General features: G+C 71.8%; 104 protein-coding genes and 1 tRNA gene (2 of these 105 only partly in view). 68 read left to right on the top strand and 37 right to left on the bottom strand.

Annotated elements, in window-relative coordinates; translation table 11 throughout:
- On the top strand, positions 1-309 hold the 3' portion of the coding sequence (locus AC4OXY_RS14825) for a TetR/AcrR family transcriptional regulator (RefSeq protein WP_071375821.1). Its footprint begins 285 nt before the window's first position; 309 of the gene's 594 nt are visible here — the last part of the coding sequence; its start codon lies off the left edge, out of view; the stop codon is at positions 307-309.
- Between the two features lie 62 nt (positions 310-371).
- Here the strand turns inward: AC4OXY_RS14825 and AC4OXY_RS14820 are convergent, their stop codons facing one another.
- The 5 genes from AC4OXY_RS14820 to AC4OXY_RS14800 form a co-directional block, all read right to left on the bottom strand.
- On the bottom strand, positions 372-1,586 hold the full coding sequence (locus AC4OXY_RS14820) for an acyl-CoA dehydrogenase family protein (protein ID WP_491994035.1): 1,215 nt from the start codon (positions 1,584-1,586) through the stop codon (positions 372-374).
- Between the two features lie 7 nt (positions 1,587-1,593).
- Entirely contained in the window at positions 1,594-2,625 is a 1,032-nt protein-coding gene (locus AC4OXY_RS14815) for a phosphotransferase family protein (RefSeq protein WP_356022459.1), read from the bottom strand.
- A 167-nt stretch (positions 2,626-2,792) separates the two neighbouring features.
- Positions 2,793-3,092, bottom strand: a complete 300-nt coding sequence (locus AC4OXY_RS14810; RefSeq protein ID WP_491994034.1) for a hypothetical protein — start codon at positions 3,090-3,092, stop codon at positions 2,793-2,795.
- Positions 3,093-3,349: 257 nt separating this feature from the next.
- Positions 3,350-3,865 carry an NUDIX hydrolase gene (locus tag AC4OXY_RS14805; protein WP_356022688.1) on the bottom strand — a complete coding sequence of 172 codons (516 nt, stop codon included), beginning with the start codon at positions 3,863-3,865 and terminating at the stop codon, positions 3,350-3,352.
- A gap of 68 nt (positions 3,866-3,933) precedes the next feature.
- Positions 3,934-4,830, bottom strand: coding sequence for a DMT family transporter (locus AC4OXY_RS14800; protein WP_356022455.1), 897 nt, complete (start codon positions 4,828-4,830; stop codon positions 3,934-3,936).
- Between the two features lie 340 nt (positions 4,831-5,170).
- Here AC4OXY_RS14800 and AC4OXY_RS14795 point away from each other — a divergent pair, with 340 nt between their 5' ends.
- The 3 genes from AC4OXY_RS14795 (at position 5,171) to AC4OXY_RS14785 (ending at position 7,650) form a co-directional block, all read left to right on the top strand.
- Positions 5,171-6,181: a hypothetical protein gene (locus tag AC4OXY_RS14795; RefSeq protein ID WP_362819280.1), complete on the top strand. Its 1,011-nt coding sequence runs from the start codon at positions 5,171-5,173 to the stop codon at positions 6,179-6,181.
- A 118-nt stretch (positions 6,182-6,299) separates the two neighbouring features.
- Positions 6,300-7,040 carry a molybdopterin-dependent oxidoreductase gene (locus AC4OXY_RS14790; protein ID WP_356022450.1) on the top strand — a complete coding sequence of 247 codons (741 nt, stop codon included), beginning with the start codon at positions 6,300-6,302 and terminating at the stop codon, positions 7,038-7,040.
- Positions 7,024-7,650, top strand: a complete 627-nt coding sequence (locus tag AC4OXY_RS14785; RefSeq protein WP_362819279.1) for a cytochrome b/b6 domain-containing protein — start codon at positions 7,024-7,026, stop codon at positions 7,648-7,650. The genes AC4OXY_RS14790 and AC4OXY_RS14785 overlap by 17 nt, the downstream gene beginning before the upstream one ends.
- 6 nt (positions 7,651-7,656) lie before the next feature.
- Here AC4OXY_RS14785 and AC4OXY_RS14780 read toward each other — a convergent pair whose 3' ends face one another.
- From AC4OXY_RS14780 to AC4OXY_RS14765, 4 genes are all read right to left on the bottom strand, one after another.
- Positions 7,657-8,685, bottom strand: a complete 1,029-nt coding sequence (locus tag AC4OXY_RS14780) for an L-idonate 5-dehydrogenase (RefSeq protein ID WP_356022447.1) — start codon at positions 8,683-8,685, stop codon at positions 7,657-7,659.
- Positions 8,686-8,700: 15 nt separating this feature from the next.
- Positions 8,701-9,471, bottom strand: a complete 771-nt coding sequence (locus AC4OXY_RS14775; protein ID WP_491994033.1) for an SDR family oxidoreductase — start codon at positions 9,469-9,471, stop codon at positions 8,701-8,703.
- 10 nt (positions 9,472-9,481) lie between these two features.
- A complete protein-coding gene (locus AC4OXY_RS14770; RefSeq protein WP_356022441.1) occupies positions 9,482-10,879 on the bottom strand; it encodes a GntT/GntP/DsdX family permease in 1,398 nt (465 codons plus the stop codon).
- 100 nt (positions 10,880-10,979) lie between these two features.
- A complete protein-coding gene (locus tag AC4OXY_RS14765; RefSeq protein ID WP_356022439.1) occupies positions 10,980-11,495 on the bottom strand; it encodes a gluconokinase in 516 nt (171 codons plus the stop codon).
- Between the two features lie 140 nt (positions 11,496-11,635).
- On the opposite strand from AC4OXY_RS14765, the gene AC4OXY_RS14760 reads away from it, so the two are divergent.
- A complete protein-coding gene (locus tag AC4OXY_RS14760) occupies positions 11,636-12,337 on the top strand; it encodes a FadR/GntR family transcriptional regulator (protein WP_356022436.1) in 702 nt (233 codons plus the stop codon).
- A 5-nt stretch (positions 12,338-12,342) separates the two neighbouring features.
- On the opposite strand, the gene AC4OXY_RS14755 is transcribed toward AC4OXY_RS14760, so the two are convergent.
- Positions 12,343-12,717: a YchJ family protein gene (locus tag AC4OXY_RS14755; protein ID WP_356022434.1), complete on the bottom strand. Its 375-nt coding sequence runs from the start codon at positions 12,715-12,717 to the stop codon at positions 12,343-12,345.
- A gap of 93 nt (positions 12,718-12,810) precedes the next feature.
- Here AC4OXY_RS14755 and AC4OXY_RS14750 point away from each other — a divergent pair, with 93 nt between their 5' ends.
- Positions 12,811-13,128: a dsRBD fold-containing protein gene (locus tag AC4OXY_RS14750; protein ID WP_356022431.1), complete on the top strand. Its 318-nt coding sequence runs from the start codon at positions 12,811-12,813 to the stop codon at positions 13,126-13,128.
- Positions 13,129-13,134: 6 nt separating this feature from the next.
- Here AC4OXY_RS14750 and polX read toward each other — a convergent pair whose 3' ends face one another.
- The 4 genes from polX to AC4OXY_RS14730 form a co-directional block, all read right to left on the bottom strand.
- Positions 13,135-14,856, bottom strand: a complete 1,722-nt coding sequence (gene polX / locus AC4OXY_RS14745; RefSeq protein ID WP_356022429.1) for a DNA polymerase/3'-5' exonuclease PolX — start codon at positions 14,854-14,856, stop codon at positions 13,135-13,137.
- A gap of 9 nt (positions 14,857-14,865) precedes the next feature.
- Entirely contained in the window at positions 14,866-16,218 is a 1,353-nt protein-coding gene (locus AC4OXY_RS14740) for a M1 family metallopeptidase (protein WP_356022427.1), read from the bottom strand.
- Positions 16,219-16,295: 77 nt separating this feature from the next.
- Complete coding sequence (locus AC4OXY_RS14735; protein WP_491994032.1) at positions 16,296-20,159, bottom strand: Pls/PosA family non-ribosomal peptide synthetase; 3,864 nt, start codon at positions 20,157-20,159, stop codon at positions 16,296-16,298.
- Between the two features lie 270 nt (positions 20,160-20,429).
- Positions 20,430-20,517: transfer RNA gene (locus tag AC4OXY_RS14730), tRNA-Leu, on the bottom strand.
- Positions 20,518-20,730: 213 nt separating this feature from the next.
- Here AC4OXY_RS14730 and AC4OXY_RS14725 point away from each other — a divergent pair.
- The 3 genes from AC4OXY_RS14725 to AC4OXY_RS14715 all read left to right on the top strand — a co-directional run bounded on the left by AC4OXY_RS14725 (position 20,731) and on the right by AC4OXY_RS14715 (position 23,402).
- Complete coding sequence (locus AC4OXY_RS14725) at positions 20,731-22,056, top strand: M20/M25/M40 family metallo-hydrolase (RefSeq protein ID WP_356022422.1); 1,326 nt, start codon at positions 20,731-20,733, stop codon at positions 22,054-22,056.
- 148 nt (positions 22,057-22,204) lie between these two features.
- The gene (gene chpH / locus AC4OXY_RS14720; RefSeq protein WP_071375800.1) at positions 22,205-22,438 is read left to right on the top strand and encodes a chaplin ChpH; all 234 of its coding nucleotides are present in this window, start codon (positions 22,205-22,207) and stop codon (positions 22,436-22,438) included.
- Between the two features lie 118 nt (positions 22,439-22,556).
- Positions 22,557-23,402, top strand: coding sequence for a chaplin (locus AC4OXY_RS14715; protein ID WP_491994031.1), 846 nt, complete (start codon positions 22,557-22,559; stop codon positions 23,400-23,402).
- Positions 23,403-23,534: 132 nt separating this feature from the next.
- Here AC4OXY_RS14715 and AC4OXY_RS14710 read toward each other — a convergent pair whose 3' ends face one another.
- A complete protein-coding gene (locus tag AC4OXY_RS14710) occupies positions 23,535-23,723 on the bottom strand; it encodes a DUF5703 family protein (protein WP_046732800.1) in 189 nt (62 codons plus the stop codon).
- 47 nt (positions 23,724-23,770) lie between these two features.
- Here AC4OXY_RS14710 and AC4OXY_RS14705 point away from each other — a divergent pair, with 47 nt between their 5' ends.
- A complete protein-coding gene (locus tag AC4OXY_RS14705) occupies positions 23,771-24,469 on the top strand; it encodes a hypothetical protein (RefSeq protein ID WP_491994030.1) in 699 nt (232 codons plus the stop codon).
- Positions 24,470-24,552: 83 nt separating this feature from the next.
- Here the strand turns inward: AC4OXY_RS14705 and AC4OXY_RS14700 are convergent, their stop codons facing one another.
- Both AC4OXY_RS14700 and AC4OXY_RS14695 read right to left on the bottom strand, forming a co-directional pair.
- Positions 24,553-26,832, bottom strand: coding sequence for a helix-hairpin-helix domain-containing protein (locus tag AC4OXY_RS14700; RefSeq protein ID WP_491994029.1), 2,280 nt, complete (start codon positions 26,830-26,832; stop codon positions 24,553-24,555).
- Complete coding sequence (locus tag AC4OXY_RS14695) at positions 26,829-27,812, bottom strand: aldo/keto reductase (protein ID WP_356022413.1); 984 nt, start codon at positions 27,810-27,812, stop codon at positions 26,829-26,831. Before AC4OXY_RS14695 ends, AC4OXY_RS14700 begins: the two co-directional genes overlap by 4 nt.
- A 187-nt stretch (positions 27,813-27,999) precedes the next feature.
- Between AC4OXY_RS14695 and AC4OXY_RS14690 the strand changes: the two genes are divergently transcribed.
- A complete protein-coding gene (locus AC4OXY_RS14690) occupies positions 28,000-29,055 on the top strand; it encodes an LLM class F420-dependent oxidoreductase (protein ID WP_356022411.1) in 1,056 nt (351 codons plus the stop codon).
- 246 nt (positions 29,056-29,301) lie between these two features.
- Positions 29,302-30,090, top strand: coding sequence for a ferritin-like domain-containing protein (locus AC4OXY_RS14685; RefSeq protein WP_491994028.1), 789 nt, complete (start codon positions 29,302-29,304; stop codon positions 30,088-30,090).
- Positions 30,091-30,103: 13 nt separating this feature from the next.
- On the opposite strand, the gene corA is transcribed toward AC4OXY_RS14685, so the two are convergent.
- Positions 30,104-31,099: a magnesium/cobalt transporter CorA gene (gene corA, locus AC4OXY_RS14680; protein ID WP_356022406.1), complete on the bottom strand. Its 996-nt coding sequence runs from the start codon at positions 31,097-31,099 to the stop codon at positions 30,104-30,106.
- A 62-nt stretch (positions 31,100-31,161) separates the two neighbouring features.
- On the opposite strand from corA, the gene AC4OXY_RS14675 reads away from it, so the two are divergent.
- The 4 genes from AC4OXY_RS14675 to mshC all read left to right on the top strand — a co-directional run bounded on the left by AC4OXY_RS14675 (position 31,162) and on the right by mshC (position 34,697).
- Positions 31,162-31,872, top strand: coding sequence for a histidine phosphatase family protein (locus AC4OXY_RS14675; RefSeq protein WP_356022404.1), 711 nt, complete (start codon positions 31,162-31,164; stop codon positions 31,870-31,872).
- A gap of 108 nt (positions 31,873-31,980) precedes the next feature.
- Complete coding sequence (locus tag AC4OXY_RS14670; RefSeq protein ID WP_356022403.1) at positions 31,981-32,571, top strand: DUF3090 domain-containing protein; 591 nt, start codon at positions 31,981-31,983, stop codon at positions 32,569-32,571.
- Positions 32,535-33,374, top strand: coding sequence for an SCO1664 family protein (locus tag AC4OXY_RS14665; RefSeq protein ID WP_356022400.1), 840 nt, complete (start codon positions 32,535-32,537; stop codon positions 33,372-33,374). The genes AC4OXY_RS14670 and AC4OXY_RS14665 overlap by 37 nt, the downstream gene beginning before the upstream one ends.
- Positions 33,375-33,467: 93 nt before the next feature.
- Positions 33,468-34,697: a cysteine--1-D-myo-inosityl 2-amino-2-deoxy-alpha-D-glucopyranoside ligase gene (gene mshC / locus AC4OXY_RS14660; protein WP_356022398.1), complete on the top strand. Its 1,230-nt coding sequence runs from the start codon at positions 33,468-33,470 to the stop codon at positions 34,695-34,697.
- A 69-nt stretch (positions 34,698-34,766) separates the two neighbouring features.
- Here mshC and AC4OXY_RS14655 read toward each other — a convergent pair whose 3' ends face one another.
- The 6 genes from AC4OXY_RS14655 to AC4OXY_RS14630 form a co-directional block, all read right to left on the bottom strand.
- Positions 34,767-35,753 carry a PAC2 family protein gene (locus tag AC4OXY_RS14655; protein WP_356022395.1) on the bottom strand — a complete coding sequence of 329 codons (987 nt, stop codon included), beginning with the start codon at positions 35,751-35,753 and terminating at the stop codon, positions 34,767-34,769.
- Positions 35,754-35,884: 131 nt separating this feature from the next.
- Positions 35,885-36,556 (bottom strand): FadR/GntR family transcriptional regulator, encoded by a 672-nt coding sequence (locus tag AC4OXY_RS14650; RefSeq protein ID WP_356022393.1) that lies wholly within the window; start codon positions 36,554-36,556, stop codon positions 35,885-35,887.
- Between the two features lie 151 nt (positions 36,557-36,707).
- Entirely contained in the window at positions 36,708-38,321 is a 1,614-nt protein-coding gene (locus AC4OXY_RS14645) for a glycerol-3-phosphate dehydrogenase/oxidase (protein WP_356022391.1), read from the bottom strand.
- Between the two features lie 42 nt (positions 38,322-38,363).
- Positions 38,364-39,902, bottom strand: a complete 1,539-nt coding sequence (glpK, locus tag AC4OXY_RS14640) for a glycerol kinase GlpK (protein WP_356022389.1) — start codon at positions 39,900-39,902, stop codon at positions 38,364-38,366.
- 69 nt (positions 39,903-39,971) lie between these two features.
- Positions 39,972-40,766, bottom strand: coding sequence for an MIP/aquaporin family protein (locus AC4OXY_RS14635; RefSeq protein WP_362819264.1), 795 nt, complete (start codon positions 40,764-40,766; stop codon positions 39,972-39,974).
- A gap of 367 nt (positions 40,767-41,133) precedes the next feature.
- Positions 41,134-41,898 carry an IclR family transcriptional regulator gene (locus tag AC4OXY_RS14630; RefSeq protein WP_356022384.1) on the bottom strand — a complete coding sequence of 255 codons (765 nt, stop codon included), beginning with the start codon at positions 41,896-41,898 and terminating at the stop codon, positions 41,134-41,136.
- A 344-nt stretch (positions 41,899-42,242) separates the two neighbouring features.
- On the opposite strand from AC4OXY_RS14630, the gene metH reads away from it, so the two are divergent.
- From metH to AC4OXY_RS14610, 4 genes are all read left to right on the top strand, one after another.
- Positions 42,243-45,758, top strand: coding sequence for a methionine synthase (gene metH / locus AC4OXY_RS14625; RefSeq protein ID WP_376289003.1), 3,516 nt, complete (start codon positions 42,243-42,245; stop codon positions 45,756-45,758).
- Between the two features lie 109 nt (positions 45,759-45,867).
- A complete protein-coding gene (locus AC4OXY_RS14620) occupies positions 45,868-46,569 on the top strand; it encodes an HAD family hydrolase (RefSeq protein WP_356022380.1) in 702 nt (233 codons plus the stop codon).
- Positions 46,570-47,005: 436 nt separating this feature from the next.
- Positions 47,006-48,610 carry an ABC transporter substrate-binding protein gene (locus AC4OXY_RS14615; RefSeq protein WP_356022378.1) on the top strand — a complete coding sequence of 535 codons (1,605 nt, stop codon included), beginning with the start codon at positions 47,006-47,008 and terminating at the stop codon, positions 48,608-48,610.
- A 96-nt stretch (positions 48,611-48,706) separates the two neighbouring features.
- Positions 48,707-50,287: an ABC transporter substrate-binding protein gene (locus AC4OXY_RS14610; RefSeq protein WP_376289001.1), complete on the top strand. Its 1,581-nt coding sequence runs from the start codon at positions 48,707-48,709 to the stop codon at positions 50,285-50,287.
- A gap of 66 nt (positions 50,288-50,353) precedes the next feature.
- Here the strand turns inward: AC4OXY_RS14610 and AC4OXY_RS14605 are convergent, their stop codons facing one another.
- Positions 50,354-51,025, bottom strand: a complete 672-nt coding sequence (locus tag AC4OXY_RS14605) for a response regulator (RefSeq protein WP_071375780.1) — start codon at positions 51,023-51,025, stop codon at positions 50,354-50,356.
- Between the two features lie 14 nt (positions 51,026-51,039).
- Positions 51,040-51,930, bottom strand: a complete 891-nt coding sequence (locus AC4OXY_RS14600) for a RecB family exonuclease (protein WP_491994027.1) — start codon at positions 51,928-51,930, stop codon at positions 51,040-51,042.
- Positions 51,931-52,108: 178 nt separating this feature from the next.
- Here AC4OXY_RS14600 and AC4OXY_RS14595 point away from each other — a divergent pair, with 178 nt between their 5' ends.
- The 3 genes from AC4OXY_RS14595 to AC4OXY_RS14585 all read left to right on the top strand — a co-directional run bounded on the left by AC4OXY_RS14595 (position 52,109) and on the right by AC4OXY_RS14585 (position 55,321).
- Positions 52,109-53,545 carry a site-2 protease family protein gene (locus tag AC4OXY_RS14595; RefSeq protein WP_491994026.1) on the top strand — a complete coding sequence of 479 codons (1,437 nt, stop codon included), beginning with the start codon at positions 52,109-52,111 and terminating at the stop codon, positions 53,543-53,545.
- A 56-nt stretch (positions 53,546-53,601) separates the two neighbouring features.
- Positions 53,602-54,504, top strand: coding sequence for a tRNA (adenine-N1)-methyltransferase (locus AC4OXY_RS14590; RefSeq protein ID WP_067050546.1), 903 nt, complete (start codon positions 53,602-53,604; stop codon positions 54,502-54,504).
- A 244-nt stretch (positions 54,505-54,748) separates the two neighbouring features.
- Positions 54,749-55,321 (top strand): hypothetical protein, encoded by a 573-nt coding sequence (locus AC4OXY_RS14585; protein WP_356022368.1) that lies wholly within the window; start codon positions 54,749-54,751, stop codon positions 55,319-55,321.
- A gap of 33 nt (positions 55,322-55,354) precedes the next feature.
- On the opposite strand, the gene AC4OXY_RS14580 is transcribed toward AC4OXY_RS14585, so the two are convergent.
- Positions 55,355-55,657, bottom strand: coding sequence for a ferredoxin (locus tag AC4OXY_RS14580; protein ID WP_356022686.1), 303 nt, complete (start codon positions 55,655-55,657; stop codon positions 55,355-55,357).
- A gap of 521 nt (positions 55,658-56,178) precedes the next feature.
- Here AC4OXY_RS14580 and arc point away from each other — a divergent pair.
- The 6 genes from arc (at position 56,179) to prcA (ending at position 62,329) form a co-directional block, all read left to right on the top strand.
- Positions 56,179-57,945, top strand: coding sequence for a proteasome ATPase (gene arc, locus AC4OXY_RS14575; RefSeq protein ID WP_071375775.1), 1,767 nt, complete (start codon positions 56,179-56,181; stop codon positions 57,943-57,945).
- Positions 57,946-58,197: 252 nt separating this feature from the next.
- Positions 58,198-59,709, top strand: a complete 1,512-nt coding sequence (gene dop, locus AC4OXY_RS14570) for a depupylase/deamidase Dop (RefSeq protein ID WP_356022366.1) — start codon at positions 58,198-58,200, stop codon at positions 59,707-59,709.
- A gap of 172 nt (positions 59,710-59,881) precedes the next feature.
- Positions 59,882-60,100, top strand: a complete 219-nt coding sequence (locus AC4OXY_RS14565; RefSeq protein ID WP_030608326.1) for a ubiquitin-like protein Pup — start codon at positions 59,882-59,884, stop codon at positions 60,098-60,100.
- A 245-nt stretch (positions 60,101-60,345) separates the two neighbouring features.
- Positions 60,346-60,711: an endonuclease VII domain-containing protein gene (locus tag AC4OXY_RS14560; RefSeq protein WP_491994603.1), complete on the top strand. Its 366-nt coding sequence runs from the start codon at positions 60,346-60,348 to the stop codon at positions 60,709-60,711.
- Positions 60,663-61,508, top strand: a complete 846-nt coding sequence (gene prcB / locus AC4OXY_RS14555; protein WP_356022361.1) for a proteasome subunit beta — start codon at positions 60,663-60,665, stop codon at positions 61,506-61,508. The genes AC4OXY_RS14560 and prcB overlap by 49 nt, the downstream gene beginning before the upstream one ends.
- Before the next feature lie 65 nt (positions 61,509-61,573).
- Positions 61,574-62,329, top strand: coding sequence for a proteasome subunit alpha (gene prcA, locus AC4OXY_RS14550; protein WP_356022358.1), 756 nt, complete (start codon positions 61,574-61,576; stop codon positions 62,327-62,329).
- Between the two features lie 74 nt (positions 62,330-62,403).
- Here prcA and AC4OXY_RS14545 read toward each other — a convergent pair whose 3' ends face one another.
- Positions 62,404-63,420, bottom strand: a complete 1,017-nt coding sequence (locus tag AC4OXY_RS14545; RefSeq protein ID WP_356022356.1) for a LacI family DNA-binding transcriptional regulator — start codon at positions 63,418-63,420, stop codon at positions 62,404-62,406.
- A gap of 120 nt (positions 63,421-63,540) precedes the next feature.
- Between AC4OXY_RS14545 and AC4OXY_RS14540 the strand changes: the two genes are divergently transcribed.
- The 16 genes from AC4OXY_RS14540 to AC4OXY_RS14465 all read left to right on the top strand — a co-directional run bounded on the left by AC4OXY_RS14540 (position 63,541) and on the right by AC4OXY_RS14465 (position 80,001).
- Positions 63,541-64,800, top strand: a complete 1,260-nt coding sequence (locus AC4OXY_RS14540) for an MFS transporter (RefSeq protein WP_376288991.1) — start codon at positions 63,541-63,543, stop codon at positions 64,798-64,800.
- A 9-nt stretch (positions 64,801-64,809) separates the two neighbouring features.
- A complete protein-coding gene (gene pafA, locus AC4OXY_RS14535) occupies positions 64,810-66,171 on the top strand; it encodes a Pup--protein ligase (protein ID WP_356022351.1) in 1,362 nt (453 codons plus the stop codon).
- A 142-nt stretch (positions 66,172-66,313) separates the two neighbouring features.
- Positions 66,314-67,318 carry an FKBP-type peptidyl-prolyl cis-trans isomerase gene (locus AC4OXY_RS14530; protein WP_362819257.1) on the top strand — a complete coding sequence of 335 codons (1,005 nt, stop codon included), beginning with the start codon at positions 66,314-66,316 and terminating at the stop codon, positions 67,316-67,318.
- Between the two features lie 84 nt (positions 67,319-67,402).
- Entirely contained in the window at positions 67,403-67,774 is a 372-nt protein-coding gene (locus tag AC4OXY_RS14525) for an FKBP-type peptidyl-prolyl cis-trans isomerase (protein WP_356022346.1), read from the top strand.
- Positions 67,775-67,893: 119 nt separating this feature from the next.
- Complete coding sequence (locus AC4OXY_RS14520) at positions 67,894-68,847, top strand: helix-turn-helix transcriptional regulator (RefSeq protein WP_356022344.1); 954 nt, start codon at positions 67,894-67,896, stop codon at positions 68,845-68,847.
- 16 nt (positions 68,848-68,863) lie between these two features.
- Positions 68,864-69,844, top strand: coding sequence for a helix-turn-helix transcriptional regulator (locus tag AC4OXY_RS14515; RefSeq protein ID WP_362819256.1), 981 nt, complete (start codon positions 68,864-68,866; stop codon positions 69,842-69,844).
- A 182-nt stretch (positions 69,845-70,026) separates the two neighbouring features.
- Positions 70,027-70,320 carry a hypothetical protein gene (locus AC4OXY_RS14510; RefSeq protein ID WP_356022339.1) on the top strand — a complete coding sequence of 98 codons (294 nt, stop codon included), beginning with the start codon at positions 70,027-70,029 and terminating at the stop codon, positions 70,318-70,320.
- 10 nt (positions 70,321-70,330) lie between these two features.
- Positions 70,331-70,525 (top strand): hypothetical protein, encoded by a 195-nt coding sequence (locus AC4OXY_RS14505; RefSeq protein WP_356022337.1) that lies wholly within the window; start codon positions 70,331-70,333, stop codon positions 70,523-70,525.
- A gap of 260 nt (positions 70,526-70,785) precedes the next feature.
- The gene (gene tatA, locus AC4OXY_RS14500) at positions 70,786-71,064 is read left to right on the top strand and encodes a Sec-independent protein translocase subunit TatA (RefSeq protein ID WP_071375762.1); all 279 of its coding nucleotides are present in this window, start codon (positions 70,786-70,788) and stop codon (positions 71,062-71,064) included.
- A 47-nt stretch (positions 71,065-71,111) separates the two neighbouring features.
- On the top strand, positions 71,112-72,062 hold the full coding sequence (gene tatC, locus AC4OXY_RS14495) for a twin-arginine translocase subunit TatC (RefSeq protein WP_362819255.1): 951 nt from the start codon (positions 71,112-71,114) through the stop codon (positions 72,060-72,062).
- A gap of 84 nt (positions 72,063-72,146) precedes the next feature.
- Positions 72,147-74,999, top strand: a complete 2,853-nt coding sequence (locus AC4OXY_RS14490) for a DEAD/DEAH box helicase (protein ID WP_356022333.1) — start codon at positions 72,147-72,149, stop codon at positions 74,997-74,999.
- A 343-nt stretch (positions 75,000-75,342) separates the two neighbouring features.
- Positions 75,343-77,016 (top strand): sensor histidine kinase, encoded by a 1,674-nt coding sequence (locus AC4OXY_RS14485; RefSeq protein ID WP_356022330.1) that lies wholly within the window; start codon positions 75,343-75,345, stop codon positions 77,014-77,016.
- Complete coding sequence (locus AC4OXY_RS14480; protein WP_067046090.1) at positions 77,013-77,417, top strand: roadblock/LC7 domain-containing protein; 405 nt, start codon at positions 77,013-77,015, stop codon at positions 77,415-77,417. The genes AC4OXY_RS14485 and AC4OXY_RS14480 overlap by 4 nt, the downstream gene beginning before the upstream one ends.
- On the top strand, positions 77,414-77,836 hold the full coding sequence (locus tag AC4OXY_RS14475; RefSeq protein ID WP_356022328.1) for a DUF742 domain-containing protein: 423 nt from the start codon (positions 77,414-77,416) through the stop codon (positions 77,834-77,836). The genes AC4OXY_RS14480 and AC4OXY_RS14475 overlap by 4 nt, the downstream gene beginning before the upstream one ends.
- Complete coding sequence (locus tag AC4OXY_RS14470; RefSeq protein ID WP_356022326.1) at positions 77,817-78,437, top strand: GTP-binding protein; 621 nt, start codon at positions 77,817-77,819, stop codon at positions 78,435-78,437. The genes AC4OXY_RS14475 and AC4OXY_RS14470 overlap by 20 nt, the downstream gene beginning before the upstream one ends.
- 70 nt (positions 78,438-78,507) lie before the next feature.
- Positions 78,508-80,001: a cytochrome P450 gene (locus AC4OXY_RS14465; protein WP_491994025.1), complete on the top strand. Its 1,494-nt coding sequence runs from the start codon at positions 78,508-78,510 to the stop codon at positions 79,999-80,001.
- A gap of 208 nt (positions 80,002-80,209) precedes the next feature.
- Here the strand turns inward: AC4OXY_RS14465 and AC4OXY_RS14460 are convergent, their stop codons facing one another.
- A complete protein-coding gene (locus AC4OXY_RS14460) occupies positions 80,210-81,145 on the bottom strand; it encodes a pseudouridine synthase (protein ID WP_491994024.1) in 936 nt (311 codons plus the stop codon).
- 165 nt (positions 81,146-81,310) lie between these two features.
- On the opposite strand from AC4OXY_RS14460, the gene AC4OXY_RS14455 reads away from it, so the two are divergent.
- From AC4OXY_RS14455 to AC4OXY_RS14440, 4 genes are all read left to right on the top strand, one after another.
- Positions 81,311-81,931, top strand: coding sequence for a PadR family transcriptional regulator (locus tag AC4OXY_RS14455; RefSeq protein WP_491994023.1), 621 nt, complete (start codon positions 81,311-81,313; stop codon positions 81,929-81,931).
- Between the two features lie 179 nt (positions 81,932-82,110).
- Positions 82,111-83,115 (top strand): ATP-binding cassette domain-containing protein, encoded by a 1,005-nt coding sequence (locus AC4OXY_RS14450; protein ID WP_402067060.1) that lies wholly within the window; start codon positions 82,111-82,113, stop codon positions 83,113-83,115.
- Positions 83,112-83,888 (top strand): ABC transporter permease, encoded by a 777-nt coding sequence (locus AC4OXY_RS14445; RefSeq protein WP_491994022.1) that lies wholly within the window; start codon positions 83,112-83,114, stop codon positions 83,886-83,888. The genes AC4OXY_RS14450 and AC4OXY_RS14445 overlap by 4 nt, the downstream gene beginning before the upstream one ends.
- 37 nt (positions 83,889-83,925) lie before the next feature.
- Positions 83,926-84,864: a 5'-nucleotidase gene (locus AC4OXY_RS14440; protein WP_491994021.1), complete on the top strand. Its 939-nt coding sequence runs from the start codon at positions 83,926-83,928 to the stop codon at positions 84,862-84,864.
- A 12-nt stretch (positions 84,865-84,876) separates the two neighbouring features.
- On the opposite strand, the gene AC4OXY_RS14435 is transcribed toward AC4OXY_RS14440, so the two are convergent.
- Both AC4OXY_RS14435 and AC4OXY_RS14430 read right to left on the bottom strand, forming a co-directional pair.
- Positions 84,877-85,725 (bottom strand): siderophore-interacting protein, encoded by an 849-nt coding sequence (locus tag AC4OXY_RS14435; protein WP_491994020.1) that lies wholly within the window; start codon positions 85,723-85,725, stop codon positions 84,877-84,879.
- Positions 85,726-85,838: 113 nt separating this feature from the next.
- Positions 85,839-86,768 (bottom strand): 5'-3' exonuclease, encoded by a 930-nt coding sequence (locus tag AC4OXY_RS14430; RefSeq protein ID WP_491994602.1) that lies wholly within the window; start codon positions 86,766-86,768, stop codon positions 85,839-85,841.
- Between the two features lie 141 nt (positions 86,769-86,909).
- Between AC4OXY_RS14430 and AC4OXY_RS14425 the strand changes: the two genes are divergently transcribed.
- From AC4OXY_RS14425 to AC4OXY_RS14410, 4 genes are all read left to right on the top strand, one after another.
- A complete protein-coding gene (locus AC4OXY_RS14425) occupies positions 86,910-88,013 on the top strand; it encodes a quaternary amine ABC transporter ATP-binding protein (RefSeq protein WP_356022306.1) in 1,104 nt (367 codons plus the stop codon).
- Positions 88,006-89,823 (top strand): ABC transporter permease/substrate binding protein, encoded by a 1,818-nt coding sequence (locus AC4OXY_RS14420; RefSeq protein ID WP_491994019.1) that lies wholly within the window; start codon positions 88,006-88,008, stop codon positions 89,821-89,823. The genes AC4OXY_RS14425 and AC4OXY_RS14420 overlap by 8 nt, the downstream gene beginning before the upstream one ends.
- A 374-nt stretch (positions 89,824-90,197) precedes the next feature.
- The gene (locus tag AC4OXY_RS14415) at positions 90,198-90,770 is read left to right on the top strand and encodes a helix-turn-helix domain-containing protein (RefSeq protein WP_356022302.1); all 573 of its coding nucleotides are present in this window, start codon (positions 90,198-90,200) and stop codon (positions 90,768-90,770) included.
- Entirely contained in the window at positions 90,767-91,489 is a 723-nt protein-coding gene (locus AC4OXY_RS14410; protein WP_491994018.1) for a helical backbone metal receptor, read from the top strand. The genes AC4OXY_RS14415 and AC4OXY_RS14410 overlap by 4 nt, the downstream gene beginning before the upstream one ends.
- Here the strand turns inward: AC4OXY_RS14410 and AC4OXY_RS14405 are convergent.
- Complete coding sequence (locus tag AC4OXY_RS14405) at positions 91,401-92,567, bottom strand: TDT family transporter (protein ID WP_356022297.1); 1,167 nt, start codon at positions 92,565-92,567, stop codon at positions 91,401-91,403. The genes AC4OXY_RS14410 and AC4OXY_RS14405 overlap by 89 nt on opposite strands.
- Before the next feature lie 86 nt (positions 92,568-92,653).
- On the opposite strand from AC4OXY_RS14405, the gene AC4OXY_RS14400 reads away from it, so the two are divergent.
- Positions 92,654-93,577: a LysR family transcriptional regulator gene (locus tag AC4OXY_RS14400; protein ID WP_356022208.1), complete on the top strand. Its 924-nt coding sequence runs from the start codon at positions 92,654-92,656 to the stop codon at positions 93,575-93,577.
- Positions 93,578-93,664: 87 nt separating this feature from the next.
- On the top strand, positions 93,665-94,633 hold the full coding sequence (locus AC4OXY_RS14395; RefSeq protein ID WP_491994017.1) for an aminoglycoside phosphotransferase family protein: 969 nt from the start codon (positions 93,665-93,667) through the stop codon (positions 94,631-94,633).
- Here the strand turns inward: AC4OXY_RS14395 and AC4OXY_RS14390 are convergent.
- Positions 94,611-95,306, bottom strand: a complete 696-nt coding sequence (locus tag AC4OXY_RS14390) for a gamma-glutamyl-gamma-aminobutyrate hydrolase family protein (RefSeq protein ID WP_356022204.1) — start codon at positions 95,304-95,306, stop codon at positions 94,611-94,613. The genes AC4OXY_RS14395 and AC4OXY_RS14390 overlap by 23 nt on opposite strands.
- Before the next feature lie 54 nt (positions 95,307-95,360).
- A complete protein-coding gene (locus AC4OXY_RS14385) occupies positions 95,361-96,098 on the bottom strand; it encodes a FadR/GntR family transcriptional regulator (RefSeq protein ID WP_356022201.1) in 738 nt (245 codons plus the stop codon).
- Positions 96,099-96,215: 117 nt separating this feature from the next.
- Here AC4OXY_RS14385 and AC4OXY_RS14380 point away from each other — a divergent pair, with 117 nt between their 5' ends.
- Genes AC4OXY_RS14380 through AC4OXY_RS14370 form a run of 3 tightly spaced genes read left to right on the top strand, consistent with a single transcriptional unit; the run spans position 96,216 to position 99,750 of the window.
- Entirely contained in the window at positions 96,216-97,574 is a 1,359-nt protein-coding gene (locus tag AC4OXY_RS14380) for a glutamine synthetase family protein (protein ID WP_491994016.1), read from the top strand.
- 23 nt (positions 97,575-97,597) lie between these two features.
- Positions 97,598-98,971: an aldehyde dehydrogenase family protein gene (locus AC4OXY_RS14375; protein ID WP_362819240.1), complete on the top strand. Its 1,374-nt coding sequence runs from the start codon at positions 97,598-97,600 to the stop codon at positions 98,969-98,971.
- Positions 98,968-99,750 (top strand): 3-oxoacyl-ACP reductase, encoded by a 783-nt coding sequence (locus AC4OXY_RS14370; protein ID WP_356022194.1) that lies wholly within the window; start codon positions 98,968-98,970, stop codon positions 99,748-99,750. Before AC4OXY_RS14375 ends, AC4OXY_RS14370 begins: the two co-directional genes overlap by 4 nt.
- A gap of 10 nt (positions 99,751-99,760) precedes the next feature.
- Here the strand turns inward: AC4OXY_RS14370 and AC4OXY_RS14365 are convergent, their stop codons facing one another.
- Entirely contained in the window at positions 99,761-100,963 is a 1,203-nt protein-coding gene (locus tag AC4OXY_RS14365) for an amino acid deaminase/aldolase (protein WP_362819239.1), read from the bottom strand.
- A 274-nt stretch (positions 100,964-101,237) separates the two neighbouring features.
- Here AC4OXY_RS14365 and AC4OXY_RS14360 point away from each other — a divergent pair, with 274 nt between their 5' ends.
- Positions 101,238-103,058 carry a hypothetical protein gene (locus tag AC4OXY_RS14360; protein WP_491994015.1) on the top strand — a complete coding sequence of 607 codons (1,821 nt, stop codon included), beginning with the start codon at positions 101,238-101,240 and terminating at the stop codon, positions 103,056-103,058.
- Entirely contained in the window at positions 103,055-104,287 is a 1,233-nt protein-coding gene (gene mycP / locus AC4OXY_RS14355) for a type VII secretion-associated serine protease mycosin (RefSeq protein ID WP_491994014.1), read from the top strand. Before AC4OXY_RS14360 ends, mycP begins: the two co-directional genes overlap by 4 nt.
- A gap of 61 nt (positions 104,288-104,348) precedes the next feature.
- On the opposite strand, the gene AC4OXY_RS14350 is transcribed toward mycP, so the two are convergent.
- Entirely contained in the window at positions 104,349-105,296 is a 948-nt protein-coding gene (locus AC4OXY_RS14350) for a serine hydrolase (RefSeq protein WP_362819237.1), read from the bottom strand.
- Positions 105,297-105,428: 132 nt separating this feature from the next.
- Here AC4OXY_RS14350 and AC4OXY_RS14345 point away from each other — a divergent pair, with 132 nt between their 5' ends.
- Positions 105,429-106,160 (top strand): SseB family protein, encoded by a 732-nt coding sequence (locus AC4OXY_RS14345; RefSeq protein WP_491994013.1) that lies wholly within the window; start codon positions 105,429-105,431, stop codon positions 106,158-106,160.
- A gap of 1 nt (position 106,161) precedes the next feature.
- Here AC4OXY_RS14345 and AC4OXY_RS14340 read toward each other — a convergent pair whose 3' ends face one another.
- Entirely contained in the window at positions 106,162-106,518 is a 357-nt protein-coding gene (locus AC4OXY_RS14340; RefSeq protein ID WP_071377581.1) for a DUF1844 domain-containing protein, read from the bottom strand.
- A 374-nt stretch (positions 106,519-106,892) separates the two neighbouring features.
- Here AC4OXY_RS14340 and infC point away from each other — a divergent pair, with 374 nt between their 5' ends.
- The 7 genes from infC to pheT form a co-directional block, all read left to right on the top strand.
- Positions 106,893-107,555: a translation initiation factor IF-3 gene (gene infC / locus AC4OXY_RS14335; RefSeq protein WP_030654735.1), complete on the top strand. Its 663-nt coding sequence runs from the start codon at positions 106,893-106,895 to the stop codon at positions 107,553-107,555.
- 112 nt (positions 107,556-107,667) lie between these two features.
- Positions 107,668-107,862 carry a 50S ribosomal protein L35 gene (rpmI, locus tag AC4OXY_RS14330; protein ID WP_071377580.1) on the top strand — a complete coding sequence of 65 codons (195 nt, stop codon included), beginning with the start codon at positions 107,668-107,670 and terminating at the stop codon, positions 107,860-107,862.
- A gap of 105 nt (positions 107,863-107,967) precedes the next feature.
- Positions 107,968-108,351, top strand: a complete 384-nt coding sequence (gene rplT / locus AC4OXY_RS14325) for a 50S ribosomal protein L20 (protein ID WP_071377579.1) — start codon at positions 107,968-107,970, stop codon at positions 108,349-108,351.
- A gap of 194 nt (positions 108,352-108,545) precedes the next feature.
- Complete coding sequence (locus AC4OXY_RS14320; RefSeq protein WP_356022179.1) at positions 108,546-109,400, top strand: TrmH family RNA methyltransferase; 855 nt, start codon at positions 108,546-108,548, stop codon at positions 109,398-109,400.
- Positions 109,401-109,450: 50 nt separating this feature from the next.
- The gene (locus tag AC4OXY_RS14315) at positions 109,451-110,593 is read left to right on the top strand and encodes a sensor histidine kinase (RefSeq protein ID WP_356022176.1); all 1,143 of its coding nucleotides are present in this window, start codon (positions 109,451-109,453) and stop codon (positions 110,591-110,593) included.
- Positions 110,594-110,718: 125 nt separating this feature from the next.
- On the top strand, positions 110,719-111,840 hold the full coding sequence (gene pheS, locus AC4OXY_RS14310) for a phenylalanine--tRNA ligase subunit alpha (RefSeq protein WP_356022174.1): 1,122 nt from the start codon (positions 110,719-110,721) through the stop codon (positions 111,838-111,840).
- A protein-coding gene (gene pheT, locus AC4OXY_RS14305; protein WP_402068767.1) for a phenylalanine--tRNA ligase subunit beta crosses the window boundary here: on the top strand, positions 111,840-113,341 show its 5' portion. Its footprint extends 1,021 nt past the window's final position; the window shows 1,502 of its 2,523 coding nt (coding positions 1-1,502); it begins with the start codon at positions 111,840-111,842; its stop codon lies off the right edge, out of view. Before pheS ends, pheT begins: the two co-directional genes overlap by 1 nt.

Raw genomic sequence — 113,341 nt, 5'->3', positions numbered from 1 at the left:
GTCGTCACGACGATCGAGAACCTCGACGACGCGATGATCTTCTTCCGCTCGATGCACCATCTGAGCCCGGAGAAGAGCAAGCAGGTCCGCGCCGAGCGCAGGCGCTACCACGAACGCTTCCGCGCGCTGATCGAGGAGGGCCAGAAGGAGGGCGTCTTCTCCACGGCGACCCCGGCCGACCTGGTCGTGGACTACCACTTCGGCTCGGTCCACCACCTGTCGACCTGGTACCGCCCGAACGGCCCGCTCACCCCGCAGCAGGTCGCCGACCACCTGGCGGACCTGCTGCTGCGGGCGCTGCGGCCGTAGCAACGCACGGGTGAGGGGCGGCCGCCCGGCGGACGCCCCTCACCCCTGCTCCCTGCGCTGCCTCACAGGTACTTCTTCAACTCCCGCCGCGCCAGCGACCGCTGGTGCACCTCGTCCGGGCCGTCCGCCAGCATCAGGGTGCGGGCGCTCGCGTACAGCTCGGCCAGCGGGAAGTCCTGGCTCACGCCGCCCGCGCCGTGCAGCTGGATCGCCCGGTCCAGGATGCCGACCACCGCGCGCGGGGTGGCGATCTTGATGGCCTGGATCTCCGTGTGGGCGCCCCTGTTGCCGACGGTGTCCATCAGCCAGGCCGTCTTCAGCACCAGCAGCCGCAGCTGCTCCACCGTCACCCGGGCATCGGCGATCCAGTTCTGGACGACCCCCTGCTGGGCCAGCGCCTTGCCGAACGCCGTACGGGACACCGCGCGGCGGCACATCAGCTCGATCGCGCGCTCGGCCATGCCGATCAGCCGCATGCAGTGGTGGATCCGGCCGGGGCCGAGCCGGGCCTGGGCGATGGCGAAGCCGCCGCCCTCCTCGCCGACGAGGTTCGTGACCGGCACGCGCGCGTGGTCGAAGATCACCTCGGCGTGGCCGCCGTGCGAGTGGTCCTCGTAGCCGAAGACCTGCATGGCGCGCTTGACGGTGACGCCCGGGGTGTCGCGCGGGACCAGGACCATCGACTGCTGGCGGCGGATGTCGGCGCTGTCCGGGTCCGTCTTGCCCATCACGATGAAGATCTTGCAGTCCGGGTTCATCGCCCCGGAGATGTACCACTTGCGGCCGGTGATGACGTAGTCGTCGCCGTCCCGCTCTATGCGGGTGGTGATGTTGGTGGCGTCCGAGGAGGCCACCTCCGGCTCGGTCATCGCGAACGCCGAGCGGATCTCGCCGGCCAGCAGCGGCTCCAGCCACTGCTTCTTCTGCCGCTCGTCGGCGAACTGCGCCAGCACTTCCATGTTGCCCGTGTCGGGCGCGGCGCAGTTCGTCGCGGTGGGCGCGAGATGCGGGGAGCGGCCGGTGATCTCGGCCAGCGGCGCGTACTGGAGGTTCGTGAGGCCCGCGCCGTACTCGGCGTCCGGGAGGAAGAGGTTCCACAGGCCCTGCCTGCGGGCCTCGGCCTTCAGCTCGTGGACCACGGCCGGGGTGTCCCAGGGGGAGGCCAGCGCGGCCCGCTGCTCCTCGGCGACCGCTTCGGCGGGGTAGACGTACTCGTCCATGAAGGCGAGCAGCTTGGCGCGCAGTTCCTCGGTGCGCGCGTCGAACGCGAAGTCCATTTCTGGATCAGCCTTCCTGAAGAGTGGTCAGTCCGTGGTCGATGAAGACGGGTACGAGGTCGCCGATCCGGTCGAACCCGCGCCCCACCGTCTGGCCGAGCGTGTACCGGTAGTGGATGCCCTCCAGGATCACGGCGAGCTTGAACCAGGCGAACGCCGTGTACCAGGAGACGGCGGACACGTCACGCCCCGAGCGCGCGGCGTACCGCTCGACGAGCTCCTCGGGGGAGGGGTGCCCGACGGCCGTCGCGGTCGTGGAGATGGGGGAGTCCGGCAGCTCCAGCGGGCGGCTGTACATCACCAGCAGGCCCAGGTCGGTCAGCGGGTCGCCGAGGGTGGACATCTCCCAGTCGAGGATCGCCTTGATCCGGTCGTCCTCGCCGATGAGGACGTTGTCGAGGCGGTAGTCGCCGTGCACGACGGCCGGGGCGGGGGAGACGGGCAGCTCCCGGCCGAGGGCCGCGTGCAGTTCGTCGATGCCCGCCAGTTCGCGGTTGCGGGAGGCGTCGAGCTGCTTGCCCCAGCGGCGCAGCTGGCGGTCCAGGAAGCCCTCGGGGCGGCCGAAGTCGGCGAGGCCCACCTCGGCGGGGTCCACCGCGTGCAGCTCGACCAGCGTGTCCACCAGGGACAGCAGCGCGTTCCGGGTGCGCTCGGCGCCCAGCGGGGCGAGCTGCTCCGCCGTGCGGTACGGAGTGCCCTCCACGAACTCCATCACGTAGAACGGCGCCCCGAGCACCTCCGTGGCCTCGGGGTTGTCGCACAGCAGCACCGGACGCGGCACCGGCACCCGCGTCGGGTGCAGGGCGCTGATCACGCGGTGCTCGCGCTTCATGTCGTGCGCGGTGGCCAGCACATGGCCGAGCGGGGGCCGCCGTACGACCCACTTCGAGGTGCCGTCGGAGAGCGCGTAGGTGAGGTTCGACCGGCCGCCCTCGATCAGCCGGCCGGTCAGCGGGCCGGCGACGAGACCGGGGCGCTCGCGGTCGAGCAGGGCGCGCAGCCGGTCCAGGTCGAGTCCGGGCGGGTGGTCGGCGCTCATACATCACTCCTACGAACGGGTGAACAGGACCCGTTCATGATGCCGACCGGTCGGTATGTCGTCCAGTGTGCGTGCCGAAGACACGTCCGAACGTGACCGGAGCCACGTCGGGCCGACGGCTCCCCGGCGCGCCGCCCGGAGCGCCGTCGGCCCTGGTTCCGCCCGGGTCAGTGGTCGTCCCAGTGGTCCCCGTGCTCCGCGTGCCGGTGTCCGTCGTGCAGATAGTCGACGTGGTCGCCGTGGCGCACCTGCGCGTGCCCGCACTCGTCGTGGTGCACGTGCTCATGGCCCTGGTGCGGGGTGTGCCCGGCCGGCTCGCACTCGTCCCAGTGGCCCTGGTGCTCGCGGTGCAGGTGTCCGTCGTGCGCGTAGTCCGTGTGGTCGCCGTGCGGCACGGCGCTGTGCCCGCAGTCCGGACCGTGGCGGTGCGTGCCGTGCTCGGTGTGTTCCTGGTGAAGGGTGGTCATGCTGCTCACCTTCGGGGGCGGGATCTCGCCCGCAGGGGGCGGTCGTGGCGGGATTCGACGCCGCACAGGCTACGCGTGGACGGTGAATATCCGGACATATGGGATGCGTGGCGCGTGGCGCGGCCTTCGCGGAGAGCGCGGCGGCCACGGCGGCCGGGAGGGTCGTACGACGCCGGGCCGGGCGGCGCCCACCGCAGCCGGGCGTTCCGCACGAAGTCGCTCACGAAGTCGCTCACGCCGCCGACCCCTCCGGCCGCTCACCCGCCGGCACGGAACGCCCGCAGCCGCTCGTACGCCGCCCGCCCGTCCGGCACCCACTCCCACTCGGTGAGCCGCCGCTCGACCTCCTCGTCGGGCAGGAAGCCGTGCCACTCGACCTCCTCGGCCTGCGGGCGCACGGGCAGTTCGCAGCGCACCTCGTACACCGCCGACCACCAGCTGTTCCCGGCCCCGTCGTCGTACAGGAACTTGAACAGGAACTCCGGCCGGGGCAGCCCGCTCACCCCCAGCTCCTCCTCGGCCTCCCGCAGCGCGGCCTCGTCGTAGGACTCGCCCGCGCCGACGACCCCGCCGACGAACAGGTCGTACAGCGAGGGGAAGACCAGCTTGGTGGCCGTGCGCCGGTGCACGAAGAGCCGGCCGGCCGCGTCCCGGACCTCGATGAACGCACAGCGGTGGCGCAGGCCTCGGGCGTAGGCCTCGCCGCGCGGGTACTGGCCGACGACCCGGTCGTCCTCGTCGACGATGTCGAGGATCTCGTCGGCGGGATTCACGTCGGAGGAGTTCACGTCAGCAGGGTTCATGTCCTCATCCAAGCAGGACCCGGTGACGGCCCCGGGGCTCAGCGGCGCTGGAGGTCGAGGGCCGGGGGCTGCGCCTGCGCCGGGCCGCACGGCATCGCCGGGTGCAGCCCGAGCAGCACGATGCCCGCGACCACGGCCGCGAGCCCCGCCGCCTCCCAGGCCAGCGCCCCGGTGTCGGTGCGCAGCCGGTCGCCCAGGAAGCCCACCCCGCACAGGATCCCGGCCAGCGGCTCCGCGGCGGTGAGCGCGGGCAGCGACATGCGCAGCGGGGCCGTCTCGAACGCGCTCTGCACCAGGACCAGCCCGGTGACCCCGCACACCAGCACGCCGTACGGCTGCCAGCCGGTGAGCAGTTCCGGGAAGCCCCCGGCGGCGAAGCGGGTGCCGCTGACCCGGGTCAGCGCGTCCTGCACGCCGTACAGCAGCCCGGCCGCCGTGGCCAGCAGGACCGGGCCCCAGCTGAGCCGGGAGCGCTTGCCGTACGTCGTGAGCACCAGGGCCGCGCCGACCGTCAGGCCGATGATCAGCCAGTGCCGGAGCGGATCGGTGACGGCATGCCCGGCGCGCGGTTCACCCGCCGTGATGAACGCGCTCACCCCGCCCGCGAGCAGCAGCAGACCCGCCCAGCCCTGCCGGCCCAGGGGCTGTTTCGTCTGGTACCGGGAGAGGGCGAGCGCGAACAGCAGATTGGTCGCGAGCAGCGGTTCCACCAGGGAGATCTCGCCCTCACCGAGGGCGACGGCGCCCAGCACCATGCCGGACACCATCAGGGCGAGCCCGCCGAGCCAGCGCGGCACCCGCATCAGGTCGAGCAGCAGCCGGAACGACAGGAAGTCGCCGAGCGGTGCCTGCTGAGCGGCGTTCTGCTGGAGCACGAAACCGAAGCCCAGACAGCAGGCCGCGCTCACGGCGACGAGGAGAACCAGAACGGACACGCTGCGTACCTCGATCATCGGGCCGGACCACGGGCGTGTAAGGGCCGACTGTAGCGTCCCGGGGGCGGTATCGACCCGGAAGTGCCCGCACCCGGAGCAGTCGGCGGGCGGTCGGCTCGCCATGTTCCGTGGCCCCGTCCGTCCGCGCCATGGCGTACGCCACAACCGCTCGCCGACCGCCCCGCCCGCCTCCGGGCCCACCTGCGCGGAGTTCGTCAAGTTCCGCTTGGAAAACGGAAGTTGAAGCTCGTAACACCGTGTTCCGCTTGACGCGATCCTTGGGTGAGGGTTTGCTGTGCGTGATCGGTCGATGGCAGCCCGAGAAACAGGAAGTTCCGCGGTGCCCCCTCCTCTCCCTCTGCTCGGCGCGGGCCGGGCCCCCACGGACCAGTCCGGCGACACCGCCCCGGACGGCTCCGGCCCGCACGGTCCGGGGGGCCACGGGGTCTACGACGACGCCCTGGACGACGGCGAACTGCTCACCGCGCGCGCCGCGTTGGCCCAGGGTCGCCGGCAGGCCGCCCGCTCCCTGCTGCTGCACACGGGCGACGACTGGGACCGCCGGGGCCACCGCCTCACCGCGCTCGCCGCCGAGCCGTACGCCCTCGCCTGGGCCCGGGACTGGCAGCTCGCCGAGCCCGAGTCCGCCGACGCCGCCGCGCTGACCGCCCTCGCCCAGGTCCACCGCGCCCTGCGCGGCAAGGAGGACCCCGACCGGGCCCGCGAGGCCTGCGCCGCGGCCGCCGCCCTCGCCCCCGCCGACCCCACCCCCTGGCTCGGCCTGCTCCGGCTCGCCCGCACCCTCGGCCCGGAGCGCGAGGTGCTCGGCGTCTTCGCCGAGCTGCGCCGCCGCCACCCCGAGCACCACCACGCCCATCACCTGCTCCTCGCCCGGCTCGCCGAACGGCCCGCGGGCGGCCGGGGTGCCGAGACGCACGAGGCGTACGACCTGGCCGAACTGGCCGCCGCCGAGGCCCCGGCCGACTCCCCGCTCGCCGTCCTGCCGGTCGTCGCCTACGCCGAGCGCTACCGGGTCCTCGCCGCCACCGGCCTGGCCCCTGCCGACCCGGCCGCCTCCGGGCACTGGTCCGGCCCCCGGGCCCGCCGGATCCTCAGCGCCTGCTTCGACTGGTGGCTGGAGTGGGAGCACGACGAACACCCCCGCCGCCACGTCGACCTCAACCACCTCGCCTTCGCGCTGTCCTGCGCCGGCCGCCCCGCCGAGGCGGCGGCCCTGTTCCAGCGCATCGGCCGGCACGCCACCCGGGCGCCCTGGTCCTACGCACACCGCGACCCGCGCGCCTCCTTCCGCGAGGCCCGCGCCCGCGCGCTGAACGGCACGGTCCGCTGAACGGCACGGCCCGCTGAGCCGTACGGCTCTCCGGGACGTACGTAAGAAGTGATTACGGAAGTCTGACCAGTGCCCCGATTCCCTGGCTCCCCACAGCCCCGAGTGCTCGAATGAAAACGTGAACTCTGAACAACCCGAGGAACGGCACGGTGAGCGGGGCGGCACGCCCGTCGGCCGCCGCGTCCTCCTCGGCACCCTCGGCCTGGGCGCGCTCGGCGTGGTCGCCGCGCCCACGCTCCAGCGCGGCATGGAGGGCTTCCTCGGCACCGTCGCCGGCAAGGACCCCACGGGCCTGACCGGCCTGCTGCCCAACGGCGGCGGCTTCCGCTACTACTCCGTCGCCGCGTCGGTGCCGGAGAGGACGGCCGCGAACTACCAGCTGACGATCGACGGCCTGGTCGACCACCCGCGCGCCTACACCCTGTCCGACCTGCGCGCCCTGCCGCAGACCCGGCTGGTCAAGGACGTCCAGTGCGTCACCGGCTGGCGGGTGCCGGGCACCCCCTTCGAGGGGGTCCGCCTCGCCGACCTGCTGGACGCGGCGGGGGTCCGCTCCGCCGCGAAGGCGATCCGCTTCACCTGCTTCGACGGCACCTACACCGAGAGCCTCACCCTCGACCAGGCCCGCCGCCCCGACATCCTGGTCGCGCTGCGCATGCAGGACAAGGACATCGGCCACGACCACGGCGGCCCGGTCCGCCTCTACGTCGCCCCCATGTACTTCTACAAGTCCGCCAAGTGGCTCTCCGGCATCACGGTCACCGACCATGTCCAGCCCGGCTACTGGGAGCACCTCGGCTACGACGTCGACGCCTGGGTCGGCAAGTCGAACGGACGGACCGATGCCCCTACGAGCTGACACCCCGGCCCCGCCGGACGCCCGGGTCCGCCGCTTCAGCCCGGCCGAACGCTGGGTGCACCGCGTCACCGCCGCCCTGATGGGCGTGTGCGTGGTGACGGCGGCGGTCCTCTACGTCCCGCAGCTGGCGATCCTGGTCGGCCGCCGGGAACTGGTCGTCCGGGTCCACGAGTGCGCGGGCCTCGCCCTGCCGGTGCCGGTCCTGCTCGGCCTCGCCTCCCGCGCCTTCCGCACCGACCTGCGCTTCCTCAACCGCTTCGGCCCGCACGACCGGATGTGGCTGCGCGCCGCCCTGCTGCGCGACAGGCGCCGGTCCTCCCGCCCGGCCGGCAAGTTCAACGCCGGCCAGAAGGTCTACGCCGCCTGGATCGCCGGCGCCACCCTGGTCATGCTCGGCACCGGGCTGCTGATGTGGTTCACCCACCTCGCCCCGCTGATGTGGCGCACCTCGGCGACGTTCGTCCACGACTGGCTGGCCCTGACGATCGGCGTGGTCCTGGCGGGCCACATCGGCATGGCCCTGGGCGACCCGGAGGCGCGACGGGGCCTTCGCACGGGGACGGTGAGCAGGGAGTGGGCGAAGCGGGAACACCCGCTGTGGCGCCCCTGAGTCCGCTCAGAACTCCAGCAGCACCTTGCAGGACCGGCTCCGGTCGGCGGCCAGCGCGAACGCCTCCTCGGCGTCCGCCACGGGAACCACGCGACTGATCAGTCCGTCGAACTCCCCGCGCGCGGCGAGCAGTTCCAGCGCGTCGTCGAACTCGGCACCGAAACGGAACGCGCCCCGCAGCTCGATCTCCCGGCTCACCAGCAGGTTCCCGGCGAACGGGCTGCGGCCCGGCGGCAGCATCCCGAGCTGGACGACCACGCCCCCGCGCCGCACGCGCCGCAGACAGGTGTCGAGCCCGGCCGCGGCCCCCGACGCCTCGACGGCTGTGTCCGCCTCGTACGCCTCGTCCGGCCATCCGGCGTCGTCCCGGTCGTCGGCCCGCACGAGCGCGTCGGCTCCGGCGACGGCCGCGTACCGCAGTGCCTCCGGCAGCAGGTCGGTCACCGTCACCCGCGCCGCGCCGGCCGCCTTCGCCGCCGCGACCACCAGGCACCCGATCGGCCCGGCCCCGGTCACCAGCACATGCCGGCCCGTGACGTCCCCGGCCCGCCGCACCGCGTGCAGTGCCACCGACAACGGCTCCGCGAGCGCGGCCCGCCGCAGCCCGAGCCCGTCCGGAAGTTTCCTCAACTGATCGGCGGGAACGGCCACGTGGGCCGCGAACCCGCCCTGCACATGCGGGAAGCGGGCCGCGCTGCCCAGGTACCGGGTGTCCCGGCAGACGTTCGCCCGCCCGTCCGCGCACTCCGGGCAGTGCCCGCACGGCGTGGCGGGGTGCACGGCGACCGCCGTACCCGGCGCGGGACCCGTGGCCCCGGCGCCGTAGGACACCACGGTGCCGACCACCTCGTGCCCGAGCACCATCGGCTCCCGGAGCCGGAAGTCACCGACCCCGCCGTGCCGCCAGTAGTGCAGATCGGAGCCGCAGATGCCGCCGTAGCGGACGGCGACGAGGGCCTCGCCGGGCCCGGGGACCGGCATCGGCAGCTCCGCGACCCGCAGGTCGCCCGCGCCGTGGATGACACAACCCAGCATGGCCACCGGTCCTTTCTACAGGACGCTCGTCATGCCGCCGTCGACGTACAGGATCTGCCCGCTCACGAAGTCGGCCGCGGGCGAGGCCAGGAAGAGCACGCCGCCCACCAGGTCCTCCGTGCGGCCCCAGCGGCCGGCCGGGGTGCGCCGGCGCACCCATGCGTCGAACTCCTCGTCGTCCACCAGGGGCCGGGTCAGCTCGGTCTCGATGTAGCCCGGGCCGAGCCCGTTGACCTGGACGCCGTACGGCCCCCAGTCCGCGCACATGCCCTTGGTGAGCATCTTCAGCGCGCCCTTGGTCGCCGCGTACGGCGCGATGCCGGGGCGGACGACCTCGCTCTGCAGCGAGCAGATGTTGATGATCTTGCCGTGGCCGCGTTCGGTCATCCGTCGGGCGGCCTCGCGCCCGACGAGGAACGGGCCGGTGAGGTTGGTGTCCAGGATCCGGTGCCAGTCGGCGTCCGCGAACTCCAGCAGGGGGGCGCGCAGTTGCATGCCCGCGTTGTTCACCAGGATGTCGAGCGGGCCCACCCGCTCCTCGACGTCCGCGATCCCGGCGGCCACCGAGGCGCCGTCGGTCACGTCGAACACCGCCGTGTGGATCCGGTCCCCGTGCCCGGGCAGCTGTGCCGCCGCTGTGGTGAGGCGGCCGGCGTCGCGTCCGTTGAGGACGACCGTGCAGCCGGCCTCGGCCAGGCCTCGGGCCAGGGCGAGTCCGATGCCCCGGCCGGCGCCGGTGACCAGGGCCGTACGGCCGCTGATGTCGAAGAGCGGGTGAGCCGTCATCGCCGTACCCCTAGATGATCAGTGAGAGCAGCAGGACCAGACCGCCGGCCACCACCGAGAGGATCGTCTCCATGGCCGACCAGGTCTTGACGGTCTGCCCGACGTCCAGCCCGAAGTACTCCTTCACCAGCCAGAAGCCGGCGTCGTTGACATGGCTGAAGAAGAGCGAGCCGGCGCCGATGGCGAGGACCAGCAGGGCGGTGTGGGTGGTCGACATGCCGGCCGCCAGCGGAGCCGCGAGTCCCGCCGCCGACACGGTCGCGACCGTCGCCGAACCCGTCGCCAGCCGGATCACGACCGCGATCAGCCAGGCCAGCAGGAGCGCCGGGATCGACCAGTTCCTGGAGATGTCCAGGATCATCTGGCCCACCCCGGAGTCGATCAGCGTCTGCTTGAAGCCGCCGCCCGCGCCGACGATCAGCAGGATGCCGGCGATCGGCATCAGGCCCTTCTCGACCGTCTGCTGGAGCCGGTCCTTGCCGAACCCGGCGGCCCGGCCCAGCGTGAAGAATCCGGTGATCACGGCGGCGAGCAGGGCGATCAGCGGGGAGCCGATGACGTCGAAGACCCGCTGGGTCCGGTTCGCCGGGTCGTCCACGACGATGTCCACCAGCGCCTTGGCCAGCATCAGCACGACGGGCAGCAGCACGGTGGCGAGCGTCGCGCCGAAGCCGGGACGGTTCTCCAGCTCCTCCGAGGGGCGCTGCGGCAGCATCCGGTCGGGCGCCTGGACGTCCACCCAGCGGGCCGCGACCCTGGAGAACAGCGGACCGGCGATGATCACCGTCGGGATCGCGACCACGATGCCGAGCGCCAGGGTCACGCCCAGGTTGGCCTTGACCGCGGCGATCGCGACCAGCGGGCCGGGGTGCGGCGGGATCAGGCCGTGCATCACGGACAGACCGGCCAGAGCCGGGATGCCGATGCGCATCAGGGAGTAGTTGCCGCGCTTGGCGACCATCAGCACGACCGGGATCAGCAGCACGATGCCGATCTCGAAGAACAGCGGCAGGCCGACCACGGAGGCGATGAGCACCATCGCCCACGGCATGGCGCGCCCGCCCGCCTTGGCGAGGATCGTGTCGACGATCTGGTCGGCACCGCCGGAGTCGGCCAGCAGCTTGCCCAGGATCGCCCCGAGCGCGATCAGGACACCCACACTGGCCACCGTGGAGCCGAGCCCGGTGGTGAAGCTGGTGATCGTCTTGTCGAGGGGTGCCCCGGCAGCGGCCCCGAGCGCCAGCGACCCGATGGTCAGCGCCAGGAAGGCATGGAGCTTGAACTTGGTGATGAGCAGGACGATCACGGCGATGCCCACGAGGACGGCGATGCCCAGCTGGGCGTGTCCTGCGGAGGTGATCGGCGGAGGCGCGTCCGCTGCCAGCATCTCGACGCTGAGTCTGGTCACGGGGGTTCCCTTGCGGTTACGGGGACTTTTCGGGGGTGTCCCGCCGGGGCGGGGGTTGCACGGATGCGGGGGTCACGCGAAGGCGTGGGTAACGCGGGCCTCACGCGGCGGCGGGGAGGGCGGCCAGCGCCCGTACGGCGCGCTCGGTGATCTCCTCGGGGCCGCCGCTGACGTCCACGGCGACACCGGCCTCGTCCGGCTCCAGGGGCTGGAGCGTGGCGAACTGGGAGTCCAGCAGCGCGGTCGGCATGAAGTGGCCCTGGCGGTGGCCCATCCGGTCCTCGATCAGCTTCCGGTCGCCCGTGAGGTGCACGAACACGATCCCGGGGGCGGCGGCCCGAAGCCGGTCGCGGTACGACCGCTTCAGCGCCGAGCTGCTGACCACCCCGCCCAGTCCGGCCCGCCCGTGAGCCCAGTGCCCGATGGCGTCCAGCCACGGCCACCGGTCGGCGTCCTCCAGCGGGGTCCCGGCCGACATCTTGGCGATGTTGGCCGGCGGATGGAAGTCGTCGCCCTCGGCGTACGGAACGCCCAGCCGCGCGGCGAGCAAGGGACCGATGGTGGTCTTGCCCGTCCCCGCGACGCCCATCACGACGACGACCTGGGGGGTACGCATTACTGCCTCGCTGTCTTCCTCGACATCCGACGCCACATCGGCGTCGCCACACTGAAACTCATTAGGTACGACGAATTCAAGAGTGTGTGACATATAAGTCTGACTTTTTCGGTCGGTGATCCAGGCCGTACGCTGAGTGCATGAGCACACCGGGCCGGGGGCTGCACGGCCATGTACTGGACTCCCTCGGACCCGCCATCACCGGGGGCGAGTACCCCCCGGGCAGCGTCCTGCGGACGGACGAACTCGCCCAGCACTTCGAGGTGTCACGCTCCGTGATGCGCGAGGCGGTCCGCGTGCTCGAATCGATGCACCTGGTCGAGTCCCGCCGCCGGGTCGGCGTGACCGTCCGCCCCAAGTGCGAGTGGAACGTCTACGACCCGCAGGTCATCCGCTGGCGCCTCGCGGGCGCCGACCGCCCCCACCAGCTGCGCTCGCTGACCGTGCTGCGCTCCGCGGTCGAACCCGTCGCGGCGGGCCTCGCCGCGCGGCACGCGACGGCCGGGCAGTGCGCCGAACTCACCGAGTGCGCCCTCGGCATGGTCGCCAACTCACGCGGCCACCAGCTGGAGGGCTACCTGATCCACGACATGGCCTTCCACCGCGTGATCCTCACGGCCTCGGGCAACGAGATGTTCGCCCGCCTCGGCGACGTCGTCGCGGAGGTGCTGGCCGGGCGCACCCATCACGAGGTCATGTTCGAGGACCCCGACCCGGCGGCCGTCACCCTGCACGTACAGGTCGCGGAGGCCGTCCGTGAGGGCGACGCGGCCCGCGCGGAGGAACTGACCCGGCAGATCACCATGGGCGCCCTCCAGGAACTGGACATCCTCGCGCCCTGACCGCGTCAGTCGAGAAAGTCCCCGTCGACGTACACCCACGCCCCGTCGACCCGCTCGAAACGGCTGCGCTCGTGCAGCGAACCGCCCCGGTAGCAGGCGCGGAACGTCACCGTGCCCGTCGTGTGGAACGCGGACCCGTCGGTGCTGTCCAGGATCTCCAGCCCCGTCCACCGCATCCGCGGATCCAGCTCCAGCCGCTCCGGCCGGGTCCGGGGATGCCAGGTGCGCAGCAGGTACCCCGCGTCCCCCCGCACGAACGCGCTGTACCGCGACCGCATCAGCGCCTCGGCCGTCGGCGCGCCGGCGGTCCCCCGATGGAGGCGGCCGCAGCAGTCGTCGTAGGTCCCGGGGAGTCCGCAGGGGCACGTGCGCGAGGTCATGGGCCATATTCTGCCCGGCCGAGGAGAGGCGGCCGCTTCGGGTCGGGTGCACAGTGGAAGGGCGACGCGCGGTGCAGGAAGGCGAGGCGGGCGATGACCGATTCCATGCGGGGCCGTCCCCCGGCCGTCAAGGAGTGGCGGCTGAACCTGTATCTGTCCGAGCACGACCCGGACACCACGGCCCGGATCGTGCTGGACACCGGGGACAACGTTCTGGAGAGCCGGGCGGAGGCCCGCCGCAGCCCGTACGACCCCGACGTACCGGAGATCGGCGACGAACTCGCCGCCGGGCGGGCGCTGATCGCCATGGGCCGGATCCTGCTGCGCGCGGCCGACGGGGACATGAAGGCCGTGGGAGCGGCCGACATGGAGGAACTGTCGCCGCTGTGGATGGACCGGAAATGGGAATGAGCCTCCTCACCGCCCCTTGCGCAGGAACGTCCGCAGCTTCGTCAGCGGCCACGTGTTGATCACGTCCTCGCCGGTCAGCCAGCCGCGCTGCGCGGTGCCGATGCCGTAGCGCAACGCGGCGAGATGCGGGACGGCGTGCGCGTCGGTGTTCACGGCGAACCGCACCCCGTGCTCGCGGGCGCGCAGGATGTCCTCGTCCCGCAGGTCCAGCCGGTCCGGCTGGGAGTTGACCTCCAGCGCGGTGCCGGTGCGCGCGCACGCCGCGAACACCTCGTCCCAGTCGGCGTCGACCCCGCGCCTCCGGCCGATCAGCCGGGTCGTGGGGTGCCCGAGGATGTTCACGTACGGGTTCTCCACGGCCCGCAGCAGCCGCTTCGTCATCGCCCCGCGGCCCAGGTCGAAGTGCGAGTGCAGCGAGGCCACGCACAGGTCGAAGCCCGCCAGGAAATCGTCCGGCCAGTCCACCGCGCCGTCCGGGCCGATGTTCAGCTCCGTGCCGTGCAGCAGCCGCATCCTCCGCCGGCCGCCGTCCAGCTCCCGCAGCCGCTCCCGCTGGGCGAGGATCTTCTCGTCGGTCATGCGCTGCATGTACAGGTCGGGCGCGTGATCGGTGACCGCGTAGTACGCGTAGCCGCGCGCCGCGGCCGCCGCCACCATCTCCTCCAGCGGGGCCAGTCCGTCGGTGAGGTCGGTGTGGGTGTGCAGATCACCGCGGATGTCCTTCTCCGTCACCACCTCGGGCAGCTCGCCGTGCAGGCCCGCCTCGATCTCCCCGCGGTCCTCCCGCAGCGTCGGCGGGATCCACGGCAGCCCGAGCCGGGCGTACACCTCCTCCTCGGTACGGGAGGCCAGCGACGCACCGCTGTCCGCGTCGAACAGGCCGTACTCCGACAGCTTCAGCCCCTGGTGCACGGCGATGGTCCGGGTGCGGATGTTGTGCGCCTTGGAACCGGTGAAGTACTGCAGCGCGGCACCCCACGACTCCGGCGGCACCACCCGCAGGTCCACCTGGAGCCCCTTCGCGGTGCGCACCGACGTCTTCTTCGTGCCCCGTGCGATCACCTCGGCCGTGGCCGGCAGCGCGCACAGCGCCGCCATGAACGGCTCCGACCGCTTCGCCGCGACCAGGACGTCCAGGTCGCCGACGGTCTCCCGCATCCGGCGCAGCGAACCGGCGTACGCACAGCGCCTGCACCCGGTCACCGCGGACAACTCGCCGACGATCTCCTCGGCTGTCTCCAGGGCCAGCGACAGCGGGACCCGGGCGCCCGCCTGCCGGAGCAGCTCGATGCCGTGCCGGATGTTGTCCTGCGTCTTCTCGCCGAAGCCCTTCAGATCGGCCAGCGCGTCCGCCTCGATCGCCGCGGCCAGCTCGCTCACCGACGCGATGTGCAGGTCCTCGTAGAGCCGCAGCGCCTTCTTCGGGCCGAGGCCGGGGATCGCGGTCAGCTCCCGGACCCCGGCCGGGATCTTCGCCCGCCGCTCCTCGACCACGGCCATCTTCCCCGTGCGGAGGTACTCGGCGACCTTCTCTGCGATCGACCGGCCCACGTTCGGGATCTCCCGCAGACCGGCGAGGTCCAGCGTGGCGATGTCCGTCGGATACCCGCCGATGGCACGCGCCGCCTTCTCGTAGGCGCGCGCCTTGAAGGCGTCGCCTCCCGTGATCGAGACGAGGTCCGCGTACTCCCGCAGGAGCGCCTCGACCTCCTCGTTGGGCCGGGCCACCCCTCAAGTCTAGGGAGCTTGCCCGGGCAGCGGCCTGGCGAGCACCGGCAGCGGCGGCAGCTTCGCCCCGTACACCCACGCCTCGAACAGCCCGGCCGTCGGCTCGTCCGCGAACCGGGCCACGTGCTCGGCGAACGCGGCCGTCGTCACCGTGCCGCTGCGGTGCAGCCGCACCCAGTCGCGCAGCATGCGGAAGAACGCCTCGTCGCCCAGCGCGCAGCGCACCGCGTGCAGGGTCAGACCGCCGCGCTCGTAGACCCGGTCGTCGAACAGCGACCGGCGCCCCGGATCGGCCAGCCGCAGATCCTGCGGCAGCGTGGCCAGCAACTGGTGTGCCGTGGCAGCCAGTTGCTGGGCGCTGCGGCCGCCCGAACGCTCGGACCACAGCCATTCCGCGTACTTGGCGAAACCCTCGTTCAGCCAGATGTGCCGCCAGTCCGCCACCGACACGCAGTTGCCGAACCACTGGTGCGCCAGCTCGTGCGCCACCAGCCGCTCCGAACCCCGGGCGCCGTCCACGTGGTTGGCGCCGAACAGCGACAACCCCTGCGCCTCGACGGGCACATCGAGCTCCTCCTCGGTCACCGCGACCGCGTACTCGTCGAACGGGTACGGCCCGAACAGCTCCTGGAACAGCTCCATCATCGCGGGCTGCCGCGCGAAGTCCCGGGAGAACTCCGGGAGCAGGTGCGCCGGGATGTGCCCGTGCTGCGGCACCCCGCCCGGACCCGGATCGCCCAGCAGCACCGTCTGGAACTTGCCGATCGCGAGACCCACGAGATAGCTGGACGTGGGCGCGGACTGCTCGTACACCCACGTGGTCGTGGACGCCTTCGTCGTCCGGGTCAGCAGCCGCCCGCCCGCGACCACCGCGTACGCCGACGGCGTCGTCACCGAGATCAGGTACGACGCCTTGTCGGCGGGCCGGTCGTTGCACGGGTACCAGGACGGCGCGCCGGTCGGCTGGCTCGCCACCAGCGCCCCGTCCGCCAGCTCCTCCCAGCCGAGCCCGCCCCAGGGGCTGGCCACCGGCTTCGGGTTGCCGGACCAGTGCACCTCGACGGTGAACGCGGCCCCGGCCCGGACCGGCTTGGCGGGCTTGATCCGCAGCCGGCCGCCGCGATGCGTCCAGTGCGGCTGGCGGCCGTCCACCCGGAGCCGGCCGATCCTGAAGTCGGCCAGGTTGAGCTGGAACTCGGTCAGCGGCGACCGGCCCGCGATGGCGTTGATCCGGGCCGTGCCGGCCAGCCGGTTGGGGCCGGGCCGGTAGTCCAGCGCCAGCTCGTAGCGATGCACCCGGTACCGTGCGTCACCGTTGTCCGGGAAGTAGGGGTCCGGGCCGGCCGACTGCTGAACTGCCACTGCTGTGTCCGCTCCCTGCGCTGTGCCACCACTCCGCTGCGCCGGCGCACCGTTCACCGACGCCGAGAGGCCCGCGGTCACGGACGCCATGCCTCGATCGGGTTGCCGAGCCAGCGGGTGTCGTCCGGGACGGACTCCGCGGCCATGACGAGCGACGCGGGACCCAGGGTCGTACGGGCCCCGACCGTGCTGCCGGGCAGCACGATCCCGCCAGGACCCAGTGTGGCGCCCTCACGGAGAACCACAGTATCCGTCCGCAAGATCCGGTCATGGAAGAGGTGTGTCTGGAGCACACAGCCGCGGTTCACGGTGGCGGCGTCCTCCAGCGTCACCAGGTCCGCCTCCGGCAGCCAGTAGCTCTCCACCCACACACCCCGGCCGATGCGCGCCCCGAGCCCGCGCAGCCACGCCGTCATCACCGGCGTCCCCGGCACGGAACCGGCCAGCCACGGCACCGCCAGCACCTCGACGAAGGTGTCCGCCAGCTCGTCGCGCCACACGAAGGAGCTCCACAGCGGATGCTCACCGGTGCGGTGCCGCCCCACCAGCGCCCACTTCGCGACGACCGACCCGAGGGCCGCGACGCCACCGGCCAGCAGCAGCACGGCGCCCGACAGCGCCCACGCCCACACGCCCAGCGCGCACAGCGCCGCCACCGTCGCCGCGGCCAGCGCCGCCGAGCACAGCACCGGCACGATCCGGCACAGCTCCACCAGAGCCCGCGCCCACAGCAGCCGGGCGGGCGGCTCGTACGTACGGCTCTGGTCCCCGTCGGCGGCGCTGCGCGGCAGCTTCACCGGCGGCAGCCCCAGGTACGAGGTGCCCTTCTTCGCCTTCTTCGGCGTCGCCGACAGCACCCCGACCAGCCCGCCGTCCGGCACGCTGCGCCCCGGCGCCGTCATCCCGGAGTTCCCGAGGAACGCCCGCCGCCCGATCTCCGCGCGCCCGATCCGCACCCAGCCACCGCCCAGCTCGTACGGCGCGGTCAGCGTGTCGTCGGCGAGGAACGCCCCGTCGCCGACAGTGGTCAGGCTCGGCAGCGCCAGCACGGTCGACACCTCGGCGCCCCGCCCGATCCGCATCCCGAGCAGGCGCAGCCACACCGGCGTGACCAGCCCTGCGTACAGCGGGAACAGCGTCTCGCGCGCGCGGTCCATCAGCTGTGTCACGGTCCACGCCTGCCAGCCGATCCGGCTGTGCGTCGGATGCGTGCCCTCGCGCAGGCCGAGGCTCAGCGACCGTACGGCGACCAGGATCAGCAGCGCGTACGCCAGCCCGTAGGCCAGCGTGGCCGGGACCAGGGCCTCCGCGGCCCCGCGCAGGGCCCGGCCCGCGGAGCCGCCCGGCGCCACGAAGAGCCCGGCGACCAGCAGCGCGGCCACGCCCGCGACCAGCGGCAGCGCGCTCAGCGCGAGCCCGGTCAGGCCGTACATCACCCGCCAGTACGTGCCCCGCTGCGGGCGCTCCTTGGGCCAGTTGCGCTTGGCCTTGCCCAGCTTCACCGCGGGCGCGCCCGCCCAGCGCTGGCCGGTCGGGATCTGCCCGCTGACCGCCGACCCGGGGGCCACCTCGGCGCGCTTGCCGACGCGGGCGCCCGGGAAGAGCATGCTGCGGGTGCCGACGGTGGCGTGCGCGCCGACCCTGACCGGGCCGACCTCCAGCCGGTCGCCGTCCAGCCAGTACCCGGTCAGGTCGACCTCGGACTCCACGGCCGCGCCACGCCCCAGCCTGAGCATGCCGGTGACCGGCGGCAGCGAGTGCAGGTCCACGTCCGGCCCGATCCTGGCGCCCAGCGCCCGCGCGTACCGCTCCAGCCAGGAACCGGTCAGCGTGGTCGCCCCGCTGAACTCGGCCAGCCGCTCGGCCGCCCACAGCCGCAGATGCACGCTCCCGCCGCGCGGATACCGCCCGGGTGCGAGCCCGCGCAGCAGCAGTCGCGCCCCGCCCGCCGCGAGCGCGATCCGGCCGGGCGGTGTGAAGAACAGCAGCGCGCCGGCGCCGAGGAGCCACCAGGGGGCGGTCGGCAGCCAGGCGTACCCCGGCAGCACGTTGCCGACGGCGGCCAGCACGAGCGTCCAGCGCAGCCCGAGCAGCGTGAACAGCGGAAGGAGCAGCAGCAGCTGGACGACCTGGGCGCGGACGGGAACCGGAGCCACGGTCCGCGTGCCGCCGTCGTCCTGCACCGACTGCTCCAGCCGCCGGGCCAGCTTGCGCAGGGTCGGCTGCTGGTAGATGTCGAGGACGGCCGCGCTCGGGTAGCGGGTGCGCAGCCGGGTGGTGAGCTGGGCGGCGGCGAGGCTGCCGCCGCCGATCGCGAAGAAGTCGTCGCCGGCGCCGGTCACCGGGATGCCCAGCACCTCGGTCCACTGCTCGGCGAGCCAGGCCTCGGTGCCGTACAGATCGGCCTTGGGCGTCTCGACGCCCTCCAGCGGCCAGGGCAGGGCGCCCCGGTCCACCTTCCCGGACGTCCGGGTCGGCAGCTCGGCGACGGGCGCGAGCAGCGGTACGAGCGCGGCGGGCAGCGCGGCGCGCAGCTTCTCGACGGCGGCCGCGTGGTCCCAGCCGTCCTGCGTGACGACGTAGCCGACGAGCAGCTGATTGCCGCTGCGGGCGGTGCGCACGGCGGCGGCGGCCCCCGCGACGCCCGGCAGCGCCTGGAGCGCGGCATCCACCTCGCCCAGCTCGATCCGCCGCCCGCCGAGCTTGATCTGCTCGTCCGCCCGCCCGAGGAAGACCAGCCCCTCGGGCTCGGCCTTGACCAGGTCCCCGCTCCGGTAGGCCCGCTCCCAGCCCAGCGACTGGAGCGGCGCGTACTTCTCCGCGTCCTTCTCGGCGTCGATATACCGCGCGAGCCCGACCCCGCCGATCACGAGCTGCCCGCTGTCGCCCATGGCCACGGGCTCACCGCCGTCGTCGACGACGGCGAGCTCCCAGCCGTTCAGCGGCAGCCCGATCCGGATCGGCTCCTCGCCGGTCAGCAGGGCGGCACAGGCCACGACGGTCGCCTCGGTCGGCCCGTAGGTGTTCCACACCTCGCGCCCCTCGGTGACCAGCCGCTGCGCCAGCTCGGGCGGGCAGGCCTCACCGCCGAAGATCAGCAGCCGTACGTCGTTCAGGGTCTCGGGCTCCCACAGCGCGGCCAGCGTCGGCACCGTGGACACGACCGTGATCTCCTGCTCGACCAGCCACGGGCCCAGATCGGCACCGCTCCTGACCTGCGACCGGGGCACCGGCACCAGACAGGCGCCGTACCGCCACGCCAGCCACATCTCCTCGCAGGACGCGTCGAAGGCGACGGACAGCCCGGCCATGACCCGGTCCCCGGGCCCGATCGGCTCCTCGGTCAGGAACAGGGCGGCCTCCGCGTCCACGAACGCGGCGGCGCTGCGGTGCGAGACGGCGACGCCCTTGGGCTTCCCGGTCGACCCGGAGGTGAAGATGATCCACGCGTCGTGCCCGGTCCCGGGCCGCGCGGCAGCGGAGCCGCCGGCGTCGCCCTGCACGCTGATGGCGCACCCGGCCCCGACGACCGCCCGTACGTCCGCCTCCCCGAACACCAGCTCGGCCCGCTCGTCCGGGTCCTCGGCGTCGACGGGGACGTAGGCGGCACCGGCGGCGAGCACGGCGAGGATCGCGACGTACAGCTCGTTGGTCCCCGACGGCACCCGCACCCCGACCCGGTCCCCGAGCCCGACCCCGGCCTCGGCCAGCCGCCGCCGCACCCGCTCGACCTCACCGGCCAGCGCCCGGTAGCTGAGACACGTCGTACCGTCGTCCAGCGCGGGCTCGTCCGGGTGGGCCCGCACGGACGCGTCGAAGACGTCCACCAGCGTGCGCGGCGACCCGGCGGGCCCCGCCGAGAAGCGGGCCCGGTCGCCGAACTCCGTGCGGATCTCTTCGTCGAGCAGGCCGAGAGCACTGCTCTCGTCTATGGCTGCCATCGGGTCCTCACGTCGGTCCGGCTGAAGTCACAAACCGAAGATTTTACTCCGACGCTAGGAGCGGGATCCGGGTCCGGCCACTCGGCAGGGCCGTACCGGTGGCCGGGAGGAAGTCGGCACGAGGGCGCTGAGCTGGGAATCCTCGCGCCGTACGAGACATGCCCCACACACCGCCAATGAGCGGACAATCAGGGGCAGTTGGGGCGCCGGACGGTGCACGGACCACTCGGGGCGCATGCGAAAGGGCCCCTGATCAACAGGGGCCCTCACTGGTGTCCGAGGGGGGACTTGAACCCCCACGCCCGATAAAGGGCACTAGCACCTCAAGCTAGCGCGTCTGCCATTCCGCCACCCGGACAAGGTGTCTGTCGTGCGGAGGATCCCTTTCGGCGGGGTTTCCCTCGCGGCGACGAAGGAAACATTACCAGGCTTTCGGGGATGGCTGATCACCCCCGGTCCCGGGGCCGTGCCGCATGAACGGCGTGTGACGGGCCGTGCCCCGTCTTGGGCCGGAGGCGGGGCCGGAGAGAGGATGAGGGGACCCAGCAGCAGTGACAGCGGGAGGAAGCACGTGAGCGAGACGGACACGGCCAGGAGCGTCACCGGCGAGGACGAGGTCGTGGACCTCTGCCGCGAGCTGATCCGGTTCGACACCAGCAACTACGGCGACCACTCGGGCCCCGGTGAGCGGGCGTCCGCCGAGTGGGTCGCCGAGAAGCTGGCCGAGGTCGGGCTGGAGCCGAAGATCTACGAGTCGCACCCGGGCCGCGCCTCCACGGTCGCCCGTATCGCGGGCGAGGACCCGTCGCGGCCGGCGCTGCTGATCCACGGCCACCTCGACGTCGTACCGGCCAACGCCGACGACTGGACCCACCACCCGTTCTCGGGCGAGGTCGCCGACGGCTGCGTGTGGGGGCGCGGGGCCGTCGACATGAAGGACATGGACGCCATGACCCTGGCGGTCGTCCGGGACCGGCTCAGGAGCGGGCGCCGGCCGCCGCGCGACATCGTCGTCGCGTTCCTCGCGGACGAGGAGGCGGGCGGTACGTACGGCGCCCGGTACCTGGTCGACCACCACCCGGACCTCTTCGAGGGCGTCACCGAGGCCATCAGCGAGGTCGGCGGCTTCTCCTTCACCGTGAACGAGCAGCGGCGGCTCTATCTGATCCAGACGGCCGAGAAGGGCATGCACTGGATGAAGCTGACCGTGGCCGGCACCGCCGGGCACGGCTCGATGATCCACCGGGACAACGCCATCACCGAGCTGTCCGAGGCCGTGGCCCGGGTCGGCCGGCACAAGTTCCCCGTCCGGGTCACCAAGACCACCCGGGCCTTCCTGGACGAGCTGGGCGACGCGCTCGGCACCGAGCTGGACCCGGAGAACATGGAGGCCACCCTCGCCAAGCTCGGCGGCATCGCCAAGCTGATCGGCGCCACCCTCAGCAACACCGCCAACCCCACGCAGCTGAACGCCGGTTACAAGGTCAACGTCATCCCCGGCGAGGCCACCGCGCACATCGACGGACGGTTCCTGCCCGGCTACGAGGAGGAGTTCCTCGGCGACCTCGACCGGCTGCTCGGCCCGCACGTCCGCCGCGAGGACGTGCACGCCGACAAGGCCGTCGAGACCGGCTTCGACGGCGCGCTGGTGGAGGCGATGCAGTCCGCGCTGCTCGCCGAGGACCCCACCGCCAAGGCCATCCCCTACATGCTCTCCGGCGGCACCGACGCCAAGTCCTTCGACGACCTCGGCATCCGCGGCTTCGGCTTCGCCCCGCTGAAGCTGCCGCCGGAGCTGGACTTCGCCGGCATGTTCCACGGTGTGGACGAGCGGGTGCCGGTGGACGGCCTCCAGTTCGGCGTGCGGGTGCTGGACCGGTTCATCGACGCGTCGTGAAGCCTTGCCCTGGAGTAATCGGGCGCGCGTACGACACCGACTGAGAAGGGTGAATGCGACCATAAGCTCGTAGCTCCATTACTCCCTCCTCGTTACAAGTGACGTGATCCCAGCAGCTTGGGATCGCATTGCCAACGAGGAGGAAGTAATGATCAAGAAGGTCGTCGCTGCTGCGGCTGCCACCGGTGGGCTGGTTCTCGCGGGCGCGGGCCTGGCTGTCGCCGACTCCGGTGCTCAGGGTGCCGCCGTGCACTCCCCGGGTGTCGTCTCCGGCAACGTCGTTCAGGCGCCCATCCATGTCCCGGTGAACGTGTGCGGCAACACGATCAACGTGATCGGGCTCCTGAACCCCGCCTTCGGCAACACCTGCCTGAACAAGTGACGCAGGCTCCCTGAGGGGGCGTGCGCGACAAGCCGTCGGCCTCGGAGTGCGCCCCATGCGCTCCGGGGCCGACTGGCCTTTCCGTTCCGAAGTGAAGCGAAGGCAGGGGGGAATCAGCATGCGACAAAGCACGCGCAAAGGCCTGATGACGATGGCCGCTGCGACCGGGATGATCGCCGCCGCGAGCGGCTACGCCCACGCGGACTCCGGCGCCATGGGCGCCGCGGCCGGCTCGCCGGGCGTACTGTCCGGCAACACCGTGCAGGTGCCGGTGCACGCACCGGTGAACGTGTGCGGCAACACCGTGAACGTGGTCGGACTGCTCAACCCGGCCGCGGGCAACTCGTGCGCCAACCACGGCGGTGCGTCGGGGGGTCACGGCGGCTCGGGCGGCTCCGGGGGATCCGGGGGCTCGCACGCGGGCGGTCACACCGGCGGCTCGCCCGGCGTCGGCTCCGGCAACACCGTGCAGGTGCCGATCGACGCCCCGGTGAACGTCTGCGGAAACAGCGTGAACGTCATCGGCGTGGGCAACACCGCCACGGGCAACGACTGTGCCAACGGCGGCGGCGGTCACCAGACCCAGCCGCCCGGGGGCGGGCCCGGCAACCCACCGGGACACCCCGGCCACCCGGGACATCCGGGTCACCCGGGACACCCTGGTCATCCGGGACACCCGGGTCACCCTGGTCACCCGGGTAAGCCGACCCATCCGGGAGGTCCGACGACCCCGCCCGGTCAGGGGGGCCACACGCCCCACGGGCCCCAGGGGACGCAGCAGGCCCACAAGCCGCACGGGGCCTCGCAGATCCGGACGCAGGGCGACCGCGGCGAGCAGCTCCCCACCACCGGTGAGCTGGCGCACACCGGCAGTGACGTGCCGCTCGGCCTCGCGCTGCCGGCCGGTGCGGGCGCGCTGCTCGCGGGCGCGGTGCTGTACCGCAAGGCACGCGCCTCCGCCTAGCGGCCGACGCGGCCCGGCAGCGGTCAACACCGGGTGAGGACAAGGCCGTACGGCACTGTGGGCCGTACGGCGCGGGAAAACGGAGCGGGCCCTGCCATGCCGGCCGGGCCCGCTCCGTTCATGTGTCCGGCCTCACCACGTGGCGCGCACCTGGCGGATGATCCGCCGGCGCAACCGCACCCTGCGGCTGCCGTCGCGCATCAGGCTCAGTCGGTCCAACTCCCAGTGTCCGTACTCGGCATGGTCCGTCAGCAGACGCGTCGCCTCCTTGCGGGAGACCCCGCGAGGTACGTACACGTCGACAAATTCGTATTCCGGCATCGCATCTATTGTGCGGGCTGGGGCCCGGTACGGATAGCGTCTGCACTATGTCTGATGCTGCGCAGCCCACCGCTGCCGAGGTACGTGCCGCCGCCGAGGCGGTCAAGACCGCGCTCGACCGTCATCTGGCGGCGGTCGAACGCAGGTCGGGGGAGGACGACCCGGCCGTCTCCGAGGCGTTCAACCAGCTCGCCGCGGCCGCCGAGGTGTACGACGAGCTGCTCTACGACCGCTACGACGAGGTCACACCCTTCGAGATCCCCGGTGCGGAGGAGCTGCCGCCGTACGCGGGCCCCGAGGAACCCCACGCGATCAGCGTGCTGATCCGCCGCGACTACGCCGTCGCGGAACCCCAGCGGCTGCTCGCGCAGGCCCAGCGGGTCGAGGCGGCGGAGTACGACGAGTCGGGCGGCTCGGCGGACGGCGCCGCCGGCACGGTCCCCGGCGCGCTGGGCGTCCTCTTCGGCGAGTTCGAACCGGACGAGATCGCCTCCCGGCACAAGGAGTTCGGCCTGGAGGAGGGCGACTCCACGCTCTGGGTCACCGCGGCGGAGGAGCCCACGGAACCCGGTGAGTGGCTGGAGACGCCGTTCGAGCACGTCGACCCGCTGGGCGTGGTGTGCCGGTTCGACGTGAGCGCGGTGTTCGACGACGAGGACGCCGACGACGACGAGGATCTCGAATTCGTCGAGGACGCGGACGAGGACACGGAAGCGGACGACGAGGTCGAGGGCGTCAGGAGGTGACGTCCGCCGGCGGTGCCGTGACGGCCTGAGGCCGCCGCGGCACCGCCGCGATCCGCCGTCGCGGCCGATCGCCGGCGCGGAGGTCAGCCGGCCACCGTCGGCACCTGCGTGCGCAGCAGCGTCCGCAGGCGGGTCGTGCGGGGCTTGGCCAAGGTCTCCGCGACCGCCTTCGGCAGGGCCTGCTCCACCCCGTGGACCACGGACAGATGCCGCTCGGCCCGGCAGAACGCCGTGTACACCCACGGTCTGCTGAGCGTCTGCGCCGCGTCACCGGGCAGCACCACGACCGCCGCCGGCCAGCGGGTCCCGACCGCCTGATGCGCGGTCAGCGCCCAGCCGTGCCGTACGGCCCCCTCCACCCGCTCGCGCGGGACGACCACGGGGGCGCCCGCACAGGACAGGTGCAGCCCGTCGGTGTCGGCCTTCACCACCACGCCCGGCACCGTACGACCCGGGGCGGGGGTGTAGGCGATCCGGTCGCCGGGGTCGAAGCCGCCGAAGCGGCCCGGGCCGGGGTTGAGGCGCTCCTTCAGGGCGGCGTTGAGCGCGCGGGTGCCGGCCGCGCCGCCGTGTCCCGGGGTGATCACCACGGTCTGGTCGGCCGGGACGCCGATCGCCCGCGGCACCGAGTCCGCGACCAGCTGGACCGTGCGGTGCACGGCCTCGCCCGCGTCCCGCACCGGGACGATGACGATCTCCTTGCCGGGGGCGTCGACCTGGTTCAGCTCGCCGACGCCGATGCCGGAGACCAGCTCGCCGATCGGGCCGGGGTCGGGCACGCGGGAGGCGACCTGCGGGCAGGCACGGGCGGCCAGCAGGTCCGCGAAGACCCGGCCCGGACCGGCCGACCACAGCACCGCCGGGTCACCGCTGAGCACCAGCCGGGCCCCGTCCGGCAGGGACTCCACGAGCATCGCGGCGCTCTCCACGTCCAGCTGCGGGGCGTCGAGCACGATCAGCAGGTCCAGCTCCAGGGCGCCGTCCGCGCCCCGGCCCGGGCCCTCGGCACCGGACAGCAGCCCGGCCGCCGTACCCACGCCGCGTGTCGCCGCGTCCTCGCTCGTCCGGGGGCCCGGCAGTGCGGCCAGGCGACGGCGGCCGTCGGCCGTGTGGCAGACGGCGAAGGCCTGCAGGCCGGCGGCGCGGGCGGCGTCGAGCAGCGCGGCCGGTTCCGCGCGGGCCGCCTCCCCGCCGGTGTGCAGCACCAGGCCGTGCCCGGCGACCGCGCGGACCAGCTCGGCCGCACCGCCGCGGGCCGCGTCGGCCGCCGCCCGCCAGGCCTCCTCGGTGTCCTTCGACAGGGAGTTGACGAGCCTCGCGAGGCCGTCGGCGAGGCTCTCCTCGGCCAGGGCGTAGCGCTCCAGACCGACGAGGACACGGACCGGCCGCTCCTCCTCCTCGTCCTCGTCGTCATCCTCGTCCGCCCCCTGGGGGGCCGCGCCGGTGGTGTCCTCCAGGGCGTCCTGGAAGGCCAGCGCCTCGGCCTCGGCGAGTGTGCTCTGCACCGCCGCGTCCGGGTCGGGCACGCCCTGCCGGCCCAGCGCCGTGATGAGCGTGGGCAGCTCCAGCGCGGTGTGCCCGGCCAGCGCGGCCTGCTCCAGCAGCCAGACGGTCACCGCGCGGCCCCGCCGCTCGTCGTCGGGTCCGCAGGCGGCGCCGAGCAGAGCCCGGGCGAAGCCGTCGGCCTGCTCCGGCCGGACGCCGCCGATCCGCAGCAACTGCCAGGGGTCCTCGCGCAGCGCGGTGTCCGCGCCCTCGCCGAGCGCCGCCGCGACCTGGGGCGCCAGGGCCTCGGGGGCTCCGCCCTCGGTCAGCACGAGGCGGACGGCCTCGACGGTCTCAGCGGCGGGAGCGCCCGGCGCGACGGACGGGGCCGGGGCGGGCTGCGGCCGGTGCACCGGCTCCGGGGCCGGACGGCGGGGGGACGGTGCGGGCTCGGCGAACACCGTCGCCGCGGGCTTCGCGCCGCCCTCCACCGCCCGGACCGCGGCGAGCAGGTCGGCCGCCGTGCCGCTGAGCTTGGTGCCGCTCTCGATCGGGGCCGTCTTCTCGGCCTTGCGGCGCGCGATCCGCTCCCGCTCGACCCGCTGCGCGGCCAACTCGGCCTCCGCCTCGGACACCTGGGCCCCGGCGCCCTCACCGCCGCCGGCGCCACCCGAGCCGCTCTCGCCTTCGGCGACGCCGGCGCTCGCACCGTCCTCGGTTCCGGTCTCGGCCCCGGCCTCGCTCGCGCCGTCGCTCCCGTCCTCACCCACGCCGTCCTGCGCACGGCTCTCCGTGGGCGTGGGTTCGGCGCCCGGGGCCTCGGGGGTGTCCGGTGTCCCCGGCCCGGCTTTCTCCGTGGTCTCCGGCTCCGTGCTCACAGCGTGCTCCAGTCGTGATCGGGATAGCGGTGCAGGGGCGCCGACACATCGTCCAGCGCCCGGCAGATCTCGTCAGGAAGACTAAGCGCCTCCACTGACAATGCCGCCGTGAGCTGCTGCGCGTTGCGCGCGCCGACGATCGGGGCGGCCACGCCGGGCCGGTCCCGGACCCAGGCCAGGGCCACCTGGAGCGGGGTGACGGCGAGGCCGTCGGCGGCCGTCGTCACCGCGTCCACGATGTGCCTCGCCGTGTCGTCGAGGTACGGCTCGACGAACGGTGCCAGATGCTCGGAGGCGCCGCGCGAGTCCGGGGGAGTGGTCTGCCGGTACTTTCCGGTCAGCACGCCCCGGCCGAGCGGGGAGGAGGGCAGCAGGCCGACGCCGAGGTCGAGTGCGGCGGGCAGCACCTCGCGCTCGACGCCTCGCTGGAGCAGCGAGTACTCCATCTGCGTGCTGGCCAGGCGGGTCCGGGTGCCCGGCGCCGCGAGCTGCCAGGTGGCGGCCTTGGCGAGCTGCCAGCCGCAGAAGTTGGAGACGCCGGCGTAGCGGGCACGGCCGCTGCTCACCGCTATGTCGAGGGCCTGGAGCGTCTCCTCCAGGGGGGTGCCGGGGTCGTAGGCGTGCACGTGCCACAGGTCGACGTAGTCCGTGCCGAGGCGGGCCAGGGAGGCGTCGAGGGCGGCGAGCAGATGACCGCGGGAGCCGTCGAAGCGGCGGTCGGGATCGGGGACGCTGCCCGCCTTCGTGGAGATCACCAGGTCCCGGCGCGGCACCAGACCCTCCATCAGCTGGCCGAGCAGATACTCCGACTCCCCGTCGCCGTACACGTCCGCGGTGTCGACGAGTGTGCCGCCGGCTTCCCAGAACGTCTTCAGCAAGTCCGCGGCGTCGTGCTGGTCGGTGTCCCGGCCCCAGGTGAGGGTGCCGAGTCCGATCCGGGACACGCGCAGGCCGGTTCGGCCGAGATGCCTCTGCTCCATGACCGCGAGATTACTGGCCAGAACCCATGCGGTGGGTGGCCTGTGGATAACTCGGCGGACGGGTGCCGGACATACCCCGGGACCGGTGATCCCGGCCCCTGTCCCGGCCACGCCCTGCCTCGGACCCCCACCCCCGCGCTAAGGTCGCCCCCACAGGGACGTTACTCACGGGTAAGGGGAATGGGCCATGCAACTCGGGATCAATCTCGGCTACTGGGGCGCCGGAATGGACGGGGACAATCTGGCCGTGGCCCAGGAGGCCGACCGGCTGGGCTACGCCGTGTGCTGGGCCGCCGAGGCGTACGGGTCCGACGCGGCCACGGTGCTCAGCTGGGTCGCCGCGCAGACCGAGCGCATCGACGTCGGCTCGGCCATCTTCCAGATCCCGGCCCGGCAGCCCGCGATGACCGCGATGACCGCCGCGACGCTCGACTCGCTCTCCGGCGGGCGGTTCCGGCTCGGCCTCGGCGTCTCCGGTCCGCAGGTCTCCGAGGGCTGGTACGGCGTCACGTTCGACAAGCCGCTGGCACGCACGCGTGAGTACGTCGAGATCGTGCGCAAGGCGATGACCCGGGAGCGGCTGACGTACGAGGGCGCGCACTGGACGCTGCCGCTGCCCGGCGGCCCAGGCAAGCCCATCAGGCTGACCGTGCACCCGCAGCGCGAGCACATCCCGCTGTACATCGCCGCGATCGGCCCGAAGAACCTGGAGCAGACCGGCGAGATCGCCGACGGCGCCCTGCTGATCTTCCCCTCCGCCGAGCACCTGGAGGAGACCACGATCACGCACCTGCGCGCGGGGCGCGAGAAGGCCGGCAAGACCCTTGAGGGGTTCGACGTCTGTCCCACCCTGCCGCTGGCCGTGGGCGACGACAAGGACGTGACCCGGCTCGCCGACACCTTCCGGCCCTACACCGCGCTGTACGTGGGCGGCATGGGCAGCGCCAAGCAGAACTTCTACAACCAGCTCGCGCGGCGCATGGGGTACGAGAAGGAGGCCGCCGACATCCAGGAGAAGTACCTGTCCGGGGACAAGGCCGGTGCCGCGGCCGCCGTGCCGCACGACCTCATCGACAGGACCACGCTGCTGGGCTCCGTCGACCGGATCGCGGACCGGATGAAGGCCTACGCCGCCGCCGGGGTGACCACCCTCAGCCTCGCCCCGGCCGGCTTCACGCTGGACGAGCGGCTCGCCTCCCTGCGGGCCGGCAGCGAGGCGCTGGAGCGCGCCGGGCTCGCCTGACGGCCGCGGCCGAAGGGGCTCAGTAAAGGTTTCTGCGGCCGTGGTGGGGGCTCGGGGGTCTTCCCCGCCACGGCCGTCACCGGGAACAACGCGCCGGGCGCCGCGCGGTTACGACCCCGGCGTTCCTTCTTCCGGCCGAGTCGCCGGGCACCCGTGTTGCGACTCCTCTCCGCCCGCATTTGACTCGTTCTCTGCGGAATGTCGCAGATGATGCGGAATCATGCATCTTGCGGAGAGGTGACCTCGATGCTTTCGGCCAGGAGTCTGTTCCAGGAGATCCTCGACCACGACGAGTCCTTCCGGCTCTTCTGCTCCATCGCCGCCGGCGGGGAGTCCCAGGGCGGCTGGGAGAACGGGCGGATCGCCGCGCTCGTGCCGGACGGCGAACGCGCGCTCGCTCCGAAGATCGCCCGCCACGGCGCCGACGAGGACAAGCACGGCCGCATCTTCCACGCCCTGATGAGGAAGCGCGGACTCACCCCCGTCGCCGTACCGCCCGAGACCGACTACACGATGCTCCTGGAGCGGCGCGGCATCGGTCTCGCGCACGACAGACTCCGGCGCGAGGCGCCGCTGTCCGTACGGGACATCGTCGTCTACCTCGCCCACAGCCGTGTCACCGAGCAGCGCGCCGCCGAGCAGATGACGATGCTCCGCCGGTACTTCGCCGACGATCCGGACGTCGGCAAGGCCGTACGCATGATCTCCACCGACGAGGACAACCACCTCGCCTACACCCACGAGGAACTGCTGCGCCTCGCCGCCGCCGGACACGGCCGGCTGATCCAGCGGACCCTGCGCGCGTACGCGCTCGCCGAGATCGCCGTCCACCGGGACGTCAGCCTCGCCGTCATGGCCCACATGGGGCGCATCCTCGGCTGGCCCCGGGCCAAGTCCGCGCTGCTCGCCGCCGGCATCCGCGCGCTGTACGGCTACGAACGCCTCGCCGGCTGGCACCGGATGGCCGCCCTGCGCATGCCCGAGCGCCGCGACGCCCTCGGCGGGCCCGCCGCCCCGGCCCACGAGTTCGCCTGAGCCGAACCGGCCCCTACAGCCAGTCGCGGTGCTTGAACAGGCGGTACAGCAGCACCTCCAGCCCGGCCATCAGCAGGATCACCGCCGGGTAGGACCACAGCCAGTGCAGCTCCGGCATGTGGTCGAAGTTCATGCCGTAGATCCCGGCGATCATCGTGGGCACCGCGGCCATGGCCGCCCACGCGGAGATCTTCCGCATGTCGTCGTTCTGCCGGACGCTCATCTGCGCCAGATGCGCCGAGAGGATGTCGGACACCAGCCGGTCCAGCGCCTCCACGGACTCGTTCACCCGCAGCAGATGGTCGCCCACGTCCCGGAAGAAGGGCCGCGCCTTGTCGTGCACGAACGGCACCGAGCCGCCGAACGGACCGGTGCCGGCCAGCCGGGTCAGCGGCGCCGTCAGCGGGCCGGTGGCCCGGCGGAACTCCAGGACCTGCCGCTTGAAGGTGTAGATCCGGGACGCGGTGTGCCGCGAGCCGCCGCGCTCCGGCTGGAACACCTCCGTCTCCAGCTCCTCCAGGTCCCTCTGGAGTTCCGCGGCCACGTCCAGATAGTGGTCGACGACGGCGTCGGAGATCGCGTACAGCACCGCGGTCGGGCCCTTGTCGAGCAGCTCCGGCTCCTCCTCCAGCCGGTGCCGTACGGCGGCCAGCGGCGAACAGGTGCCGTGGCGCACGGTCACCACGAAGGAGTCGCCGACGAAGATCATGATCTCGCCCGTCGTGACGGTGTCGCCCTCGGGCTCGTAGACGACCGGTTTCAGCACCATGAACAGCGAGTCGGCGTACACGTCCAGCTTCGGCCGCTGATGCGCCTTGAGGGCGTCCTCGACCGCCAGAGGATGCAGCCCGAACTCCTCCGTGACCAGGCCGAACTCTCGCTCCGACGGCTCGTACAGCCCGATCCACACGAAACCGCCCGCCGCCCGCGCCTCCGCCAGCGCGTCGGACAGGTCCTCCGGGCCCTCGGTGCGGAGCCCGTGCCGGTAGACGGCGCAGTCCACGATCACGGAGCGCATTCTCCCCTCGCCCGCCCAGCGGCGCACGCGCTGGTACGCCTACCCTGGGCCGCATGCCCACCCTGATCCTCGTAAGGCACGGACGGTCCACCGCCAACACCTCCGGTCTGCTCGCCGGGTGGACGCCCGGCGTCGCCCTGGACGAGCGGGGCGCCGCGCAGGCCGCCGCGCTGCCGGCCCGGCTCGCGGGCCTGCCGATCTCGGAGGTCGTCGCCAGCCCGCTGCAGCGCTGCCAGGAGACCGTGCGCCCGCTGCTGGAGGCCCGCCCGGGACTGAGCGTCCACACCGACGAGCGGATCGGGGAGTGCCACTACGGCGACTGGTCCGGCCGCAAGCTCGCCGAGCTGAAGGACGAGCCGCTGATGGAGGTCGTTCAGGCCCACCCGTCGGCCGCCGCCTTCCCGGGCGGCGAGTCCCTGCGTGCCATGCAGACCCGCGCCGCCGAAGCCGTACGCGAGTGGAACGCGCGCGTGGAGCGCGAGCACGGCGCCGACGCCGTCTATCTCATGTGCTCGCACGGCGACATCATCAAGTCCCTGGTCGCCGACGCCCTCGGGCTCCATCTCGACCTCTTCCAGCGGATCTCCGTGGAGCCCTGTTCCGTCACCGCGATCCGCTTCACCCGGCTGCGGCCGTTCCTGATCCGGCTCGGCGACACCGGGGACTTCGCCTCCCTGGCGCCGCGCGAACAACCGGGCGCCGAACCGGACGAGGGCACCGGCGAGGGCGACGCACCGGTCGGGGGTGGTGCGGGCGCACCGTGATCGTCGGCCGCAGTAGGGTGAAGCGATCCACCGCACTCGGATCCACCGCAGTCGCGTACCCGCGTGGCCAGCACCGCTGAAGCTCTCGACCCCAATGGAGATCAGGACGTGTCCCGTCAGGTGTTCCTCTACGACCCGCCGGACCGCTTCGTCGCCGGCACGGTCGGACTGCCCGGGCGCCGTACGTTCTTCCTCCAGGCCGTCGCAGGTTCCCGGGTGACCAGCGTGGCGCTGGAGAAGACGCAGGTGGCCGCGCTCGCCGAGCGCATGGACGAACTGCTCGACGAGGTCGTACGGCGCAGCGGCGGCAGCGCGGCCGTCCCCGCCATGGCGCCCACCGAGATCGCCGACACCGCCCCGCTGGAGACCCCCGTCGACGAGGAGTTCCGCGTCGGCACCATGGCGCTGGCCTGGGACGGCGAGGAACAGCGCATGATCGTCGAGGCGCAGGCCCTCGTGGAGCTGGACGCCGACACCGACGAGGACCTCGCCGAGGCCGAGGAGCGACTGCTCCAGGACGAGGAGAACGGGCCCCCGATGCTGCGGGTCCGGCTGACCGGCGCGCAGGCCAGAGCCTTCGCCAAGCGCGCCCTCGACGTCGTCAACGCCGGGCGGCCGCCGTGCCCGCTGTGCAGCCTCCCGCTCGATCCGGAAGGACATGTATGTCCGCGCCAGAACGGATACCGCCGCGGAGCGTGACGTCCGTCGACACGACCGCCGACGCGGCCGCCGCCGAACTGCTCGCGCGCGGTGAGCTGACCGTACGCGGTCGCATCCGCGAGGCGTCGAACGCCGCGCTGTTCTGCACGGTCGCGTACGACGGCCGGGAAGCCTCCTGCATCTACAAGCCCGTGGCCGGGGAGCGCCCGCTGTGGGACTTCCCCGACGGCACCCTGGCCGGCCGCGAGGTGGCCGCCTACGCGGTCTCGGAGGCCACCGGCTGGGGCCTCGTCCCGCCGACCGTGCTGCGCGAGGGGCCCTACGGCGAGGGCATGTGCCAGCTGTGGATCGACGTCCAGGCCGAGGCGGAGCTGCTCGCCCTGGTGGACGCCGAGGAGCCGGAGCCGGGCTGGAAGGCGATCGGTCTCGCCGAGGTCGGCGAGGGCCGCACCGCGCTGCTCGTGCACGCCGACGACGAGCGGCTGCGCAGGCTCGCGGTCCTCGACGCCGTGATCAACAACGCCGACCGCAAGGGCGGCCATCTGCTGCCCACCACCGAGGGCAGGCTCTACGGCATCGACCACGGCGTCACCTTCAACGTCGAGAACAAGCTCCGCACCCTGCTGTGGGGCTGGGCCGGGGAGCCGCTGACCGCCGAGGCCGTCGAGGTCCTGGGCGGCCTGCGCGAGGGCCTGGGCGGACCGCTCGGCGAGCGGCTCGCCGGACTGATCACCCCGGCCGAGATCGACGCCACGCGCGCGCGTACCGAGGAACTGCTCTCCTCGGGCGTGCATCCGGAGCCGGGCGGTGAGTGGCCGGCGATCCCGTGGCCGCCCGTGTGAGCACAACGGCGGCAGATGTACAAGACCGTCTAACGGGCCATCCGGCCCGATCCCGTTCGTATACGCAGCTCCTGGCCGGTTAGGCTCATGTACATGCATGCCTGGCCCGCTTCCGAGGTCCCCGCCCTGCCTGGTCAGGGCCGCGACCTGAGGATCCACGACACCGCGACCGGCGGTCTGGTCACCCTCGACCCCGGTCCCGTCGCCCGTATCTACGTCTGCGGCATCACCCCGTACGACGCGACCCACATGGGTCACGCGGCGACCTACAACGCGTTCGACCTCGTTCAGCGCGTGTGGCTCGACACCAAGCGGCAGGTCCACTACGTCCAGAACGTCACCGACGTCGACGATCCGCTGCTGGAGCGCGCGGTGCGGGACAACGTCGACTGGGTCGCCCTCGCCGAGCAGCAGACGGCCCTCTTCCGTGAGGACATGACCGCCCTGCGGCTGCTCCCGCCCCAGCACTACATAGGCGCCGTCGAGGCGATACCCGGCATCGTCCCGCTCGTGGAGCGGCTGCGCGAGCTCGGCGCGGCCTACGACCTGGACGGCGACATCTACTTCTCCGTCGAGTCCGACCCGAACTTCGGCAAGGTGTCGAACCTCGACGCGGCCGCGATGCGGCTGCTGTCCGCCGAGCGCGGCGGCGACCCGGAGCGCCCGGGCAAGAAGAACCCGCTCGACCCGATGCTGTGGATGGCGGCCCGCGAGGGCGAGCCCAGCTGGGACGGCGGGACGCTCGGCCGGGGCCGCCCCGGCTGGCACATCGAGTGCGTGGCCATCGCCCTCGACCACCTCGGGATGGGCTTCGACGTCCAGGGCGGCGGCTCCGACCTGGCCTTCCCGCACCACGAGATGGGCGCCTCGCACGCCCAGGTACTCACCGGCGAGTTCCCGATGGCCAAGGCGTACGTGCACGCCGGCATGGTCGCCCTGCACGGCGAGAAGATGTCGAAGTCCAAGGGCAACCTGGTCTTCGTCTCGGCGCTGCGCCGCGACGGCGTCGACCCGGCCGCGATCCGGCTCGCCCTGCTGGCCCACCACTACCGCGCCGACTGGGAGTGGACCGACCAGGTCCTGGCGGACGCCGTGGCCCGCCTCGGCCGCTGGCGCGCCGCCGTCTCCCGCCCCGACGGCCCCTCCGCCGACGCCCTGGTCGAGGAGATCCGCGAGGCTCTGGCCCACGATCTGGACGCACCGGCCGCGCTCGCCGCGGTGGACCGCTGGGCGGAGCGCCAGGAGCAGGAGGGCGGCACCGACACGGGTGCCCCCGGCCTGGTGACCCGGGCGGTGGACGCCCTGCTGGGCGTGGCGGTCTAGCCCGGCCACTCCGGCACACGCACAAGGGGCGGTACGCGCACGCGTACCGCCCCTTGTGTCACTCCCGGGTCAGTCCTCGGAGTCCTCGTCGTCGTCCGGGCCGCCGGAGGCGTCGGGCCTCGGCGGCAGCGGCGGCCGGGTCCGCCCGCCCGGGTTGTCGCGCAGCCACGGGCCGGTGTCCGTGCCGTCAGCCGTCGCGTGGCCGCCCGGCGGGCCGACGTCCCGGCGCCGCAGGTACCGCTCGAACTCGCGGGCGATGGCCTCGCCCGACGCCTCCGGCAGCTCGGCGGTGTCCCGGGCCTCCTCCAGCGTCTGCACGTACTCGGCGACCTCGCTGTCCTCCGCGGCCAGCTGGTCCACGCCCACCTGCCAGGCACGCGCGTCCTCGGGCAGCTCGCCCTGCGGGATGCGCAGGTCCAGCAGGTCCTCCAGCCGGTTGAGCAGCGCCAGCGTGGCCTTCGGGTTGGGCGGCTGGGAGACGTAGTGCGGTACGGCCGCCCACAGCGACACCGCCGGGACGCCCGCGTGCGTGCACGCCTCCTGGAGCACGCCGACGATGCCCGTCGGGCCCTCGTACTTGGTCTCCTCCAGGTCCATCCGCTGGGCCAGGTCCGGGTCGGACGTGACCCCGCTGACCGGCACCGGACGCGTGTGCGGGGTGTCACCGAGCAGGGCGCCCAGGACGACCACCAGCTCCACGCCCAGCTCGTGCGCGAAGCCCAGCAGCTCGTTGCAGAACGAGCGCCAGCGCATGGACGGTTCGATGCCGCGCACCAGCACGAGATCGCGCGGCTTCTCGCCGCCGACGCGGACCACCGACAGCCTGGTCGTCGGCCATGTGATCTTGCGCACCCCACCGTCCATGAAGACCGTGGGGCGGTTCACCTGGAAGTCGTAGTAGTCCTCGGCGTCCAGCGCCGCGAACACCTCGCCCTTGAACTCGCGTTCCAGATGCGCGACCGCCGTGGAGGCGGCGTCACCGGCATCGTTCCAGCCCTCGAACGCGGCCACCATGACTGGGTCGATCAGCTCGGGAACCCCCTCCAGCTCGATCACCCAGTGCCTCCTTCCGACGTGCCCTCGCCTGACTCACCAACCTTACGGCGTCCGGCGGGGGCTCCCGCAGCCCCCTTGCACGGGGGAGTGAACGGATCACTGCCCCGTGCACCAGTGCGGAACACCCGGACTCACAGAGTGGACCGGAGCCACTGCTCCACGCTCGCGATGTGCACCGTCGCCCAGGAGCGGGCCGCCTCCGCGTCCCGGTCGCGCAGCGCGGCCAGGATCGCCCGGTGCTCGCGCAGGGTGCGGCCGACCGCGTCCTCCTGGGTCAGGCCCCGCCAGATCCGCGCCCGTGTGGTCGGCCCCGACAGGCCGTCCAGCAGCGAGCACAGCACCGAGTTGCCCGCGCCGCGCACGATGCCGCGATGGAACTCCAGGTCGGCGGCGACCAGTTCCTCCACCGAGGGCTCCGCGCCCAGGGCGTCCAACTGGGCGGACAGCGCGTCCAGTTGCTGCTCGCTGATCCGGAAGGCCGCCATCGCCGTCGCGGCCGGCTCCAGGATCCGGCGCACCGCCAGGAACTCCAGCACGGTGTCGTCGCGGTGGAAGTCCACCACGAAACTCATGGCCTCCAGCAGGAGTTGCGGGTCGAGACTCGTGACGTACGTGCCGTCGCCCTGGCGCACGTCCAGGATCCGGATCAGCGACAGGGCCCGTACGGCCTCGCGCAGCGAGTTGCGGGACAGGCCCAGTTCGGCGGCGAGTTCGCTCTCCTTGGGCAGCCGGTCGCCGGGGCGCAGCGCACCCGAGACGATCATGTCCTTGATCTTCTCGATCGCCTCGTCGGTGACTGCCATGACCGGCCTCCTGTCGCCCGCACCCCGCGCGCATGCGCTCAGACATCGGATGTCTCAGTCACATTATGCGGGCCCTTCCCGGGGCCGTTCGGGTGAGCCCATGGGAAAGGGGCGGCCCCACCGCAGCGGGACCGCCCTTCGCCGTGCCCGGTTACTTCTTGTCGAGCAGGTCCTGGACCTTGCCGCGGACCTCGTCCGTGGCAAGACCGCGGATCGTCAGCGTCGTACGGCGGCGCAGCACGTCGTCCGGCGTCTGGGCCCACTCGTGGTCGCGGGCCCAGACGACCTGCGCCCAGATCTCCGGGGCGTCGGGGTGGACGCGCTCGGCCAGGTCCGGGTTCTCGTTCGCCAGCCGGGCGATGTCGAAGGCCAGGGAGCCGTAGTGGGTGGCCAGGTGCTTCGCCGTGTCGGCCGCCATGCGCGGGCCGGGCGCCGGGTGGTCCACCAGCAGGCGGTGCGCGACGGCGCGCGGGTTGGCGACGCCCGGCAGCGGGAGCTTCTTCGGCAGCGAGGAGATCGGCTCGAAGTCGTCGCCGAGCGGGTGACCCGGCAGCGCCTCCAGCTTCTTCATGATCGTGCGGCCGATGTGGCGGAAGGTGGTCCACTTGCCGCCCGCGACGGACAGCATGCCGCCCTTGCCCTCGGTCACCACGGTCTCGCGCTTGGCCTTGGCGGTGTCGCCGGGGCCGCCCGGCAGCACGCGCAGACCGGCGAACGCGTACGTGATGAGCTCGCGCCGGAGCTGCTGGTCCCGGACGGAGAACGCGGCCTCGTCCAGGATCTGGGCTATGTCCTTCTCGGTGACGGAGACGTCCGCCGGGTCGCCCTCGAACTCCTCGTCGGTCGTGCCGAGCAGCAGCATGTCCTCCCAGGGGAGGGCGAAGGTGATGCGGTACTTGTCGATGGGGGTCGCGAGCGCGGCCTTCCAGGCAGAGGTGCGCTTGAGGACCAGGTGCGCGCCCTTGGACAGGCGGATGGAGGGGGCCGCGTTCGGGTCCTCCATCTTCCGCAGGTGGTCGACCCAGGGGCCGGTCGCGTTCAGCACCAGGCGGGCGCTCACGCCGAACTCCTCGCCGGAGACACGGTCCTTGAGCTCGGCGCCGGTGACCCGGCCCCGGGTGAAGCGCAGGCCGGTGACCTCGGCGTGGTTGAGGACGACCGCGCCCGCCTCGACGGCCGCGCGGACCGTCATCAGCGCCATGCGCGCGTCGTTCATCTGGTCGTCGCCGTAGACGGCCACGGCCTTGAGGTTCTCGGTGCGCAGCTCCGGCACGTCCTGCGCCGCCTTGGCGGGGGAGAGCAGGTGGCCGACGCCGTCGCCGAACGCGGAGAGCGCGGAGTAGGCGAAGACGCCCGCGCCGAGCTTCGCCGCGCCGTGCGGCCCGCCCTTGTACACGGGGAGGTAGAAGGTGAGCGGGTTCGCCAGGTGGGGGGCCACCTGGCGGGAGACCGCACGGCGCTCGAAGTGGTTCTCCGCCACCAGCTTCACCGCGCCGGTCTGCAGGTAGCGCAGACCGCCGTGGAGCAGCTTGGAGGAGGCGGAGGAGGTGGCACCGGCGAAGTCGCCGGAGTCGACCAGCGCCACCCTGAGTCCGGACTGCGCGGCGTGCCAGGCGGTGGAGATGCCCAGGATGCCGCCGCCGATCACAAGAAGGTCGTACGACGCCTTGGAGAGCTGCTCCCTGGTCTCGGCGCGGCTCGGGTTGGAGCCGGAGGCCGGGTGCGTCCCCAGGGCAGGTACGGACAGGGTGGACTGACTGGTCATGTCGGGTACTTACTCCTCGTCAGAGCCGAACTGTGGGGCAGCTCAGCTCTCGTCCTCGATCCAGCCCATGGTCCGGTCGACGGCCTTGAGCCAGTTCTTGTACTCACGGTCGCGGGTCTCCGCGTCCATGCGGGGGGTCCATTCGGCGGCCCGGCGCCAGTTGGCGCGCAGTTCGTCGGTGCTGGACCAGAAGCCGACGGCCAGGCCGGCGGCGTAGGCGGCGCCGAGGCAGGTGGTCTCCGCGACCATCGGGCGCACCACGGGTGCGTCCAGGACGTCGGAGAGCGTCTGCATCAGCAGGTTGTTGGCGGTCATGCCACCGTCGACCTTGAGGGCCACCAGCTCGTCGCCGGAGTCCTTGACCATGGCGTCGGCGATCTCCCGGGTCTGCCAGGCGGTGGCCTCCAGGACGGCGCGCGCGAGGTGCGCCTTGGTGACGTAACGGGTCAGACCGGCGATCACACCGCGGGCGTCGGAGCGCCAGTGCGGGGCGAACAGACCGGAGAAGGCCGGCACGAAGTAGGCGCCGCCGTTGTCCTCGACCGAGAGCGCGAGCGTCTCGATCTCGGCGGCGGTGGAGATGAGGCCCATCTGGTCGCGCATCCACTGCACCAGCGAGCCGGTGACGGCGATCGAGCCCTCCAGGGCGTACACCGTCGACTGCTCGCCGATCTTGTAACCGACCGTGGTCAGCAGACCGGCGTAGGAGTTGATGATCTTGTCACCGGTGTTCATGACCATGAAGGTGCCGGTGCCGTAGGTCGACTTGGTCTCGCCCTCGGCGAAGCAGCACTGGCCGAACAGGGCCGCCTGCTGGTCGCCGAGCGCGGAGGCGACCGGGATGCCGCCGATCAGGTCGCCGAGCGTGCCGCCGGTGACCTCGCCGTAGACCTCGGCGGAGGAGCGGATCTCGGGCAGGATCTGCAGCGGCACGCCGATGGACTCGGCGATCTTCTCGTCCCACTCCATCGTGTGCAGGTTCATGAGAAGGGTGCGGGAGGCGTTGGTCACGTCGGTGACGTGCCGGCCGCCGTCGACACCGCCGGTCAGGTTCCAGATGACCCAGGTGTCCATGGTGCCGAAGAGGATGTCGCCGGCCTCGGCGCGCTCCTTCAGGCCCTCGACGTTGTCGAGCAGCCAGCGGGCCTTGGGCCCGGCGAAGTAGGAGGCCAGCGGCAGGCCGGTCTCGCGGCGGAAGCGGTCCTGGCCGACGTTGCGGCCCAGCTCGCGGCAGAGGGCGTCGGTGCGGGTGTCCTGCCAGACGATGGCGTTGTAGACGGGCTCACCGGTGTTCTTGTCCCACAGCACGGTGGTCTCGCGCTGGTTGGTGATGCCGATGGCCTTGATGTCGTCCCGGGTGATGCCGGCCTTGGCGATGGCACCGGCGACGACTTCCTGGACGTTGGTCCAGATCTCGTTGGCGTTGTGCTCGACCCAGCCCGGCTTCGGGAAGATCTGCTCGTGCTCCTTCTGGTCGACGGAGACGATACGGCCGTCCCGGTCGAAGACGATGCAGCGGCTGGAGGTGGTGCCCTGGTCGATCGCGGCGATGAACGGGCCTGCGGTGTGGGCGTCGGTCACTGTGTGCTCCTGAAAGATCCGTGGTGAGGGGGCTGTCCGTGGGGCGCGTGCCGGAAGACGGCGGGCTTCTTATGCGAAGGCGACGTTGTAGATTCCGGCACCGATGGCGGCGCCGATCAGCGGACCGACCACCGGGATCCAGGCGTAGCTCCAGTCGGAACCACCCTTGTTGGGCAGCGGCAGCAGAGCGTGCACGATGCGCGGGCCGAGGTCACGGGCCGGGTTGATGGCGTAGCCCGTCGGGCCGCCCAGGGACAGACCGATCGACACCACCACGAGCGCGGTGACGAGGCCGCCGAGGACGCCGAGGCCGTTGCCCTTGTCGTTCAGGCCCTGGGTGAGGACCGCGAGGATGAGCACGACGGTGCCGATGATCTCCGTGGCGAGGTTCTGCGCCACGTTCCGGATCTCCGGACCGGTGGAGAAGATGCCGAGGACCGGGCCGGCACCCGTCTCCTGCGCCTCGACCGCCTTGGCGTCCGTGGCCTGTGCGCCCGGACCGCCGACGATCTCCTTGTCGGTCAGGTGCGCGTGGAACTGGCCGTAGTAGGCGACCCACACCAGGGCGGCACCGATCATCGCGCCGAGCAGCTGTCCGGCGAGGTAGACCGGGACGTTGGTCCAGTCGCTGTTCTTGATCGCGAGGGCGATGGTGACGGCCGGGTTGAGGTGTGCACCGGAGAGGGGTCCGGAGATGTACACGGCCGTCATGACGGCGAAGCCCCACCCGAAGGCGATGGCGAGCCAACCGGCGTTACGGGCCTTGGAGGCCTTCAGCGTGACGGCCGCGCAGACGCCGCCGCCGAGCAGGATGAGTATGGCGGTACCGATGGTCTCGCCGATGAAGATGTCGGAGCTGGACACCCGCGACTCCTTTGTCCTTCGTCCAGGGGACCGAACCCCGGGTCCCTCCGGGAGTTCGAGCTGCCCTCGGGGGTGAGAGCGATGTCGGCCCTTGGCGTTGTCACACTCTAACGCGTATTGCCGGTAGGTGTTCGACAATGCCGACCGATGGACGGGAGTCTTGCTTCGGCGTCACGCATGCGTCAAGGGTTCTGTTATTGAAAACAGGATCGTTATTGATCGCTGCGGGTTATCACTCATCGCGCACCTGACGTAGGCACTGACATGGGATCTCAAAGGATCTAGCCCGATATGTCCACTTCAGGGTAGGGCGAGAACCGGAACGCCGCCCGGCGTCCCGGTCGCCCCTCGGCGAGAGGCAGGGGGCTCAGAACCGGCCCGCGCCCAGATCCCTGGAGACCGCGCGGGCGCAGTCGCGCACCGCCGCGATCAGCTCGGGCCGCAGCTCGCCGTCCCGGCACAGCCGCTCCACGGCGCCGGTGATGCCGACCGCGCCCACGGGCATCCGGCGCCGGTCGTGGATGGGCGCGGCGATGGACGCCACGCCCTCCCAGGTCTCTTCCACGTCGGCCGCGTACCCACGCGCGCGCGTGATGTCGAGGAGGTGCTCGAAGGCGTCCCACTCGCACACCGTGCGGTCCGTGAAGGCCTTGCGCTCGGTCTCCAGCGCCTCGCTGTGCGCCACCGGGTCGTACGCCGAGAGCACCTTGCCCAGCGCGGTCGAGTGCAGCGGCTGCATGGCGCCGATCTCCAGCACCTGCCGGCTGTCGTCCGGCCGGAAGACGTGGTGCACGATCAGCACGCCCTGCTGGTGCAGGACCCCCAGGTGCACGCTCTCGCCGCTGGAGCGGGCCAGGTCGTCGGTCCACACCAGGGCCCGGGCGCGCAGCTCGTGCACGTCCAGGTACGTGGTGCCGAGGCGCAGCAGCTCCGCGCCCAGCTGATAGCGCCCCGAGGCGTCGTCCTGCTCCACGAACCCCTCCTGCTGGAGGGTGCGCAGGATGCCGTGGGCGGTGCCCTTGGCGAGGCCCAGCGACGAGGCGATGTCCGACAGGCCCAGTCTCCGCTCGCCGCCCGCGAGCAGCCGCAGCATCGCGGCCGCCCGTTCGAGCGACTGGATGTTCCGTGCCATCGCCGTCCTGCCTCCGTCCCTTCGACCGCCGACGAACGCGGCGCGCGCGGTCGTCCCGGTGCCGAGTGTCGTCACCCGTCGTCCACCGCACACCGTCGCATGGCGTGCTACCCAGCGTTCGGCAATGCCGAACACTACCGGTCCATGTCGACCTCCCGCCAATGGTCGGTCGACACCTGTTACATCACACGTGCCCGGAGCGTGACGCGGGGGCCACCCGGTCCGCCTCGTGGACGCCGCTGCCCATCCAAGCCCACTCCCGGTTACTCTGACGCCGTGCTCTTCCCCAGCCCGATCCGGGGAAGCCGCATAGCCGACAGCCGTCGCACCTAGGGAGCCCCTTCATGGCCTCGTTGCCAACGTCCCCGCATGCCGACAGCCGGACCCGGGTGTCCGCGCTCCGAGAGGCGCTCGCCACGCGTGTGGTGGTCGCGGACGGAGCCATGGGCACGATGCTCCAGGCCCAGGACCCGACCCTGGACGACTTCCAGCAGCTTGAGGGCTGCAACGAGATCCTCAACCTCACACGCCCCGACATCGTCCGCTCCGTCCACGAGGCGTACTTCGCCGTGGGCGTGGACTGCGTCGAGACCAACACCTTCGGCGCCAACCACTCCGCCCTCGGCGAGTACGACATCTCCGAGCGCGTGTACGAGCTGTCCGAGGCCGGCGCCCGGGTGGCCCGCGAGGTCGCCGACGCGTTCCAGGCGCGGGACGGCCGGCAGCGCTGGGTCCTCGGCTCCATGGGCCCCGGCACCAAGCTGCCCACCCTCGGCCACGCCCCGTACCAGACCCTGCGCGACGCCTACCAGCGCAACGCCGAGGGCCTGGTCGGCGGCGGCGCCGACGCGCTGCTGGTGGAGACCACCCAGGACCTGCTCCAGACCAAGGCCGCCGTCCTCGGAGCCCGCCGCGGCCTCGCGGCCCTCGGGCTCGACCTGCCGGTGATCGTCTCGGTCACCGTGGAGACGACCGGCACGATGCTCCTCGGCTCCGAGATCGGTGCGGCCCTGACCGCCCTGGAGCCGCTCGGCATCGACATGATCGGCCTGAACTGCGCGACCGGCCCGGCCGAGATGAGCGAGCACCTGCGCTACCTCGCCCGCAACGCCCGCATCCCCCTCTCCTGCATGCCCAACGCGGGCCTGCCGGTCCTCACCAAGGACGGCGCCCACTACCCGCTGTCCGCGCCCGAGCTGGCGGACGCGCAGGAGACGTTCGTGCGCGAGTACGGCCTGTCGCTGGTGGGCGGCTGCTGCGGTACGACGCCGGAGCATCTGCGCCAGGTGGTCGAGCGGGTGCGCGGCGTGACCCCGCCCGCGCGTGACCCGCGCCCGGAGCCGGGAGCGGCCTCCCTGTACCAGACGGTGCCGTTCCGGCAGGACACGTCGTACCTGGCGATCGGCGAGCGGACGAACGCCAACGGTTCGAAGAAGTTCCGCGAGGCGATGCTGGAGGCCCGCTGGGACGACTGCGTGGAGCTGGCCCGCGAGCAGATCCGCGAGGGCGCGCACCTGCTCGACCTGTGCGTGGACTACGTCGGCCGGGACGGTGTGGCCGACATGGAGGAGCTGGCCGGGCGGTTCGCGACGGCCTCGACGCTGCCGATCGTGCTCGACTCCACCGAGGTCGACGTGATCCGGGCCGGGCTGGAGAAGCTGGGCGGCCGCGCGGTGATCAACTCGGTGAACTACGAGGACGGCGCGGGCCCCGATTCCCGCTTCGCCCGCGTCACCCGGCTGGCCCAGGAGCACGGTGCGGCCCTGATCGCGCTGACCATCGACGAGGAGGGGCAGGCCCGCACCCCCGAGAAGAAGGTGGAGATCGCCGAGCGGCTGATCGCCGACCTGACCGGGAACTGGGGCATCCGTGAGGAGGACATCCTCATCGACACCCTGACCTTCACCATCTGCACCGGTCAGGAGGAGTCCCGCGGGGACGGCCTGGCCACCATCGAGGCGATCCGCGAGCTCAAGCGCCGCCACCCCGACGTCCAGACCACCCTGGGCCTGTCGAACATCTCCTTCGGCCTGAACCCGGCCGCCCGCATCCTCCTCAACAGCGTCTTCCTCGACGAGTGCGTGAAGGCGGGTCTGGACTCGGCCATCGTGCACGCCTCCAAGATCCTGCCCATCGCCCGCTTCGACGACGAGCAGGTCACCACCGCCCTCGACCTGATCTACGACCGCCGCGCCGAGGGCTACGACCCGCTCCAGAAGCTGATGCAGCTCTTCGAGGGCGCCACCGCGAAGTCGCTGAAGGCCGGCAAGGCCGAGGAACTCGCCGCCCTCCCGCTGGAGGAGCGCCTGAAGCGCCGGATCATCGACGGCGAACGCAACGGCCTGGAAGCGGACCTGGACACGGCCCTGGCGGACCGGCCGGCCCTCGACATCGTCAACGACACCCTCCTGGACGGGATGAAGGTCGTCGGTGAGCTGTTCGGCTCGGGGCAGATGCAGCTGCCGTTCGTGCTCCAGTCCGCCGAGGTGATGAAGTCGGCGGTGGCCTACCTGGAGCCGCACATGGAGAAGTCGGACGCCGAGGGCAAGGGCACCATCGTGCTGGCCACGGTGCGCGGCGACGTCCACGACATCGGCAAGAACCTCGTCGACATCATCCTGTCCAACAACGGCTACAACGTGGTCAACCTCGGCATCAAGCAGCCCGTCTCCGCGATCCTGGAGGCCGCCGAGGAGCACCGGGCCGACGTGATCGGCATGTCCGGGCTGCTCGTGAAGTCCACGGTGATCATGAAGGAGAACCTGGAGGAGCTGAACCAGCGCAAGCTGGCCGCGGCCTACCCGGTGATCCTGGGCGGAGCCGCACTCACCCGCGCCTACGTCGAGCAGGACCTGCACGAGATCTACGAGGGCGAGGTCCGCTACGCCCGCGACGCCTTCGAGGGCCTGCGCCTGATGGACGCCCTCATCGGCGTCAAGCGCGGCGTCCCCGGAGCCAAGCTGCCCGAGCTCAAGCAGCGCCGCGTGCGGCCCGCGGTCGTCGCCCCGGCGGAGGAACGCCCGGAGGAGGGGCACGTCCGCTCCGACGTCGCCACCGACAACCCGGTGCCGGCCCCGCCGTTCTGGGACACCCGGATCGTCAAGGGCATCCAGCTCAAGGAGTACGCGTCCTGGCTGGACGAGGGCGCCCTGTTCAAGGGCCAGTGGGGGCTGCGGCAGGCCCGCACCGGCGAGGGACCGTCGTACGAGGACCTGGTGGAGAGCGAGGGCCGGCCGCGGCTGCGCGGTCTGCTGGACCGGCTGCAGACGGAGAACCTCCTCGAAGCGGCCGTCGTCTACGGCTACTTCCCCTGCGTGTCCAAGGACGACGACCTGATCATCCTGGACGAGCAGGGCAACGAGCGCACCCGCTTCACCTTCCCGCGCCAGCGCCGGGGCCGCCGGCTGTGCCTGTCCGACTTCTTCCGCCCGGAGGAGTCGGGCGAGACGGACGTGGTCGGCCTCCAGGTCGTCACCGTCGGCTCCCGCATCGGCGAGGAGACGGCCAAGCTCTTCGCGGCCAACTCCTACCGCGACTACCTCGAACTGCACGGCCTGTCCGTGCAGTTGGCCGAGGCGCTCGCCGAGTACTGGCACGCCCGCGTCCGCAGCGAGCTCGGCTTCGCCGGCGAGGACCCGGCCGACATCGAGGACATGTTCGCCCTGAAGTACCGGGGCGCCCGCTTCTCCCTCGGCTACGGCGCCTGCCCGAACCTGGAGGACCGCTCGAAGATCGCCGAGCTGCTCCGGCCCGAGCGGATCGGTGTCCACCTGTCCGAGGAGTTCCAGCTGCACCCCGAGCAGTCCACGGACGCGATCGTGATCCACCACCCGGAGGCGAAGTACTTCAACGCCCGGTGAGGCGCGTCTCACCCAGCGCACTGACCGGATAAGTCGTACACTTGTCGGCCCATTGCAGGCCGGTTCCCGCGCGGGAACCGGCCTGCTCGTCCCGCAAGGAGGTGCGTGGATGACCAGCACGGTCCCCGCGCTCGGAACTCGTACGGCCGAAGGCTCGGCGCTGCAGGCGGTGCTCCTGGACATGGACGGCACCCTGGTGGACACCGAGGGCTTCTGGTGGGACGTCGAGGTCGAGGTCTTCGCCGCGCTCGGCCACACCCTGGACGAGTCCTGGCGGCATGTCGTGGTGGGCGGCCCCATGACCCGCAGCGCCGGCTTCCTCATCGAGGCCACCGGCGCCGCCGTCACCCTCGCCGAACTCAGCGCGCTGCTCAACGAGGGCTTCGAGAGCCGCATCGGCCGCGCCCTGCCGCTGATGCCGGGCGCCGCACGGCTCCTCGCCGAACTGCACGAACAGGCCGTGCCCACGGCGCTGGTCTCGGCCTCCCACCGGCGCATCATCGACCGTGTGCTGAGCGTCCTCGGCCCGCACCACTTCGCGCTGTCCATCGCGGGCGACGAGGTCTCGCGCACCAAGCCCTACCCCGACCCGTACCTGCTCGCCGCGGCGGGGCTCGGCGCCGACCCGGCCCGCTGCGCGGTCGTCGAGGACACCACGACCGGCGTCGCCGCCGCCGAGGCCGCGGGCTGCCGGGTGGTCGCCGTACCGTCCGTCGCCCCCATCGCCCCGGCTTTGGGACGCACCGTCGTGACCTCCCTGGAAGAGGTCGACCTGGCATTTCTGCGCGGTCTGATGACGGAAATGCCCTAGCCGTTCACCGGGGGTACCGGCGGTGCGAAGAGGCGCGCTGGACAAATATCCCGGGAAGTACACCCGAGTGGAATTCGCACCCGGTCGCGCGGCCGAATTCCACTGACTCCCCGCACAGTTGAGGGTGTGACGTTCCCCACCCTCCAGGGTCTCGACAACGTTACCCGAGTGTGCTGACCGGTCCCGTTCGAGGGGGATCGGCGGTTCCTTGTGTCCCGATTGGTGGGAAGCTGCACTAATCCTGCCGCTGTCGGGTTTTCTGTGCGTCCGCAGCCGGTTTCACTGCGTGATGACAGGTCAACTCGCAGGGCCGTGAAGCCTCCTGCGGGCGCGGACTAATCTCGTCGCGAGAACATCGCCGCATCCCCCGTGTTTCCGCCGCACCATCCCCGCGTGCCGGATACACGGACCCGAACAGCTCTGGAGAAACTCCCGCATGAACCGCAAGACTTTGGTGCTGCCGGCGCTGGCCGGCCTGCTCACCCCGGTTCTCGCCGCGTGCGGCGGATCCGGCGGCGGGGGCAAGAGCGGCGACGCCATCGTCGTCGGCACCACGGACCGGTTCACCGCCACGAAGGACGCCCCGGCGCCGCTCGACCCGGCCTACGCCTACGACGTCGGCCTCTGGAACATCCTGCGCCAGACCCAGCAGACGCTGATGGCCCAGCCCAAGGGCGAGGGCGACCCCGTCCCGGACGCCGCCGAGAGCTGCGGCTTCACCGACAGCGGCAGCGAGCGCTACGCCTGCAAGCTGCGCGACGGACTGAAGTTCGCCAACGGCGACCCGGTGACCGCCGAGGACGTCAAGTACTCCATCGAGCGCGTGCTGAGCATCAAGTCGGACAGCGGTGTCTCCGCGCTGCTGAACACCATCGACACGATCGAGACGCAGGGCGACCGCGACGTCATCTTCCACCTCAAGACGGCCGACGCCACCTTCCCGTACAAGCTGTCCACCCCGCCCGCGGGCATCGTCGACCCGAAGGACTACGCGAAGGACAAGCTGCGCGACGGCTTCTCGGTGGACGGCTCCGGCCCGTACACCTTCCAGGCCGAGGTCAAGGACAACGCGATCGTCAGCGCCACCTTCACCAAGAACCCTTCGTACAAGGGCAGTGTGACGGTGAACAACAGCAAGGTCGTGATGCGCTCCTACGACTCCGCCGCCGCCATGGGCACGGCGATCGACAAGGGCGACATCGACGTCATGACCCGCACCATGGATCCCGCGCAGATCCAGAAGCTGGACTCCGGCAGCGACAACAAGGTCGACCTGGTCGACATGCCGGGCCTGGAGATCCGCTACCTGGCCTTCGACACCAACGCGCCCAGCGTGAAGTCCAAGGCCGTCCGCCAGGCCATGGCACAGCTCATCAACCGCGGCGAACTGGTCAGCAAGGTCTACGGCACCGAGGCCGAGCCGCTGTACTCGCTGGTCCCGGCCACCGTCACGGGCCACTCCAACTCGTTCTTCAACAAGTACGGCAACCCCAGCGTCGACAAGGCCAAGGCCCTGCTCACCAAGGCGGGCATCACCACCCCGGTGAAGCTGACCCTGCACTACACGACCGACCACTACGGCGCGGCCACGAAGCAGGAGTTCGAGGTCCTGCAGAAGCAGCTCAACGACAGCGGCCTGTTCGACGCCTCCATCCAGGGACACCCCTGGGAGCAGTTCCGGCCCGCCGAGAAGAAGGGCCAGTACGACGTCTACGGCATGGGCTGGTTCCCCGACTTCCCGGACGCCGACAACTTCCTCGCGCCCTTCCTCGACAAGGACAACTTCCTCGGCTCGCCGTACTCCAACCCCACCATCCAGAACACGCTGATCCCGGAGTCCCGCCGCGAGGCCGACCGGCTCTCCGCCGCCAAGAGCCTGACCCAGATCCAGGACACCGTCGCCGAGGACGTCCCGGTCCTGCCCCTGTGGCAGGGCAAGCAGTACGTCGCCGCACGGGGCGACATCACGGGCGTCGCGTACGCCCTCAACTCCTCCTCGACGCTTCAGCTGTGGGAGCTCGGCCGCGGTGTGAGCGGCTGACGGCTCCCCTCGTCCGGGGGCCGGGAACGGCTGACCCGGGACCCGGGGCCAGGACGGCGGCCCCGGGGTGACGGAACCGACGACAAGGCACATGCAGTGAACATGCGTTACCAGTGGCCGGTCCTGCCCATCGTGGCGGGGCTGGCCTCCGGCCTTTTGACCGGCTGTGGAACGGAGAGCGGCGGCTTAGGAGGCACCGGCACCTCCGTGGTGATGGGGATGTCCGACGACGTCCTCGCCACGGATCCGGCGTCCGGCTACGACCCCGGCTCCTGGCTGTTGTTCGACAACGTCTTCCAGTCGCTGCTCAGTTTCCCCAAGGGCGGCACCGAACCCCAGCCCGAACTGGCCAAGAAGTGCACCTTCACCGACTCGCGGGCCACGGTCTACCAGTGCGAGCTGAGAGACGGCCTGAAGTTCAGCAACGATGACGCGCTCACCTCGCAGGACGTGAAGTTCTCCTTCGACCGCATGCTGAGGATCAACGACCCGTCGGGGCCCGCGATCATGTTCCCGACGCTCGGCTCGGTCGACACCCCGGACGCCAAGAAGGTCGTCTTCCACCTGAAGGTCCCCGACGCCACCTTCCCCAGCAAGCTCGCCTCCGGCGCCGGCTCCATCGTGGACCACCGGCAGTACGACGCGGACGGGCTCCGCAAGGACGGCAAGGCCGTCGGCTCCGGCCCCTACCGGCTGGACTCCTTCGACCAGGACAAGGCCGTCTTCTCGGTCAACGGCAACTACCGGGGCACCGCGAAGGTCAAGAACTCCGGCATCACCCTGAAGTTCTTCCACGGCGACCGGGCCGCCCTGAAGAAGGCCCTCCTCGACGGCAGCGTCGACCTCGCCTACCGCGGCCTGTCCGCCTCCGACGTCGCCGGCCTCGACCAGCAGGACGACAGCAAGGGCGTCGACGTCGTCGAGGGCAGCAGCGCCGAGGTCCAGCACCTGGTCTTCAACATGAAGGACCCGGTCGCCGGAAAGCTCGGAGTCCGCAAGGCCATGGCCTATCTCCTCGACCGCGACGCCCTGATCAAGAACGTCTACCAGGGCACCGCCACCCCCCTGTACTCGATCGTCCCGGCGGGCATCGCCGGCCACAACACGGCCTTCTTCGACACCTACGGCGCCCGCCCCTCGCAGGCCGAGGCCGCCGCCGCACTGCGCGCCGACGGCATCACCGGCAAGGTGAAGCTCACCCTGTGGTCCACCCCGTCGCGCTACGGCCCGGCCACCGACCAGGAGTTGAAGGCCATCGCCGGACAGCTCAACGCCGGCGGCCTGTTCGACGCCGACGTCAAGTCGGTCACCTTCGACCAGTACGAGAAGGACATCGCCGCCGGCAAGTACGGCGTCTACGTGAAGGGCTGGGTGCCGGACTACCCCGACCCCGACAACTTCACGGCCCCGTTCTTCGGCAAGGGCAACGTGCTGGACAACCACTACCGCAACGACACCATCACCGGCACGCTCATCCCGCACACCGCCGCGCAGAGCGACCGCGGCGCCACCGACCAGGACTTCGGCCGGCTCCAGGACATCGTCGCCGCCGAACTGCCCGTCCTGCCCGTGTGGCAGGCCAAGCAGTACGCCGTCGCCCGCGACGGCGTCTACGGCCTGGAGTACTGCCTGGACGCCTCGACGGTGTTCCGGTTCTGGGAACTCAGCAAGGACTGAGCGGTACAGACGCAGCGGCGCTGCTTCCCCCCTATGGAGGAGGCAGCGCCCCTGCTGTGTACAGGGCTACTGCGCGCCCGGGCGGACGAGCCCGCTCTCGTACGCGTACACCGCCGCCTGCACCCGGTCCCGCAGGCCCAGCTTGGTCAGCACATGCCCCACGTGCGTCTTCACCGTCGTCTCGCTGACGAACAGATCAGCGGCGATCTCCGCGTTGGACAGCCCGCGCGCCACCAGCTTCAGCACCTCCACCTCGCGGTCGGTGAGCGTGTGCAGCGTGTCCGGCACGGGCTCCTCGCCGGAGGGCAGATGCGTCGCGTACTTGTCCAGCAGACGACGCGTGATGCTCGGCGCCAGCATCGCCTCGCCGGCCGCGACCACGCGGATCGCCTGCACCAGCTCGTTGGCGGGGGCGTCCTTCAGCAGGAAGCCGCTGGCCCCGGCGCGCAGCGCCTCCACCACGTACTCGTCGAGATCGAACGTGGTCAGCACGAGCACCTTGGCCGGGCCGGACCGGTCGGGCCCGGTGATCTGCCGGGTCGCTTCCACACCGTCCATCCGCGGCATACGGATGTCCATCAGCACGACGTCCGGTTGCAGGGCCCGCACCTGATCGAGGGCCTGCAGACCGTCACCGGCCTCGCCCACGACCGCGAGATCCTGCTCGGCCTCCAGGATCATCCGGAAACCCGTACGCAGCAGGGGCTGGTCGTCGACCAGTAGGACGCGGATGGCCACGTGACACTCCTTCGCTAGTCCGCGCCCATTCTGCCCTGCGACCCGGCCTCCGACTCGGCCGCCCTCACCGGCAGCGGATACGGCGGGGGAGTGCCGCCGAACTCGGGGCAGTGCGCCTGATGGTCGCACCAGCCGCACAGCTTGGTCGGGCGCGGGCGCCACTCGCCGGTCTGCGTGGCCTGCCCGATGGCCTCCCACAGCGCGTGCAGCTTGCGCTCGACCCGCTCCAGATCGGCCAGATCCGGGTCGTACGTCAGCACGTCCCCGCTGCCGAGATAGACGAGCTGCAGACGGCGCGGCACGACCTGCTTCAGCCGCCAGACCACGAGGGCGTAGAACTTCATCTGGAAGAGCGCGCCGTCGGCGTACTCGGGCCGGGGCGCCTTGCCGGTCTTGTAGTCGACGATGCGGACCTCGCCCGTCGGCGCCACGTCGACCCGGTCGATGATCCCGCGCAGCCGCAGCCCGGACTCCAGCTCGGCCTCGACGAACAGCTCCCGCTCCGCGGGCTCCAGCCGCGTCGGATCCTCCAGCGTGAACCAGCGCTCCACCAGCCGCTCGGCCTCCGCGAGCCAGCCCGCCAGACGCTCGCCGTCCGGATCGTCGGCGAACAGCTCCGTCACCTCCGGCCGGCTCTCCCGCAGCCGGTCCCACTGGCCCGGGATCAGCGCCTTGGCCCGCGGCGCGGTCCGCTCCCCGGCGGGCGCGTCGAACAGCCGCTCCAGCACGGCGTGCACCAGCGTGCCTCTCGTCGCCGCCGCGCTCGGCTTCTCCGGCAGCCGGTCGATCACCCGGAACCGGTACAGCAGCGGGCACTGCATGAAGTCGCCGGCCCGCGAGGGCGACAGGGAGGTGGGCGCCTTGGCGACGTGTTCGGCCGCCGCGCCCTCGAAGCTGCTGTCCATGCCCACAGACCTTACGGCCCGCCACTGACAGTGACCCACCCGCCGCCCGGACCGGCCGCGCGACCACGCGGCGAACACAACGGGTGCCGGGGCGAAACACGACGACACGGCCGCATACCATCGACCTCGGACCCTTCCGGCCGGCAGGTGCGGAAGACGCTTCGAACGAGGGGACACCGTGGACGTGAGCGGCGGGAGCGGGCAGCCACGGCCCGGCAACGACGAGCCGGCCGAGCACCCCGCGGTACCTCCGGCCCCTGAGAACGCCGAGGACGACAGCGCTCGGCAGGCCGGCGCCCAGGACGCCCAGGACCGGGCCGGCCCCCCGCGACGTCCCGAGGCCGACAGCACCGCCTCCACCCCCGACGACCACCCCCACGACACCGCGGCCCCCTCGGAACACCGCTCCCTCGCGCACTCCGGCATCGCCAAGGGCGAACCGCCGCAGCCGCGGCCCAAGGAGCCGGGCGGCGGCATCCTCATGGGGCGCCCCTTCGGGGTGCCCGTGTACGTGGCGCCCAGCTGGTTCCTCGTCGCCGCGCTGATCACCTGGGTCTTCGGCGGCCAGCTCGACCGCGTGCTGCCCGAACTGGGTGCCGCGCGCTACCTGGTCTCGCTGTTCTTCGCCGTCGCCTTCTACGCCTCCGTGCTGGTCCACGAACTGGCCCACACGGTCGCCGCGATCCGCTTCAAGCTCCCGGTCCGCCGCATCCAGCTCCAGTTCTTCGGCGGCGTCTCCGAGATCGAGAAGGAGGCCGAGACCCCCGGCCGGGAATTCGTGCTGGCCTTCGTCGGTCCCCTGCTCTCCCTCGTCCTCGCCGGGGTCTTCTACCTCGCCATGCAGCCCGTCGAACCCCGCTCCGTGCCCGGCGTGCTGCTCGCGGGGCTGATGATCTCCAACCTGATCGTGGCGATCTTCAACCTCCTGCCCGGCCTGCCCCTCGACGGCGGCCGCATGCTCCGCGCCGTCGTCTGGAAGATCACCGGCAAGCCCATGAGCGGCACCGTCGCCGCCGCCTGGGTCGGCCGCGCGCTCGCCGTCGCCGTACTGATCGGCCTGCCGCTGATGAACCAGTCCGGCGCGCTCGGCGGCGACGGCACCGAGGTGAACGGCATGGACACCGTCACCGACGCCCTGCTCGCCGCCATCCTCGCCGCGATCATCTGGACCGGCGCCGGCAACAGCCTGCGCATGGCCCGGCTGCGCGAGCACCTCCCCGAGCTGCGCGCCCGCACCCTCACCCGGCGGGCCGTGCCGGTGCAGACCGACACCCCGCTCTCCGAGGCCCTGCGCCGCGCCAACGCCGCCGGTGCCCGCGCCCTGGTCGTGGTCGACGCCGACGGCAACCCCCTCTCCCTCGTCCGCGAGGCCGCCATCGTCGGCGTGCCCGAGCACCGCCGCCCCTGGGTCGCGGTCAGCGGCCTCGCCCAGGACCTCACCGACGGCATGCGCGTCTCCGCCGAACTGGCCGGCGAGGACCTCCTCGACGTCCTGCGCGCCACCCCGGCCACCGAGTACCTGGTTGTCGAGGAGACCGGCGAGATCTACGGCGTCCTGTCCGCGTCCGACGTCGAGCGCGCCTTCGTCAAGGCCATGGCCCGCCCCTCCACCTAGCCCCGCCCCTCCGCCTGGTGGTCGGCGGCCCCCGCCGGGGCCGGTAGTCTGTTCACATGTCCGAACCGACCGGTGCCGCCCGCAGGCGCGGGCCCTTCAAGGTCGGGGACCAGGTTCAGCTGACCGACCCCAAGGGCCGCCACTACACGTTCACGCTCGAAGCAGGGAAGAACTTCCACACCCACAAGGGCTCCTTCCCGCACGACGAACTGATCGGTGCTCCCGAGGGCAGCGTTGTCCGCACCACCGGCAACGTGGCCTACCTCGCGCTGCGCCCCCTGCTCCCCGACTACGTCCTGTCCATGCCCCGCGGGGCAGCCGTCGTCTACCCGAAGGACGCGGGGCAGATCCTCGCCTTCGCCGACATCTTCCCCGGCGCGCGCGTCGTGGAGGCCGGCGTCGGCTCCGGCTCGCTCAGCAGCTTCCTGCTGCGCGCCATCGGCGACCAGGGCATGCTGCACTCCTACGAGCGCCGCGAGGACTTCGCCGAGATCGCGCAGGCGAACGTGGAGCGCTACTTCGGCGGCCCGCACCCCGCCTGGCAGCTCACCGTCGGCGACCTCCAGGACAACCTGTCCGACACCGACGTCGACCGCGTCATCCTCGACATGCTCGCCCCCTGGGAGTGCCTGGAAGCCGTCTCCAAGGCACTCGTCCCCGGCGGCATCCTGTGCTGCTACGTGGCCACCACCACCCAGCTCGCCCGGACCGTGGAGTCCATCCGCGAGATCGGCTGCTTCAACGAGCCGACCGCCTGGGAGACCATGATCCGCAACTGGCACATCGAGGGCCTGGCCGTCCGCCCGGACCACCGGATGATCGGCCACACCGGCTTCCTGCTCACCGCCCGCCGCCTCGCGGACGGCGTCGAACCCCCCATGCGCCGCCGCCGCCCCGCCAAGGGCGCCTACGGCGAGGACTACGCCGGACCGAACGCCGACGGCGGCACCGGCCGCTGACCGGCCGCACACGGCTCAACGTGAGGGCGCCGTGCCCGAGTTCCCACCGACCACCGGGAACTCCGGCACGGCGCCCCTTCGTTGACGGGATGCCAGGGTTCCCCGTCCCCCACCGTGCGTACGCCCCGCACGCGCGCGGACGTTGCGCCCGTGGGAATCCCGGACCCCGCCGTTCCCCCGCACTGTGACGTGTGGCACCATGCTGGCCACCCCACCGGCACAGCCCTCACAGGAGACACTCCTCGTGCAGCAATCCGCCGTCCCGGAGCTCGCCCACACCCAGACCAGGCCCATCCACTGGGTCGCCACGGCCACCGCCGTCGCCGGCGTCGTGGCCCTCTCCTCCGTCGTACAGCCCGGCTCCGCCACGGCCGCCACCGGCACACAGCCCAGAGCCGCCCGCACGGCCGTCGCCCCGCCGGGCACCACCGGCGTGGCCTTCCCGCTGAACTGCGGACCGGTCAAGGCAGTGGTGGTGAAGAAGGCCAGCGGGGACCTGGACGGGGACGGCAGACCGGAGACGGTCGCGGTCGTGCACTGCGACACCGCCATGGGCACCCCGCCGGACGGGGTCTACGTCATCACCCGACCGTCCGACGGCGGCACACCGCGCGTGGTCGCCACCCTCGTGAAGCCCCAGGACCGGTTCACCGTCACCGGCTTCTCCCTGCGCGCGGGCGCGGTCGCCGCCACCCTGCTCGGCTACTCCTCGGACGCGGTGCCCAACTGCTGCCCCGACCTGAAGACCCCCGTCACCTGGAAGTGGAGCGGCAGCGCGTTCGTCCGCTCCACGCCCGCCGACACCCACAGCGTCTGACCCGGGGCATGCGGCCCGGAGCCCGGCGGGGACTCAGTCCGCGTCGGGCCCGTACACCTCGACCCTGTCCGAAACACGCCGCACATGGATGCACTCGCCGGGACACTCCCGGGCCGAGTCCACCACGTCCGCGAGCAGCGGCAGCGGCACCGGCGTCGTCGCCCCCGGGCTCTGCAACAGCTCGTCGCCCGCGCCCCTCACATACGCCAGCCCGTCGATGTCCAGCTCGAACACCTCGGGGGCGTACTGGGCACAGATCCCGTCGCCGGTACACAGGTCCTGGTCGATCCAGACCTCCAGCGCCTCGCCCCCCGGGGCCTCCTGCTGCACGGTCACCTCTCCTGCCGTCTCGGTTCGCCGGGCGGCGGGGCGCCGGAAGCGCCAGCCGGGTCCGCTCCAGCGGCTGTTGAACACCCCTCGACCCTACCTCCGCCGCTTTCCGGCCCCCTTCCGCCCGTGACGGGGTTTCCACACGATCACCTACGGGTACGACGGCCCGACCGGGACAGGGGAGCCCCGGCCAGGGGAACGACCACTTCAGGCCGCGCCGACGGTCACACCGTCCGCCCGGACCGTCGCTCTGCGTGAGGACGTGCGAGCGCGCGGCAGGCTGCCCGCACACAGGCCGACCAGCCCTGAACGGACAACTCCGGCCAGCATTGAAGGAATTCGACCACGCGATGCCCGGAACAAGCTGCTTCCACATCACGTTGAGTGGGTATCCCCTCCGTGCGAGGGAGAGCGCATCGGGTGACCGACGACACACCTTGACAGTCTTGGTGATCTAGGGGTTTCAATCGACACCCACCCAGGTAGGGTCTGGAAGCGTCCAGCTCCCCTTGGAGGAGGTGAGGACCGTGGCAGCCCACGACGACGACATGAACCGCGGCATCCGCCCGGGACGAGGGTCCGACGACCCGGCCGGGCAGATCGCCTACCTTGAGCAGGAGATCGCCGTCCTGCGACGCAAGCTCGCCGACTCTCCGCGGCACACGAGGATTCTCGAAGAGCGGATCGTCGAGCTACAGACGAACCTGGCCGGCGTGTCCGCCCAGAACGAACGACTGGCCAACACCCTCCGCGAGGCCCGCGACCAGATCGTGGCCCTCAAGGAAGAAGTCGACCGGCTCGCCCAGCCACCGGCCGGCTTCGGCGTCTTCCTGCAAGCCAACGAGGACGGCACCGCCGACATCTTCACCGGCGGCCGCAAGCTCCGGGTGAACGTCAGCCCAAGCGTCGACCTCGACGACCTGCGGCGCGGCCAGGAAGTCATGCTCAACGAGGCGCTCAACGTGGTCGAGGCCATGGAATACGAGAGCGTCGGCGACATCGTCACCCTCAAGGAGATCCTGGAGGACGGCGAGCGCGCCCTCGTACTCGGGCACACCGACGAGGAGCGGGTGGTACGGCTCGCCGAGCCACTGCTGGACGTCACCATCCGCCCCGGCGACGCCCTCCTCCTCGAACCCCGCTCCGGCTACGTCTACGAAGTCGTGCCCAAGAGCGAGGTCGAAGAACTCGTCCTCGAAGAAGTCCCGGACATCGGCTACGACCAGATCGGCGGCCTCGGCAACCAGATCGAGGCCATCCGCGACGCCGTCGAGCTGCCGTACCTCTACCCCGACCTGTTCAAGGAGCACGAGCTGCGTCCGCCCAAGGGCGTACTGCTCTACGGCCCGCCCGGCTGCGGCAAGACACTCATCGCCAAAGCCGTCGCGAACTCCCTGGCCAAGAAGGTCGCCGAGGTCACCGGCCAAGCCGCCGGCAAGAGCTTCTTCCTCAACATCAAGGGCCCCGAACTGCTCAACAAGTACGTCGGCGAGACCGAGCGGCAAATCCGCCTCGTCTTCCAGCGTGCCCGCGAGAAGGCCAGCGAGGGCACCCCCGTCATCGTCTTCTTCGACGAGATGGAGTCCCTCTTCCGCACCCGCGGCTCCGGCGTCAGCTCGGACGTGGAGAACACCATCGTCCCCCAGCTGCTCGCCGAGATCGACGGCGTGGAAGGCCTGCAGAACGTGGTCGTCATCGGCGCCTCCAACCGCGAGGACATGATCGACCCCGCCATCCTGCGCCCCGGCCGACTCGACGTGAAGATCAAGATCGAACGTCCCGACGCCGAGGCCGCCAAGGACATCTTCGGCAAGTACCTCACCGAACGCCTCCCGCTGCACGCCGACGACCTCGGCGAACACGGCGGCGACAAGACCACCACCGTCCAGAGCATGATCCAGACGGCGGTCGAGCAGATGTACGCCGAGTCCGAGGAAAACCGCTTCCTGGAAGTCACCTACGCCAACGGCGACAAGGAAGTCCTCTACTTCAAGGACTTCAACTCCGGCGCCATGATCGAGAACATCGTGGGCCGCGCCAAGAAAATGGCGATCAAGGACTTCCTCGAAAAGACGCAGAAAGGCCTCCGCGTCTCCCACCTCCTCCAGGCCTGCGTGGACGAGTTCAAGGAGAACGAGGACCTGCCCAACACCACCAACCCGGACGACTGGGCCCGAATCTCCGGAAAGAAGGGCGAGCGGATCGTGTACATCCGCACGCTCATCACCGGAAAGCAGGGCGCGGACACCGGACGCTCCATCGACACGGTGGCGAACACCGGTCAATACCTGTAAAAGCAGGGCGGCTGCGGGTGCCCTCACCGGGTACCCGCAGCCCTGTGTTTTTCCGGCCACCACCCGCCACCACCGGCCACGACCGGAGCAGGCAATGACGCAAATGATCTCCCCACCAGCGCAAAGGCGTTCTAGGCTCGTTCCTGCCGCCGAGTCGCGCCGTGCGGGGACGGGCACCGCGCACGCACCGGAGCCCCGGTGGTACGTGAGCGGCGCCCACGACCGAGGGTGCCGCCGGGCAAGGAGGGCCGCATGACCGTACGGCGAGTAATGGGCATCGAGACGGAGTACGGAATCTCCGTCCCCGGCCACCCCAACGCCAATGCCATGCTCACCTCGTCCCAGATCGTCAACGCCTACGCGGCGGCGATGCACCGGGCCCGACGGGCCCGCTGGGACTTCGAGGAGGAGAACCCGCTGCGGGACGCGCGAGGCTTCGACCTCGCCCGGGAGGCCGCCGACGCCAGCCAGCTCACCGACGAGGACATCGGCCTCGCCAACGTGATCCTCACCAACGGCGCCCGGCTGTACGTCGACCACGCCCACCCCGAGTACAGCGCCCCCGAGGTGACCAACCCGCGCGACGCCGTCCTGTGGGACAAGGCCGGCGAACGGATCATGGCCGAGGCCGCCGAGCGGGCCGCCCAGCTCCCCGGCGCCCAGCCGATCCACCTCTACAAGAACAACACCGACAACAAGGGCGCCTCCTACGGCACACACGAGAACTACCTGATGAAGCGGGAGACCCCCTTCTCGGACATCGTGCGCCACCTCACGCCCTTCTTCGTCTCCCGCCAGGTCTTCGCCGGAGCAGGCCGCGTCGGCATCGGCCAGGACGGCCACGAACACGGCTTCCAGCTCAGCCAGCGCGCGGACTACTTCGAGGTCGAGGTCGGCCTGGAGACGACCCTCAAACGCCCCATCATCAACACCCGCGACGAGCCGCACGCCGACGCCGAGAAGTACCGCCGACTGCACGTGATCATCGGCGACGCCAACCTGTCGGAGATCTCGACCTACCTGAAACTGGGCACGACCGCCCTCGTCCTGTCCATGATCGAGGACGGCTTCATCGCGGTCGACCTCGCCGTCGACCAGCCCGTACGCACCCTCCACCAGGTCTCCCACGACCCCGGCCTGCAACGCCTGGTCACCCTCCGCAGCGGCCGCACACTCACCGCGGTCCAACTCCAGATGGAGTACTTCGAGCTGTCGCGCAAGTACGTCGAGGAGCGCTACGGCGCCGACGCGGACGAACAGACCAAGGACGTCCTGACCCGCTGGGAAGACACTCTGAACCGCCTGGAGAACGACCCGATGAGCCTCGCCGGCGAGCTGGACTGGGTCGCCAAGCGAGAACTCATGGAGGGCTACCGCCGCCGTGACGACCTCGACTGGGACGCGGCCCGGCTCCATCTGGTCGACCTCCAGTACGCCGACGTACGCGCCGAGAAGGGCCTCTACAACCGTCTGGCGGCCCGCGGTCGCATGAAGCGCCTGCTGGACGAGTCCGAGGTCGACAGGGCCCGCACGACGCCCCCGGAGGACACCAGGGCCTACTTCCGCGGCCGCTGCCTGGAGCAGTACGCGGACGACGTCGCCGCCGCGAGCTGGGACTCGGTCATCTTCGACCTCCCCGGCCGCGACTCCCTCCAGCGCGTTCCAACCCTGGAACCGCTACGCGGAACGCGAAATCACGTCAAGGAGCTCCTGGACCGCTGCCGCACGGCAGAAGACCTGGTCAGGGTGTTGTCGGGCGGCTGAGCACAGCCGGCGGACAGCCGCGGCGCCCCGGGCGGACAGGGTGGAAAACCCGCCGTCCGGGAATCATCGAGGTGGCCCCCGTACGTTGTGGAAACTGCGGGGCCGATGTCGGACCCGGCTTGTAGGGTCTGATCATCACCGATCGGCAGGCGAACTGAGCGGGGTGAGGGTTATGGCGACGAAGGACACCGGCGGCGGCCAGCAGAAGGCCACACGGTCCACCGAGGAAGTCGAGGAGCAGGCGCAGGACGCGCAGGCTTCGGAGGACCTCAAGGAGCGGCACGAGAAGCTGAGCGATGACGTGGACTCGGTGCTGGACGAAATCGATGATGTGCTCGAAGAGAACGCCGAGGACTTCGTGCGCTCATTCGTTCAGAAGGGTGGCCAGTAGCCTTCGAATCAAAGGTTGCGGGGGGATTTGGGGTGGTGAACGAAGAAGCCGTGAAGCGCTGCGTGCGGTGCGGTGAGTACAAGCCGCGCGCAGCCTTCGCTCGTAAGCGGTCGAACCTCGACGGCTTGCAACGGCATTGCCGGGACTGTGCAACGCGCTACCACTGCCGCGCACCGGAGCCGCAAGTGCACGGCCCCGGGGACGAGGTGCCAATCGGGCACAAGCGGTGCCGAGGATGTGGTGAGGTGAAGCCGCACGGCGACTGGCATCGAAAGGGCAACCGCCTGGCAAGTCGCTGCAAGTCGTGTCGTGCGGCTCAAGGGCCCGCCGATCACCTGAAGCGTCGCTACGGCCTCACGCTAGCCGAGCGCGACGCGATGATCGCCGCCCAGCGCGGCCTGTGCGCGATCTGCCTGGATGCCCTGCCCGTGCATGTGGATCACTGCCACAGGACGGGTAGGGTCCGAGGCGTACTGTGCTTCAACTGCAACTCGGCCATCGGCAAGTTGGGTGACCACCCCGACGCCGTACGCCGGGCCGCTGCCTATCTGGAAGGAAACTCGTGGAAGCCAATACTCGTGGCACCGGGCGTCTACCAGCTGCCTTCCTGACGCCGGGCTCTTCTTCGTTCATGGACTTCCTCTCCGCGCACCAGCCCGAGATGCTGCCGGGCAATCGGCAGCTGCCGCCCACCCAGGGCGTGCTGGAGGCGCCGCACGGCACGACCATCGTGGCCGTGACGTTCCCCGGAGGCGTCGTGCTGGCCGGTGACCGGCGGGCGACGATGGGCAATATCATCGCTCAGCGGGACATCGAGAAGGTCTTCCCGTCGGACGAGTACTCGGCGGTGGGTATCGCCGGTACCGCCGGTCTGGCCGTCGAGATGGTCAAGCTCTTCCAGTTGGAGCTGGAGCACTTCGAGAAGGTCGAGGGTGCCCAGCTGTCCCTGGAGGGCAAGGCCAACCGGCTGTCGACGATGATCCGCTCCAACCTCGGCATGGCCATGCAGGGCCTCGCCGTGGTCCCCCTCTTCGCCGGGTACGACCTGGACCGCGAGAAGGGGCGCATCTTCTCCTATGACGTCACGGGCGGTCGCAGCGAGGAGCACAACTTCGCGGCGACGGGCTCCGGCTCGATCTTCGCGCGTGGTGCGATGAAGAAGCTGTTCCGTGACGACCTGACCGAGGAGCAGGCCACCACCCTGGTGGTCCAGGCTCTCTACGACGCGGCAGACGACGACTCGGCGACCGGTGGTCCCGATGTCGCCCGCCGGATCTACCCGATCATCACCGTGATCACCGAGGACGGCTTCCGCCGGCTCACCGAGGACGAGGCCTCGGAGCTGTCCCGGGCGGTGCTTCAGCGCCGCCTGGAGGAGCCGGACGGCCCCAAGGCCGCGCTGCTCTGAGGCAGCGGGCCCCGGTTTCTTGTGAAGGTGATCCAGTGACCACGACAGAAAGGGACGGATAACCGGTGTCGACGCCGTTCTATGTCTCACCCCAGCAGGCCATGGCCGACCGGGCCGAGTACGCGCGCAAGGGCATCGCGCGCGGTCGTAGCCTCGTCGTGCTGCAGTACGCCGACGGCATCGTGTTCGTCGGCGAGAACCCGTCCCGTGCGCTGCACAAGTTCAGCGAGATCTACGACCGGATCGGTTTCGCGGCCGCCGGCAAGTACAACGAGTACGAGAACCTCCGCATCGGCGGTGTCCGCTACGCCGATCTGCGCGGTTACACGTACGACCGTGACGACGTCACGGCCCGTGGTCTGGCGAACGTGTACGCCCAGACGCTGGGCACGATCTTCTCGTCGGCGGCCGAGAAGCCGTACGAGGTGGAGCTGATCGTCGCCGAGGTGGGGGAGACCGCCGAGGGCGACCAGATCTACCGGCTGCCGCACGACGGCTCCATCGTGGACGAGCACGGCTCGGTCGCGGTCGGGGGCAATCCGGAGCAGATCACCACCTATCTGGAGCGTGAGCACCGCGACGGCATGAGCCTGGCCGAGGCGCTCAAGCTCGCGGTGCAGGCTCTGTCCCGCGAGTCCAACGGCACGCAGCGGGAGATTCCCGCCGACCGCCTGGAGGTCGCGGTGCTGGACCGTACGCGGCCGCAGAAGCGCAAGTTCAAGCGCATCGTCGGCCGTCAGCTCGCCCGTCTGCTGGAGGCGGACGGTGCGGCCACGGAGGCGGAGAGCGCCGAGGAGCCGGAGGAGTCGGGCGAGGAGTAGCCTGCGGCCCTGTTCTGCTCCGGTGTGCCCCGGCCGTTGTCCTGGCCGGGGCACACGTGTTTTCGCGGGTCCGCTCAGTGGCGCGGTGGCGGCGCTGTCGAGCCGCGGACGACCAGGTGGACGGGGATGTCCCCGCTCTCGGGCACAGTGCCTTCCAGGACGGCCAGCAGGGCCTGCATGCCGCGTTCGCCGAACAGTTCGGCGTCGAGTCGTACTGTCGTCAGTTCGGGGTCGATGGCGGTGGCCAGGGCGAGGTCGTCGAGGCCGGTGACGGAGATGTCGTCCGGGATGCGCAGGCCGAGGCGGCGGATGGCCTTGTAGGCGCCGGCGGCGAGTTTGTCGTCGTCGCAGACGACCGCGGTGGGGCGTGGTCCGGGTGTGGTGAGTGCGGCCTCGGTGGCGGCCTGGGCGCCGTCGATGGAGATGGGGGCCCTGGCTGTGCGGACCTCGGTGCCGGGTGCGGCTGCCATGCGTGTGGCCAGTTCCCGTGCGCGCAGTTCGAAGGTCCAGGACGGCACGTCGGCGGCGAGGTGCAGTACTCGGCGATGGCCGAGGGCCAGGAGATGGTCGGTGACCTGGCGGACTCCGTCGGCGATGTCCAGGTTGACGGTCGCCGCGCCCAGGCTGCCCGCGGGGTCGCTGTCGAGCATGACGAGGGGCAGTTGGTCGCCGCGGATCGCGGTGAGTGCGTCGGCGGCCATCGAGGAGGCGAGGACGCCGTCCAGGGCGGCCTGTGCGGAGGCGAAGGGGTCGCGGGCGGGGCCGATGCCTTCGGGGGAGGGGTACAGCACGACGCCGAAGCCGTGTTCGGCGGCGACGCGTGCGGCGCCCGTGTAGACGCCTGCGAAGAACTCCGTGGTCAGGGCGGGGACGACGAGCAGGACGGTGCGGGTGCGGCCGAGGCGGAGGTTGCGGGCGGCGAGGTTGGGCCGGTAGCCGAGTTCGCGTGCTGCTTCGCGGACTCGTTCGGCGGTGGTTTCGGAGACGCGTCCGCGCCATTTGTCGCCGAGGACGAGTGAGACGGCGGCCTGCGAGACCCCGGCTGCCTGGGCGACGTCACGGCTGGTCGGTCGCGTGCTGCTGCGTGCCACCGTGGTTGCGCTCCTTCACCTGGACGTCCGAACAGCGCACATGGTACGTATGAGGGAGGACGTTATACGTAACACGTGGGGCGGGCGAGGCTCCGCGTGCGAGCTGCTGAAGGGCAGGACATGGCCACCGGATACCTGGGGATACTCCGGGCGCGGCACGCGCTGCGGCTGCTCACCGGCACGCTGGTCGGCCGGCTGCCCAACGCGACCGCGGCCATCGCCCTGGTGCTCTTCGTGCGTGCCGAGGGCGGCACCTATAGCCTCGCCGGCGGTCTCGCGGCCGTGTACGGCGTCGCCAACGCGGTCGGCCAGCCGGTGCTGGGCCGGCTCGTGGACCTGCACGGACAGCCGCGCGTCCAGCTGCCCGCCGCGGTCCTCGCCGCCGCCTCCATGACCGTCTTCGCCTTCTGCGGCACCGATCCGCTGCCCCTGGCCTACGCCTCCGTCGCCGCGGCGGGACTGTTCGCCCCGCCCCTGGAGGGCGGCCTGCGCGCGCTGTGGCCGTCCGTGCTGCGCGGCGAGGAGCAGGTGCACACCGCGTACGCCATGGACGCGATCGCGCAGGAGGTCATGTTCACCGTGGGGCCGCTGCTGGTGACCCTGTGCGTGTCCGTGTGGGACGAGCGTGCCGCCCTGCTCGTGCTGAACCTCCTGGGTGTCCTCGGCGCGCTCTCCGTGGTCGTCTCGCCGCCCTCGCGCGCGTGGCGCTCGGCCCCGCGCGAGGCCCACTGGCTCGGCGCCCTGCGTTCGCCCGGCCTGCTCGCCCTGCTCGGCGCCTTCCTGTTCATCGGTATCGCGCTCGGCTCCATCACGGTCGCGTCGGTGTCGTACGCCGACGGGCACGGCGGTGACGCGGTCTACGGCTGGATGATGGCCGGGCTGGGCCTCGGTGCGCTCGTCGGCGGCGCGGTGTACGGCGCCCGTCGGTGGTCCGGCGTGCCCGAGCGGCGACTGCGGCTGCTGGTGGCGCTTCTGGCGGTGTGTTACCTGCCGCTCATGCTGGTGCCGGGTGCGGTGCCCATGGTGTTGCTGGCGGTGGTGTCCGGGGTGTTCCTCGCGCCGTGCATCGCCTGCGCGTTCATCATCGTCGACCGGCATGCGCCGAGGGGGACCGTCACCGAGGCGTTCTCCTGGCTTGTCACGACGTTCACCGTGGGTGCCTCGGTCGGTACGGGGCTCGCCGGTCCCGTGGTCCAGGCCGGGGGCACGGTGTGGGGCTTCGCGGTTCCCGGTGTCGCGGGCGCCGTGTCGTTGCTGGTCCTGCTCGCCACCGGGCGGGTCCTCGCAGCTCCCGCGCGGGGTGCGGTTGTTGCGGCTTCATCGGAAACTGATCCAAATCGTGCTGTCGAACCCCGTTTCAGCTCAGGGGATCGGGCGTAATGTTCAGTCATGGACCGCCGCATTTTCGGGCTGGAGAACGAGTACGGCGTCACGTGCACGTTCAGGGGACAGCGCCGCCTGTCGCCTGACGAGGTGGCGCGGTACCTCTTCCGCCGTGTCGTGTCATGGGGCCGCAGCAGCAATGTCTTTCTGCGAAACGGCGCCCGGCTCTATCTCGACGTGGGCTCACATCCGGAATACGCGACACCCGAATGTGACAACGTGACCGAACTGGTCACCCACGACAAGGCCGGCGAGCGCATTCTCGAAGGACTCCTGGTGGACGCGGAACGACGCCTGCACGAGGAGGGAATCGCGGGCGACGTCTACCTCTTCAAGAACAACACCGACTCGGCGGGCAACTCCTACGGCTGCCACGAGAACTATCTGGTGGCGCGGCACGGGGAGTTCTCCCGGCTCGCGGACATCCTCATCCCCTTCCTGGTCACCCGGCAGCTGCTGTGCGGCGCGGGCAAGGTGCTCCAGACGCCGCGCGGCGCCGTGTACTGCGTCAGCCAGCGCGCCGAGCACATCTGGGAGGGCGTCTCCTCGGCCACGACCCGCTCGCGGCCGATCATCAACACCCGCGACGAACCCCACGCGGACGCCGAGCGCTACCGCCGGCTGCACGTCATCGTGGGCGACTCGAACATGTCCGAGACGACCATGCTGCTCAAGGTCGGCGCGACCGACCTGGTGCTGCGCATGATCGAGGCGGGCACCGTGATGCGCGACCTGACCCTGGAGAACCCGATCCGGGCGATCCGCGAGGTCAGCCACGACATCACCGGGCGCCGCAAGGTGCGCCTGGCCAGCGGCCGGGAGGCCTCGGCGCTGGAGGTGCAGCGGGAGTACTTCGACAAGGCCGTGGACTTCTGCGACCGCCGCGGCATCCGCACCGGCACGGTCGCCCAGGTGCTGGAGCTGTGGGGCCGTACCCTCGACGCGATCGAGAGCGAGGAACTCGACCGGATCGCCACCGAGATCGACTGGGTGATGAAGTACAAGCTCATCGAGCGGTACCGGGCCAAGCACAACATGACGATGTCGCATCCGCGGGTCGCGCAGATAGACCTCGCCTACCACGACATCCACCGTCGCCGTGGCCTGTACTACCTGCTGGAGCGCAAGGGCCAAGCCACGCGGGTCTGCAACGACTTGAAGATCTTCGAGGGCAAGTCCGTTCCCCCGCAGACCACTCGGGCCCGGCTGCGCGGCGACTTCATCCGCCGGGCACAGGAGCAGCGCCGGGACTTCACGGTCGACTGGGTCCATCTGAAGCTCAACGACCAGGCACAGCGCACCGTGTTGTGCAAGGACCCGTTCCGTTCGGTGGACGACCGGGTGGAGAAGCTCATCGCCGGAATGTGACGAAGGATTCCGAGTCGGGCGTTTCCGCGCCGTAATGCCGGAACGCCACACGGGCGCCGTACGTTTCCCGTACGGCGCCCTTCTCGCGTCGTAGAGTTGCGCGCACGCCAATCCACAAGATCGACCGATTACGAGGCCTTCCGTGCGCCGACGCTCACTCCTCCTCGCCGCCGTACCCGCGGGACTGGTCACCCTCTCCGCGTGCGGTGACAACAAGTCCGCCTCCAGCAAGACGAGTGCCTCGCCGACGCCGTCGGTGTCCGCTCCACCGCCGCCGAAGATCGTGGCGGGACCGCTGCCGGCGATCACGGCGGGCACGAGGTTCGGCGAGAAGCCGACCGTCGCCAAGGGTGCGGGCGCGCCGTCGAAGGACCTCGCGGTCAAGACGGTGATCGCGGGCAGTGGCCGCACGGTCGCCGAGAACGACTTCATCAAGGCGAACTACCTGGGCCAGATCTGGGACACGGCCAAGGTCTTCGACAACTCCTACGACCGCAAGAGCCCGCTGGTCATGCAGCTCGCGCAGGGCAGCATCATCGACGGCTGGCGGTACGGCCTGACGGGCAAGAAGGTCGGCAGCCGTGTCCAGATCGCCGTCCCGCCCACCTGGGGCTACGGCACGTCGGGCAACGCGCAGGCGGGCATCAAGGGCACCGACACCCTGGTGTTCGTCATCGACGTGATCGAGTCCTACAACTCCAAGAGCTCCGTCACGGGCAAGGCGGTCGCGCAGAGCGACGCGGCCCTGCCGAAGGTGGCCACCAACACCGACGGCGCCGTCCCGAAGGTCACGGTCCCGAAGACCGACCCACCGAAGAAGCTCGTGTCGACCTATGTCCTGGAGGGCGACGGCGACGAGCTGAAGGCGGACCAGGCGGTGCTGTGCCAGTTCCAGGGCCTGGTGTGGGACGGCGGCAAGACCTTCCAGCGGACGTACGGCTCGGGCCGGCTCGCCCAGTTCTCGCTGGAGCAGATGCAGCAGACGGTCAAGGGCCTCGCGCAGGGCCTGGTCGGAAAGAAGGTCGGCAGCCGCGTGCTGATCGTCGTCCCGCCGGAGCTCGGCTACGGCGACACCCCGCCGAGCGGCGGGCCCATCCAGAAGGGCTCCACCCTGGTGTTCACGGTGGACGTGCTCGCGGCGATGTAGCCCCCGGTCCCCGTGGCGGGCGGGGAGGCCACGGGGATGAAAGACTGTCCGTGATTCGTGTCGTACACAAGCAGGAGCTTTGACGTGAGCATCGAGAAGCCCGAGATCGACTTCCCGGGCGGCGAGCCCCCGAAGGACCTTGAGATCAAGGACATCTGGGAGGGTGACGGAGCGGAGGCCGTGGCCGGCCAGAACGTCACCGTGCACTACGTGGGCGTCACCTTCGAGACGGGTGAGGAGTTCGACGCCAGCTGGAACCGCAACTCGCCGTTCCGTTTCCCGCTCGGCGCCGGCCGGGTCATCAAGGGCTGGGACCAGGGCGTCCAGGGCATGAAGGTCGGCGGTCGTCGCCAGCTGACCATCCCCGCCCACCTCGCCTACGGCGACCAGAGCCCGAGCCCGCTCATCCCGGCGGGCTCGACCCTGATCTTCGTGGTCGACCTCCTCGCCGTCTGATCGGATCCGATCGGTTGGGGCCCATGCCTGTCCGGGCATGGGCCCTCGCTTTTGCCACCGCACCGAGGAGCGGTACGGTCATCGGTCGGAAGCATGAAAAGGGGAGGCGAAGGGCGTCGATGGCCATTGCCAAGGCCGAGCGGCTGATGAACCTCGCGCTGTGCCTGCTCGGGGCGCGCCGTCCGCTGAGCAAGCGTGAGCTGCGGGGGTCCGTGGAGGCCTATCTGGAAGCGGGCTCGGACGACTCCTTCAACCGCATGTTCGAGCGGGACAAGGACGACCTGCGCGAGCTGGGCCTGGTCATCGACACGGTCGAGAACCTCGACGGCGAGGTCGGCTACCTCGCCCGCCGCGACAGCAACCGCCTGCCCCCCATCGTCCTGGACGCCGAGGAGGCCGCCGCGCTCGGCCTGGCCGCCAAGGTGTGGCAGCAGGCCCGGCTCGCCGGCGCCGCGAGCGGCGCCCTGCAGAAGCTGCGTGCCGCGGGGCTCCCGGAGGACGTCGATCCGTACGAGGCGCACGGCGCGCTCGAACCCCGTATCCCGGTGCACGAGGCCGCCTTCGAGCCGCTGATGCTGGCCTGCCGCGACCGCCGCCCGGTCCTCTTCGAGTACCGCAAGGCCTCCGCCGCCCACCCCGAGCCCCGGCATGTCGAGCCGTGGGCCCTGGAGTGCTGGCGCGGGCACTGGTACCTGGCCGGCTTCGACCGCGACCGGGGCGCCGAGCGTGTCTTCCGGCTGTCCCGGATCACCGGCCGGGTCCGCTCGCGCGGCACGGGCTTCACCGTGCCCGTGCCGGACGTGGTCACCGTGCGCGAGACCGTCGCGAGCTGGGCGGGCGAGATCGCCCACCGCTCGGCGCTGATCCGGCTGCGCTCCGGCTCCGGGTACCCCCTTCGGGCGAAGGCCACCGAGGTCCGGGAACTCGGCGACGGCTGGGACGAGTTGGAGATTCCGTACGGGCACGGCCTGGACGCCTGGCTGGTGGAGTTCGGGCCGGACGTGGTGGTGCTGGAGCCGGCCGAGCTGCGCGCGGACGTCGTGGACCGGCTGCGTGCCGTGGCCAAGGGCTGAGTGGGGGAGCGGAACTGTGGCAGGCAAACCGGTCAGGCCCGTGAACGCCATCGACCAGACCCGGCGGATGCTCTCTTTGGTCACGTATCTCCGGGAGCGTCCCGGCGCGCGGATCGCGGACGTCGCCCGCGCCTTCGGCATCACCGAGGACGAGCTGGTCTCCGACCTCGATCTGCTGCCCATGTGCGGCACCAGCTTCCGCGGCGGCGACCTGCTGGACATCGACACCGACGGCGAGCGCATCTGGTGGCACAACCCGGCGGCGCTCGGCGAGGAGGCCGCGGAGCCGCTCCGGCTCGCCGCCGACGAGGCCACCGCCCTGCTGGTGGCCGCCCGCGCGGTCGCCACGCTGCCCGGCCTGCGCGAGGGCGACCGCCAGGCCCTGCTGCGGGCCACCGCCAAGGTGGAGACCGCGGCCGGCGAGGCGGCCGGCGCCAGCTCCCGGCTGTCGGTGACCTTCGAGTCCGAGGGCGGGGTCTTCGCCGACGTCGACCGCGCGATCTCCGAGCGCCGCCGGCTGTGGATCCGCTACTACTCCCCGGCCCGCGACGAGGTCACCGAGCGCGAGATCGACCCCATCCGCCTGGTCAGCGTCGGCCACACCTACGTCGAGGCCTGGTGCCGGCGCTCCGAGGCCCGGCGCACCTTCCGGCTCGACCGGGTCGCCGAGATCCGGATCCTGGACGAGCCGTCCGCACCGCCCGAGATAGAGCTGCGGGACCTCTCCGAGGCCCTGGTGCAGCCGGCCGCCGAGGACCCGGAGGTGGTGGTCGAGGTCGGCCCCGGCGGCCGCTGGGTCGCCGAGTACTACCCGCACGACAGCGCCGATGAGCTTCCCGACGGCGGGCTGCGTATCACTCTGCGCACGCCCGACCCGGCCTCCCTGCGCCGCCTCGGCCTGCGGCTCGGCGCCGACGGCCGGATCGTGTCTCCGCCGGAACTGGCGGAGAGCGCCCGAAGGGCGGCCGGAGAGGCCCTGGCGGCATACGCGGAGTGAGGGCAGCGCCCCTGAAGGGGTGCGGGGCTGTGCGCGACACGCGGCGCCGCCGTGATGGGGTCCCCCCCGGGTTCGAGCGAAGCCGAGCACGTGGGGAGCGACCGGCCACGACGGCGCGGTGGACGCGGGACGGCACATCACGGCACGACGGCTGGCGAACAACCACAAGAAGGAGCAGGCCCATGACCGAGTCTCCGGTGACCACTGCTGGTGACATGACCGTGGCATCCGCCTTCGCCGGGATGCGAAGAGTCGCCCCCGTGCTGTTCAAGGCGGGCTGCCCGGACTGCCGGGGCCGCTTCGAGCTCGCCGCGAGCGCGCTGCGCCTCGCCATCGGCGCCTCCAGCCGTACGACGTTCTACTCCTTCACCTGCCCCGACTGCGGCGTTGCCGTCCGCAAACCGGCCGGTGAGCGCATCGTCGAGCTGCTCACCGGCGGCGGGGTCAGGACACTGCGGCTGCACTCCACCGTCTAGTCTCGACGTCATGTTCTGGCCGATGTTCGCGGTAGCGCTGGGTTTCCTGGGTCTCGTCGTGCTGGGGGTGCTCGCCGTCCGGGTCTTCCTGGCGGCGCGGCGCCTCGGACTGCAGGTCGCCGACTCCGGGCGCCGCATCAGCAGGGCGGCCGAGGACCTGGAGCGGGCGGCCGTCAGCGCGGCCCGTGCCGCCGATTCCCTGTGAGCCCGCCCGCGGGCCCCCGCTGAGTGCTGCGACGCACGCGCTCCGGGACCCTTCGCCCTGTCACGCTGCCCGTCGGGACAGGTACGCTGCTTGTCGCGGTGCGGAGAACGAGGCCCGTTCCGTGGACCGGGAGTACGCAAGGGGATTGCTTCGTGTTTACCCCCCGGCGTTACGATCGCTGCCAGCACGACCATCGGACGTATGTCCGACTGATCGGACAGCATCCCACCCCAGCCGCCTCGGTGAGAAGGTAAAGACTTATGTTCGGAAGGCTCGGAGCCCCCGAGATCATTCTCATCCTCGTCGTCATCTTCCTGCTGTTCGGCGCGAAGAAGCTTCCGGACATGGCCCGCTCGCTCGGCAAGTCCGCGCGGATCCTCAAGAGCGAGGCCAAGGCGATGAAGGAGGAGGGCAACGCCTCCGCCCAGGCGCCCGCCTCCGACGAGCAGGCCCAGTCCCAGCGCACCATCCAGGCGGCCCCCGGCGACGTGACCAGCTCGCGCCCGGTCAACGAGCCGACGGACACCACCCAGCGCTGACGCACGGCCGGAAGCCCCCGGCCTGCCGCACGAGATGAGGACGTGGGTTGCCCAAGCCCGCCCGCAAGAAGGAGAAGGATCCCGAGGGGCGTATGCCTCTCGCGGATCACCTCCGTGAGCTCCGCAACCGGCTCGCGAAGGCAATGCTGGCCATCGTCGTCGTGACGATCGTCGCCGCCTTCTTCTACAACGACATCATCAACTTCCTGACCAAGCCGATCCTCGACTCGGTCGGTTGCGCACAGAGCTTCGAGCAACTGGCGAAGACCAAGGCTGGTCACCAGTGCGCGGAGATCACCATCAACGGCCTGCTCGCGCCGTTCACCCTGGCCCTCCAGGTCTCGCTGATGGCCGGTGTCGTCACCGCCTCGCCGATCTGGCTGTACCAGCTGTGGGCCTTCGTCGCGCCCGGTCTGCACCGGCACGAGAAGAAGTACGCCTACGCCTTCGTCCTCATCGGCGCCCCGCTGTTCTTCGCCGGCGCCTTCTTCGCGTACGAGGTGCTGCCCACCACGGCGAAGGTGCTGATCGACTTCACGCCGAGCGGCAGCATCAAGAACCTGCTGCCGCTGGACGACCTGCTCCAGCTGGTCACGCGCATGGTGATCGTCTTCGGTCTCTCCTTCGAGCTGCCTCTGCTGTTGATCTTCCTCAACCTCACCGGCATCCTGAGCGGCCAGCGCATGCTCGGCTGGTGGCGCGGCATGATCCTCGGCATCACGATCTTCGCGGCCGTGGCCACGCCGAGCACCGACCCGCTGTCCATGCTGGCCCTGGCCGGCCCGATCTGGCTGCTGTACTTCGCCGCGACCGGCTTCTCGCTGATGAACGACAAGCGCAAGCGCCGTCGTGAGGAGGCGGGCCCCGCCGACGACGAGGCCTCCGAGCTGGACCTCACCCCCGAGGCCATCGGCGAGGCCGAGCCGGTCCCGGCCAGCCGGGCGCTGCCCGAGAATCCGGGCGCGGACCGGGTCAACGGCTACGACGACGTGACCTGATCCCCACCCTCACCGAGCCGCGCACGCTGCCCCCGCCCAGGTGGACGGGGGCAGCGTCGTGTCCAGGGGCACACGATCGGGATAATGATCGTCCGGTTGTCAGTGGGGCCCGGTACGCTCGAAAGCACGATGACAGAGGACCTCTCACCGGCCGAGCGGTACGCGGCAGCCCGCAGGCGGGCAGCCGAGCAGGCCACCGCGCTCGCGTCCTTCCGCGAGATGTACGACTTCGGCCTCGACCCCTTCCAGATCGAGGCCTGCGAGGCACTTGAGGCGGGGAAGGGCGTGCTGGTGGCCGCCCCCACCGGCTCGGGCAAGACGATCGTGGGCGAGTTCGCCGTCCACCTCGCCCTCCAGCAGGGCAAGAAGTGCTTCTACACGACACCCATCAAGGCGCTGTCGAACCAGAAGTACGCCGACCTGTGCCGCCGCTACGGCACCGACAAGGTCGGCCTCCTCACCGGCGACAACAGCGTGAACTCCGAGGCCCCGGTGGTCGTGATGACCACCGAGGTCCTGCGGAACATGCTCTACGCCGGCTCCCGGACCCTCCTCGGTCTCGGCCACGTGGTCATGGACGAGGTGCACTACCTCTCCGACCGCTTCCGGGGCGCCGTCTGGGAAGAGGTGATCATCCACCTGCCCGAGTCGGTGACCCTGGTGTCGCTGTCGGCGACCGTCTCCAACGCCGAGGAGTTCGGCGACTGGCTGGACACCGTCCGCGGCGACACCGAGGTGATCGTCTCCGAGCACCGGCCCGTCCCGCTGTTCCAGCACGTGCTCGCCGGACGCCGGATGTACGACCTCTTCGAGGAGGGCGAGGGCCACAAGAAGGCCGTCAACCCCGACCTCGTCCGGCTGGCCCGCATGGAGGCCACCAGACCGTCGTACCAGGACCGCAGGCGCGGCCGGGCGATGCGCGAGGCGGACCGGGAGCGCGAGCGCAGACAGCGTTCGCGCGTGTGGACGCCGGGCCGCCCCGAGGTCATCGAGCGCCTCGACTCCGAGGGCCTGCTCCCGGCCATCACCTTCATCTTCAGCCGCGCCGCCTGCGAGGCCGCCGTACAGCAGTGCCTGTACGCGGGCCTGCGGCTCAACGACGACGAGGCGCGCGCACAGGTGCGGGCCCTGGTCGAGGAGCGCACCGCCGCCATCCCGTCCGAGGACCTGCACGTCCTCGGGTACTACGAGTGGCTGGAGGGCCTGGAGCGGGGCATCGCCGCGCACCACGCGGGCATGCTGCCGACCTTCAAGGAGGTCGTGGAGGAGCTGTTCGTGCGCGGTCTGGTCAAGGCCGTCTTCGCGACCGAGACGCTCGCCCTCGGCATCAACATGCCCGCCCGCTCGGTGGTGCTGGAGAAGCTGGTCAAGTGGAACGGCGAGCAGCACGCCGACATCACGCCGGGCGAGTACACGCAGCTGACCGGCCGTGCGGGGCGCCGGGGCATCGACGTCGAGGGCCACGCCGTCGTGCTGTGGCAGCGCGGCATCAGCCCCGAGCACCTGGCCGGTCTCGCGGGCACCCGTACGTACCCGCTGCGCTCCAGCTTCAAGCCGTCGTACAACATGGCGGTCAACCTGGTCGAGCAGTTCGGCCGGTCCCGCTCGCGCGAGCTGCTGGAGACCTCCTTCGCGCAGTTCCAGGCCGACCGGTCGGTCGTCGGTATCTCCCGCCAGGTGCAGCGCAACGAAGAGGGACTCGCGGGCTACCAGGAGTCGATGACCTGCCACCTCGGCGACTTCGAGGAGTACGCGCGGCTGCGCCGCGAGCTGAAGGACCGTGAGACCGAGCTGGCCCGGCAGGGCGTCAACCAGCGGCGCGCCGAGGCCGCGAGCGCCTTGGAGAAGCTGAAGCCGGGCGACGTCATCCACGTGCCCACGGGCAAGTACGCCGGCCTCGCCCTCGTGCTCGACCCGGGTCTGCCCGCCGGCCGGGCCACCGGGCACCGCGGCTTCGACCACCACGACGGCCCGCGCCCGCTGGTCCTCACCGCCGAACGGCAGGTCAAGCGGCTGGCGTCGATGGACTTCCCGGTGCCGGTCGAGCCGCTGGACCGGATGCGGATCCCGAAGAGCTTCAACCCGCGCTCGCCGCAGTCCCGTCGGGACCTCGCCTCCGCGCTGCGCTCCAAGGCCGGGCACATCCCGCCGGAGCGGGCCCGCAAGAAGCGCTCGCAGGCCGCCGACGACCGCGAGATCGCCCGGCTGCGCACGGCCATCCGCGCCCATCCCTGCCACGGCTGCAACGACCGCGAGGACCACGCCCGTTGGGCCGAGCGGTACCACCGGCTGCTGCGCGACACCTCGCAGCTGGAACGCCGCATCGAGGGGCGGACGAACACCATCGCGCGCACCTTCGACCGGATCGTGGCCCTGCTGACCGAGCTGGACTACCTGCGCGGCGACGAGGTCACCGAACACGGCAAGCGGCTTGCCCGGCTCTACGGCGAACTGGACCTGCTGGCCAGCGAATGCCTGCGCGCCGGCGTCTGGGAGGGACTCGCTCCCGCGGAACTCGCCGCGTGCGTCTCGGCGTTGGTGTACGAGGCACGGCTCAGCGACGACGCGATGGCGCCGAAGCTGCCGTCCGGCAAGGCGAAGGCCGCGCTGGGGGAGATGGTCCGGATCTGGGGCCGGCTGGATGCCCTGGAGGAGGACTTCCGGATCAACCAGACCGAGGGCGTCGGCCAGCGCGAGCCGGACCTCGGCTTCGCCTGGGCCGCGTACATGTGGGCCTCCGGGAAGGGGCTCGACGAGGTGCTGCGCGAGGCGGAGATGCCGGCCGGTGACTTCGTGCGGTGGTGCAAGCAGGTGATCGACGTGCTGGGGCAGATCTCGGCGGCGTCTCCCTCCGGGGGTTCGACCGTGGCGAAGGCCGCGCGGAAGGCCGTGGATCAGTTGCTGCGGGGTGTCGTCGCCTACTCGTCCGTGGGCTGACCCGACCCGCTCGGAGTCGTCGGAGTCTGAAGGGGCCGCATTCTGCGGCCCCTTCACTCGTTACGGTGAGTCGCTTTCGCATGCCCTGAAGTCGTTACCGCATGTGTTCGAATCGCAGCCGTGCGTATAAATGGGCTGAGCGTACTCCTGTTGCGAGGGCGATTTCAGGTGCTTGCTGAATATGACACGGCGATGATCCGGTCGGACTAAGCTCGCCCGCGGCGCACCGAGTTGAGGTAATTCGCGCGCTTGTTCCCAAACAGGTGATAGATCCCCACAATTCCATGAACCTTCCCCCCACAAGCACCTCCGACACCCAGCCGATTCGTCTCAGAAGGCATCCATGGTGAGTGTTCAGAAGCCGCCCGGTCGCCGTGAACGTCCCTATGCGCGCGTGCTGTTGCCGCCGGCCATACTGATGGCCGCCGCGACCGGGGCGGCGGTCGCCCTGGCGCCACAGTCCGCCCGGCTCGTCGCCGGCGCGGTCGGGGCCCTGGCCCTGCTCCTGGTCCTCGCCCTGGGCGCGGAGGCCGCCCGGCGCGGCCGCAGGCTCCGCGCGGAACAGGCCGAGCACGCCCGTCACACCGCGTATCTGGAACACCGGATCGCCGCGCAGGACCAGTTGATCGAGAAGTTCGCCACCGACGTCATCCCCACCGGTCTGCTGCACCTGCGCGCGGGCGCCCCGCTGCGCACCGTGCTGGCCAACGTCTATGACGCCGACCCCGAGCTGCGGGCGCTGCCCCCGATGTACCGCGAGATGTTCCGGGTCGGGCTGCGCGGCGCCGACCACGAGATCTCGATGCGTGACGCGACCGAGCGCTCCTTCGTGACCATCGCCCGCCGCGTCCAGGCCATCGTCCACCAGCAGTCCAAGGAACTCCGGGAGATGGAGGAGGACCACGGCCGCAGCGCCGAGGTCTTCGACGACCTGCTGCGCATCGACCACGGCACCTCGCTGATCGGCCGGCTCGCCGACACCATCTCCGTCCTCGGCGGCGGCCGGCCGGGCCGTCAGTGGCCGCTGCCGGTCTCCCTCTACAGCACGCTGCGCGGCGCCATGTCGCGCATCCTGGAGTACCGCCGCATCCAGCTGAACTCCATCGTCAACATCAACATCAAGGGCACCGCCGTCGAGCCGGTCATCCACGCCGCCGCGGAGCTCCTCGACAACGCCACCCGCTACTCGCCGCCCTCGACCAAGGTGCACGTCACGGCCACCGAGGTGCAGACCGGCGTCGTCATCGAGATCGAGGACGCCGGCGTCAGCCTCAGTGAGGAAGGCCGCGTCCGCATCGAGCGGATGATCGAGGACGCCAAGAACGGCGACGACGCGCACAACCTCGGCGAGAACCCGCGCCTCGGCCTCGCCGTCGTGGGCCGGCTGTGCAAGATGTTCGACATGGAGGTCTCGCTGCGCGCCTCCGCCTACGGCGGCGTCCGGGCGATCCTCATCGTCCCGCGGGTCATGACGACCACCGAGCCCGGCGTGGGCGCCGCCCACGGCATCGGCGCCACCGGCATCCCCAAGCCCGAACTCGGCGCGGTGGAGGGCCCGAAGCGCCGGCCCAAGAAGCGCCGCCCGACCAGCCCCAAGATCCCCGCCGGGATCTCCATGGAGGACGACGTCCCCATCGTCACCGAGTGGACGGCGGGCGGTCTGCCGCAGCGCCGCAGCAAGGTGAAGACCCCGCTGAGCCAGCGGTACGCCGAGCAGGCCGAGATCGAGCGCGCCGAGCGTGAGGGCAGGCCGACCATCTGGTCGCAGGCCAAGCGTGAACCGGAGCCCGAGCCCGAGCTGGACCCCGAGATCAAGAAGCTCCGGGAGCGGCCGATCGGCCAGGGGATCGAGGACTTCTGGAACGGCCTGCGCCAGGGCATGCCCGAGGACGCCACCGGCCCCGAACTGACCGACTTCACGAGGCACCCGGAAAAGTACGTGCACCTGCTCAACGACTACGCGGACGAGCCCGCCGAGGGCGCCACCGAGGCCTATGACGAGGGGGACCTCAAGTGATCCAGCAGCGAGGCAACATCGACTGGATGCTCAAGCAGCTCAACGACGGCGTGCCGGGCATCGAGATGATCGTGGTCCTCTCCGCCGACGGACTGCGCATCGCCCGCTACGGCGGCGACCCCGACGCCGCCGACCGGGTGGCCGCCGCCTGCGCGGGCGTGCAGAGCCTGGCGGGCGCCATCATCCAGGAGCTGCCCGGCGCCGGTGACATGAAGGTCGTCGTCTTCGAGATCGAGGGCGGCTACTTCTACCTCATGAACGCCGGCGACAACGCCTACCTCGCCGTCCTCGCCGACGTGACCTGCGAACCCGGCCGGATGAGCGGCATGATGCGTGACCTCGTCGTCCGGATCGGCGCCCACCTCACCAGTCCGCCCCGGCGGAACGGGCAGACCGTATGACTCCTCCACGACGCAAACGGCGCCGGCCGCAACCGCCGCCACCTCCGCAGCCGACGCCGCCCGCCCCCGGTGCGCCGGACGGCCAGGCCGTGCCCAGGAACCCCGAGCGGCTGTACGCCTTCGCCGAAGCCGAGGACGGCGCACGCGCCGAACTCGACCTCGTGACGTTGATCGTGGCGCGCTCCGCACCGCAGCCGGGCGCCTCGCCGGAGCACACGGCGGTGTTGCGGCTGTGCGTCGCCCCCCTGTCCGTGGCCGAGCTGTCGGCCTATCTGAACCTGCCGTTCAGCGCGATGACCGTACTGATCACCGAGCTGATCACGGCCGAACTGGTGCAGGCGCGCGCCCCGATCGTCCGCCAGGCGCTCCCCGACCGTTCACTCCTCGAAGCGGTGATGCATGGACTTCAACGGCTCTGACACCATCCCCGGCCCACGCACCGAGGATCATCTGCCGCACACCACCCAGGCGGCGGTGAAGATCGTGATCGTGGGCGGCTTCGGCGTCGGCAAGACCACCATGGTCGGTTCCGTCAGCGAGATCAGACCGCTGACCACCGAGGAGACCATGACCCAGGCCGGCATCGGCGTGGACGACAACTACGGCTCCGACTCGAAGACGGCCACCACCGTGGCCATGGACTTCGGCCGCATCGGCATCACCGACCAACTGGTGCTCTACCTGTTCGGCACCCCCGGCCAGGAGCGCTTCTGGTTCCTGTGGAACGGCCTGTTCGAAGGCGCGCTCGGCGCCGTCGTCCTGGTCGACACCCGCCGCCTGGAGGTCAGCTTCGACGTCATGGACCGGCTGGAGGAGCGCGGCGTGCCCTTCGTCATCGCCGTCAACTCCTTCCCGGACGCGCCGCGTTACGCGGTCGAGGAACTGCGCACCGCACTCGACCTGGCCCCGGAGATCCCGATCATCGACTGCGACGTACGCCGCCGGGCCTCCAGCAAGGACGTGCTGCTCACCCTGATGCGCTTCCTGCACTCCATCGCCCTGTCCCGCGCCCCCGCCTGACCCGCGGGCCACCGCCCCCACCACACCTTTGTCGGCCCTCACACCCCTCTTTCCGTTCCGGAGCGACACCGTGACGTCTGAACCCACGTCCCTGACCGGCACCGATCCCTTCCCCGGCCCCCCTCCCGGCTGCCCCGCGCACGGCCGCGGCCCCGGTGCGCTGCACCGCCTCTACGGCCCCGACGCGGAGGAACTGGGCGACCTCTACGAACGCCTGCGGGAGGAGCACGGCTCCGTGGCGCCCGCGCTGCTGCACGACGACGTGCCGATGTGGGTGGTCCTCGGCCACGCCGAGAACCTCCACCTGGTCCGCAGCTCCTCCGTGTTCACCCGCGACAGCCGGATCTGGACCCCGCTGGCCGAGGGCACCGTCAAGCCCGACCATCCGCTCATGCCGCACATCGCCTGGCAGCCGATCTGCTCCCACGCCGAGGGCGACGAGCACCAGCGGCTGCGGGCGGCGGTCACCGCGGCCATGGAGACCATCGAGCACCGCAGCCTGCGCCGGCACATCGGCCGCTACACCCAGGAACTGGTCAACAGGTTCTGCGAACGCGGCCGGGCCGACCTGGTCTCCCAGTTCGCCGAGCATCTGCCGATGGCCGTCATGTGCGAGATCCTCGGCATGTCCGAGGAGTACAACGACCGGATGGTGCAGGCCGCCCGGGACGCCCTGAAGGGCACCGAGACCGCCATCCAGAGCCACACCTACGTCATGGAGGCGCTGAGCCGGCTCACCGCCCGGCGCCGCGCCCGGCCCGAGGACGACTTCACCAGCCACCTCGTCACCCACCCCGCCGGACTCACCGACGACGAGGTCCGCGAACACCTGCGGCTCGTCCTCTTCGCGGCCTACGAGGCCACCGCGAACCTCCTCGCCAACGCGCTGCGCATGGTCCTGACCGAGCCGGGCTTCCGCGCCCAGCTCAGCGGCGGCCAGATGACCGTGCCGGAGGCGATCGAGCAGTCCCTGTGGGACGAGCCGCCGTTCAGCACCGTCCTCGCGTACTACGCCAAGCAGGACACCGAGCTGGGCGGACAGCGCATCCGCAAGGGCGACGGGCTGCTCTTCGCGCCCGCGCCGGGCAACCTCGACCCGCGGATCCGCCCCGACCTGTCCGCGAGCATGCAGGGCAACCGTTCGCATCTCGCCTTCGGCGGCGGCCCGCACGAGTGCCCCGGCCAGGACATCGGCCGTGCCATCGCCGACGTCGGCGTGGACGCGCTGCTGATGCGGCTGCCCGACGTGCAGCTCGACTGCCCGGAGGACGAGCTGAGCTGGCGGTCCTCCATCGCCTCCCGGCATCTGGTCGCCCTGCCCGTCCGCTTCGAGCCGAAGCCGCAGCAGGACGTCGGGCTGCCGCCGCGGCCGATGGCGGTCTCGGCACCGCGCTCCGGCTGGCAGGTCGGCACGCTGCACACGGACCCGGCGCCGGCGGCCGCGCCACCGCCGCCCGCACCGCGCCCCGCCGCCCCCGCGCCCGTGCCTGCGCCTGCGGCACCTGAGCCGGTGCGGAAGCGGGGGATCCTGCGGCGGTTGCTGAGGTGGTGGCGGGGGGAGTAGGGCGCGAAGGGGGACGCCGCGGTCGGTCCTCCCGCGTCTCCCGGTTCGTCGCGTTGCGCAGGGACCGGGCGCCGGCGGCCGCGCCACCGCCGCCCGCACCGCGCCCGGCCGCCCCCGCGCCCGTGCCTGCGCCTGCGGCGCCTGAGCCGGTGCGGAAGCGGGGGATCCTGCGGCGGTTGCTGAGGTGGTGGCGGGGGGAGTAGCGGTTCTACGGGGCGCTCTGCGTCAGCGTGCCGAGCACGCGTCCGCTCGCGAACGCGTGCTCCACGCCCGTCACCGGGTCCCTGAACTCCAGTCGCCGTGCGAGCAGTTGGAGGGGGCGGCCGAAGTCGTCGGGCGGGACCGGGGCGGTCACCTCGGGGTAGAGCGGGTCGCCGAGGATGGGTATGCCGAGGGCGTTCAGGTGGACGCGCAGCTGGTGGGTCTGGCCGGTGGCCGGCAGCAGCCGGTAGCGGGCCGATCCGCCCCGGTGCGCGACCAGTTCCACATACGTCTCGGCGTTCGGCTCGCCCTCGACCTCGCGGGCGGCCTGCACCCCGCGCTCCTTCACGATCCGGCTGCGCACGGTGCGGGGGAGGGCCAGTCCGGGGTCGTACGGCGCGACGGCCTCGTACTCCTTGCGCACCCGCCGGTCCCGGAACAGGTTCTGGTACGCGCCGCGCTCCTCGGGCCGTACGGTGAACAGCACCAGCCCCGCCGTCAGCCGGTCCAGGCGGTGTGCGGCGCCCAGCGTCGGGAGGTCCAGCTCGCGGCGCAGCCGGGCCAGCGCGGTCTCGGTGACGTGCGAGCCGCGCGGCGTCGTGGCGAGGAAGTGCGGCTTGTCGGCGACGACGATGTGCGCGTCCCGGTACACCACCTCCACCGGGAACGGCACCGGCACCTCCGCGGGCAGTTCGCGGTGGAACCACACGAACATACCGGGCCGGTACGGCGCGTCCGGCGCCACCGCGCGCCCGTCGGCGCCGACGATCAGCCCCGCGGCGAACATGCCCTCGACCGTCCCGGGCCCGGCCCCCGTCAGCCGCTCCACCAGATGCTCCCGCACCGTGGCCCACACTCCGTCGTGCGGCAGCCGGACCCGTACGGGATCCACCCCGTCGCGCTGGGGGAGCGGGGCGGGCGGGGGCGGGGTGCGGCGTCTCATCGGGGTCAAGGGTACGAGGTGAGCAGCCCCCCGGCGGGCACAGGCGCGGTCACCCTTCCGCACCCCTGAAGCCGGACGCGATACATCGTGTGCATTGACCATCGCGATGCATACGCGATATGTTCGTCTGCGGATATTCGATATCGAGGACTCCGAGGGGGTGTCATGGCCGTGAAGCGTCGCAAGCTCGGCAATCCGCTGGCGCTCGCCGTCCTGGTGACCCTCTGGCAGAAGCCGATGCATCCGTACGAGATCGCCCAGACCCTGCGCCGCCAGGGAAAGGACGCCAGCACGAAGATCAACTACGGCTCGCTCTACACGGTCGTGCAGAACCTCGAAAAGCACGGTTTCGTCGAGGTGACCGACGTGGAGCGGCAGGGCAACCGCCCCGAGCGCACGGTGTACGGGCTCACCGAGGCCGGCCGTGCGGAGATGACCGAGTGGTTGTCGGACCTCATGGCCGTCCCGGCGAAGGAGTACCCGATCTTCGCGAGCGCCCTGTCCCTCGTGGGCGCGCTGCACCCCGACGAGGTGGTGCGGCTGCTGGAGGAGCGCCTGGCGAGCCTGGAGTACCAGGCCGCGGCGGCGCGGGGAGGGCTGGAGAAGCTGTACGAGACGCTGCCGAGGCTCTTCCTCGTGGAGACCGAGTACCAGTTGCACATGATCCTGGCGCAGGCGGAGTGGGTCCGCGGCTTCCTGGAGGAGATCAGGAAGGGCTCACTGCCCGGCGTCGAAGCATGGCGGCACTTCCATGAAACGGGGGAGCCGCCCGCGGAACTCACCTGAGAACTCAGCTGAGAAGAGCGACCCCGACGGGCTGTTGCAGCAGCTCCGCCGGGGTCTCGAACCCCGAGACGGACCCGCCGCGCGGCGGCTCCGGGCGATCGAGGTGCGGCACACCCAGGATAGCCCGGCGCTCTCGCACGCGGATCTTCCACATCCGCTCAGTCAGGAGAGCAGTCGTCATGAACACCCGTGCGCCCGCGGTCGAGGCGCGTCAGCTGATCAAGACCTATCCCGGTGATGTCACCGCGCTGGGCGGCATGGACATCACCGTGGCACCCGGCACCGTCTTCGGACTGCTCGGCCCCAACGGCGCCGGCAAGTCCACCACCGTCAAGATCCTCACCACCCTGGCCCGCCCCGACTCCGGCACCGCCACGGTCGCCGGGCACGACGTCCTGCGCCACCCCGACCGGGTGCGCCGCGCGATCGGCGTGGTCGCCCAGCACTCCGGTGCCGACCCGGTCGCGACGGGCCGGGAGAACCTCCGACTCCAGGGCAGGCTCTACGGATTGCGCGGCAGCGCGCTGGAGCGCCGGGTGGACGAGCTGCTGGAGCGGTTCACCCTCGCCGACGCCGCCCGCCGCCCGGTCAAGAGCTACTCCGGCGGCATGCGCCGGCGCCTGGACGTGGCCCTCGGGCTGGTGCACCGGCCCGAGGTGCTCTTCCTCGACGAGCCGACCACGGGGCTGGACCCCGAGGCGCGCGCCGCGATGTGGGAGGAGGTCGGCCGGCTGGCCGGCGAGGAGGGACTGACGATCCTGCTCACCACCCACTATCTGGAGGAGGCCGACCGGCTCGCCGAGCGCGTCGCGATCGTGGACCGGGGGAGGGTCGTGGTCGAGGGCACCCCGGACGCCCTGAAGGGCGAACTGCGCGGGGACGCCGTCCACGTGGAGCTGCGCGAGCCGGTCGGCGAGGGTGGCCGCACCCTGCTCACCGCCGCCCTGACGGCCGTACCCGGCGTGCACGAGGTGCTGTGCGAGGGGCACCGGATCAGCGTGCGCGCCGACGACGGGGCGGCCTCGGTGCCCGCCCTGCTCGCCGCGCTGGACCGCGCCGGGGTGGGCGTCGCCTCGGCCACCGTCGCCCGGCCGTCGCTGGACGACGTCTACCTCCGGCACGCCGGCCGCCACTACGCCGGGGCCGACGCGGCGCTCGTGGGCCTCGGGGGAGGTGTGCGATGAGCACCGCCGTCACCCAGACCTGGTACATGACCCAGCGTCAGCTGCGGGTGTTCGCCCGGCAGCCCGCCTACGCCGTCATCACGCTGATCCAGCCGGTGATCTGGCTGTTCCTGTTCGGCAACCTCTTCCAGAAGGTCGTCCGGCTGGGCGGCTTTGGCACCGGCTCCTACCTGGACTACCTGGTGCCGGGCGTGGTCGTGATGAGCGCCCTCGGCGCCAACATGTGGGCCGGGATGGGCACGCTGGAGGAGATCCAGCGCGGCACCCTCGACCGCTTTCTGACCACCCCGGTCAGCCGGGCCGCGCTGATGAACGGCAACGTCGTCAACAACGGCCTGGTCACCGCGTTCCAGTCGGTGGTCATCGTGCTGCTCGGCCTGCTCGGCGGCGCGGACTACCCCGGCGGCGTCGGCGGCATCGCGATCCTCGTGCTCGCGTCCGTCCTGCTCGGCACGGTCTTCGGGGCGCTGTCCAACGCGCTCGGCATGATCGTGCGCGAGCGGGAGTCCATCATCGGCATCAACACCTTCCTGCTGCTGCCGCTGACCTTCCTCTCCAGCGCCTTCATGGCACCGGCCCAGATGCCCGGCTGGATGCGGCACATCGCCGACTTCAACCCCGTCAACTGGGCCATGGTGGCGGGCCGTTCGGCGATGTCCGAGCACCTTCACTGGGGGGCCGTGCTCGGCCGGGGCGGCGCGCTGCTCGCCCTCGCGGCCGCGGCGGTGTGGCTGTCGATCCGTACCGTCCGCTCCTACCAGCGGTCGGTGTGACGGTTTCCGGGGGCCGGCCGGTGTGCAGATGAAGGGCATGCCGCCCTACGATCTCGCGGACCGACTCGTCGTCGGTGTCGCCTCCAGCGCCCTGTTCGATCTGCGGGAGTCGGACGCCGTCTTCCGCGAGCAGGGCGAGGAGGCCTACCGGGCCTACCAGGAAGCACACGTGGACGACACGCTCCGGCCGGGCGTCGCGTTCGCGTTCATCCGCCGGCTGCTGTCGCTCAACGACCTCGGTGAGCCGGGCGATCCGCTCGTCGAGGTCATCATCCTCTCCCGCAACGACCCCGACACCGGGCTGCGCGTCATGCGCTCGATCCAGGCCCGTGAACTGCCCATCACCCGGGCCGTGTTCATGCAGGGAAGAGCCCCGTACGCGTTCGTCACCGCGCTGAACATGTCCCTGTTCCTGTCGGCGAACGGCGCCGACGTGCGCGAGGCGGTCGCCGCCGGACTGCCGGCCGGGCATGTGCTCGGATCGTCGTACGCGGACGACCCCGCGGACGGGGAACTGCGGATCGCGTTCGACTTCGACGGGGTGCTCGCCGGCGACGCCGCCGAACAGATCTACCAGTCCGGCGGACTGGAGGAGTTCCGCGAGCACGAGACCCGCAACGCGGCGACCCCGCACGACCCGGGGCCGCTGCGCGACTTCCTGGCCGGCGTGAACCGGATACAGCGGCGGGAGGAGGAACGGCGCCGGACCGACCCGGACTACCCGAGCCGGGTGCGCGTCTCGCTCGTGACCGCGCGCGCCGCACCGGCGCACGAGCGGGCCGTACGGAGCCTGAAGCAGTGGGGCGTGCGGGTCGACGACGCCTTCTTCCTCGGCGGGATCGAGAAGGGCGCGGTCCTGAAGGTGCTCCGGCCGCACATCTTCTTCGACGACCAGGTGACCCACCTGGAGAGCACGTCACGGACCACGCCCAGCGTGCACATCCCGTTCGGCAGGCTCAACGGGACGGCACCCTGAGCGCGCGGGGCACTACGCGGCCGCCGCCGCGCCGCCCTCCTGCTCGGCCTCGATGCGGGCGTTCCAGTCGCGCTTGGAGGCCTGCCAGCCGTCCTCGTTGTGGCCGAGGCGCCAGTAGCCGGAGATCGACAGGTCCTCGCGCGGGATCTGCTTCTCGACCCGCAGCAGCCGGCGCAGCTCCTTCACGAAGCCCGCCTCGCCGTGCACGAACGCGTGCAGCCGGCCCTCCGGGAAGTCCAGGCCCCGTACGGCCGCGACCAGGGCCTCGCCGACCGGGCGGCCCCCGCGGTGCACCCAGACGACCGCCGCGTCGGAGTCGATCTTCTGTTCCTCCTCGGGGCCGGAGACCTCCACGAAGACATGCGCGCGGGAACCGGCGGGCAGCGACTCCAGGGTCCGGGCGATTGCGGGCAGTGCGCTCTCGTCACCGGCGAGCAGATGCCAGTCGGCCTCCGGGTCGGGGGCGTAGGCGCCGCCGGGACCCATGAAGCGCACCGTCTCGCCGGGCCGCACGCGAGCCGCCCAGGGGCCGGCCAGTCCCTCGTCGCCGTGGACGACGAAGTCCAGCGTCAGCTCCCGCAGTTCGGGGTCGAAGGCCCGCACGGTGTAGGTCCGGGTCACCGGCCACTGCTCCCGGGGGAACTCCTCGCGGATCCGCTCCAGGTCGAACGGCTCCGGGTAGGTCACGCCCGCGGGGCCGAACAGCAGCTTCACGTAGTGGTCGGTGCAGGTGTCCGCCGCGAAGTCGGCGAGGCCCTCGCCGCCGAGCACCACACGCTGCATGTGCGGGGTCAGCCGTTCGGTGCGCACCACCTGGGCGGTGCGGGGCTTGCGCGGCTTACGTCCCGGGCGCTCTGCCATCACGGACCTCCTGCGAATTGGTTAGGTTTACCTAAGTTAGCACCTCGCCCTGTGGTCACACCGCTCGTTCGGGAGTGCGATGAGCGCCCTTTGCCAGAAAATTTCGGTCAAGGTCACCGGGCCAGCGTCGTCAGCAGCCGCTGGAGGGAGCCGCCGAGCCCCCACCGCTCGGCCAGCCGCTCCAGCGCCTGCGGGTCGCGCGGGGCGTGCGGCAGCGCCGGGTCGACCTCGGGCAGCGGCACGTCGGCGGCCACCCGCACCACCTTCGGCGCGACCGCGACGTACGGCCGGGCCTCGTCGAGCCGCTTGCGCTGCGACGGCGTGAGCTTCGCCCGCGGGTCGTCCAGCGCCGCCATGATCGCGTCCAGGTCGCCGAACTCGTCGAGCAGCTTGGCCGCTGTCTTCTCGCCGATGCCGGCCACGCCGGGCAGACCGTCGCTCGGGTCACCGCGCAGCAGGGCCAGATCCGCGTACCCCCGCCCGTCGACGCCGTACTTCTCGCGCAGCACCGACTCGTCGGTCAGCTGGAGCGTGCCGACCCCCTTCAGCGGGTACAGCACCCGGATCCCGCGGGCGTCGTCCACCAGCTGGTACAGATCGCGGTCGCCGGTGACGATGTCCACCGGGCCCGCGGCGCGCGCGGTGAACGTGCCGATGACGTCGTCCGCCTCGTACTCCGCGACGCCGACCCGGGCGATCCCGATCGCGTCCAGGACGTCCTCGATGACCGGCACCTGCGGGGCCAGGGTGTCCGGCACCTCCTCGGTGTCCGGGCCCGCCTCGTGCTCCTCGGCGACCCGGTGCGCCTTGTACGTCGGGATCAGGTCCACCCGCCACTGCGGGCGCCAGTCGGCGTCCATGCAGGCCACGAGCTGATCCGGCCGGTGGTCCTTGACCAGCCGGTCGATGAAGTCGAGCAGTCCGCGCACGGCGTTCACCGGCGTGCCGTCGGGGGCCTTCACGGAGTCCGGGACGCCGAAGTAGGCGCGGAAGTAGAGCGATGCGGTGTCGAGGAGCATGAGTCGTCCGGTCACGCTTCGCATCATGCCGCACACCACTGACAGCCACGCCGAGCCGCACACCACCGAGGATCGCGATCATGTGAGGTGGCCCACTTAAAAGTTTGACCATCTCCTTACCGGGGAGGCGCGGCTTCTGTTCTGTCCCCGATCCGAGAGGTACGCGTGTCAGCCAGGCTTGAGGCGGAGCATCTGTTCAAGGTGTTCGGCAGACGACCGGACGAGGCGGTGGAGCGCCTGCGGCAGGGCGCCGACCGTGAGGAACTGCGCGGCGACGGCACCACTGCCGCCGTGATCGACGCGTCGTTCAGCGTCGGCGAGGGCGAGATCTTCGTCGTCATGGGTCTGTCGGGCTCCGGCAAGTCCACCCTGCTGCGCATGCTCAACGGGCTGCTGGAGCCGACCGCGGGCACCGTGCGCTACGACGGCCAGGACCTGACCGCGCTCACCGACCGCGCCCTGCGCGAGGTCCGCTCCAGGAAGATCAGCATGGTCTTCCAGCACTTCGCGCTCTTCCCGCACCGCAGCGTCCGCGACAACGCCGCCTACGGCCTGGAAGTGCAGGGCGTGCCCCGCGCCGAGCGCGAGCGCCGCGCCGACGAGGCGCTCGCCCTGTGCGGCCTGGCCGGCTGGGAGAAGTCCTGGCCGGACGAGCTGTCCGGCGGAATGCAGCAGCGCGTCGGCCTCGCCCGCGCCCTCGCCACCGACGCCGACCTGCTGCTCATGGACGAGTCCTTCAGCGCCCTGGACCCGCTGATCCGCCGCGACATGCAGGACCAGCTCCTCGAACTGCAGAAGACCCTGAAGAAGACCATCGTCTTCATCACGCACGACCTCAACGAGGCGATGCGCCTCGGCGACCGCATCGCCGTGATGCGCGACGGCCGGATCGTGCAGACCGGCACCGCCGAGGACATCCTGCTGCGCCCCGCGAACGACTACGTCGCCTCCTTCATCCAGGACGTCGACCGCTCCCGCGTGCTGACCGCCGCCGCCGTCATGGACACCGACCTGCGCGGCGACGAGGCCGACTGCGCCTGCGAGACCGCGACGACCGACACGCCCTTCACCGAGCTGTGCGCCCTCAGCGCGCGCGTGCCCCACGCGGTCGCCGTCCTCGGCACGGACCGCCGCACCCTGGTCGGCGTCGTGCCCCGCCGGCGCCTCGTCGGCTTCCTCGGCGACGAGGACGCCGAGCCGACACCCTGCGAGAACGAAGGCGGCGACGAAGGCGACAGGGACGGGAAGCAGGTGATCAGCCGTGCCTAGGATCCACCTCGGCGACTGGGTCGACTCCGGCGTCAACTGGCTGGTCGACCACCTCTCCTGGCTCTTCGACGCCGTCAAGGCCGTCATGGAGGGCATGTACAACGGCATCGACGCGGTCCTCGGCGCGCCCCAGCCGCTGCTCATGGCCGGCATCCTCGCCGTCCTCGCCTGGTGGCTGCGCGGCCTCGTCGCCGGCGTCCTCGCCTTCGCCGGATTCGCGCTGGTCGACTCGCTCCAGCTGTGGGACCAGGCCATGTCGACGCTCGCCCTGGTCCTCGTGGCGACCGTGCTCGCGCTCGTGATCTCCGTCCCGCTGGGCATCTGGGCCGCCCGCTCCACGGCGGTCGGTGCGGCCCTGCGGCCCGTCCTGGACCTGCTCCAGACGATGCCGTCGATGGTCCTGCTGATCCCGGCCATGCTCTTCTTCGGCCTCGGCACCGCCGCCGGTGTCGTCGCCACCCTGATCTTCGCGCTCGCGCCCGGCGTCCGCATGACCGAGCTGGGCATCCGCCAGGTCGACGCCGACCTGGTCGAGGCCGCCGAGGCGTTCGGCACCACCCCGCGCGACATCCTGTTCCGCGTCCAGCTGCCGCTCGCCCTGCCGACCATCATGGCCGGCGTCAACCAGGTGATCATGCTGGGCCTGTCCATGGTCGTCATCGCCGGCATGGTCGGCACCGGCGGCCTCGGCGGCGCCGTCAACGAGGCCATCGGCCAGCTCGACATCGGCTACGGCTTCGAGGCGGGCGTCGGCATCGTCGTCCTCGCCATCTACCTCGACCGGATCACCGGCGCCCTCGGCACCCAGCTCTCCCCGCAGGGCCGCAGGGCCCTCGCCAAGGCCCCCACGCGCGCGTGGTCGTACCGCCCGCGCCCGGTCGTCGCCGTCGCCGGTGTGGTCGTCCTCGCCCTCGTCGCGGGCGGCCTCGGGATCTTCGGCTCCTCCTCCGGCTCCTCCGCGGAGGCCTCCGGCACGAACGTCGGCAAGGGCAAGCAGATCACGATCGGCTACATCCCCTGGGACGAGGGCGTCGCCTCCACCTTCCTCTGGAAGGAGATCCTGGAGGAACGCGGCTTCAAGGTCACCACCACCCAGTACGCCGCCGGCCCCCTCTACACCGGCCTCGCCACCGGCCAGCTCGACTTCGAGACCGACTCCTGGCTGCCCACCACGCACGCCGAGTACTGGAAGAAGTACGGCAAGCAGCTCGACGACCTCGGCTCCTGGTTCGGCCCCACCTCCCTGGAGCTGACCGTCCCCTCGTACGTGAAGGACGTGAACTCGCTGGCGGACCTGAAGGCCCACGCCGCCGAGTTCGGCGGGAAGATCGTCGGCATCGAGCCCAGCGCGGGCGAGATGAGCCTGCTCAAGAGCAAGGTCCTCAAGGCGTACGGCCTCGACGGCACCTACCAGGTGATCGACGGCTCCACCCCGGCCATGCTCGCCGAGCTGAAGCGCGCCTACGCCAGGAAGCAGCCGGTCGTCATCACCCTGTGGTCCCCGCACTGGGCCTACAGCGACTACGACCTGAAGAAGCTGAAGGACCCGCAGGGCGCCTGGGGCAAGGGCGACGGCGTGCACACCCTGACCCGCAAGGGCTTCACCCGGGACAACCCCGAGGTGGGGAAGTGGCTGAAGAACTTCTCGATGACCGAGAAGCAGCTCACGAGCCTGGAGTCGCAGGTCCAGCAGGCCGGCAAGGGCAAGGAGCAGGACGCCGTGCGCTCCTGGCTGCGCGCCCACCCCGGCCTGGTCGACAGGTGGGCCCCGGTCGCCGGGCAGGGGGCCGGGAGCCGGGCGGCCGGGTGACCTGACCGGTCCGGACCGCCCACCCGAGGGGCGGGGCCCGCCGCACGCTGTGTCGAGCGTCCGGCGGGCCCCGCCCCTCGCGCATGCGCGAGGGCACGCGCGTACGGGAAGGATCCGGCCAATCACGGAACGTGACGTCCCTGGGCCCGGGCCGGCGCTCCCGACCCAGCTCGTCGGCATATTCACCACGGGCCGGGGCACCTCCGCGACCGGCCGGGAGAACCCGACAAACTGGCGTGAACCGTAAGGGTGGGGGTGTGCGGACCGGACAGGGATGTGGCAGGCGCGTGAAACGGTTTGCCGAACATGCGTAGGGTGCAGAGAAGTCATCAGAACTGTCCGCGGCACGACGAGCGAGGGAGGGAGCCGGAGCGATGGGCGACCACAAAGAGCAACAGCCCGTGCGAGTGGGCGCGGCCGTCCGGCGACGCCGCCGCTCGCTGGAACTGACCCTCGCCGCCGTGGCCGAGCGCAGCGGCCTGTCCGTGCCCTTCCTCAGTCAGGTCGAGAACGACCGGGCCCGCCCGAGCCGCACCTCCCTGGAGAAGCTGGCCGACGCCCTGCGCACCACCGCCGTCGAACTCCTCGCCGCCGCCGACCCCGCCGCCAGCGTGGACGTCGTGCGCGCCGAGCCGGCCGCCGAGGGCGACTTCGAGCCCCGCACCCGCGCCCTGGTCCGTGGCCACCACCAGCTGCACGCCTCCGAGATCACCGGCGACCACGAGGCGGGCCGCGAGTTCCAGCACCGCAACGACGAGCTGATGTACGTCGCCGACGGCGCGGTGGAGATCGAGGCCGAGGGCCGCGCGTACCGACTCGGCCGCGGCGACACCCTCTACCTGACCGGTGGGGTACGGCACCGCTGGCGGGCTACGGTGCCGGACACCCGGGTGATCGTGGTGGCGGTGGCGGAACACATCGAGGCCATGCAGGACCGGCCCCGTTGACGAGGGTCGTCTCCCTCGTCCCGTCCCTCACCGAAGCGGTCGCCGCGACCCTGCCCGGCGTCCTCGTCGGCGCCACCGACTGGTGCGTCCGGCCGGCTGGCCTGGACGTCACCCGGATCGGCGGTACGAAGAACCCCCGCCTCGACCGGATCCTCGCCCTCGCCCCCGACCTGGTGATCGCCAACGAGGAGGAGAACCGCGCCCCCGACCTCGACGCCCTGCGCGCGGCCGGCCTGGACGTGCTGGTCACCGAGGTGCGCGCGGTGCCGCAGGCCTTCGCGGAGCTGGCCCGGGTGCTCGCCGCGTGCGGTGCGCCCACGCGCCCGCGCTGGCTCGCGGAGGCGGAATCGGCCTGGAGCGCGCTGCCGGAGCCGGCCCGGCGCAGGACCGCCGTCGTACCGGTCTGGCGCCGGCCCTGGATGGTCCTCGGCCGGGACACCTTCGCGGGCGACGTCCTGGCCCGGCTCGGCGTGGACCACGTCCACGCCGGTCACCCGGACCGCTATCCCCGCGTCCCCCTGGCGGAGTTGTGCGCGGCGGCCCCGGACCTGGTGGTGCTGCCCGACGAGCCCTACCGCTTCACCGCCGACGACGGCCCTGAGGCCTTCCCCGGCCTGCCCTGCGCCCTGGTCAGCGGACGGCACCTGACGTGGTACGGCCCGTCGCTGGCCGAAGCGCCACGGGTGCTGGGCGAGGCGCTGCGAGCAACTCACCGCTGAGCAGGCCGCGTACGGTCCCGGCGACGGCGGCCAGCCAGGCGGTGACCAGGACGGCGTACAGGCACACGGCCAGGGCGTCGTAGAACGCGAGGCCCGTGTGCCGGTCGAGCACCGCGGCGCCGGTGACACACGTGCCCACCGGGAAGGTGAACGCCCACCAGGTCATCGCGAACCCCATGCCCCGGCGCCGGGCCCGCACCACATGCGCGACCGAGAGCGCCAGCCACAGCAGCGCGAAGCCCATCACGGGCACGCCGTAGAGCACGGAGAGGACGTCGAGACCGCGGTCGTAGGGGGCCGGTACGACGCCGGGAGCCGCGTCCGCGATCTTGCCGACCGCGGTCGTGGACTGCCCGAGCGGGCCCAGGACCAGGAACAGGGTCGGGGTCAGCGCGAGCGGCAGCGGGTCCGGGCCGATCACCCGGGCGAAGACGAGCGGCAGCATCACCAGCGTCGCGAACAGGCTCAGCCCGAACATCGCGAAGCAGGCCAGCAGCAGGGTCTCCCGGGGCTGCCCCGGCGGCAGGTGCGGCACGAGCAGCGGGCCGAGCGCGGCCGACACCATCGGCGCGACCAGCGGCAGCAGCCACACCGGGGTCGCCTGCGCGGGCTCGACGCGATGGCGTACGGCCATCAGGTACGGCACGGCCACGGCGGCCACGAGCCCGACCGCCGTACCGGCCGTGAACAGCACGGTGTCCAGCGCCACGGCCGTCCGCGTGCCGATCAGCGGCTGTCCGGCGGTCATGGCACCGCCGCCGACCGCCAGCAGCCCCATGGCCAGGCAGCCGTAGAAGGGCGCCATGCCGGGGTCGAGCAGATGCGCCCGGGCCTGGTCGCGGTGGCGGGTCCAGTGCAGGGCGCGGGCCGCCAGCAGGGCCGTCAGAGCGAGCAGGGACAGCGCCCAGACTCCCGCGAGCACACCGCTGCGCACCGCCCCGTGGCCGGGCAGCGCGACGCCGGCCGAGCCGACTATGGCGGTGCCCATGACGGCGGCGTACCAGTTCGGCCCGAGGTGCCGCAGACGGGCGGCGGGCAGGGCGGAGGGGGCGGACGAGGGATGGGCTGCGATGACCATGACCCCACCGTCCCGCCGGGATCCGCCCCTGACCAGGGAGTTCCTCCCTATGAGGGCATAAGCTGGTCTTATGAGCGAGGTGTCTTATGGCTGAGGCGGAGGGGCGGCACGAGCGCACGGCGTCCCTGGCGCACCGGGTGCCGGACCTGGCCGCGCTGGAACTGCTGCTGGCGGTGGCCCGGCTGGGCAGTCTCGGCGCGGCGGCACGCGAGGTCGGCATCACCCAGCCCGCCGCCAGCAGCCGGATCCGCTCCATGGAACGGCAGTTGGGGGTGGCCCTGGTCGACCGCTCGCCGCGCGGCTCCCGGCTCACCGACGCCGGGGCCCTCGTGACGGACTGGGCCCGCCGGGTGGTGGAGGCGGCGGCCGCCTTCGACGCGGGCGCGCGGGCGCTGCGGGACCGACGGGACTCGCGCCTCAGGGTCGCGGCGAGCATGACCATCGCCGAGTACCTGCTGCCCGGCTGGCTCCTCGCCCTGCACGCCGAACGCCCCGACACGGCCGTCTCGTTGCTCGCGGGCAACTCCACGAAGGTGGCGGAACTGCTGCTGTCCGGCGAAGCGGACCTCGGCTTCGTGGAGGGGCTGACGGTGCCGAGCGGCCTGGACGCGACGGTCATCGCCCGCGACCGGCTGATCGTCGTCACGGCCCCCGGCCACCCCTGGGCCCGCCGCCGGCGCCCGCTCACGGCACGGGAGCTGGCCGGGACCCCGCTGATCCTGCGCGAGCGGGGCTCCGGCACCCGGCAGGTCCTCGACGCGGCACTCGGCGGCCTCGCCCGCCCCCTGATCGAGCTGTCCTCCACCACGGCGGTCAAGGCGTCGGCGGTCAGCGGAGCGGGCCCCTCGGTCCTCAGCGAGCTGGTGGTGGGGGAGGAGCTGGCGATGCGGCGACTGGTCAGCATTCCGGTGGAGGGAGTCTCGTTGCAGCGGGATCTGCGGGCGGTCTGGCCGACGGGCCACCGACCGACGGGCCCCGCACGGGAGTTGCTGTCGCTGACGCGGGGGTGAGGGGCGGCGCCCCGAAGGGGTGCGGGAAACCGCGCGGCGGAGAAAACCCTTGGCCGGCCGCTCCGCCCGCCCGGCAGCATGTCCCGCATGACCCTCACCGCCCCGCCCGCCACCGGCGTCCGCACCCCCTGGGAAGAGCTCCCGGCCTCGGTCCGGCGCGCCGTCGGCGAGACGCTCGGCGCACCGGTCGTGCGCGCCGAGACGCAGAACGGCGGCTTCTCGCCCGGCGTCGCCGCGCGCGTGCGCACCGCCGCGGGCGGCACGGGCTTCGTCAAGGCGGTGAGCGCCGAGGCCAACCCGCACAGCCCCGGCCTGCACCGCCGGGAGGCCCGGGTCGCCGCCGCGCTCCCGGCCGCCGTGCCCGCACCCCGGCTGCTCGGGACGTACGACGACGGCACCTGGGTGGCGCTGGTCTTCGAGGAGGTGGAGGGACGCCAGCCGCACGTGCCCTGGCGGCCGGACGAGCTGCGCCGGGTGCTCGACGCCGTGACCGTGCTCGCCCGCACCGGCACCCCGTGCCCGCTCGACGTCCCGCCCGTCGCCGAGGACCTGGCCGAGGCCTTCAGCGGCTGGCGCCGGCTCCTCGACGGCGAGGCCGGCGGTGTCGGCGACGTGCGCGACCGGCTCGGCGCGTGGACCGCCGGCCACCTGCCCGAGCTCGCCGCGCTGGAGGCCCGCTGGCCCGAGGGCGTATCGGGGGACACCCTGGTCCATGCCGACCTGCGCGCGGACAACGTGCTGCTCACGGCCGACGGGAAAGTGGCCTTCGTGGACTGGCCGCACGCGATGCGCGCCGCGCCCTGGTTCGACCTGCTCGTCATGCTGCCGTGCGTGCGGGCGCAGGGCGGCCCGGATCCCGAGGAACTGTTCACCGCGCATCCGCTGGGCCGGGCCGCCGACCCGGACGCCGTGACCGCCGCACTCGCCGCTCTCACGGGCTTCTTCCTGCGCAGCTCCCTGAACCCGTCCCCGCCCGGCCTGCCCACCCTGCGCGCCTTCCAGCGCGCCCAGGGGGACGCGGCGTCGGCCTGGCTCAGGCGGCGGCTGCCGCTGTGACGAGGGCCCGCATCACCCGCGGGTCCTCGTCCATCTCCGGGTGCCACTGCACCCCGAGCACCCACCCGTCGGCCGACGGCAGTTCCAGTGCCTCGACCGTGCCGTCCGTCGCGTACGCCGAGGCGACCAGGCCCCGGCCGAGCCGGTCGACGGCCTGGTGGTGGTAGGTCGGTACGGCGGTCTCCTCCGGGACGATGCCGGCGTAGCGCGTGCCCGGTACCGGCTTGACCGGATGGCGGCCGAAGACGCCGACCGCCTCCGTGTGCCCGTCGAGATGCTGGACGAGCGTGCCGCCGAGGGCGACGTTCAGCAGCTGCATGCCCCGGCAGATCCCGAGCAGCGGCACGCCCGCCGCCAGCGCCGCGTCGATCAGCGCCAGCTCCCAGGCGTCCCGCTCCGGCGCGGGCGGCCCCGTGCGCGGCGAGCGCTCCGCGCCGTAGCGGGCGGGGTCCACGTCCGGGCCGCCGGCGACGACCAGCCCGTCCACCCGGGCCACCGCCTCCGCCGCGCGCGCGGGCGCGTCCGGCGGCAGCATGCAGGCCAGTCCGCCGGCCCGCTGCACCAGCCGCGGATAACCGGCCGCCAGCAGCACCGCGTCCAGCTCCCACACGCCCCAGCGTGCCCCGGACTCCAGATACGTGCTGATCCCGATCAGCGGTCGTACGGTCGCCATATCGCCCTCCCCGGACGCTAAAGGTTCACTGACACACCTTTACAGCAGCTGTCGTTACGCCAGGAAGCCCCGCAGCAGCGCGGCCGTCCCGGCGCAGTGCTCGCGCATCATCTCCCGCGCCCCGTCCGCGTCCCCGTCCAGCACCGCCTCCACCAGCGCGGTGTGCTGCCGCTGGGAGTGCTCCAGGTTGCGCACCAGCAGCGGGATGCAGTCGAGCAGGTCGTTGACCGTGGCCCGCACCGCCGCGTACTGCGCCGTCAGGGAGGGGGAGCCGCACAGTTCGGCCAGCGTCAGGTGCAGCAGCGTGTCCAGGCGCCGGTAGTCGGCGAGCGGGGCGTCGTGCGTGCGGGCCAGTGCCTCGCGCAGCCGGTCCGCCTGCTCCTGTGCCAGCCCGTGCGCCGCGCACAGGCCGGCCGCGCCCACCTCCAGCACCTCGCGGAAGCGCAGCACGTCCTCGATGTCGACCTCGGTGATCCGCCGCCGCAGCTCGTCCTCGCCGCCGGCGTCCGAACGGGGCAGCACGAACGTTCCGCCGTACCGGCCGCGCCGCGCCTCCACCAGTCCCTGGTCCTGGAGCACCTTCAGCACCTCGCGCAGCGTCACCCGGCTGATCCCGAGCCGCTCCGCCAGCTCCCGCTCGGCCGGCAGCCGCTCCCCGCCCGGCACCAGGCCGAGCCGCACGACCTGGAGGATCTGCTCCAGCGCCTCCTCGAAGCCGTTGCCCGCCCGCACCGGCCGCAGTACCGGAGCGAGCCGGTCTCCCACCCCCTGCGCGTCACTCTCCCAGGACATCCGGCCGTACCCCCTTCCCAAGCAATGGTTCTGAGCAATACCTTATGGCTCTTGGCCCGGCCGAAAAAGCGCGAAGGCGCCGCTCTCGAACGCGAAGGCGCCGAAGGAGGCTCTCCCGTGGCAGACCGCACACCCCCGCTCAGTGTCGAGGAACTGCACGCCCTCGTCGCGAGCGGTGAGATCGACACTGTCGTCCTGGCCTTCCCCGACATGCAAGGGCGGCTCCAGGGCAAGCGGTTCGCCGCCCGCTTCTTCCTCGACGAGGTCCTGCACCACGGCACCGAGGGCTGCAACTACCTCCTCGCCGTCGACACCGAGATGAACACCGTCGACGGCTATGCGATGTCCTCCTGGGAGCGCGGCTACGGCGACTTCGCCATGCGCCCCGACCCCACCACCCTGCGCCGCATCCCCTGGCACCCCGGCACCGCCCTGCTCGTCGCCGACCTCGCCTGGAACGACGCCTCCCCGGTCGTCGCCGCGCCCCGCCAGATCCTGCGCCGCCAGCTGGACCGGCTCGCCGACCTCGGCTACACCGCACAGGTCGGCACCGAGCTGGAGTTCATCGTCTTCAAGGACAGCTACGAGGCGGCCTGGGACGCGGGCTACCAGGGGCTCACCCCGGTCAACCAGTACAACGTCGACTACTCCATCCTCGGCACCGGCCGCGTCGAACCCCTGCTGCGCCGGCTGCGCAACGACATGGCGGGCGCGGGCCTCACCGTCGAGTCCGCCAAGGGCGAGTGCAACCCCGGCCAGCACGAGATCGCCTTCCGCTACGACGAGGCCCTCGTCACCTGCGACCAGCACGCCCTGTACAAGACGGGCGCCAAGGAGATCGCCGCCCAGGAGGGCGTCTCGCTCACCTTCATGGCCAAGTACAACGAGCGCGAGGGCAACTCCTGCCACATCCACCTCTCGCTCGCCGACGCCGACGGGAACAACGCCATGGCCGACGGCGACGGCATGTCCGACGTCATGCGGCACTTCCTCGCCGGACAGCTCGCCGCCCTGCGCGAGTTCTCGCTCCTGTACGCCCCGAACATCAACTCCTACAAGCGGTTCCAGCCGGGCTCCTTCGCCCCCACCGCCGTCGCCTGGGGCCACGACAACCGCACCTGCGCGCTGCGTGTGGTCGGGCACGGCCGCTCGCTGCGCTTCGAGAACCGTCTGCCCGGCGGGGACGTCAACCCCTACCTCGCCGTCGCCGGACTCGTCGCGGCCGGCCTGTACGGCATCGAGCAGAAGCTGGAACTGCCCGAGCCCTGCCCCGGCAACGCCTACACCGCGGACTTCGAGCACGTCCCGACCACCCTGCGCGAGGCCGCCGAGCTGTGGGAGAACAGCCCGATCGCCAAGGCCGCCTTCGGCGACGAGGTCGTGGCCCACTACCGCAACATGGCGCGCGTCGAGCTGGCGGCCTTCGACGCCGCGGTCACCGACTGGGAGCTGCGCCGCTCCTTCGAACGCCTGTGAACCAGACTGTGAAAGGGCAATTCGTGTCTGATGCGGACGAGTTGAAGGTCCTCAACCCCGCCACGGAAGAGGTCGTCGCCACCGTCGCCGCCGCGAGCGAACAGGACGTGGCCGCCGCCGTCGTACGGGCCGTACGCGCCCAGACCCGGTGGGCCGCCCTCGCCCCCGCCGACCGGGCCCGGCTGCTGCGCCGCTTCGCGGACGTGGTCGACGCCCACACCGAGGAACTGGCCCGGCTGGAGGTCCGCGAGGCCGGCCACACGGTCGGCAACGCCCGCTGGGAGGCCGGCAACGCCCGTGACCTGCTGCTGTACGCGGCCGGCGGCGCCGAACGCCTCCTCGGCAAGCAGATCCCGGTCCCCGGCGGCTGGAACGTCACCTTCCAGGAGCCGCTCGGCGTCATCGGCGTCATCGCCCCCTGGAACTTCCCGATGCCGATCGCCGCCTGGGGCTCCTTCCCCGCGCTCGCCGCCGGCAACGCGGTCGTCCTCAAACCCGCCGAGACCACTCCGCTGACGGCTCTGCGACTGGCCGAACTGGCCCTGGAGGCGGGCCTGCCCGAGCACGTCTTCCAGGTACTGCCCGGCCACGGCCACACCGCCGGACGCGCCCTGGTGGACCACCCGGACGTCGCCAAGATCGTGTTCACCGGCTCCAGCCGCACCGGCCGCGAGGTCATGGAGCGCTGCGCGAGGCTCGTCAAGCCGGTCACCCTCGAACTCGGCGGCAAGAGCCCGAACATCGTCTTCGCCGACGCCGACCTCACCACCGCCCTCGACCCGTTCTCCTTCCTCGACAACTCCGGCCAGGACTGCTGCGCCCGCACCCGCATCCTCGTCCAGGAGGCGGTGCTGGAGGAGGCCCGGGAGTTCCTCGCCGACGCGCTGGCCGCCGTGGTCGTGGGCGACCCCGCCGACGAGAAGACCCAGATGGGCCCGCTGATCTCCCGTCAGCAGCTGGAGCGCGTACGGTCGTACGTCCGCGACGACGCGCCCGCCCTGCGCGGCAGCGCCCCCGACGGCCCCGGCTTCTGGTTCCCGCCCACCGTCCTCACCGGCGAACGGCACGACAGCGAAGCCGCGCGCGAGGAGATCTTCGGCCCGGTCGCCGTCCTGCTGCCCTTCACCGACGAGGCCGACGCGATCCGCCTCGCCAACGACAGCCCCTACGGACTGTCCGGCTCCCTGTGGACCCGGGACCTCGGCCGCGCCCTGCGCGTGTCCCAGGCCGTCCGCGCGGGCAACCTGTCCGTCAACTCCCACTCCAGCGTCCGCTATTGGACCCCGTTCGGCGGCTACAAGCAGTCCGGCCTCGGCCGCGAACTCGGCCCCGACGCCCTGACCGCATTCACCGAGACCAAGAACGTCTTCATCAGCACGGAGGGCCCCGCACAGTGACCGCAGAATCTGTTTGCCGCCGCCTGGTCGGCCGTACCGCCGTCGTCACCGGAGCCGGCAGCGGCATCGGCCTCGCCACCGCCCGCCGGCTCGCCTCCGAGGGCGCCCACGTCGTCTGCGCGGACGTCGACGAGGTCCGCGGCAAGGCCGTCGCCGACGAGGTGGGCGGACTCTTCGTGAAGACCGACGTCACCGACCCCGAGCAGGTCGAGGCGCTGTTCAAGACCGCGTACGACACCTACGGCAGCGTCGACGTCGCCTTCAACAACGCGGGCATCTCCCCGCCCGACGACGACTCCATCCTGGAGACCGGCCTGGAGGCCTGGAAGCGCGTCCAGGAGGTCAACCTCACCTCCGTCTACCTGTGCTGCAAGGCCGCCATCCCCTACATGCGCGAGCAGCGCAGGGGCTCCATCATCAACACCGCGTCCTTCGTGGCGAGGATGGGCGCGGCGACGTCGCAGATCTCGTACACCGCCTCCAAGGGCGGCGTCCTCGCCATGTCCCGGGAGCTCGGCGTGCAGTTCGCGCGGGAGGGGATCCGTGTGAACGCCCTCTGCCCCGGGCCGGTCAACACCCCGTTGCTGCAGGAGCTGTTCGCGAAGGACCCGGAGCGGGCGGCCCGCCGCCTCGTCCACATCCCGCTCGGCCGGTTCGCCGAGGCCGAGGAGATCGCCGCCGCCGTCGCCTTCCTGGCCAGCGACGACTCCTCCTTCGTCAACGCCACCGACTTCCTGGTGGACGGCGGCATCGCGGGTGCGTACGTCACGCCGGTGTAGTGACCGCTCGTCAGAGGAAGGTGTGCCCTTCGCCCCGGTAGGTGGGCACGGTCGCCGTGACCGTGTCCCCCTCGATCAGCTGCAGGGCCGCGAACCGCTCGCACAACTCGCCCGCCTTGGCGTGCCGGAACCACACCTTGTCGCCGATGAGCAGATCGTCGGCGGGCGAGCCGAGCAGCGGGGTCTGCACCTCACCGGGGCCCTCCTGCGGGTCGTACACCAGCCCCTCCGGCAGATACGGCACCGGCAGCCGGTCGCGGCCCGCGGCGCCCGAGGCGGGGTAGCCGCCGCCGAGCACGGTGACGACCCCGACGCCCGGCCGCCGCACGACGGGCTGGGCGAACAGGGCGGCCGGACGGCCGGTGAACGACGTGTAGTTGTCGAAGAGCCGCGGCACGTACAGCCCCGAACCGGCCGCTATCTCGGTCACGGCGTCCTCGGCCGCAGTGTGCTGCACACTGCCCGTGCCGCCGCCGTTGACGAACTCCAGACCGGGCACGACGGCCCGTACCGCGCGTACGACCGCGGCCCGGCGCTCGGCCAGTTCCCGGCGGGCCGCCGCCTGCATCAGCCGCACGGCGCGGGACCGCAGCGGCCGTCCGGCCAGGGAGTCGCCGACCCCGGCGATGTGACCCTCGTACGCCATGATCCCCACCAGCCGGAACCCCGGCCGCCGGGCCACCGACCGGGCCAGGTCGGCGAGTTGGCCGGGGGAGCGCAGCGGAGAGCGCCGGGCGCCGATCCGCACCCGGCCGCCCAGCAGCTTCAGCGAGGTGTCCAACTCCAGGCAGACCCGCACCACTTCACGCCCCCCGTCCCGGGCGGCGTCGATGAGGTCGAGCTGGGCGACGTCGTCCACCATCACGGTGACGGCACCGGCGAGCTTGGGATCGGCGGCGAGTTCGGCGAAGCCGGTCCGGTCGGCGGAGGGATACGCCAGCAGGATGTCGTCGAACCCGGAGCGCGCGAGCCACAGCGACTCGGCCAGGGTGAACGACATGATGCCCCGGAAGCCGTCCCTGGCCAGGACCCGTTCGAGCAGGGCCCGGCAGCGAACCGACTTGCTGGCGACCCGGACCGGCTTCCCGGCGGCCCGGCGGACCAGATCCTCCGCGTTGGCGTCGAAGGCGTCCAGGTCCACGATCGCGAGGGGGGCGTCGAGATGGGCGGTGGCCCGGTCGTAACGGGCCCGGTCAGCGGCGAGCGCAGTCATGACGGAAGCCTGCCAGACAGGATTACCGCAGGGTAGGGGGACGTTCCGGGCAGATGCCCCCGGCGCGTGTACTGGTTCTCCTTCTCTCAGGGACAACCCGTAGAGTGACGCGCACGTACGGCGGAACACGCCCGGCCGTTTCACCTGAACCGGGATGCCGGTCCAGCCGTACGGGTATGCGTGCCCGGACGGAGCTGTGCGCACCGGGTGCGGCCGAGGAGTGGAACGGCCCGCGTACGCGACGACGGCCCGGGCACGAGGAAACGGGGGGTGCATGAGCACGGAAGCGCGCCGCGCCCCGGTGCCGCCACGACCGTCGACCCCGCCCGGTCACTCCTCTCCGCAGGGTCTGTCCGCTCCCGCTTCCTCGCAGGCACTGCCCGGCGCGCCGGCACCTTCCGCACCGCCGCGGCCTTCCGCCGCGCTGAGCCCGCAGGGCGCGTTCACGTCGCCGCGGTCGTCCTCCGCGGCGAGTCCGGCCGCGCCGCCCATCCCCTCGAACCCGCCGCGCCCGCCGGGTGCGGGAACGCCGGGAGGGGCCCCGGCTCCGCCGCGTCCGGCGGCCACGACCCGTCCGGCGGGTTCCGCCGGCGCACCCCGCCCCGCCGGCCCGGCCCGGCCGCAGACCCCGGCGCGCCCGTCGGCCGCACCCGGCCGCCCGGCCGACAGCGCTCCGGCCGACGACCCCCACGACGAGCCGTCCGTCTTCACACCGCGCGCCGGCCGGCCGTCCGGCGGTGACTTCGCGCGCGAGGAGCAGACCACCGGCGCCGGGGCGAAGCCGGTCGTGCCCGAGGGCGCCGATCCCGTGAGCCCGCCGCCACCGCCCGCCTCGGCCCGGTTCCCCGACGCGCCGCCGCGCCCGGGGCGCCAGCGGCCCGGACAGACCGGCCAGGGGTCCCGTCGGCCGGCGGCCCCCGCCGAGACCGCGTCGGAGACGACGACCCGGCTCCGCCCCGTACCCGCGTCCGAACCCACGGCTCCGGGACCGACGGCTCCGGACCCCAAGGACCCCAAGGCCCCGGAACCCACGGCGGTGGAGACCACGACCCGGCTCCGGCCGATTCCCGCGCCGGTCCCCGGTTCCCCGAAGCCGCCGCGCGCCGGAGCCGCCTCCGCGCCCGCGCAGGCGTCCGCGTCCGCCGCAGCGGCCGGTGCGCGCCGTACCGGGGCCGGTTCCGGTACGACGGGCGGCTGGAGCCCCCTGGAGCCCGCCCACCCCGCCGGTCCGCTCCCGCCCGTCGCCGTACCTGACCCGGCGCTGTCCTGGAGCGCCGGCGCGGCCGCGCGCCCCGTCGTGTCGTTCGGGCGGCCCGAGGCCTTCAGCGAGCCGTCCCGGCTGCGGGCGGGCCGGCGCACGGCCGTCGCCGCCACCTGTCTCGTGCTCGGGCTCGGCCTCATCGGCGGTGCCGCGGCCGGGAGTTGGCTCACCGGCGACGGCGGGAGCGACACCGCCGCCGACCACTTCACCACCACCGCCGCGCTCTGGCACAACGTGCCCGTCGACCAGCTGTTCCCGACCACCGTCCAGGGCACCGGGGCCGGACCCGGCGGCGCCGACCGCACCTGGACCAGGATCGCCGTGGCCCCGGACAGCGGCTGCGCCCACGCCTTCGACCCGCTGCTCCAGAAGGTCCTCGCCCCGGTCGGCTGCCGCCGGCTGCTGCGCGCCACCTACACCGACGCCACACAGAGCTACGTCACCACCGTCGGTCTGCTCTTCACCGGCGCCGACCCCGCCGCCATGTCCGCGCTCGCCGCCCGCTTCCGCACCGAGCACCTGGACCGGCGCACCGACCTGCTGCCCCGGCCGTACGCCGCCGCGGGCACCCTCGCGGCCGGCTTCGGCGACAAGCAGCGCGCCTCCTGGACCGTCTCCGTCCTCACCGACGCCCCCGTCGTCGCCTACGCCGTCTCCGGCTGGGCCGACGGCCGTGCGGCCGACGCGCCCCAGCCCGCCGCCGACGCCGTCAGCCCCACCGCCACCACCGCACCCGCCCAGGCCGGTCTCGGCAACGAGGCCCAGGGCCTGGCCGACCGCATCGAACGCCGCCTGCGCCAGCACATCGGCACGGCCACGGAGAACCCTTCATGAGGCGCTCGACCCTCGGCACGAGTCGATCGGGAACCTCCGCGCGGCGCCCGATACGCGCCCGCCGCGCCGCGCCCCCCGCCGCGGCCGCCGTGAGCCTGCTGCTCGCCGGCGCCCTCGCCGTGCTGCCGGCCGGCGCGGCCCACGCCGACGGCATCCGCGCCCAGCAGTGGGGCCTCGACGCCCTGCACCTGGACGAGGCCTGGCAGACCACCAAGGGCAAGGGCGTCACCGTCGCCGTCCTGGACACCGGCGTCGAGGCCGGCCACCCCGACCTCGTCGGCAACGTCCTGCCCGGCCAGGACATGATCGGCTTCGGCGCCAGGCAGGGCGACCGCACCTGGGCCCGGCACGGCACCGCCATGGCCGGCATCATCGCCGGGCACGGACACGGACCCGGCGATTCCGCCGGCGTCATGGGCGTCGCCCCCGAGGCGAAGATCCTGCCCGTCCGGGTGATCCTGGAGGACGGCGACCCCGCCCGCACCAAGGCCCGCACCACCCGGGGCAACGCCCTCGCCGACGGCATCCGCTGGGCCGCCGACCACGGCGCCGACGTCATCAACCTCTCCCTCGGCGACGACTCGAACTCCGCGCACCCCGAACCGAGCGAGGACGAGGCAGTGCAGTACGCCCTGAAGAAGGGCGTGGTCGTCGTCGCCTCCGCGGGCAACGGCGGCGAGAAGGGCGACCACATCTCCTACCCGGCCGCCTACCCCGGCGTCATCGTCGCGACCGCCGTCGACCGCTACGGCACCCGCGCCGCCTTCTCCACCCGCCGCTGGTACGCCGCGGTCAGCGCCCCCGGCGTGAACGTGGTCATCGCCGACCCCGACCACAAGTACTACGAGGGCTGGGGCACTTCGGCCGCCTCCGCGTTCGTCTCCGGCGCCGCGGCCCTGATCAAGGCCGCCCACCCCGATCTGGCCCCGGCCCAGATCAAGAAGCTCCTGGAGGACACCGCCGAGGACGCGCCGGTCGGCGGCCGCGACGACTCCCGCGGCTTCGGCATGATCGACCCGGCCGCCGCGCTGAAGGCGGCGGACCGGATCCAGCCCGAGAGCCTGCGCGTGACGGCCTACGGCAAGAAGTACTTCGGGGCCGGCCCGGACGCCCCCAAGGCCACCTCCTCGGCCGCCGACTGGGCGGGACCGCTGGCCGGCAGCACCGGCGGGGTGCTGCTGGTGGCGGGCGTCGTGGTCCTGTGGCTGGGGCGCAGGCGGACGGCCTGAGGGCGTCGGGGGAACACGTCAAGTGCCCTGAATTCCAGGCCACTTGACTCTGAGGCCGAGATCACTTGCCGGCGAACGCCGACACCGCCGCCCGCGCCGCCGCCTCGACCAGCGCGATGCCCTCCGCCCGGGTCCCGGTGCCCTTCGACAGCACCGCCACCAGATAGCCGGTGCCGTCCACCGTCACCCGTCCGATGCTGTTCACGTCCCACAGGCCGGTCGTGCTGCGGGCCAGCCAACCGTTCTTCAGCGGACAGGAGTTGTCGTCGTCGGCGGCTGACACCCCCCACCGCTGGTCGGCCTCGACCGACGCCATCAGGCCCTGGACGTACGCCCGGGAGGCCGCGCTCAGCTGCCCGTCACCGCCGAACACCTGCTGGAGCAGGGTGAGTTGGTCCGCCGCCGTGGTCTGGGTCAGTCCCCACAGTTCGCCGTCACCGCCGGAGGTGCCCGTCAGCCCGAAGCGCCGGTTGGCCGCGTCCAGGCCGTCCGCCCGGCCGATCGAGTGCCACAGCTCCGTCGCGGACGCGTTGTCGCTGTTCCCGATCATCTTCGCCGCGTACGCCCGCTCCGCCGCCGTCAGCCGTCGGCCCGCGTCCTGCGCCTGGAGCAGCAGCGCGGCCAGGATGTCGACCTTGACGATGCTCGCCGTGTCGAAGGCCGCCTCGCCGTATCCGGCGCTCTCCCCGGAGTCCACCGCCAGCACGGCCGCCGAGACCTCGGCACCCGAGGGCACGCTCACCGCCGCCATCGCCTCGCTCAGCCGTGCGTCCCGGTCCACCGCCGCCTTCGTCACCGATGCCTCCTCGCTCGCCCCGGCCGAGGAGGACGCCGGGGCCGTCGCCGCCGACGATACGGCCGCCGCCCCCGGGTGCGCCCGCGCCTTCACGTACGCCGTGCCCGCGGCCGTGACCCCGACGACGGCCACCACCGCGAGCACGGTGTGCGGCAGCGGACGGCGCCGGGACGGGCGTGCACGACGGCCATGGCGGGCTTTGGGGGACTCCATGGCGGCGATGCTCGGGGCGCGGACTGTGCGCCCCGTCGGACCGGGGTGAGACGACGGTCAGCGCATCCTGGGATTCCCGTGAAAGCGGCCCCGCACCGGCCCGGCGGCGTCCCCCCGATAGGGTCGGTGACCGTGGCGAACAAGAACATTCCCGACCCCGGCTTCTCCGACGACGACGGCTCCGCCGACCCGCGGCTGAGCGCCGCGCTCGCCGCCTGGGCCGAGGACCGCAGCGCGCTCGGGCCCGTCCTGGAGGCCCTGAAGGGCGCCCGCCTGCTCGTCCCGGTCGTCGCCGTGCTCGGCGAGGTCGAGGAGGACGAGAACGGCCTGCGCCGCGAGAAGACCAGCGACATGGCCGTACCCACCCTGAAGGCCGGCGGGCGCACCGCGCTGCCCGCCTTCACCTCCACCGACTCCCTCGCCCGCTGGGACCCCGCGGCGCGCCCCGTCGCCGTACCCCTGCACCAGGCGCTCCAGGCCGCCGCGCACGAGAAGGCCGACACCGTCGTGCTGGACCTCGCCGGACCGGTGCCGTTCGAGCTGACCGGGCCCGCGCTGCTCGCCCTCGCCGAGGGCCGCACCAGCACCGACCCGCTCGCCGACCCGGCCGTCCGGGAGGCCGTGCGGACGGCCGTGGCGGCGGAGCCCGCCGTGCTGCGCGCCCACCTCGGCCCCGGACAGTTCGACGGCACCCTCGCCCTCGTCCTCGACCCGGCCGCGGCACCGGCCGAGGCCGCCCGCGCGGTCGCCGGCCGTCTCGCCGCCGACGACACGCTGAGGGCCCGCCTGGTGCGCGGCCTCGACCTGGCACTGCTGCCGGCCGGGAGCACGCCTCCGGGCGAGCCCTTGTACGTAAAGGGATAGCTCAGCCGTAGACCGGGCCGGTGTACTTCTCGCCCGGGCCCTGGCCCGGCTCGTCCGGGACGACCGAGGCTTCGCGGAAGGCCAGTTGGAGCGACTTCAGGCCGTCGCGCAGCGGGGCCGCGTGGAAGGAGCTGATCTCGGTCGCGCTCGCGTCCAGCAGGCCGGCGAGACCGGTGATCAGCTTGCGGGCCTCGTCCAGGTCCTTGTACTTCTCGCCCTCCTCGCTCAGCCCGAGCTTCACGGCGGCGGCGCTCATCAGGTTGACGGCGACCGTCACGATCACCTCGACGGCGGGGACCTCGGCGATGTCCCGGGTCATCGCGTCGAAGTCGGGGTTCTCAGGAGGGGTCTCACTCATGCCCCACACGATAAGCGGTCCGTGAGCACGGGGATCATCGGGATGACGGGCTCCCGATTAGGCCTTGTCAAGCGATCCTGCTAACCTGGTGGACGACCGGCCGGACGTGCCCTGCCCCATGGCAGAGTTCCCGGCCCACAAGTGGAGGCTCCGAACTCCCACCTGACCGTCCTCCGGGACGGCGGGTCATCCGGTCAGGCGGCCACCATCGTTCCGTACGGACGATGGAGTCGCCCGAATCGCGCCCCGCGGCATCGCGGCGGTGCTCCGGTTGTGTTGTGGAGCCCCGCCTGTGATCGTCCGGGGCATTTTCTTTGCTTCGGCGCGGTTAGGTCTAACGAAAAGAGACATACGCGGCTGTCCGCCAGACAACCGTGTGGTGCTACCGAGGAGGATCCATCAGCGCCGAGCCCCGCATCAACGACCGGATTCGCGTTCCCGAGGTGCGACTTGTCGGTCCCAGTGGCGAGCAGGTGGGCATTGTCCCGCTTGCTAAGGCACTGGAGCTTGCGCAGGAGTACGACCTGGACCTGGTCGAGGTCGCGGCGAACGCCCGTCCGCCCGTGTGCAAGCTCATGGACTACGGGAAGTTCAAGTACGAGTCGGCCATGAAGGCCCGTGAGGCGCGCAAGAACCAGGCGCACACGGTCATCAAGGAGATGAAGCTCCGGCCGAAGATCGACCCGCACGACTATGACACCAAGAAGGGTCACGTCGTCCGGTTCCTCAAGCAGGGCGACAAGGTCAAGATCACGATCATGTTCCGTGGTCGCGAGCAGTCCCGGCCCGAGCTGGGCTACCGACTGCTGCAGCGCCTCGCGGAGGACGTCCAGGACCTCGGTTTCGTCGAGTCGAACCCGAAGCAGGACGGCCGCAACATGATCATGGTCCTCGGTCCGCACAAGAAGAAGACCGAGGCCATGGCCGAGGCCCGGCAGGCGCAGGAAGCCCGCAAGGCCGAGGCGAAGGCGAACCCCGGTAAGTCGCAGAACCCTGCCGAGGCTGAGGCACCTTCCGAGGAGCCCGCCGAGGCGTGATCCCGGGGGACGGCAGTCCCCAGTGGATGTAACCCAGAGAAGAGCGACGCTCCACCGTGCCCGGTTTCGCGACCGGGCACCGGAGCGCCACCGACGAGGAGATAACGGCGCTATGCCGAAGAACAAGTCGCACAGCGGTGCCAGCAAGCGCTTCAAGATCACCGGCTCCGGCAAGGTGCTGCGCGAGCGCGCCGGCAAGCGCCACCTGCTTGAGCACAAGTCCTCCCGCGTCACGCGTCGCCTCACCGGCAACGCCGAGATGGCCCCGGGCGACACCGCGAAGATCAAGAAGCTTCTCGGCAAGTGACGTGACCGGCGCTCGCCACCACTGAGCGCCGCACGTCAGGACCGGGACCCAGTCGTTTCCGGGTCGTGTGAGTACCACCACGACCCCGCTACAAGGAGTTAACAAGTGGCACGCGTCAAGCGGGCAGTCAACGCCCACAAGAAGCGCCGGGCGATCCTCGAGCAGGCCTCCGGCTACCGCGGTCAGCGTTCGCGCCTGTACCGCAAGGCCAAGGAGCAGGTCACCCACTCGCTGGTCTACAACTACAACGACCGCAAGAAGCGCAAGGGCGACTTCCGTCAGCTGTGGATCCAGCGCATCAACGCCGCTGTCCGCGCCAACGGCATGACCTACAACCGCTTCATCCAGGGTCTGAAGGCCGCGAACGTCGAGGTCGACCGCAAGATCCTGGCCGAGCTGGCCGTGAACGACGCGAACGCCTTCGCGGCGCTCGTCGAGGTCGCGCAGAAGGCGCTGCCGTCGGACGTCAACGCGCCCAAGGCCGCCTGACGCTGCGCAGGCTTTAGGCCGACGTGACTGTAGGACCCGCAAGCTTTTCAGCTTGCGGGTCCTGTTGTTGGGGTCCGCGTGTGGTTCGTTCGGCTGCGGGCCGGTGGGGGCTTGTCGCGCAGTTCCCCGCGCCCCTGGGCATGCTGCAGCCCGGCGGCGCCCCAGAGTGAGACTTTCTGAAGGTGAAGGACGGAATGCCGACCCCCGAGCTGATTTCCCCCCGGTCCGCCCGTGTGAGCGCCGCCCGGCGGTTGGCGAAGCGGAATTTTCGGGGGAAGGACCGGCTGTTTCTCGCGGAGGGGCCGCAGGCCGTCAGGGAGGCGGCCGGGCACCGGGCCGGGGGTGAGCCGACCCTCGTCGAGCTGTTCGCCACCGTCGAGGCCGCGGAGCGGTACGCCGACATCATCGGTGCCGCGCGGACCGTGGGCGCCCGGGTGCACCTCGCCTCCGAGGACGTCATCGCCGACATCTCCACCACCGTGACCCCGCAGGGGCTGGTCGGCGTGTGCCGCTTCCTGGACACGCCGTTCGAGGACATCCTCGCCGCCCGGCCGAAGCTGGTCGCCGTGCTCGCCCATGTGCGGGATCCGGGGAACGCGGGGACCGTGCTGCGCTGTGCCGACGCCGCCGGGGCCGAGGCCGTGATCCTCACCGACGCCTCCGTCGACCTGTACAACCCCAAGGCCGTACGCGCCTCCGTGGGCTCCCACTTCCATCTGCCCGTCGCCGTCGGCGTGCCCGTCGAGCAGGCCGTGCGCGGGCTGACGGGCGCCGGTGTGCGCATCCTCGCCGCCGACGGCGCCGGGGACCGCGACCTCGACGAGGAGCTGGACAAGGGGACCATGGGCGGGCCGACCGCCTGGGTGTTCGGGAACGAGGCCTGGGGGCTGCCCGAGGAGACCCGCGCCCTCGCCGACGCCGTCGTCCGCGTCCCCATCCACGGAAAGGCCGAGAGCCTGAACCTCGCCACCGCCGCCGCCGTATGTCTCTACGCGTCGGCCCGTGCACAGCGCGCCTCCGGAGGGTGCCGCTCCGTCACCGAGAGCTAGTAGGGTGACGAACTCGGGGCCCTGCGCCGTCTGAGAGGTGGGGTACGGGGATGAGTGTGGCCGGCACGAGCACCGCGCCGGGGGGACCGGAGGGGCAGGACGGGCGGCGGGCAGCCGTGTCCCGGTGCGGCGATCCCGCGGGCCTCGACCCCGACCAGCTCCCCGACGGCCTCGTCATCGCCGATGAGCGCGGGCGCGTGGTCTGCTTCAACACCGCCGCCAGCCGGATCACCGCCGTACGCGCCGCCGACGCCCTCGGGCAGCCCCTGGAGAAGGCGCTGCCGTTGGAGGACCTGGAGGGGCGCCGGTGGTGGCAGCTCACCGACCCGTACGGCGGGCTGGCCATCCGGGTGCGGCAGCCGGAGCGGAATCTGCTGCTGCCCGGCGGGCGGGAGGTGCTCGTCTCCGCCCGCTACATCCGCGCCGAGCCCCTCGGGCCCGTCCGCCGCGTTCTCGTCTCGCTGCGCGACACCGAGGCCCGCCGCCGCACCGAGCGCAGCCACGCCGAGCTGATAGCGACCGTCGCCCACGAGCTGCGCTCCCCGCTGACCTCCGTGAAGGGCTTCACGGCCACCCTCCTCGCCAAGTGGGAACGCTTCACCGACGACCAGAAGCGGCTGATGCTGGAGACCGTCGACGCCGACGCCGACCGGGTCACCCGCCTCATCGCCGAGCTGCTGGACATCTCGCGGATCGACAGCGGGCGCCTGGAGGTGCGCCGGCAGCCCGTCGACATCGGGGCCGCCGTCTCCCGGCACATCCAGGCCTACGTCGCCGCCGGCCAGCCCGCCGACCGCTTCCTGCTCCGCATCGAACAGCCGCTGCCCGCCCTGTGGGCCGACCCCGACAAGGTCGACCAGGTGCTGAGCAACCTGATCGAAAATGCGGTGCGGCACGGCGAGGGAACCGTCACCATTGACGTCACGCCCTGCGCATCCCCGCGCGACGGCGAGGAAACCGGCACGTCGGTCACGGTGAGCGACGAAGGTCCCGGCATCCCGGAGGCATCCATGAACCGCGTCTTCACCCGCTTCTGGCGGGGCAGCAAGCGCGGCGGCACGGGTCTTGGGCTGTACATCGTCAAGGGCATCGTCGAGGCCCACGGCGGCACCATCACGGTCGGCCGCGCCTCCGTCGGTGGCGCCGAGTTCCGATTTACGTTGCCCGTGGCTGCCCCGGCGTATCTCGCCTGACGGCCCACGGGCTCTTCGTCCCCCTCCACCCCGTTAGACTCGGCCTTTGGCACCTTTGTGTCCTTCACACGGCCCACCAACGGTCTCGGGGACCATCCGCCAGCCAATCGGAAGCACGGGAAGAGATGTCGGCACCGAATAAGTCGTACGACCCTGTAGAGGTCGAGGCGTTGAAACCGGAAGAGATCGAGCGCATGCGGGACGAGGCGCTCGCCGCCTTCGCCGCCGCGGACTCCCTCGACGCGCTCCACGAGGCAAAGGTCGCCCACACCGGCCCGGCCTCCCCGCTGGCCCTCGCCAACCGCGAGATCGGCGCCCTGCCCCCGCACGCCAAGGCCGAGGCCGGCAAGCGCGTGGGCATGGCCCGCGGCGCCGTCAACAAGGCCCTCGCGAGCCGCCAGAGCGAGCTGGAGGCCGAGCGCGACACCCGCGTCCTCGTGGAGGAGTCGGTCGACGTCACGCTGCCGTACGACCGCGTCCCGGCCGGCGCCCGGCACCCGCTGACCACGCTGTCCGAGCGCATCGAGGACATCTTCGTGGCCATGGGCTACGAGGTCGCCGAGGGCCCGCAGGTCGAGGCCGAGTGGTTCAACTTCGACGCCCTCAACATCGGCCCGGACCACCCGGCCCGCGGCGAGGCGGACACGTTCTTCGTGCAGGGCCGAAACGGCGGCACCGAATCCGGCGTCGTCCTGCGCACCCACACCTCGCCCGTGCAGATCCGCTCCCTGCTGGAGCGCGAGCTGCCGGTCTACGTGATCTGTCCCGGCCGCGTCTACCGCACCGACGAGCTGGACGCCACGCACACGCCCGTCTTCCACCAGGTCGAGCTGCTCGCCGTGGACGAGGGCCTGACCATGGCCGACCTCAAGGGGACCCTGGACCACATGGTCCAGTCCCTGTTCGGCGAGGGCATGAAGACCCGGCTGCGGCCGAACTTCTTCCCCTTCACCGAGCCGAGCGCCGAGATGGACATGCTCTGCTACGTCTGCAAGGGCGAGTCCGTCGGCAACCCCGACCGGCCCTGCCGCACCTGCTCCAGCGAGGGCTGGATCGAGCTCGGCGGCTGCGGCATGGTCAACCCGCGGGTGCTCACCGCCTGCGGCGTCGACCCGGAGAAGTACAGCGGCTTCGCCTTCGGGTTCGGCATCGAGCGGATGCTGATGTTCCGCCACAACGTCGAGGACATGCGAGACATGGTCGAGGGTGACGTCCGGTTCACCCGGCCGTTCGGGATGGAGATCTGATGCGGGTCCCGCTTTCTTGGCTGCGGGAGTACGTCGACCTGCCGGCGACGGAATCCGGCCGCGACGTCCAGGAGAAGCTCGTCTCGGCCGGCCTGGAGGTCGAGACCGTCGAGCAGCTCGGCGCCGACCTCAAGGGCCCGCTGGTGGTCGGCCAGGTGCTGACGATCGAGGAGCTGGAGGGCTTCAAGAAGCCGATCCGCTTCTGCACCGTCGACGTCGGCCAGGCCAACGGCACGGGTGAGCCCCAGGAGATCGTCTGCGGCGCCCGCAACTTCGCGGTCGGCGACAAGGTCGTCGTGGTCCTGCCCGGCGCCACCCTGCCCGGCGGCTTCTCCATCGCCGCCCGCAAGACGTACGGCAAGACGTCCCACGGCATGATCTGCTCCACCGACGAGCTGGGCATGGGCGACGACGGCACCCACGGCATCATCGTGCTGCCGCCCGAGACCGAGGTCGGCAAGGACGCCATCGAGCTGCTGGAGCTGGTCGACGAGGTCCTGGACATCGCCGTCACCGCCAACCGCGGCGACTGCCTGTCCATCCGCGGCGTCGCCCGCGAGGCCGCCATCGCCTACGGCCTGCCGCTGCGCGACCCGGCCCTGATCGACGTGCCGGCCCCGAACGCCTACGGCTACCCGGTCCAGGTCACCGACCCGTTCGGCTGCGACCGCTTCACCGCGCGCACGGTCACCGGCCTGCGCCCCGAGGCCCGCTCCCCGATCTGGCTCCAGCGCCGGCTGCAGAAGGTCGGCATGCGCCCGATCTCGCTCGCCGTCGACATCACGAACTACGTGATGATGGAGCTGGGCCAGCCGCTGCACGCCTACGACCGGTCCCTGGTCCAGGGCACCATCGGCGTGCGCCGGGCCCAGGAGGGCGAGAAGCTCGTCACCCTCGACGGCGTCGAGCGCACGCTGCACGCCGAGGACCTGGTCATCACCGACGACCGCGGCCCGATCGGCCTCGCCGGTGTCATGGGCGGCGCCAACACGGAGATCGCCGACCACGAGGTTACCGAGGACGGCGTCAACGGCACCACCGACGTGGTCATCGAGGCGGCCCACTTCGACGCCGTCGCGATCGCCCGTACGTCCCGCCGCCAGAAGCTGCTGTCCGAGGCGTCCCGCCGCTTCGAGCGCGGCGTCGACCCGCAGGCCGCCGCGGCCGCCGCGCAGCGCACGGTGGACCTGCTGGTCCTGCTCGCGGGCGGCACGGCGGAGGCCGGTGTCACCGAGATCATCGCGCCTTCGGCCCCGCACACCATCACCGTCCCGGCGAACCACCCCGACAAGGTCGCGGGCGTCGACTACGGCCGCGAGAGCGTCGTACGCCGCCTCCAGCAGGTCGGCTGCGACGTGTACGGGCAGGACGAGCTGATCGTCACCGTCCCGTCCTGGCGGCCCGACCTGGTCGACCCGAACGACCTGGCCGAAGAGGTCATCCGCCTGGAGGGCTACGAGAACCTGCCCTCCACGCTCCCCAAGCTCCCCTCGCAGCGTGG

It is taken from the genome of Streptomyces sp. HUAS MG56 (assembly GCF_058673395.1).
This window is presented reverse-complemented; position numbering and strand designations above follow the sequence as displayed.

Bases quoted from the DNA above. Each gene is read 5' to 3' on its own strand.
- AC4OXY_RS14735 (WP_491994032.1), bottom strand. From the start codon at position 20,159: ATGGCAGCCATAGACGAGAGCAGTGCTCTCGGCCTGCTCGACGAAGAG.
- AC4OXY_RS14315 (WP_356022176.1), top strand. From the start codon at position 109,451: ATGAGTGTGGCCGGCACGAGCACCGCGCCGGGGGGACCGGAGGGGCAG.
- AC4OXY_RS14360 (WP_491994015.1), top strand. From the start codon at position 101,238: ATGAGCACGGAAGCGCGCCGCGCCCCGGTGCCGCCACGACCGTCGACC.
- AC4OXY_RS14815 (WP_356022459.1), bottom strand. From the start codon at position 2,625: ATGAGCGCCGACCACCCGCCCGGACTCGACCTGGACCGGCTGCGCGCC.
- AC4OXY_RS14320 (WP_356022179.1), top strand. From the start codon at position 108,546: ATGCCGACCCCCGAGCTGATTTCCCCCCGGTCCGCCCGTGTGAGCGCC.
- AC4OXY_RS14540 (WP_376288991.1), top strand. From the start codon at position 63,541: ATGGCCACCGGATACCTGGGGATACTCCGGGCGCGGCACGCGCTGCGG.
- AC4OXY_RS14430 (WP_491994602.1), bottom strand. From the start codon at position 86,768: ATGCGAAGCGTGACCGGACGACTCATGCTCCTCGACACCGCATCGCTC.
- AC4OXY_RS14365 (WP_362819239.1), bottom strand. From the start codon at position 100,963: ATGACTGCGCTCGCCGCTGACCGGGCCCGTTACGACCGGGCCACCGCC.
- AC4OXY_RS14590 (WP_067050546.1), top strand. From the start codon at position 53,602: ATGTCCGAACCGACCGGTGCCGCCCGCAGGCGCGGGCCCTTCAAGGTC.
- mshC (WP_356022398.1), top strand. From the start codon at position 33,468: ATGCATGCCTGGCCCGCTTCCGAGGTCCCCGCCCTGCCTGGTCAGGGC.
- AC4OXY_RS14435 (WP_491994020.1), bottom strand. From the start codon at position 85,725: ATGGCAGAGCGCCCGGGACGTAAGCCGCGCAAGCCCCGCACCGCCCAG.
- AC4OXY_RS14620 (WP_356022380.1), top strand. From the start codon at position 45,868: ATGACCAGCACGGTCCCCGCGCTCGGAACTCGTACGGCCGAAGGCTCG.
- AC4OXY_RS14445 (WP_491994022.1), top strand. From the start codon at position 83,112: ATGAGCACCGCCGTCACCCAGACCTGGTACATGACCCAGCGTCAGCTG.
- dop (WP_356022366.1), top strand. From the start codon at position 58,198: ATGACCGTACGGCGAGTAATGGGCATCGAGACGGAGTACGGAATCTCC.
- tatA (WP_071375762.1), top strand. From the start codon at position 70,786: ATGTTCGGAAGGCTCGGAGCCCCCGAGATCATTCTCATCCTCGTCGTC.
- AC4OXY_RS14810 (WP_491994034.1), bottom strand. From the start codon at position 3,092: ATGACCACCCTTCACCAGGAACACACCGAGCACGGCACGCACCGCCAC.
- AC4OXY_RS14340 (WP_071377581.1), bottom strand. From the start codon at position 106,518: ATGAGTGAGACCCCTCCTGAGAACCCCGACTTCGACGCGATGACCCGG.
- AC4OXY_RS14490 (WP_356022333.1), top strand. From the start codon at position 72,147: ATGATCGTCCGGTTGTCAGTGGGGCCCGGTACGCTCGAAAGCACGATG.
- AC4OXY_RS14630 (WP_356022384.1), bottom strand. From the start codon at position 41,898: ATGGCACGGAACATCCAGTCGCTCGAACGGGCGGCCGCGATGCTGCGG.
- AC4OXY_RS14650 (WP_356022393.1), bottom strand. From the start codon at position 36,556: ATGGCAGTCACCGACGAGGCGATCGAGAAGATCAAGGACATGATCGTC.
- AC4OXY_RS14520 (WP_356022344.1), top strand. From the start codon at position 67,894: ATGGCCATTGCCAAGGCCGAGCGGCTGATGAACCTCGCGCTGTGCCTG.
- AC4OXY_RS14600 (WP_491994027.1), bottom strand. From the start codon at position 51,930: ATGGACAGCAGCTTCGAGGGCGCGGCGGCCGAACACGTCGCCAAGGCG.
- chpH (WP_071375800.1), top strand. From the start codon at position 22,205: ATGATCAAGAAGGTCGTCGCTGCTGCGGCTGCCACCGGTGGGCTGGTT.
- AC4OXY_RS14485 (WP_356022330.1), top strand. From the start codon at position 75,343: ATGGTGAGTGTTCAGAAGCCGCCCGGTCGCCGTGAACGTCCCTATGCG.
- AC4OXY_RS14565 (WP_030608326.1), top strand. From the start codon at position 59,882: ATGGCGACGAAGGACACCGGCGGCGGCCAGCAGAAGGCCACACGGTCC.
- AC4OXY_RS14710 (WP_046732800.1), bottom strand. From the start codon at position 23,723: ATGCCGGAATACGAATTTGTCGACGTGTACGTACCTCGCGGGGTCTCC.
- AC4OXY_RS14395 (WP_491994017.1), top strand. From the start codon at position 93,665: ATGACCCTCACCGCCCCGCCCGCCACCGGCGTCCGCACCCCCTGGGAA.
- AC4OXY_RS14475 (WP_356022328.1), top strand. From the start codon at position 77,414: ATGACTCCTCCACGACGCAAACGGCGCCGGCCGCAACCGCCGCCACCT.
- AC4OXY_RS14450 (WP_402067060.1), top strand. From the start codon at position 82,111: ATGAACACCCGTGCGCCCGCGGTCGAGGCGCGTCAGCTGATCAAGACC.
- metH (WP_376289003.1), top strand. From the start codon at position 42,243: ATGGCCTCGTTGCCAACGTCCCCGCATGCCGACAGCCGGACCCGGGTG.
- AC4OXY_RS14390 (WP_356022204.1), bottom strand. From the start codon at position 95,306: ATGGCGACCGTACGACCGCTGATCGGGATCAGCACGTATCTGGAGTCC.
- AC4OXY_RS14645 (WP_356022391.1), bottom strand. From the start codon at position 38,321: ATGACCAGTCAGTCCACCCTGTCCGTACCTGCCCTGGGGACGCACCCG.
- AC4OXY_RS14505 (WP_356022337.1), top strand. From the start codon at position 70,331: ATGTTCTGGCCGATGTTCGCGGTAGCGCTGGGTTTCCTGGGTCTCGTC.
- AC4OXY_RS14820 (WP_491994035.1), bottom strand. From the start codon at position 1,586: ATGGACTTCGCGTTCGACGCGCGCACCGAGGAACTGCGCGCCAAGCTG.
- AC4OXY_RS14510 (WP_356022339.1), top strand. From the start codon at position 70,027: ATGACCGAGTCTCCGGTGACCACTGCTGGTGACATGACCGTGGCATCC.
- AC4OXY_RS14760 (WP_356022436.1), top strand. From the start codon at position 11,636: ATGAGCACACCGGGCCGGGGGCTGCACGGCCATGTACTGGACTCCCTC.
- AC4OXY_RS14665 (WP_356022400.1), top strand. From the start codon at position 32,535: ATGTCCGCGCCAGAACGGATACCGCCGCGGAGCGTGACGTCCGTCGAC.
- mycP (WP_491994014.1), top strand. From the start codon at position 103,055: ATGAGGCGCTCGACCCTCGGCACGAGTCGATCGGGAACCTCCGCGCGG.
- AC4OXY_RS14440 (WP_491994021.1), top strand. From the start codon at position 83,926: ATGCCGCCCTACGATCTCGCGGACCGACTCGTCGTCGGTGTCGCCTCC.
- AC4OXY_RS14775 (WP_491994033.1), bottom strand. From the start codon at position 9,471: ATGACGGCTCACCCGCTCTTCGACATCAGCGGCCGTACGGCCCTGGTC.
- AC4OXY_RS14690 (WP_356022411.1), top strand. From the start codon at position 28,000: ATGCAACTCGGGATCAATCTCGGCTACTGGGGCGCCGGAATGGACGGG.
- AC4OXY_RS14695 (WP_356022413.1), bottom strand. From the start codon at position 27,812: ATGGAGCAGAGGCATCTCGGCCGAACCGGCCTGCGCGTGTCCCGGATC.
- AC4OXY_RS14765 (WP_356022439.1), bottom strand. From the start codon at position 11,495: ATGCGTACCCCCCAGGTCGTCGTCGTGATGGGCGTCGCGGGGACGGGC.
- AC4OXY_RS14350 (WP_362819237.1), bottom strand. From the start codon at position 105,296: ATGGAGTCCCCCAAAGCCCGCCATGGCCGTCGTGCACGCCCGTCCCGG.
- AC4OXY_RS14385 (WP_356022201.1), bottom strand. From the start codon at position 96,098: ATGTCCTGGGAGAGTGACGCGCAGGGGGTGGGAGACCGGCTCGCTCCG.
- AC4OXY_RS14785 (WP_362819279.1), top strand. From the start codon at position 7,024: ATGCCCCTACGAGCTGACACCCCGGCCCCGCCGGACGCCCGGGTCCGC.
- AC4OXY_RS14470 (WP_356022326.1), top strand. From the start codon at position 77,817: ATGGACTTCAACGGCTCTGACACCATCCCCGGCCCACGCACCGAGGAT.
- AC4OXY_RS14685 (WP_491994028.1), top strand. From the start codon at position 29,302: ATGCTTTCGGCCAGGAGTCTGTTCCAGGAGATCCTCGACCACGACGAG.
- AC4OXY_RS14750 (WP_356022431.1), top strand. From the start codon at position 12,811: ATGACCGATTCCATGCGGGGCCGTCCCCCGGCCGTCAAGGAGTGGCGG.
- AC4OXY_RS14405 (WP_356022297.1), bottom strand. From the start codon at position 92,567: ATGGTCATCGCAGCCCATCCCTCGTCCGCCCCCTCCGCCCTGCCCGCC.
- AC4OXY_RS14780 (WP_356022447.1), bottom strand. From the start codon at position 8,685: ATGCTGGGTTGTGTCATCCACGGCGCGGGCGACCTGCGGGTCGCGGAG.
- AC4OXY_RS14675 (WP_356022404.1), top strand. From the start codon at position 31,162: ATGCCCACCCTGATCCTCGTAAGGCACGGACGGTCCACCGCCAACACC.
- pafA (WP_356022351.1), top strand. From the start codon at position 64,810: ATGGACCGCCGCATTTTCGGGCTGGAGAACGAGTACGGCGTCACGTGC.
- AC4OXY_RS14460 (WP_491994024.1), bottom strand. From the start codon at position 81,145: ATGAGACGCCGCACCCCGCCCCCGCCCGCCCCGCTCCCCCAGCGCGAC.
- AC4OXY_RS14715 (WP_491994031.1), top strand. From the start codon at position 22,557: ATGCGACAAAGCACGCGCAAAGGCCTGATGACGATGGCCGCTGCGACC.
- AC4OXY_RS14455 (WP_491994023.1), top strand. From the start codon at position 81,311: ATGGCCGTGAAGCGTCGCAAGCTCGGCAATCCGCTGGCGCTCGCCGTC.
- AC4OXY_RS14615 (WP_356022378.1), top strand. From the start codon at position 47,006: ATGAACCGCAAGACTTTGGTGCTGCCGGCGCTGGCCGGCCTGCTCACC.
- AC4OXY_RS14705 (WP_491994030.1), top strand. From the start codon at position 23,771: ATGTCTGATGCTGCGCAGCCCACCGCTGCCGAGGTACGTGCCGCCGCC.
- AC4OXY_RS14755 (WP_356022434.1), bottom strand. From the start codon at position 12,717: ATGACCTCGCGCACGTGCCCCTGCGGACTCCCCGGGACCTACGACGAC.
- pheS (WP_356022174.1), top strand. From the start codon at position 110,719: ATGTCGGCACCGAATAAGTCGTACGACCCTGTAGAGGTCGAGGCGTTG.
- AC4OXY_RS14415 (WP_356022302.1), top strand. From the start codon at position 90,198: ATGGGCGACCACAAAGAGCAACAGCCCGTGCGAGTGGGCGCGGCCGTC.
- rpmI (WP_071377580.1), top strand. From the start codon at position 107,668: ATGCCGAAGAACAAGTCGCACAGCGGTGCCAGCAAGCGCTTCAAGATC.
- AC4OXY_RS14400 (WP_356022208.1), top strand. From the start codon at position 92,654: ATGGCTGAGGCGGAGGGGCGGCACGAGCGCACGGCGTCCCTGGCGCAC.